The sequence below is a fragment of the Kribbella sp. NPDC005582 genome, assembly GCF_040605415.1.
Classification (GTDB): Bacteria; Actinomycetota; Actinomycetes; order Propionibacteriales; family Kribbellaceae; genus Kribbella.
On record NZ_JBEXCU010000007.1, the window covers coordinates 1 to 111258 of the forward strand.

Annotated in this window: 114 protein-coding genes, 1 rRNA gene and 1 pseudogene (1 of these 116 only partly in view); 43 read left to right on the plus strand and 73 right to left on the minus strand. The window is 68.1% G+C overall.

Annotation, left to right across the window (positions count from 1 at the left end):
- The 4 genes from ABZS29_RS31740 to ABZS29_RS31755 form a co-directional block, all read right to left on the minus strand.
- Positions 1–88: ribosomal RNA gene (locus tag ABZS29_RS31740) — 16S ribosomal RNA — on the minus strand; the annotation flags it as partial.
- 655 nt (positions 89–743) lie between these two features.
- The gene (locus tag ABZS29_RS31745) at positions 744–2063 is read right to left on the minus strand and encodes a serine hydrolase domain-containing protein (protein WP_355467539.1); all 1320 of its coding nucleotides are present in this window, start codon (positions 2061–2063) and stop codon (positions 744–746) included.
- Positions 2064–2108: 45 nt separating this feature from the next.
- A complete protein-coding gene (locus ABZS29_RS31750; RefSeq protein ID WP_355467541.1) occupies positions 2109–2336 on the minus strand; it encodes a hypothetical protein in 228 nt (75 codons plus the stop codon).
- A gap of 82 nt (positions 2337–2418) precedes the next feature.
- Entirely contained in the window at positions 2419–2760 is a 342-nt protein-coding gene (locus ABZS29_RS31755; RefSeq protein WP_355467543.1) for a helix-turn-helix transcriptional regulator, read from the minus strand.
- 141 nt (positions 2761–2901) lie between these two features.
- Here ABZS29_RS31755 and ABZS29_RS31760 point away from each other — a divergent pair, with 141 nt between their 5' ends.
- Positions 2902–3198, plus strand: a complete 297-nt coding sequence (locus ABZS29_RS31760; protein WP_355467545.1) for a hypothetical protein — start codon at positions 2902–2904, stop codon at positions 3196–3198.
- Between the two features lie 53 nt (positions 3199–3251).
- Here ABZS29_RS31760 and ABZS29_RS31765 read toward each other — a convergent pair whose 3' ends face one another.
- Positions 3252–4238, minus strand: coding sequence for a hypothetical protein (locus ABZS29_RS31765; RefSeq protein ID WP_355467547.1), 987 nt, complete (start codon positions 4236–4238; stop codon positions 3252–3254).
- A 276-nt stretch (positions 4239–4514) separates the two neighbouring features.
- Entirely contained in the window at positions 4515–5144 is a 630-nt protein-coding gene (locus ABZS29_RS31770) for a hypothetical protein (RefSeq protein WP_355467548.1), read from the minus strand.
- Positions 5145–5333: 189 nt separating this feature from the next.
- Between ABZS29_RS31770 and ABZS29_RS31775 the strand changes: the two genes are divergently transcribed.
- Both ABZS29_RS31775 and ABZS29_RS31780 read left to right on the plus strand, forming a co-directional pair.
- Complete coding sequence (locus ABZS29_RS31775; RefSeq protein WP_355467549.1) at positions 5334–6158, plus strand: aldo/keto reductase; 825 nt, start codon at positions 5334–5336, stop codon at positions 6156–6158.
- A gap of 71 nt (positions 6159–6229) precedes the next feature.
- The gene (locus ABZS29_RS31780) at positions 6230–6652 is read left to right on the plus strand and encodes a hypothetical protein (RefSeq protein WP_355467551.1); all 423 of its coding nucleotides are present in this window, start codon (positions 6230–6232) and stop codon (positions 6650–6652) included.
- Between the two features lie 3 nt (positions 6653–6655).
- On the opposite strand, the gene ABZS29_RS31785 is transcribed toward ABZS29_RS31780, so the two are convergent.
- The 3 genes from ABZS29_RS31785 to nrdR form a co-directional block, all read right to left on the minus strand.
- The gene (locus ABZS29_RS31785) at positions 6656–7534 is read right to left on the minus strand and encodes a hypothetical protein (protein ID WP_355467553.1); all 879 of its coding nucleotides are present in this window, start codon (positions 7532–7534) and stop codon (positions 6656–6658) included.
- 98 nt (positions 7535–7632) lie between these two features.
- Positions 7633–10551, minus strand: a complete 2919-nt coding sequence (locus tag ABZS29_RS31790) for a vitamin B12-dependent ribonucleotide reductase (protein WP_355467555.1) — start codon at positions 10549–10551, stop codon at positions 7633–7635.
- Between the two features lie 111 nt (positions 10552–10662).
- Entirely contained in the window at positions 10663–11157 is a 495-nt protein-coding gene (nrdR, locus tag ABZS29_RS31795) for a transcriptional regulator NrdR (RefSeq protein WP_355467557.1), read from the minus strand.
- A gap of 350 nt (positions 11158–11507) precedes the next feature.
- Here nrdR and ABZS29_RS31800 point away from each other — a divergent pair, with 350 nt between their 5' ends.
- Positions 11508–12458, plus strand: coding sequence for a nucleoside hydrolase (locus tag ABZS29_RS31800; RefSeq protein WP_355467559.1), 951 nt, complete (start codon positions 11508–11510; stop codon positions 12456–12458).
- Here the strand turns inward: ABZS29_RS31800 and ABZS29_RS31805 are convergent.
- Positions 12451–13044, minus strand: coding sequence for a TetR family transcriptional regulator (locus ABZS29_RS31805; RefSeq protein WP_355467560.1), 594 nt, complete (start codon positions 13042–13044; stop codon positions 12451–12453). The genes ABZS29_RS31800 and ABZS29_RS31805 overlap by 8 nt on opposite strands.
- Positions 13045–13122: 78 nt before the next feature.
- Here ABZS29_RS31805 and ABZS29_RS31810 point away from each other — a divergent pair, with 78 nt between their 5' ends.
- Positions 13123–13716, plus strand: coding sequence for a GNAT family N-acetyltransferase (locus ABZS29_RS31810; protein WP_355467562.1), 594 nt, complete (start codon positions 13123–13125; stop codon positions 13714–13716).
- Here ABZS29_RS31810 and ABZS29_RS31815 read toward each other — a convergent pair.
- Positions 13676–14209, minus strand: a complete 534-nt coding sequence (locus tag ABZS29_RS31815; RefSeq protein ID WP_355467564.1) for a LysM peptidoglycan-binding domain-containing protein — start codon at positions 14207–14209, stop codon at positions 13676–13678. The two genes, ABZS29_RS31810 and ABZS29_RS31815, sit on opposite strands and share 41 nt — an antisense overlap.
- Positions 14210–14532: 323 nt before the next feature.
- Between ABZS29_RS31815 and lexA the strand changes: the two genes are divergently transcribed.
- Together lexA and ABZS29_RS31825 are read left to right on the plus strand one after the other, a co-directional pair.
- Positions 14533–15306, plus strand: a complete 774-nt coding sequence (lexA, locus tag ABZS29_RS31820) for a transcriptional repressor LexA (protein ID WP_355467566.1) — start codon at positions 14533–14535, stop codon at positions 15304–15306.
- A gap of 49 nt (positions 15307–15355) precedes the next feature.
- Entirely contained in the window at positions 15356–15865 is a 510-nt protein-coding gene (locus tag ABZS29_RS31825; protein WP_355467568.1) for a glutathione peroxidase, read from the plus strand.
- Positions 15866–16009: 144 nt separating this feature from the next.
- Here the strand turns inward: ABZS29_RS31825 and ligD are convergent, their stop codons facing one another.
- The 5 genes from ligD to secD form a co-directional block, all read right to left on the minus strand.
- Entirely contained in the window at positions 16010–16987 is a 978-nt protein-coding gene (gene ligD / locus ABZS29_RS31830) for a non-homologous end-joining DNA ligase (protein WP_355467570.1), read from the minus strand.
- Positions 16984–18981, minus strand: a complete 1998-nt coding sequence (locus tag ABZS29_RS31835; RefSeq protein WP_355467572.1) for an ATP-dependent DNA helicase — start codon at positions 18979–18981, stop codon at positions 16984–16986. Before ABZS29_RS31835 ends, ligD begins: the two co-directional genes overlap by 4 nt.
- Before the next feature lie 716 nt (positions 18982–19697).
- The gene (locus ABZS29_RS31840; protein WP_355467574.1) at positions 19698–20354 is read right to left on the minus strand and encodes an alpha/beta hydrolase; all 657 of its coding nucleotides are present in this window, start codon (positions 20352–20354) and stop codon (positions 19698–19700) included.
- Between the two features lie 11 nt (positions 20355–20365).
- Complete coding sequence (locus tag ABZS29_RS31845; protein WP_355467576.1) at positions 20366–21157, minus strand: DMT family transporter; 792 nt, start codon at positions 21155–21157, stop codon at positions 20366–20368.
- 39 nt (positions 21158–21196) lie between these two features.
- On the minus strand, positions 21197–23497 hold the full coding sequence (gene secD, locus ABZS29_RS31850; protein WP_355467577.1) for a protein translocase subunit SecD: 2301 nt from the start codon (positions 23495–23497) through the stop codon (positions 21197–21199).
- A 262-nt stretch (positions 23498–23759) separates the two neighbouring features.
- On the opposite strand from secD, the gene ABZS29_RS31855 reads away from it, so the two are divergent.
- Positions 23760–24935 carry a S8 family peptidase gene (locus ABZS29_RS31855; protein ID WP_355467578.1) on the plus strand — a complete coding sequence of 392 codons (1176 nt, stop codon included), beginning with the start codon at positions 23760–23762 and terminating at the stop codon, positions 24933–24935.
- 24 nt (positions 24936–24959) lie between these two features.
- Here ABZS29_RS31855 and ABZS29_RS31860 read toward each other — a convergent pair whose 3' ends face one another.
- The gene (locus ABZS29_RS31860; RefSeq protein WP_355467580.1) at positions 24960–25595 is read right to left on the minus strand and encodes a response regulator transcription factor; all 636 of its coding nucleotides are present in this window, start codon (positions 25593–25595) and stop codon (positions 24960–24962) included.
- On the minus strand, positions 25592–26713 hold the full coding sequence (locus ABZS29_RS31865; RefSeq protein WP_355467581.1) for a DUF5931 domain-containing protein: 1122 nt from the start codon (positions 26711–26713) through the stop codon (positions 25592–25594). The genes ABZS29_RS31860 and ABZS29_RS31865 overlap by 4 nt, the downstream gene beginning before the upstream one ends.
- A 228-nt stretch (positions 26714–26941) precedes the next feature.
- Here ABZS29_RS31865 and ABZS29_RS31870 point away from each other — a divergent pair, with 228 nt between their 5' ends.
- Positions 26942–29314 (plus strand): immune inhibitor A domain-containing protein, encoded by a 2373-nt coding sequence (locus ABZS29_RS31870; RefSeq protein WP_355467583.1) that lies wholly within the window; start codon positions 26942–26944, stop codon positions 29312–29314.
- Between the two features lie 780 nt (positions 29315–30094).
- On the opposite strand, the gene hflX is transcribed toward ABZS29_RS31870, so the two are convergent.
- Together hflX and dapF are read right to left on the minus strand one after the other, a co-directional pair.
- Entirely contained in the window at positions 30095–31585 is a 1491-nt protein-coding gene (hflX, locus tag ABZS29_RS31875) for a GTPase HflX (protein WP_355467584.1), read from the minus strand.
- Between the two features lie 83 nt (positions 31586–31668).
- Positions 31669–32520 (minus strand): diaminopimelate epimerase, encoded by an 852-nt coding sequence (gene dapF / locus ABZS29_RS31880; protein ID WP_355467586.1) that lies wholly within the window; start codon positions 32518–32520, stop codon positions 31669–31671.
- A gap of 25 nt (positions 32521–32545) precedes the next feature.
- On the opposite strand from dapF, the gene ABZS29_RS31885 reads away from it, so the two are divergent.
- A complete protein-coding gene (locus ABZS29_RS31885) occupies positions 32546–32806 on the plus strand; it encodes a hypothetical protein (protein WP_355467588.1) in 261 nt (86 codons plus the stop codon).
- Here the strand turns inward: ABZS29_RS31885 and menC are convergent.
- The 3 genes from menC to ABZS29_RS31900 are packed head-to-tail and all read right to left on the minus strand — an operon-like array spanning position 32796 to position 35248.
- Positions 32796–33905 carry an o-succinylbenzoate synthase gene (menC, locus tag ABZS29_RS31890; RefSeq protein WP_355467589.1) on the minus strand — a complete coding sequence of 370 codons (1110 nt, stop codon included), beginning with the start codon at positions 33903–33905 and terminating at the stop codon, positions 32796–32798. The two genes, ABZS29_RS31885 and menC, sit on opposite strands and share 11 nt — an antisense overlap.
- Before the next feature lie 30 nt (positions 33906–33935).
- Positions 33936–34583 carry an SIS domain-containing protein gene (locus ABZS29_RS31895; protein ID WP_355467591.1) on the minus strand — a complete coding sequence of 216 codons (648 nt, stop codon included), beginning with the start codon at positions 34581–34583 and terminating at the stop codon, positions 33936–33938.
- Complete coding sequence (locus ABZS29_RS31900) at positions 34580–35248, minus strand: hypothetical protein (protein WP_355467593.1); 669 nt, start codon at positions 35246–35248, stop codon at positions 34580–34582. The genes ABZS29_RS31895 and ABZS29_RS31900 overlap by 4 nt, the downstream gene beginning before the upstream one ends.
- 108 nt (positions 35249–35356) lie before the next feature.
- On the opposite strand from ABZS29_RS31900, the gene ABZS29_RS31905 reads away from it, so the two are divergent.
- Positions 35357–36478 (plus strand): M20/M25/M40 family metallo-hydrolase, encoded by a 1122-nt coding sequence (locus ABZS29_RS31905; protein WP_355467595.1) that lies wholly within the window; start codon positions 35357–35359, stop codon positions 36476–36478.
- Here ABZS29_RS31905 and ggt read toward each other — a convergent pair whose 3' ends face one another.
- From ggt to miaA, 4 genes are all read right to left on the minus strand, one after another.
- Complete coding sequence (ggt, locus tag ABZS29_RS31910; RefSeq protein WP_355467597.1) at positions 36479–38338, minus strand: gamma-glutamyltransferase; 1860 nt, start codon at positions 38336–38338, stop codon at positions 36479–36481.
- Positions 38339–38429: 91 nt separating this feature from the next.
- Complete coding sequence (locus tag ABZS29_RS31915; protein WP_355467599.1) at positions 38430–39110, minus strand: hypothetical protein; 681 nt, start codon at positions 39108–39110, stop codon at positions 38430–38432.
- Positions 39111–39147: 37 nt separating this feature from the next.
- On the minus strand, positions 39148–39666 hold the full coding sequence (locus ABZS29_RS31920; RefSeq protein ID WP_355467601.1) for a sigma-70 family RNA polymerase sigma factor: 519 nt from the start codon (positions 39664–39666) through the stop codon (positions 39148–39150).
- Positions 39653–40639, minus strand: coding sequence for a tRNA (adenosine(37)-N6)-dimethylallyltransferase MiaA (miaA, locus tag ABZS29_RS31925; protein ID WP_355467603.1), 987 nt, complete (start codon positions 40637–40639; stop codon positions 39653–39655). The genes ABZS29_RS31920 and miaA overlap by 14 nt, the downstream gene beginning before the upstream one ends.
- 148 nt (positions 40640–40787) lie before the next feature.
- Here miaA and ABZS29_RS31930 point away from each other — a divergent pair, with 148 nt between their 5' ends.
- From ABZS29_RS31930 to ABZS29_RS31945, 4 genes are all read left to right on the plus strand, one after another.
- Complete coding sequence (locus tag ABZS29_RS31930) at positions 40788–40979, plus strand: hypothetical protein (protein WP_355467605.1); 192 nt, start codon at positions 40788–40790, stop codon at positions 40977–40979.
- 122 nt (positions 40980–41101) lie between these two features.
- The gene (locus ABZS29_RS31935) at positions 41102–41344 is read left to right on the plus strand and encodes an antitoxin (RefSeq protein WP_355468350.1); all 243 of its coding nucleotides are present in this window, start codon (positions 41102–41104) and stop codon (positions 41342–41344) included.
- An 80-nt stretch (positions 41345–41424) separates the two neighbouring features.
- Entirely contained in the window at positions 41425–41874 is a 450-nt protein-coding gene (locus ABZS29_RS31940; RefSeq protein WP_355467607.1) for an NUDIX domain-containing protein, read from the plus strand.
- A 41-nt stretch (positions 41875–41915) separates the two neighbouring features.
- The gene (locus ABZS29_RS31945) at positions 41916–43727 is read left to right on the plus strand and encodes a LamG-like jellyroll fold domain-containing protein (protein WP_355467609.1); all 1812 of its coding nucleotides are present in this window, start codon (positions 41916–41918) and stop codon (positions 43725–43727) included.
- A gap of 108 nt (positions 43728–43835) precedes the next feature.
- Here the strand turns inward: ABZS29_RS31945 and ABZS29_RS31950 are convergent, their stop codons facing one another.
- Together ABZS29_RS31950 and miaB are read right to left on the minus strand one after the other, a co-directional pair.
- On the minus strand, positions 43836–44540 hold the full coding sequence (locus tag ABZS29_RS31950) for a phosphotransferase (protein WP_355467611.1): 705 nt from the start codon (positions 44538–44540) through the stop codon (positions 43836–43838).
- Positions 44541–44572: 32 nt separating this feature from the next.
- The gene (gene miaB / locus ABZS29_RS31955) at positions 44573–46048 is read right to left on the minus strand and encodes a tRNA (N6-isopentenyl adenosine(37)-C2)-methylthiotransferase MiaB (protein WP_355467613.1); all 1476 of its coding nucleotides are present in this window, start codon (positions 46046–46048) and stop codon (positions 44573–44575) included.
- A 189-nt stretch (positions 46049–46237) separates the two neighbouring features.
- Here miaB and ABZS29_RS31960 point away from each other — a divergent pair, with 189 nt between their 5' ends.
- The 4 genes from ABZS29_RS31960 to ABZS29_RS31975 all read left to right on the plus strand — a co-directional run bounded on the left by ABZS29_RS31960 (position 46238) and on the right by ABZS29_RS31975 (position 49538).
- On the plus strand, positions 46238–46966 hold the full coding sequence (locus ABZS29_RS31960; RefSeq protein WP_355468352.1) for an amino acid ABC transporter ATP-binding protein: 729 nt from the start codon (positions 46238–46240) through the stop codon (positions 46964–46966).
- A gap of 50 nt (positions 46967–47016) precedes the next feature.
- The gene (locus tag ABZS29_RS31965; RefSeq protein ID WP_355467614.1) at positions 47017–47940 is read left to right on the plus strand and encodes a glutamate ABC transporter substrate-binding protein; all 924 of its coding nucleotides are present in this window, start codon (positions 47017–47019) and stop codon (positions 47938–47940) included.
- A gap of 75 nt (positions 47941–48015) precedes the next feature.
- Positions 48016–48663, plus strand: coding sequence for an amino acid ABC transporter permease (locus ABZS29_RS31970; protein WP_355467616.1), 648 nt, complete (start codon positions 48016–48018; stop codon positions 48661–48663).
- Complete coding sequence (locus ABZS29_RS31975; protein WP_355467617.1) at positions 48663–49538, plus strand: amino acid ABC transporter permease; 876 nt, start codon at positions 48663–48665, stop codon at positions 49536–49538. Before ABZS29_RS31970 ends, ABZS29_RS31975 begins: the two co-directional genes overlap by 1 nt.
- A gap of 50 nt (positions 49539–49588) precedes the next feature.
- On the opposite strand, the gene ABZS29_RS31980 is transcribed toward ABZS29_RS31975, so the two are convergent.
- A complete protein-coding gene (locus ABZS29_RS31980; RefSeq protein WP_355467619.1) occupies positions 49589–50878 on the minus strand; it encodes an aminotransferase class III-fold pyridoxal phosphate-dependent enzyme in 1290 nt (429 codons plus the stop codon).
- A gap of 49 nt (positions 50879–50927) precedes the next feature.
- Between ABZS29_RS31980 and ABZS29_RS31985 the strand changes: the two genes are divergently transcribed.
- Positions 50928–52022, plus strand: coding sequence for a Rossmann fold nucleotide-binding protein (locus ABZS29_RS31985; RefSeq protein ID WP_355467621.1), 1095 nt, complete (start codon positions 50928–50930; stop codon positions 52020–52022).
- On the opposite strand, the gene pdxY is transcribed toward ABZS29_RS31985, so the two are convergent.
- The 6 genes from pdxY to ABZS29_RS32015 form a co-directional block, all read right to left on the minus strand.
- Positions 52015–52866 (minus strand): pyridoxal kinase PdxY, encoded by an 852-nt coding sequence (gene pdxY / locus ABZS29_RS31990; protein ID WP_355467623.1) that lies wholly within the window; start codon positions 52864–52866, stop codon positions 52015–52017. The two genes, ABZS29_RS31985 and pdxY, sit on opposite strands and share 8 nt — an antisense overlap.
- Positions 52867–52886: 20 nt before the next feature.
- Positions 52887–53465, minus strand: coding sequence for a DivIVA domain-containing protein (locus tag ABZS29_RS31995; RefSeq protein ID WP_355467625.1), 579 nt, complete (start codon positions 53463–53465; stop codon positions 52887–52889).
- Positions 53466–53472: 7 nt separating this feature from the next.
- Positions 53473–54591: a 23S rRNA (adenine(2503)-C(2))-methyltransferase RlmN gene (gene rlmN / locus ABZS29_RS32000; protein ID WP_355467627.1), complete on the minus strand. Its 1119-nt coding sequence runs from the start codon at positions 54589–54591 to the stop codon at positions 53473–53475.
- A 63-nt stretch (positions 54592–54654) separates the two neighbouring features.
- The gene (locus tag ABZS29_RS32005) at positions 54655–54942 is read right to left on the minus strand and encodes a SelT/SelW/SelH family protein (RefSeq protein ID WP_355467629.1); all 288 of its coding nucleotides are present in this window, start codon (positions 54940–54942) and stop codon (positions 54655–54657) included.
- A 62-nt stretch (positions 54943–55004) separates the two neighbouring features.
- Positions 55005–55691, minus strand: coding sequence for a C39 family peptidase (locus ABZS29_RS32010; protein WP_355467631.1), 687 nt, complete (start codon positions 55689–55691; stop codon positions 55005–55007).
- 209 nt (positions 55692–55900) lie between these two features.
- On the minus strand, positions 55901–56800 hold the full coding sequence (locus ABZS29_RS32015) for an LLM class flavin-dependent oxidoreductase (RefSeq protein ID WP_355467633.1): 900 nt from the start codon (positions 56798–56800) through the stop codon (positions 55901–55903).
- A 62-nt stretch (positions 56801–56862) separates the two neighbouring features.
- Here ABZS29_RS32015 and ABZS29_RS32020 point away from each other — a divergent pair, with 62 nt between their 5' ends.
- Entirely contained in the window at positions 56863–57267 is a 405-nt protein-coding gene (locus tag ABZS29_RS32020) for a MarR family transcriptional regulator (protein WP_355467635.1), read from the plus strand.
- Between the two features lie 29 nt (positions 57268–57296).
- Positions 57297–58289 carry an MsnO8 family LLM class oxidoreductase gene (locus tag ABZS29_RS32025; RefSeq protein WP_355467637.1) on the plus strand — a complete coding sequence of 331 codons (993 nt, stop codon included), beginning with the start codon at positions 57297–57299 and terminating at the stop codon, positions 58287–58289.
- On the opposite strand, the gene ABZS29_RS32030 is transcribed toward ABZS29_RS32025, so the two are convergent.
- The 6 genes from ABZS29_RS32030 to rpsB all read right to left on the minus strand — a co-directional run bounded on the left by ABZS29_RS32030 (position 58279) and on the right by rpsB (position 63053).
- A complete protein-coding gene (locus tag ABZS29_RS32030; protein ID WP_355467639.1) occupies positions 58279–58863 on the minus strand; it encodes a GNAT family protein in 585 nt (194 codons plus the stop codon). The two genes, ABZS29_RS32025 and ABZS29_RS32030, sit on opposite strands and share 11 nt — an antisense overlap.
- Before the next feature lie 4 nt (positions 58864–58867).
- Positions 58868–59728 (minus strand): phosphatidate cytidylyltransferase, encoded by an 861-nt coding sequence (locus ABZS29_RS32035; RefSeq protein WP_355467641.1) that lies wholly within the window; start codon positions 59726–59728, stop codon positions 58868–58870.
- Positions 59728–60285, minus strand: a complete 558-nt coding sequence (frr, locus tag ABZS29_RS32040; RefSeq protein ID WP_132406042.1) for a ribosome recycling factor — start codon at positions 60283–60285, stop codon at positions 59728–59730. The genes ABZS29_RS32035 and frr overlap by 1 nt, the downstream gene beginning before the upstream one ends.
- An 80-nt stretch (positions 60286–60365) precedes the next feature.
- On the minus strand, positions 60366–61112 hold the full coding sequence (gene pyrH, locus ABZS29_RS32045) for a UMP kinase (RefSeq protein ID WP_355468354.1): 747 nt from the start codon (positions 61110–61112) through the stop codon (positions 60366–60368).
- 61 nt (positions 61113–61173) lie between these two features.
- The gene (gene tsf, locus ABZS29_RS32050) at positions 61174–61992 is read right to left on the minus strand and encodes a translation elongation factor Ts (protein ID WP_355467643.1); all 819 of its coding nucleotides are present in this window, start codon (positions 61990–61992) and stop codon (positions 61174–61176) included.
- A 92-nt stretch (positions 61993–62084) separates the two neighbouring features.
- Entirely contained in the window at positions 62085–63053 is a 969-nt protein-coding gene (rpsB, locus tag ABZS29_RS32055; protein ID WP_355467644.1) for a 30S ribosomal protein S2, read from the minus strand.
- A gap of 430 nt (positions 63054–63483) precedes the next feature.
- On the opposite strand from rpsB, the pseudogene ABZS29_RS32060 reads away from it, so the two are divergent.
- Positions 63484–63810 (plus strand): annotated as a pseudogene (locus ABZS29_RS32060) (peptidoglycan DD-metalloendopeptidase family protein); the annotation flags it as partial.
- A gap of 54 nt (positions 63811–63864) precedes the next feature.
- Here ABZS29_RS32060 and ABZS29_RS32065 read toward each other — a convergent pair.
- A complete protein-coding gene (locus ABZS29_RS32065) occupies positions 63865–64344 on the minus strand; it encodes an Rrf2 family transcriptional regulator (RefSeq protein WP_355467646.1) in 480 nt (159 codons plus the stop codon).
- A gap of 63 nt (positions 64345–64407) precedes the next feature.
- Positions 64408–65370 carry a tyrosine recombinase XerC gene (locus ABZS29_RS32070; protein WP_355467648.1) on the minus strand — a complete coding sequence of 321 codons (963 nt, stop codon included), beginning with the start codon at positions 65368–65370 and terminating at the stop codon, positions 64408–64410.
- Between the two features lie 137 nt (positions 65371–65507).
- On the opposite strand from ABZS29_RS32070, the gene ABZS29_RS32075 reads away from it, so the two are divergent.
- The 8 genes from ABZS29_RS32075 (at position 65508) to ABZS29_RS32110 (ending at position 72607) form a co-directional block, all read left to right on the plus strand.
- Positions 65508–67142, plus strand: coding sequence for an amino acid permease (locus ABZS29_RS32075; RefSeq protein ID WP_355467650.1), 1635 nt, complete (start codon positions 65508–65510; stop codon positions 67140–67142).
- 111 nt (positions 67143–67253) lie between these two features.
- Complete coding sequence (locus tag ABZS29_RS32080) at positions 67254–67610, plus strand: YraN family protein (RefSeq protein WP_355467652.1); 357 nt, start codon at positions 67254–67256, stop codon at positions 67608–67610.
- Positions 67610–69187 (plus strand): YifB family Mg chelatase-like AAA ATPase, encoded by a 1578-nt coding sequence (locus tag ABZS29_RS32085; RefSeq protein WP_355467654.1) that lies wholly within the window; start codon positions 67610–67612, stop codon positions 69185–69187. Before ABZS29_RS32080 ends, ABZS29_RS32085 begins: the two co-directional genes overlap by 1 nt.
- Positions 69184–70464, plus strand: a complete 1281-nt coding sequence (gene dprA, locus ABZS29_RS32090) for a DNA-processing protein DprA (RefSeq protein WP_355467656.1) — start codon at positions 69184–69186, stop codon at positions 70462–70464. Before ABZS29_RS32085 ends, dprA begins: the two co-directional genes overlap by 4 nt.
- A gap of 55 nt (positions 70465–70519) precedes the next feature.
- Positions 70520–70699, plus strand: a complete 180-nt coding sequence (locus ABZS29_RS32095; RefSeq protein WP_355467658.1) for a hypothetical protein — start codon at positions 70520–70522, stop codon at positions 70697–70699.
- Positions 70700–70791: 92 nt separating this feature from the next.
- Positions 70792–71274, plus strand: a complete 483-nt coding sequence (locus ABZS29_RS32100; protein ID WP_355467659.1) for a MarR family transcriptional regulator — start codon at positions 70792–70794, stop codon at positions 71272–71274.
- 107 nt (positions 71275–71381) lie between these two features.
- Positions 71382–72191, plus strand: a complete 810-nt coding sequence (locus ABZS29_RS32105) for an MBL fold metallo-hydrolase (protein WP_355467661.1) — start codon at positions 71382–71384, stop codon at positions 72189–72191.
- 5 nt (positions 72192–72196) lie between these two features.
- A complete protein-coding gene (locus ABZS29_RS32110; RefSeq protein ID WP_355467663.1) occupies positions 72197–72607 on the plus strand; it encodes a nuclear transport factor 2 family protein in 411 nt (136 codons plus the stop codon).
- Between the two features lie 41 nt (positions 72608–72648).
- On the opposite strand, the gene ABZS29_RS32115 is transcribed toward ABZS29_RS32110, so the two are convergent.
- The 11 genes from ABZS29_RS32115 to ABZS29_RS32165 all read right to left on the minus strand — a co-directional run bounded on the left by ABZS29_RS32115 (position 72649) and on the right by ABZS29_RS32165 (position 81532).
- Entirely contained in the window at positions 72649–72972 is a 324-nt protein-coding gene (locus tag ABZS29_RS32115) for a DUF2469 domain-containing protein (RefSeq protein WP_012922325.1), read from the minus strand.
- Positions 72969–73667 carry a ribonuclease HII gene (locus tag ABZS29_RS32120; protein WP_355467666.1) on the minus strand — a complete coding sequence of 233 codons (699 nt, stop codon included), beginning with the start codon at positions 73665–73667 and terminating at the stop codon, positions 72969–72971. Before ABZS29_RS32120 ends, ABZS29_RS32115 begins: the two co-directional genes overlap by 4 nt.
- Before the next feature lie 171 nt (positions 73668–73838).
- Entirely contained in the window at positions 73839–74609 is a 771-nt protein-coding gene (gene lepB, locus ABZS29_RS32125; protein ID WP_355467668.1) for a signal peptidase I, read from the minus strand.
- On the minus strand, positions 74606–75235 hold the full coding sequence (lepB, locus tag ABZS29_RS32130; protein WP_355467670.1) for a signal peptidase I: 630 nt from the start codon (positions 75233–75235) through the stop codon (positions 74606–74608). The genes lepB (ABZS29_RS32125) and lepB (ABZS29_RS32130) overlap by 4 nt, the downstream gene beginning before the upstream one ends.
- A 145-nt stretch (positions 75236–75380) precedes the next feature.
- Entirely contained in the window at positions 75381–75743 is a 363-nt protein-coding gene (rplS, locus tag ABZS29_RS32135; protein WP_343963366.1) for a 50S ribosomal protein L19, read from the minus strand.
- Between the two features lie 190 nt (positions 75744–75933).
- Positions 75934–77130, minus strand: coding sequence for a tRNA (guanosine(37)-N1)-methyltransferase TrmD (gene trmD / locus ABZS29_RS32140; RefSeq protein ID WP_355467672.1), 1197 nt, complete (start codon positions 77128–77130; stop codon positions 75934–75936).
- The gene (gene rimM, locus ABZS29_RS32145; RefSeq protein WP_355467674.1) at positions 77127–77681 is read right to left on the minus strand and encodes a ribosome maturation factor RimM; all 555 of its coding nucleotides are present in this window, start codon (positions 77679–77681) and stop codon (positions 77127–77129) included. Before rimM ends, trmD begins: the two co-directional genes overlap by 4 nt.
- Positions 77682–77771: 90 nt before the next feature.
- Entirely contained in the window at positions 77772–78023 is a 252-nt protein-coding gene (locus ABZS29_RS32150) for an RNA-binding protein (protein ID WP_355467676.1), read from the minus strand.
- 5 nt (positions 78024–78028) lie between these two features.
- Complete coding sequence (gene rpsP, locus ABZS29_RS32155) at positions 78029–78517, minus strand: 30S ribosomal protein S16 (protein ID WP_355467678.1); 489 nt, start codon at positions 78515–78517, stop codon at positions 78029–78031.
- Positions 78518–79263: 746 nt separating this feature from the next.
- Positions 79264–80733: a 6-phospho-beta-glucosidase gene (locus ABZS29_RS32160; protein ID WP_355467679.1), complete on the minus strand. Its 1470-nt coding sequence runs from the start codon at positions 80731–80733 to the stop codon at positions 79264–79266.
- A 46-nt stretch (positions 80734–80779) separates the two neighbouring features.
- Positions 80780–81532: a DeoR/GlpR family DNA-binding transcription regulator gene (locus tag ABZS29_RS32165; protein ID WP_355467681.1), complete on the minus strand. Its 753-nt coding sequence runs from the start codon at positions 81530–81532 to the stop codon at positions 80780–80782.
- 127 nt (positions 81533–81659) lie between these two features.
- On the opposite strand from ABZS29_RS32165, the gene ABZS29_RS32170 reads away from it, so the two are divergent.
- The 6 genes from ABZS29_RS32170 to ABZS29_RS32195 are packed head-to-tail and all read left to right on the plus strand — an operon-like array spanning position 81660 to position 87219.
- Entirely contained in the window at positions 81660–82610 is a 951-nt protein-coding gene (locus ABZS29_RS32170) for a PfkB family carbohydrate kinase (RefSeq protein WP_355467683.1), read from the plus strand.
- 5 nt (positions 82611–82615) lie between these two features.
- Complete coding sequence (locus tag ABZS29_RS32175; RefSeq protein WP_355467685.1) at positions 82616–83905, plus strand: extracellular solute-binding protein; 1290 nt, start codon at positions 82616–82618, stop codon at positions 83903–83905.
- Positions 83902–84783, plus strand: a complete 882-nt coding sequence (locus ABZS29_RS32180) for a sugar ABC transporter permease (protein WP_355467687.1) — start codon at positions 83902–83904, stop codon at positions 84781–84783. The genes ABZS29_RS32175 and ABZS29_RS32180 overlap by 4 nt, the downstream gene beginning before the upstream one ends.
- Complete coding sequence (locus ABZS29_RS32185) at positions 84780–85604, plus strand: carbohydrate ABC transporter permease (protein WP_355467688.1); 825 nt, start codon at positions 84780–84782, stop codon at positions 85602–85604. Before ABZS29_RS32180 ends, ABZS29_RS32185 begins: the two co-directional genes overlap by 4 nt.
- A gap of 42 nt (positions 85605–85646) precedes the next feature.
- A complete protein-coding gene (locus tag ABZS29_RS32190; RefSeq protein WP_132412772.1) occupies positions 85647–85841 on the plus strand; it encodes a hypothetical protein in 195 nt (64 codons plus the stop codon).
- Between the two features lie 25 nt (positions 85842–85866).
- On the plus strand, positions 85867–87219 hold the full coding sequence (locus tag ABZS29_RS32195) for an SPFH domain-containing protein (protein ID WP_355467691.1): 1353 nt from the start codon (positions 85867–85869) through the stop codon (positions 87217–87219).
- Between the two features lie 59 nt (positions 87220–87278).
- Here the strand turns inward: ABZS29_RS32195 and ABZS29_RS32200 are convergent, their stop codons facing one another.
- The 8 genes from ABZS29_RS32200 to ffh form a co-directional block, all read right to left on the minus strand.
- Positions 87279–88403 carry a S1 family peptidase gene (locus ABZS29_RS32200; protein ID WP_355467693.1) on the minus strand — a complete coding sequence of 375 codons (1125 nt, stop codon included), beginning with the start codon at positions 88401–88403 and terminating at the stop codon, positions 87279–87281.
- A gap of 96 nt (positions 88404–88499) precedes the next feature.
- Positions 88500–89138 carry a response regulator transcription factor gene (locus ABZS29_RS32205; protein ID WP_355467694.1) on the minus strand — a complete coding sequence of 213 codons (639 nt, stop codon included), beginning with the start codon at positions 89136–89138 and terminating at the stop codon, positions 88500–88502.
- Positions 89129–90364, minus strand: coding sequence for a histidine kinase (locus ABZS29_RS32210; protein WP_355467696.1), 1236 nt, complete (start codon positions 90362–90364; stop codon positions 89129–89131). The genes ABZS29_RS32205 and ABZS29_RS32210 overlap by 10 nt, the downstream gene beginning before the upstream one ends.
- 76 nt (positions 90365–90440) lie before the next feature.
- Entirely contained in the window at positions 90441–91796 is a 1356-nt protein-coding gene (locus ABZS29_RS32215) for an N-acetylmuramoyl-L-alanine amidase (protein WP_355467697.1), read from the minus strand.
- A gap of 143 nt (positions 91797–91939) precedes the next feature.
- Complete coding sequence (locus ABZS29_RS32220; RefSeq protein ID WP_355467699.1) at positions 91940–93046, minus strand: amidohydrolase family protein; 1107 nt, start codon at positions 93044–93046, stop codon at positions 91940–91942.
- 24 nt (positions 93047–93070) lie between these two features.
- Positions 93071–94201 carry a lytic transglycosylase domain-containing protein gene (locus ABZS29_RS32225; RefSeq protein ID WP_355467701.1) on the minus strand — a complete coding sequence of 377 codons (1131 nt, stop codon included), beginning with the start codon at positions 94199–94201 and terminating at the stop codon, positions 93071–93073.
- A 220-nt stretch (positions 94202–94421) separates the two neighbouring features.
- Positions 94422–95753 carry a lytic murein transglycosylase gene (locus ABZS29_RS32230; protein WP_355467703.1) on the minus strand — a complete coding sequence of 444 codons (1332 nt, stop codon included), beginning with the start codon at positions 95751–95753 and terminating at the stop codon, positions 94422–94424.
- 143 nt (positions 95754–95896) lie between these two features.
- The gene (gene ffh, locus ABZS29_RS32235) at positions 95897–97450 is read right to left on the minus strand and encodes a signal recognition particle protein (protein ID WP_355467705.1); all 1554 of its coding nucleotides are present in this window, start codon (positions 97448–97450) and stop codon (positions 95897–95899) included.
- A 130-nt stretch (positions 97451–97580) separates the two neighbouring features.
- Between ffh and ABZS29_RS32240 the strand changes: the two genes are divergently transcribed.
- The 3 genes from ABZS29_RS32240 (at position 97581) to ABZS29_RS32250 (ending at position 99924) form a co-directional block, all read left to right on the plus strand.
- Entirely contained in the window at positions 97581–97988 is a 408-nt protein-coding gene (locus ABZS29_RS32240; RefSeq protein ID WP_355467706.1) for a hypothetical protein, read from the plus strand.
- Positions 97989–98000: 12 nt separating this feature from the next.
- Positions 98001–98963 carry a hypothetical protein gene (locus tag ABZS29_RS32245; protein WP_355467708.1) on the plus strand — a complete coding sequence of 321 codons (963 nt, stop codon included), beginning with the start codon at positions 98001–98003 and terminating at the stop codon, positions 98961–98963.
- Between the two features lie 70 nt (positions 98964–99033).
- A complete protein-coding gene (locus ABZS29_RS32250; protein ID WP_355467710.1) occupies positions 99034–99924 on the plus strand; it encodes an arginase family protein in 891 nt (296 codons plus the stop codon).
- Here ABZS29_RS32250 and ABZS29_RS32255 read toward each other — a convergent pair.
- Genes ABZS29_RS32255 through ABZS29_RS32270 form a run of 4 tightly spaced genes read right to left on the minus strand, consistent with a single transcriptional unit; the run spans position 99917 to position 104917 of the window.
- Complete coding sequence (locus ABZS29_RS32255) at positions 99917–100957, minus strand: DUF2332 domain-containing protein (protein ID WP_355467712.1); 1041 nt, start codon at positions 100955–100957, stop codon at positions 99917–99919. The two genes, ABZS29_RS32250 and ABZS29_RS32255, sit on opposite strands and share 8 nt — an antisense overlap.
- A 10-nt stretch (positions 100958–100967) precedes the next feature.
- Entirely contained in the window at positions 100968–103226 is a 2259-nt protein-coding gene (locus tag ABZS29_RS32260) for a [protein-PII] uridylyltransferase (RefSeq protein WP_355467714.1), read from the minus strand.
- On the minus strand, positions 103227–103565 hold the full coding sequence (locus ABZS29_RS32265) for a P-II family nitrogen regulator (protein WP_355467716.1): 339 nt from the start codon (positions 103563–103565) through the stop codon (positions 103227–103229). It abuts the gene before it with no gap.
- A complete protein-coding gene (locus ABZS29_RS32270; protein ID WP_355467718.1) occupies positions 103562–104917 on the minus strand; it encodes an ammonium transporter in 1356 nt (451 codons plus the stop codon). Before ABZS29_RS32270 ends, ABZS29_RS32265 begins: the two co-directional genes overlap by 4 nt.
- 262 nt (positions 104918–105179) lie before the next feature.
- Here ABZS29_RS32270 and ABZS29_RS32275 point away from each other — a divergent pair, with 262 nt between their 5' ends.
- On the plus strand, positions 105180–105779 hold the full coding sequence (locus ABZS29_RS32275; RefSeq protein ID WP_355467720.1) for a TetR/AcrR family transcriptional regulator: 600 nt from the start codon (positions 105180–105182) through the stop codon (positions 105777–105779).
- A 1-nt stretch (position 105780) separates the two neighbouring features.
- On the opposite strand, the gene ABZS29_RS32280 is transcribed toward ABZS29_RS32275, so the two are convergent.
- From ABZS29_RS32280 to ABZS29_RS32290, 3 genes are read right to left on the minus strand one after another with little or no spacing between them, the layout of a single operon-like run.
- Positions 105781–105975, minus strand: a complete 195-nt coding sequence (locus ABZS29_RS32280) for a hypothetical protein (RefSeq protein ID WP_355467722.1) — start codon at positions 105973–105975, stop codon at positions 105781–105783.
- Entirely contained in the window at positions 105972–106406 is a 435-nt protein-coding gene (locus ABZS29_RS32285) for a sigma factor-like helix-turn-helix DNA-binding protein (protein WP_355467724.1), read from the minus strand. Before ABZS29_RS32285 ends, ABZS29_RS32280 begins: the two co-directional genes overlap by 4 nt.
- A 27-nt stretch (positions 106407–106433) precedes the next feature.
- Entirely contained in the window at positions 106434–107378 is a 945-nt protein-coding gene (locus tag ABZS29_RS32290; RefSeq protein ID WP_355467726.1) for an NAD(P)/FAD-dependent oxidoreductase, read from the minus strand.
- A gap of 76 nt (positions 107379–107454) precedes the next feature.
- Here ABZS29_RS32290 and ABZS29_RS32295 point away from each other — a divergent pair, with 76 nt between their 5' ends.
- Entirely contained in the window at positions 107455–108030 is a 576-nt protein-coding gene (locus ABZS29_RS32295; RefSeq protein WP_355467728.1) for a helix-turn-helix transcriptional regulator, read from the plus strand.
- A gap of 37 nt (positions 108031–108067) precedes the next feature.
- Positions 108068–109027: an asparaginase gene (locus tag ABZS29_RS32300; protein ID WP_355467730.1), complete on the plus strand. Its 960-nt coding sequence runs from the start codon at positions 108068–108070 to the stop codon at positions 109025–109027.
- On the opposite strand, the gene ABZS29_RS32305 is transcribed toward ABZS29_RS32300, so the two are convergent.
- From ABZS29_RS32305 to ftsY, 3 genes are all read right to left on the minus strand, one after another.
- Complete coding sequence (locus ABZS29_RS32305) at positions 108999–110222, minus strand: sigma-70 family RNA polymerase sigma factor (protein ID WP_355467732.1); 1224 nt, start codon at positions 110220–110222, stop codon at positions 108999–109001. The two genes, ABZS29_RS32300 and ABZS29_RS32305, sit on opposite strands and share 29 nt — an antisense overlap.
- Positions 110200–110607, minus strand: coding sequence for a YciI family protein (locus ABZS29_RS32310; RefSeq protein WP_355467734.1), 408 nt, complete (start codon positions 110605–110607; stop codon positions 110200–110202). The genes ABZS29_RS32305 and ABZS29_RS32310 overlap by 23 nt, the downstream gene beginning before the upstream one ends.
- 76 nt (positions 110608–110683) lie before the next feature.
- A protein-coding gene (gene ftsY / locus ABZS29_RS32315; RefSeq protein ID WP_355467736.1) for a signal recognition particle-docking protein FtsY crosses the window boundary here: on the minus strand, positions 110684–111258 show its 3' portion. 607 nt of this gene lie beyond the right edge of the window; the window shows 575 of its 1182 coding nt (coding positions 608–1182); the start codon falls outside the window, past its right edge; it ends in the stop codon at positions 110684–110686.

Genomic DNA, 111258 nt, shown 5'->3' on the forward strand with positions numbered 1-111258 from the left:
TACCCCCGAAGGGGCCTTACCGCTCGACTTGCATGTGTTAAGCACGCCGCCAGCGTTCGTCCTGAGCCAGGATCAAACTCTCCGTTGAAAAATATAGACAAGCCGAACCCCCGAAAGGACCCGACACAGTCAACAACATCGATTGATCCTTTGAACAGAAACAAATCAAACTGACTTGAATCCAGAAATTACATTCAAAGGAATCCGAACACAGACAAAACAAAACCCGCACCCACAAGTCGAAGACCAGGGGCTAGGAGGATCGCCTAATGCCTGTGTACGGGGTTAATGCTAAATTTCGGCATTGACTTTCGGCACGCTGTTGAGTTCTCAAGAATCGGACGCACACCGCGCTTCAAACTCTCATTCGAAGCTCCGGGGCAACCCGCCAAACTTTACTGTTCTGTCCGCAGCCGGTCAAATCGGCTACTTTCTTCGCAGTCACCTCGTGTTTCAGCGGCCGATCCGAGTCCGTAGACGCGTCTCAGCTGCGCTTACTTGAGGTGGGTTAGGAGGTCCGGCCGCTTCCGCGTCCTGCACTCGCTCCCAACAAGAAGAACACTACTGATGTTCACCCTCAAGATGCAAATCGGGGGTGGAAGCCGGTCCAGCCGGCTCCCACCTGTCCCGTACCGCACCGTCCAGCAGACGCCTCTCGGCGAGTAGCCGCTCGAAGCGGCTGAGGTTGAGGCCCGGGGGTCTTGTACCGGACGGCATCAGATGTAACCGGCCCGATCCGTCGACTATTCCCGCGTGCAGTCGAGCTCGAGACCCGGTTGCTGGAAGACCAGTCGGCCGTCCCGCAGCTCCAGCTCGGCCTGGGTCCCCGAGGCCATGAAGTGGGTGGCCGACAGGGCGAAGAACCGCAGCGGCGGTTGCCCTTCGAAGGTGACCTCCAGCCCACTCCCCCAAGCTCGCACGCTGAACCGCACCCGATCGCCGAGCCGGTAGTCGCCGGCGAGCTCCATCAGAGCCTCGGCCGCCGGCGTATCGGACAACCCTTCCGCGGGCCGATAGTCCTCCCACCCGTACGACGATCCCGCTGTCGCGAACGCCCGAAGCGCCAGCCGGTGGCCTGCGTCGGAGTTCGTCATCACGGCGGCGCCGTACCCGGTCTCTCGATCGACCAGCAGGTTGCAGCGGAATCCGAGGTTCCCTCCGCTGTGACCGAAGAGTCGCCCGGAAGCGTTCAAGAACGGACCGATCCCCAGGTGAGTCAGGCCGGCGATCGGCTCGCCCATCTCGATCACGGGTGTCAGCATCTGCCGCGCCAGCTCCGGCGACACGAGCGCTCCGTCGGCACCGGCGTACGACTCCTGGATGCCGATCCCGAATCTGGCCAGATCGCTCGGCGTGGTCCACAGACCCGCGGCAGCGAGTTCCGGGTACACGTGGCGGCCACCGTCTACCGGCTCACCTGACTCGTCGTGCCCAATCGCCGCGCTCTCCGCGAATCCCGGCGGCAGCGGTTGCGCGAACGTACTCGCGGACATCCCCAGTGGTTCGAGAACCAGCTCACGCATGAGGTCGGGGAACGGTGTGCCGGTCACATCTTCGAGCAGCTGCTGGATGACTGTCGTTCCGCCACCCGAGTACGCGAACTGTGTGCCCGGGATGCGCTCGACGCGCGGTCCTGCGGTATTGCTCGGAGCGGTCCCCGTCAGGATCTCGAGCGTTGTCGGCAACGGTGCATCAGGGTGGTAGCCCGGGAACCCAGGTGTTGTCATGCCCGCGCTGTGACTCGCCAACTGCCGCAAGGTGACGACAGGCTGCCAACCACGAGTCGGCGGCACCTGCCATGACGTGAGGCGGCTGTTGACGTCTTCGTCCAGGTCGAGCAGGCCTCGATCCACCAGCCGCAGCATCGCGAATGCAGCGACTGGTTTGCTGATCGAAGCGGCCTGGAACACCGTGCCCTGCTCGACCTCCGCGGGTTTGCCTGCCTCGAGAACGCCGGCGGTGCCGGTGGCGCTGATCTCGCCGTTCTCGATGACGGCCCAGCTGACGCCGGGCACCCCGAAGTCCTCGCGATCGGTCTCGATCCCGTCCCGCAGTACGTCCACGTTGCCTCCTCGGCGGTTCAACGGAACGCTACGTGGGAGCCTGGGCTACTTGGACGGTTGCGGCGCGGTGCAGTCGATCTTGGGGTTGGCGCCGACATAGTTCAACGGGCCGGCGACGACGGTCAGGAGGACGGTGCCGATCTTGGCGCAGCTCGCATCGGAGCCGGAGAAGTAGTGCCGCTGTCCCGCGGCCGCTAGGCCGATCAACAACCACACAGCGACGATGATGGCGATGGTCCTGGATCCTGTCGCGGATGCTCGGCGGGTAGGCATGTGTATCTCCTAGGTCGGGCGGATCCCCGTGCGGAACGCTCAACCAGTGCCCCCGCGGACCTGACCGAAAACGGTGTGGCCGTCACCGCTGTCGTTCGGCCAGCTCCAATCGCGCCAGCACGCGCGCGAGGTCTCCAATGGCGGTGTTGAGCTGCGTCAACGCGGCCTGGTCGAGTGGTAGCGGCTGATCTTCAAGGCCGAGGTTGGCGGTGAAGCGCAGCTTCGCATCTGGCCCCGCGTCTCGCAGCGAGGTGTCGAGCGCCTCCTGTAGCTGCGCACTCGGCACCATCTCCGGTCTCTCTCGCCACTTGGTGACCGTGCGTGGCGAGATGCCCAGATGCTCGGCGAACGCCTCGTTGGTCAGCCGCAGCGCTGCCCGCAAGGCGTTCGCATGCCGGCCGGTCCATTCATCGATGACTGTCATCGCTATCACTCCCCTGGGGCGTTGATCACTCCTTGCAATCAGACTACGGCGATCGGGTGACCATCGGAGTTCCTAATTTCTGCCCTGTGGATACCGGTTGAGTTCCTGGTGAGGGCGGGCGTCCGCGCGTTGACTTGGGCCATGGACGAGATCACCGGTAGGACCGCGACGCTGCCGCGGAGATCTTCGCGGCGACGTCATCTGAAGGTTGCCAGCGAGGCAGGGCCGCGCTGTTTTCAGCTCGTGCGCCACGTCGACGTCTCCGGCATCAGCGGGACGGGCGTCGTCGCCGAAGGCGTCGAGTGGACCGACGGATCGGTGGCGCTGCACTGGGGCGGCCGCTATCCGACCACCACAGTCTGGGCCGATGGCATCGACGCCCTGCTCACGATCCACGGCCACAACGGCTCCACGACCATTCGCTGGCTGGACGAATGAGTGATCACCGACCCCGGCGCGGCGGGTCCCTGCAGACAGCCCGTCGCGCCGGCCTACTCCGAGTAGAACTGCTCGCGATACTCGCCGCGAGATTCCTCGGCAGGCTGAGTTCCGTTGCGCGTGGCCCGTTCCTCGACGGCGCGCGGTGTAGTGCCGTTCGACTTCGCCGACTGCTCCGGTCGGGGCGGCTCCACTTCGAGCAGATCGTCAACCGCCGCGGCGAACTCCAGTTCGGCGCGGGTCGGCTTCGGCTGCTCGACCGCCTCGGCCGAGGTCCGGCGTACCGGCAGGTCGTTCGCGGCAGCGGACAGATCGGCGAGTGTGTCGAGCAGTCCGCGCGCGTTCTCGACCTCGCCAGGATGGTTGGCGAGCCACCACACTGCCGCCGATCCAGGCGTGGCGAAGACGTCGTCCTTCAGATACGCACGCTTGTCCTGCTCCATCCGGCGCTCGATCAAGGTCGTCTGCTCGAGCCGATGCAGGGCGGCGAGATGCTGCAGGTGCTTGTGATCCGCATCAGGCAGCCGCAGCCGCACCTCGGTCGCCCAGCAACGCACCTGTCCCCTGTCGTCGAGCGCTGGTTCGCCCAAGACCGACGCAAGATGTTGCTGGTTCAGCGCTTCCTCGGTCACCTGCAATTCGGTGGTCAAGGCCCGAGCCCGCTTCAGCAAGGCATCCACTGCCACCGCACCGAGATCGGCATGCCGCGACCCCGACAACACCGACGACCACTGCACGATCGCCGAGAAGCTGAACTGGAAGTCCGCCGATGCCGACGGCAACCGCACATCCACAACAGTCCGCGTCGGAGGCCCGGAGAACACCGGCTCGGGCAGTACGACGGGCGCCGGCGCAGCCTGCACGGTGTGCACCACGGGCTTCGGCACCTCGGGCTGCTTCCACACCACCGCCAGCAAGACGAGCAGCACCACGCTGAGCACGACCGCCGCCCAGGCCGGCAACCCGACCACCAGCGACACGACGTACAGCACCACAACGATCACGGCGGCCGTCAGAAGGGAGTTCCGATGGAGCTTCATGGTGGCGTTCCTTCACCGCGTCGGGCAGACGTCAGCAGAGCAGCCAATGCGCAGCGGACGGCTTCCCCGTCCTCACGCCATCCAGGTCACCGGCAACCCAGACCACGGACCTCACCCCACGGCGAGCCCTCCCAAAGTCTCACACGCCCACCCCACCCCAGCCCCCCGAAGCGTGTCGCCCCCGCCTCCCAACCCCGACCCAATTCCGCGCTCCCCCGAAGCGCCCACCAACTCGGAGCAGCCGGAGGCGAGTCCGGCTGCTCCGACCTACCAGCACTAGCCCGTGAGGGAGCGGAGGGCTCGGCGGGAGGGGGTGAGGAGGACGGGTTTGTAGGGGCAGCGGGCGTCGGTGAGGGTTTCGTAGGCGCTGATGGCTCGGTTGGCGGCGTCCCAGCCTTGTTCGGCGGGGGTGCGGCCGAGGCCGCGGTTGCGGACGAGGGCGCCGTAGAAGGCGGAGCAGAAGACGGTGGCTTCGTACCAGCCGACGACGGTGCTGGTGCCGATGTAGGTGATGTCGTCCTGGAGGCAGTCGCGGATGGCGCGTTGCCACTTGCCGATGCCGGTTTTGCAGCCGTCGGCGATGACGACGCCGCTGGAGATGCCCCATTGGCGGTCGAGGAACCAGTCGGCCAGGGAGCGCAGGGAGACCTGGGTGCGGCCGTCGGTGGAGAGGAAGGAGGGCTCTTCGCTGTGGTCACCGTGTGCCATCACGTGCAGGACCGTGGAGGGGGTGGTCAGAGCGGAGAAGGCGGTCTCGTGGTCACGCGTGCGGACGAAGTTCACGTCGATGAAGGGCTCGTCCCAGCCGGCGTTGATGTTGCCGGTGATGCCTTGGACGAACGTCATCGAGGCGTCGAAGGAACTGTCGAGTCCGAGGTCCACCAGAGTGATCAGCCGATTGCGCATTCGCCCACCCTCCAACGCGATTCGTTCCCCGCAAGGCTTCCATCATGGACCACGCCTCCGACAATTCGCGCCCCCGATACGGGGGCTGAGACACCCACCCGCCCGTACGCCGTACGACGGGATCCGGGACCGGCAGCGGACGGTGAACGGCGTACGGTGGCCGGAGAGTCGCTGCCGAGGAGGAGACCGATGAACGATGTCCCGACAGTCACGTTGAGTCACGGAACGGCGATGCCGCGGGTCGGGCTGGGCACCTGGCCAATGGACGATGCGGAGGCCGAGCGAACGGTCGGGCACGCGCTCGAACTGGGCTACCGGCTGATCGACACGGCCGAGAACTACCGCAACGAGACCGGCGTCGGACGAGCGCTCCGGCAGGGACCGCGCGCTGAGGTCTTCGTGACGTCGAAGTTCAACAAGCGGTGGCACAGCGTCGACGGCGTCCGGACGGCCTTCGAAGCCAGCGCGGAGAAGCTCGGCGTCGACTACCTCGACCTGTTGCTGATCCACTGGCCGAACCCGGACCAGGATCAGTACGTCGAGGCCTGGCAAGGACTGATCGCGCTGCGTGAAGCAGGACTCGTCAAAGCCATCGGTACGTCGAACTTCAAACCGACGCAGCTCCAGCGCCTGATCGACGAGACCGGCATCGCGCCGGAGGTCAATCAGGTCCAGCTCAGTCCGGTCTGGGCGAAGCCGGCCGAGCGCGAGTTCCACGCCGCCCACGGGATCGTCACCGAGGCGTGGAGCCCTCTGGGCAAAGGCACCGACCTTCTCGACAACCCGATCGTCCAGGAGATCGCGAAGGACCACGGCCGCACGCCGGGCCAGGTCGTCCTGCGCTGGGCGACGCAGCAGGACGTCGTACCGATTCCCAAGTCTGCCGATCCCGATCGGCTGGCGGAGAACCTCACGGTCTTCGATTTCGATCTCTCGCCTGACCAGCTCGCCACGCTGACTGCCCTCGACGGTACGGGCAAGGCGGCCGCCGACTCAGACCGCTTCGGTCACTAGAAACTGCTGGAAGCGCTCCCAGCCGTCGGCCTATGATCTGCGTTCCGATCACGACGACTGGGAGCCGCCCCATGCCCTTCTCCATCAGACGCGTTGCTACCGGGCTTGCCGCCGGTCTGCTCGCCACCTCCGTGCTGACCGTTGCACCGGCGTATGCCAACACGATGGCGAACTGCTACAACCATCCCTCCAGGGAACTACTCAACTCGCGGCTCAGCGCCGCCATCTACTGCACGGATGGCGAGTGGCTCGGGGTGCACGACGACCAGGTTGACGGCTACAGCGCTCGGGCGGCCATTCAGCTGTACCAGAGCCAGGTCGGCTTCTGGTACGACGCGCACGAGTGCTTCGACGACACCACCGTGGCCGACTACCAGGGCTTCTCGTTCTGCAACTTCTCGGTGCCCGACGGCACCCTGGTCCGTATCCGCCTGTGGTCGTCGCGCGACGGGGTCGAGTCCTACTCGGTCGTGACCGGCTCGTTCGCGACCTGAGCCCTACTGGCCATAGGCCTTGCCGGTCCAGCCGAGTGCACCGAGCGAGCCTCCGGTGATGTCGGCGCCACTGCGGTCGTTCGCAGTGGCGTCGAAGTACGCCGAGGCTGCGCCGGCCGGCGTGATGCCGAGCAGCGGACGCCCAGCCGGGTGCTCCTGGCAGTAGCCGGTGCTGAGGCTGCCGAAGGTGCTGAAACCGGTCGTCTTCAGGACGGTCGACGAGATGCTGGTCGGCGTCGCGCGGTTGATGCGCCACTCCTTGAGCTCGCCGTTGCTCTTGGTGCCGATCAGTACGTCGACCGCCGCCGCGCCGGTCCCTTCAGTGCGTTCGAAGGTGAACGTCTTGACGCCGTCCCAGTTGGTCGAGGCCAACCGCACCGGCGCCGACACGGCCCAGGCGCCGTCGGTGTACGAGACCTCGTGCCGGAAGAGCGACGTACCGGCGACGCGATAGAGGTACGGGTAGCCGTAGGCCAGCACGCGCGTACCTGCGAAGCCCGACGACAGCCGCTTGAGCTCATTGCGAGTCATCTTCCAGACACCATTGGTCCGCTCACCGCGGCGCTCGAGCGCGTAGATGTAGCCGTCGGTCGGGTGCGTGACGAGCTCACTGCTGATGAACAGGTCGATGTCGCCGGCGCCGCCGAGCTGCTGTTGGGCGGTCGGCACCCAAGGAAGTGTGTCTCCCGGGTAGGAGACGACCTGGGTCTGCTGATTGGTGTAGCCGTAGGAAACGCGCTGACCGGACGACTGGTACGCCGTCGTCCAGACACCGCAGTCAGCTGGTACGACGGCCGCAGCGCGCGCCGGCGCGGTCACGAAGCCGGTCGCGGCGAAGGTCAGTACAGCGGTCAGAGCCAAGGGGCGGATCGATATGCGCATGGCACCGAACGCTATCCGCGCAGAGTGCCACCCAGACGCACCGCGGCCCCCGGGGGAAGTGGGAAGTTCCCGGGGGCCGGAGTGCATTCAGTTGTGGGTCAGCTGCAGCCGGAGGTGCTGCCGCAGCCTTCGCAGACGTAGCAGGAACCGCTGGGGCGCATCTTGGTGCCGCAGGTGAAGCAGAGCGGGGCGTCCACCGAGGTGCCGGTGATCAGCTCGAACATCTCGGCGGTGGTGCGGACCGTGGAGGTGTCGACCGGCTTGGCGGCGGCTGCCTCGGCGGGCTTCTCGACCTCGGTCACCTCGGCGATCGGCTCGACCGACTTCAGTGACTCGGCCTCGGAGACCTCGACGGGGGCCGGCTCGTAGGAGCCGGTGTCGAGCTGACGGGAACGCTCCTCGGCGGAGTAGATGCCGAGGGCCGCGCGCTCGTCGAAGGGCAGGTAGTCCAGAGCAAGCCGACGAAAGATGTAGTCCATGATCGACTGCGCCATCCGGACGTCCGGGTCGTCGGTCAGACCGGCGGGCTCGAACTTCAGGTTGGTGAACTTCTGCACGTAGGTCTCCAGCGGCACACCGTGCTGGAGGGCGATCGAGATCGCGATCGAGAACGCGTCCATCACGCCGGCCAGCGTCGAGCCCTGCTTGCCCATCTTGAGGAAGACCTCGCCGAGGCCGTCGTCGGGGTAGGAGCCCGCCGTCATGTAGCCCTCGGCGCCACCGACCGCGAACGACGTGGTCCGCGACGGCCGCGACTTCGGCAGACGCTTGCGGGTCGGCCGGTACTCGATGACCTTCTCGACGATCTTCTCCGCGACGGCGGCCTGGGCCGCGACCGCGTCGTCGGCCGACGCGGAGTCGGCGGCCTTCTTCGCCTTGGCGTCGGCCAGCGGCTGGCCGACCTTGCAGTTGTCGCGGTAGACGGCCAGCGCCTTCAGGCCGAGCTTCCAGCCCTGGAAGTAGACGTCGGCGATCTCCTCGACCGTCGCGGTCTCCGGCAGGTTCACCGTCTTCGAGATCGCGCCGGACAGGAACGGCTGCGCCGCCGCCATCATCCGCACGTGGCCCATCGGCTTGATGGCGCGCTCACCCATCGCGGTGTCGAAGATCTCGTAGTGCTCCGGCTTCAGGCCGGGCGCGTCCACGACGTGACCGTTCTCCGCGATGTACTCGACGATCGCCTCGATCGTCTCCTCGGTGTAGTTGTACTGCCGCAGCGCCCGCGGGACCGTCTGGTTGACGATCTGCATCGAGCCGCCGCCGACCAGCTTCTTGAACTTGACCAGCGAGAAGTCCGGCTCGATACCGGTCGTGTCGCAGTCCATCATGAAGCCGATGGTGCCGGTCGGCGCGAGCACCGAGGCCTGCGCGTTGCGCCAGCCGTTCTTCGCACCGATCTTCAGCACGCCCTCCCACGCCTGCGTGGCGTGGGTGTGGACGTCCTTGTCGATGTCGTGGATGGTCCGGATCGCGTCGTTGGCCGCGGCGTGCTTGCGCATCACCCGGGTGTGCGCGTCCTTGTTCCGCTCGAAGCCGTCGTACGCGCCGACGACGCCGGCCAGCTCGGCCGACCGCCGGTACGACGTACCGGTCATCAGCGACGTGATAGCGCCCGCCAGTGCGCGACCGCCGTCGGAGTCGTAAGCGTGACCTGTTGCCATCAGCAACGCACCGAGGTTGGCGTAACCGATACCCAGCTGCCGGTAGGCGCGGGTGGTCTCGCCGATCGGCTCGGTCGGGAAGTCGGCGAAGCAGATCGAGATGTCCATCGCGGTGATGATCAGCTCGACGGCCTTGACGAACTTCTCCGAGTCGAACATGTCGTCGTCACGGAGGAACTTCATCAGGTTCAGCGACGCGAGGTTGCAGGACGAGTTGTCCAGATGCATGTACTCCGAGCACGGGTTGGACGCGGTGATCCGGCCCGTCTCCGGCGTCGTGTGCCAGTCGTTGATGGTGTCGTCGTACTGCAGGCCCGGGTCGGCGCAGGCCCACGCGGCCTGGGAGATCTTGTCGAACAGCTGCCGCGCGTCGACGGTCTCGATCACCGAGTTGTCCAGGCGTGCCCGCAGGCCGAACTCGCCCTTCTCCTCGACCGCGCGCATGAACTCGTCGGTGACCCGGACGGAGTTGTTCGCGTTCTGGTACTGGACCGAGGTGATGTCGCGGCCGCCGAGGTCCATGTCGAAGCCCGCGTCGCGCAGGACGCGGATCTTCTCCTCCTCGCGCATCTTGGTCTCGACGAACTCCTCGATGTCGGGGTGGTCGACGTCCAGCACGACCATCTTGGCCGCCCGCCGGGTGGCGCCGCCGGACTTGATCGTCCCGGCGCTCGCGTCCGCACCGCGCATGAAGGAGACCGGGCCGGAGGCGGTGCCGCCGGAGGACTGCAGCAGCTCCTTGGACGAACGGATCCGGGACAGGTTCAGGCCGGCGCCGGAGCCGCCCTTGAAGATCAGCCCCTCTTCCTTGTACCAGTTCAGGATCGAGTCCATCGAGTCGTCGACGGCCAGGATGAAACAGGCCGAGACCTGCTGCGGCGACGTGGTGCCGACGTTGAACCAGACCGGCGAGTTGAAGCTGAAGTACTGGTGCAGGAGCATCCAGGTGAGCTCGTGCTCGAAGATCTCGGCGTCGGCCGGAGTGCTGAAGTAGCCGTGGTCCTCGCCGGCCTTGCGGTAGGTCTTGACGACCCGGTCGAGCAGCTGGCGCAGGCTCCACTCCCGGTTGTCGTGGCCGACCGCGCCCCGGAAGTACTTCGTGGTGACGATGGTGGACGCGTTCACGCTCCAGTAGTCGGGGAACTCCACCCCGCGCTGCTCGAAGACGGTCTCACCGGTCTTCCAGTTCTGCTGGACGACGTCGCGGCGCTCCCACGTCACCTCGTCGTACGGGTGTACGCCCTCGGTGGTGAAAATCCGCTCGATGGTGAGTCCCGCCGGCGCGTTCTTGCGCCCACGGAACCCGGCCGCCGACCGCTTGGTCGACCCCGAATGGCCGGTCACCGTCTCTGTCATGGTTGCTCCTCGCAAATTGTGATCGCCCTGCCGCGGCCTGCCCGGGACCGCCCCGTTGGTACTGCCAACGCCGTACTGCGCGCCGTGTTACTGGTACTGCGAATCCCCGATTTATGTCTGTTGGGTCGGCGTCAGCGGCGGCGGTTCGGTGCCCTCGGGCTCCTTCTCCGCGCGCAGCAGGGCGATCTCCGTCTCGAAATCGTCCGCCGACTCGAACTGCCGGTACACACTGGCGAACCGCAGGTAAGCGACCTCGTCCAGCTCCCGCAGCGGCCCGAGGATGGCAAGACCGACCTCGTGCGCGGGAACCTCCGGCGAACCGCTCGCCTTCAGGGCGTCCTCGACCTTCTGGCCCAGCCGGGACAGCGCATCCGCACCGACGGGCCGGCCCTTGCAGGCCTTGCTCACACCGTTGACGACCTTCTCCCGGCTGAACGGCTCGGTCGCGCCGGAGCGCTTCACGACCGTCAGCTGCATCTGCTCGACGGTGGTGAACCGCTTCTCGCAGACCGGGCACTGGCGCCGGCGGCGGATCGCTCCGCCGTCCTCGGCCACCCTGCTGTCGACCACACGGGAATCGGTGTGCCGGCAATACGGACAGTGCACGGCGAATCACTCCTTCCGTAGGCCGCCGCTGGGGCGGATCTCCGACTGTGTCTGTGGATGGATCTGGGGACAACCTGTGTATGGCCTGTGTGTAACCAACCACTACCTGTGGAAAATTACACCCGTGTAACCACTACATCTAGGGATCCTAGATCGCTGCTCCGACAGTTTGCAAGAACGGCCAGATCTCGCGCGCGTCGCTTCGAAGACGGTCTGTCCCGTCCTTGGTTTCAACACTCGCGCGGCCCCGTGTAGTCCCGCGTGGCGTCACCGAAAGGGGGCTGATCGGGAGGACACTGCGGCCCTCCCCCGGAGTTCGGGTGGACCGGTCGATGGGTGAGAATGGCGCCATGAAGCCGGTGATCCTCGACGTCGACACCGGCCTCGACGATGCGTGCGCGCTCCTGCTCGCCGCCCGGCATCCCGACCTCGATCTGCGGGCCGTCACCTGCGTCGGCGGAAACGTCGGCCTGGACGACGTCGTGATCAACACCCTGACCGTCCTCGAGGCGGCCGGGCGGACCGACGTACCGGTTGGGCGTGGGGCAGCGCTGCCACTGCTGCAACCGATGCGGGCTGCGCCGCATGTGCATGGCGTGGACGGGCTCGGCGAACTGGATTGGCCTCGATCGACCCGTGAGCCGAGTCCTGTGCCCGCGATCGAGTTGCTGCGCGGCGTCTTGCTGGATGCCGCGGCGAAGGACGAGCGGGTGACGCTGATTCCGCTCGCACCGATGACGAACATCGCCCTGCTGCTCCGGACCTATCCCGAGGCCGCGGCGGGGCTGGGCGAGATTGTCTTCATGGGCGGGGCCGCCGGGATCGGGAATGCGACGGCGTCGGCCGAGTTCAACATCTGGACCGACCCGGAGGCCGCGGCAATTGTGCTCGCGGCAGCCGGAGAGCTCGGCGTACCGGTGACGATGTACGGGCTGGATGTCTTCTACGACGTGGTTGTGACGCTTGAGCAGGCTCAGGCGCTCGATGGATCGGCCTCGGCTGACCTCGCGCGCAAGCTGATCGAGAAACGCAGCGAGCTGTACGGCGCCGCGGGGGCGAGCATCGGCGACGGCGGTGCGGTGTGCGCGGTGATTGATCCCGACGGGCTCACCACGCAGCGCTTCCCGCTTCGCGTGGAGCTGGCCGGGAGTTGGTCGCGTGGGCGCACGATCGTCGACACTCGGGACTGGTCGACCGATCTGAGCAGCGATCCGTACGGCGTCTCGCCGACCGTGGTCGAGGTTGCGACGGCCGTGGACGGCCCGCGGTACGCCGAACTCTGGCTGGACGCGGTCAAGTAGTCAGCTCGACCAGATGGGACCTGAGGCCGGCCAGGAAGAGGTCGAGACCGTCGGTGAACAGGTCCGTCGTACCGGTTGATTCGGCCACGACGGCGGCCAGGCTCCAGCGAGCGGTCACTTCGAACAGATGACGCGCGTCTGACTCTGGTACGCCGAGCCGGACCAGCGACTCGATTTGCACCCGCACAATGGCGGCTCGCGAACCGGGACCTTGATCGCGGTCGGGAGTTGCCTTCGCCTGCATCAAAGCGGCGAGGCCCGGGTGGTCGGCGTAGAACGCACGGAATTCCAGCGAACCGCTTCTGGTGAGCGCGATCCATTCGTCGATGCTGGTCAGCGTCTCGTACGCCGCGTCGTCCTCGACGAATTGATCGAACGCGTTGCGGGCGACGAGATCGAGGAGTTCCGCCTTGTTGTGCACGTGGTGATAGAGGGTGGGCGCCCGCACTCCCAGCCGATCGGCCACTCCGCGCATGGTGAGCCCGTCGACGCTTACCGTCCGGATGATCTCCAGCGCCGCATCCACAATCGCGGCGACGGTGATGCCTACGGCCGCATGAGAGGCGGGCGCACGATGATCGGGCACGGAGAACTCCATTGTGGGGTTCGGTTGCGGCGGCTACTGTCTAACAGCGTTAGACAGACTACACGTGAGGACGGCGCTGTGAGCGGATTGCACCCGAGTTACCCCCTGCGGACCGAGCGGCTCGAGCTGCGGCCGCATCGGCGGAGCGACCTCGAGGACCTCTTGGCGTTCCACTCGGATCCGGATGTCGTGCGGTACGTTCCGTGGCCGGTGCGGGATCGGGAGCAGACACGGGTCGCACTGGAGGCCAAGCTCACGCAGGACCGCGTGACACAGGAAGGTCAGTGGCTCGTGCTTGCGATCGAGCTGCGGGAGACCGGGACCGTCATCGGCGAGGCGCTGCTGAAATGGGCGAGCGAGGCAGACCAGCTCGGCGAGATCGGCTATGCACTGCACGTCGGCTACCACGGCAAGGGCTACGCCTCGGAGGCCGCGCGGGAGATGCTACGGCTCGGCTTCGAGGAGCTCGGACTCCATCGGATCGTCGCGCTACTGGACGATCGGAACACCGCATCGGCGCAACTGCTCGAGCGGCTCGGGATGCGCCGCGAGGCCCATCATCTGCAGGCTTTGTGGTTCAAGGACGAATGGTGCAACGAGTACGTCTACGCGCTACTCAGGGACGAGTGGCTCAGCGGGCGATCGGGATCTGCAGCGTCTGACCAGGGATGACGTCGGCCGGGCCGGTCAGGTTGTTGAGGTCGGCGATCTTCTCGATGACGACCGTCGGGTCCTGACCCGGGTTGGTCTGCTGCGCGATCGACCACAGGCTCTGGCCGGGGGCCACCTGCACCGGGACCGTGCTGCTGAAGTCGGGGCCGGAGTCGAGAACGCCGGCGATCCGCAGGCCGAGCACCGCGATGGCCGACCCGAAGACCAGCACCGACACGAAGGAGACCAGCATCCGGCCGCGCCGGGTCAACCGCAGGGCCGGAGCCTCGAATTCGTGCGGTTGTCGCGACTGCCGGGTGCGAGACACCTGACGGAGCGCGGCCGGCTCGGCGACATGGCGGCCGAGCACCTCACCGGCACACCCGCGGACGGGAAGCGGCTCGGTGGTGGCGCCAGGGATCCGGCGGCGGCGCGGAACCCCCTGGGGAGCGGGCGCAACCTCGGGTGCCAGGCGGCCGGCCAGTGCATCCGCTGCGAGTGCCGCTGTGCTCATCAGATCCTCCAGACCACGTTGTTCGCTGTGATTCCTTGTCTACCGGCCGCCTCCGACAGTTTCTGCGAGGCCACCAGCCGAACACCTGTTCGATCGAACGTCTGTACGAATGATTAACCCAAGACCCGCATGGACGCAACTACCCTCAACAGCGACACGCCCGGAGAATTCCCGCCCCATAACCCGACACACGAACAAACGTGCGAACCGACACGCCTTCGAACAGATGTTTGAAGAATCTCAGGATTCGGTCTACGGTCATCTCAGTCGAGCAACGTTGGCCGGTGCCTTTTCGCCGGCCCGACCAGAGGAGCGGATCACCGATGCCCAGGACGCCGAGCGGTTCCAGCAAGAACGAGGACCGCGCCGCGGGCACCGCGGACCGGACCGTGAGCGAGCTGCCCGACGGGCCGGCCGACGCGACCGGCCTGACGCCGCGGCAGCGCCGCGTGCTGGACGTCATCAAGGACTCGGTGGACAGCCGCGGATACCCGCCCTCGATGCGTGAGATCGGCGAGAAGGTCGGACTGACCAGCTCGTCGTCGGTGTCGCACCAGCTGCGGGTGCTCGAGCAGAAGGGCCTGCTGCGCCGTGACCCGAACCGGCCGCGCGCGATCGAGGTCCGCTACCCCGGCGAGGTCGACGCCGCGGCCCGCCGCAGCGCACTCGGCTCGGTGCGGCAGACGGCGTACGACGAGACCGGAGCCGGCGACGCGCACCCGGACGCGGTCTACGTGCCCGTCGTCGGGCAGATCGCGGCCGGTAACCCGATCCTCGCCGAGCAGGAGGTCGAAGAGGTCTTCCCGTTGCCCAAGGCAATGGTCGGCGAGGGCACGCTGTTCATGCTGAAGGTCAAGGGTGAGTCGATGATCGACATCGCCATCTGCGACGGCGACTGGGTGGTCGTCCGGCAGGAGCAGACCGCCGAGAACGGCGACATCGTCGCCGCGATGATCGACGGCGAGGCGACCGTGAAGACGTTCAAGAAGACCAAGTCCGAGGTCTGGCTGCTGCCGCACAACCCGGCGTTCGAACCGATCGACGGCAAGAACGCGGTGATCCTCGGAAAGGTCGTCACAGTTCTGCGACGAGTCTGACATCTCAGACGGCGAGCGAACTCCGGCGGGTCGTGTCAGCATTGTTCCTATGACGACTGTCTACGACTTCAGCGCGCGCCGGATCGAAGGCAATGAACAGTCTCTTGCCGATTTCCGCGACCAGGTGCTCCTGGTGGTGAACACGGCCTCGCAGTGCTCCCAGACCCCGCAGTACGCGGGATTGCAGAAGCTCTACAAGACCTACCGTCGGCAGGGCTTCTCGGTGCTGGGCTTCCCCTGCGACCAGTTCAACCACCAGGAGCCCGGTGACGAGAACGAGATCGCGAACTTCTGTTCGACGATCTACCACGTGACGTTCCCGATGTTCGCCAAGATCGACGTGAACGGATCGCGAACGATTCCCTTGTACAACTGGCTGAAACGCGAGCAGGGCGGCCTGCTCGGCGGGCGGATCAAGTGGAACTTCACCAAGTTCCTGATCGGCCGCGACGGCGGAGTGATCGCGCGCTACGCGCCGACCAATACGCCCGAGAAGCTGGCCGACAAGATCGAGGCCGCACTGGCGGTGCCGGTCAACTCGCGCGAATCGAACGACTGACCTGCGCGGGGTCCCGCTCGGAGATCGATGCCGAGCGCAACTACTTTGCTCGTGATTGCTGCAACACCTGGACATTCGGCGTCACAGTGCACCGCAAATCCGACCGTATTCCGGACGGTTGTCTCATGAGTCGGCGTGCCGTTCTCAGGACGCGACCAGGACACTGCCGGGATCGATGTCGAGACGCAGACCGCGCCAGACCGGATGGCGCAGCCGGCCGTCGGCCGCCCAGCCGGAGAAGGTGACCTCGGCGACGAGCACCGGGTCCAGCCAGTGCGCGCGGCGGCGGTCCGGCCCGGGAATCGTGGCGGGATCGAAGGCCGGGCGGTCGATCTCCAATCCGGCCAGCTCCGCGCCCAGCATGTCCAGGGTCGCGAAATCCAGGCCAGAGCCGACTTTGCCGATCAGAAGCAGTTCGCCGTCGGGTTCGTCGTACGCGGCGCAGTAGAACGATCCGATCTTGCCGGCCCGGTTCCCCTCCCCCGGATGCCAGCCGCAGAGGATCACGTCGCGGGTCTGGACGGGCTTCACCTTGATCCAGTCTGCGCTGCGCCGACCGGGCAGGTAGCGGGAGCGGCGGCGCTTCGCCACGACGCCTTCGAGTCCGGTATTCATCGCGACGTCGAGGGCTTCGCCGCCGTCGGTGTACGCGGCCGGGGTCTCGTAGAACGGGTCGTCGACGTCGAGTGACTCCAGCAGGCCGCGGCGATCGTCGTACGGTGCCTCGAGCAACCATTTCCCGTCGAGCCGGAGGACGTCGAACAGCCGCACCGAGACGGGCACCTCGGTGATCAGATGCCGCAGCTGCCGAGGATCTCGCACGTGCATCCGCCGTTGCAACAGCCCGAACGACGGCGCACCGTGCTCGTCCAGCGTGACGATCTCACCATCCAGTACGGCGGGCAGCCGCAGACTCGGAGTCGCGGCCAGACCGACCAGCTCCGGGTATCCGCCGGAGACATCGCGACTGTTGCGCGACCACAGCCGGCAGACGCCGTCGTCGATCTCGACGATGACGCGAATGCCGTCCCACTTCGACTCGTACGCCCAGTCCGATCCGGACGGCATCTCCCCCAGCGCGGCCATCATCGGCAGCACCGGCGGACCGTCCGGCGGGCTCATGTCGACTGGAGTCTCTTCAAGGCAGCAAGCACCTTCTCACGATCCGCCGTCGGCCACATCGGAGGCAAGGAGGCGCGCAGAAAACCGCCGTACCGCTGGGTGACGATGCGGGGATCGAGGATCGCGACCACGCCACGGTCGGAGCTACGGCGGATCAGTCGACCGGTGCCCTGGGCAAGCAACAACGCAGCGTGGGTTGCCGCGACAGCCATGAAGCCGTTGCCGCCGGCCTCGTCCACCGCACGCTGCCGCGCCGCCATCAACGGCTCGTCGGGACGCGGGAACGGGACGCGGTCGATGATGACGAGGTTGCAGGTCGAGCCCGGTACGTCGATGCCCTGCCAGAGCGACAGCGTGCCGAAAAGGGAGGTCTCCGGGTTCTCGACGAACTCCTTGGCCAGCTCGCCGAGCTGCGCATCGCCTTGGCAAAGGATCGTCAGGTCGGTCGCCTCGCGCACGGCTGCGGTGGCTGCCTCCGCGGCGCGACGTGATGAGAACAGGCCGAGCGTGCGGCCACCGGCCGCGGTGATCAGGTCGATGATCTCGTCGAACTGCTTCTGCCCGAGGCCGTCGCGATGCGGCGGCGGCAGGTGCTTGGCGACGTACAGAATGCCTTGCTTCTCGTACTCGAACGGGGAACCGACGTCGAGGCCGCGCCACGGCAGCGGACCGGTCTCGGCGCTGTCGTCGAGCTTGGGCATCTCGTCGTCGCTCTCGAGCTTGTCGGCCGGACGCAGGCCGACCTGGCGCGCGATCGAGTCGAAGTCACCGCCGAGGGTCAGGGTGGCAGAGGTGAGCACGACCGTGCGGTCCTTGAGGACGAGCTCACGCAGCAGTCCGGCGACCGTCAGCGGCGCGATCCGCAACTCGCGGCCGAAGCGGTCGCGGTCGGCCATCCAGACGACGTCCAGATCGTTCAGAGCGGCGACCCGCTCGGCGACGTCGAAGATCTCCTTGACCGCGCCTTTGGCTTGACGCTTGGCGCCGTCGGGGTCGTCGTCCTTGTCGTCGGACTTCTTGTTCAGGTCGGAGTACAGATGGCGGGCAGCGTCGCGGACGAGACCGGCGGCCTCCAGCACGGGAGTGTTCGAGGGCTCGATCCGGCCTTCGCGGGTGCCGTCGAGCGCTGCTCGTAGTGCGTCCGAGGCGTCGATCAGGTCGTCGGCCTTGTCGTCGTCGACGAATCGCCGCGATCGCTTGGCTGCTCGCTCCACCATCTGCGGCGATAGCTCATCGCCAGCCGCGCCGGTGACGCGGGCGGGCAGCTCGTGGGCCTCGTCGACGATGATCACGTCGTGCTCGGGCAAGACCGTGCGGTTCTCGAAGGCGTCGATCGAGAGCAGGGCATGGTTCGTGATGACGATGTCCGCTTTGCGGGCCTGCTCCTTCGCCTTCTCCGCGAAACACTCCTCGCCGTACGGGCACTTCTGCGCGCCGAGGCACTCGCGCGCGGCGATCGCCACTTGCTGCCATGCCTGGTACTGATGTGAGGGCGCGTGGTCGCGGTCGCCCGCGGCGCCGTCGAGCAACTGCTGCTCGGCCCAGTCGCGGAGCTCCAGCACCTGCTGACCGATCTGGCCTGGCGGCGGCACGTCGATCAGCATGCCGTCCTCGTCGGGCGCACCCTCGCGAATCCGGTGCAGGCAGGCGTAGTTGTTGCGGCCCTTCTGAATCGCGTACGACGGTCTGCGCGGCAGCAGCTTTTCGGTCGCGTCGAGCAGTGCGGGGACATCGCGGTCCACGAGCTGCGACTGCAGCGCGAGAGTCGCGGTCGAGACCACTACGCGGCGGTCCTCGATCGCGTGCAGGAGCGCAGGAACGAGATAGCCGAGCGACTTGCCGGTACCTGTGCCGGCTTGGACGAGTAGGTGCGAGCCGTCATGCATGGAGGTGTTGACGGCCTCGGCCATCTCCACCTGACCCGGTCTGGTCTGCCCGGCAATCCCGGAGACAGCGGCCTCGAGCAGTTCGCGTACGTCAACACCCACCGCCACACCCTAGCCCGCGCCGCCGACAGAATCTGCTCGGCTGATCGCGGCTGTGGATAACCCGCGGAGCGGAGCGGTGGCCGGCGCGGGTCGGCCTTGGAGTGGTTGGGCTCGTGCGCCGCTTCGCCGGTTTGTGGGGACGGTCGGTGGGTGCACGGGGCGACGTACCGCACGCACCTTGAGCACCGCTCAACCACACCACCCCACGAACCACGGTCGATGGGTGCACAAGGCGACGTACCGCTCGCACCTTGAGCACGGCTCGACCAGTTGGCGGCACAGGCGGTGGTTGGTGGGTGCACAAGGTGGGGCGGGAGGGCATTCGTACGGCGGCGCCGTACGGACTCGGGGGTGAGGGCGTGGTGGAGGCAGCCATGCCGCCAGTGGAGCCTGTGCTGAGCGACCGTATGTCGGGTGTGCGCGCGGCGGCGGAGGCTAGTCGGCGAGGATGTCGGGCCTGGTGGGCACGAGATCTTCCCCAAACCCACACGTGGCGCGCCGGGTTCGCCTGCAGATGTGGGGGTCCAGCTCGGGCAGTCGCAGCGCGCCGCGATCATCGCTCGGTTGGCGCCGCGACCGTGGTTCCCCCGGCTCGTTGGCACCCCGGCGCGCCTATTGAGCCAGCGGGACCACGTCCCCGCGCGGGGCGGAACGACTACCTCGCCATGGCTGGCTGCGCCGGTGGGACAACTACGTCGCCATGGGATAGCTGCACGAGTGAGTTAGCTACGGAGGTGTGGGGTGATGGCTTCCAGCCAGGCGGTGGGGGCTTTGGTGTGGATTCGGTGGCCGACGGGGATCTCGTGGGTGGTGGCGGTGGGGAGGGTGCTGGCTAATACCGGGTAGCGGGATTGGGTTAGGTGGCTGGTGGGGCCGCCGGTGAGGAGGAGGGCGGGGGCGGTGAGGGTGGGGAGGGCGGACCACCAGGTGGGGTTGGGGGTTCGGAGGGCGGTGATGGCGTGGTGGAGGAGGCGGGGGTCGGCTTTGCGGCGGGTCATCAGGCCCAGGGCACGGAGAAGCAATGCTGGGGTGGCTTGGTCGGAGGGGCCTGGGTCGGTGGGGGTTCGGGGTGGGATGGGGAGTTCTTCGAGGATGAGTCGGTTGACGCGGGTGGGTTGGGCGATGGCGATCGTGGTGGCTACGAAGGCGCCTAGGGAGTGGCCGATGAGGGTGATGTCGGTGAGGCCGCGGTGGTCGAGGTCGGCGATCAGGTGGTCGCGGAAGGCGTCGAGGGTGTAGGTACGGCGGCGCTCGGCGGAGCCGTGGCCTAGAAGGGTCGGGGTGTGGACGCGGTAGCCGAGGTCGGTCAGGGCTGGGGTGACGACGTCCCAGGTGGCGGGGCTGCTGACGGCGGCATGCAGCAGAACCAGGTCTTTCATGGAGAGGCCTTTCAGGTGCTCACGAGTACGACGCCGGCCACGACTGTGGCGAGGCCGGCTAGGCGGGTGCGGGTTACGCGTTCGCGAAGTACGAAGAAGCCGAGGAGGGCACCGAGGACGACGTTCAGGGTGCGGCCGACGGCGACCGTGCTGACGGAGGCGAAGGAGAGCGCGAGGAGTACCAGGCCGTAGCTGGCCGGAGTGAGGATGGCGATCGGAATCGCACGCCGCCACTCCCCCAGGACTGCTCGATGGCCGCGAGCCAGCACCGACAGCACGAGAACCTGCGCGACGTTGCCGACGGCGAGGTAGGCGAGCAGGTCGACGTGCAACGAAGCGATCGCATAGGCGTCCCACAACGTGTACGCCGCTGTGCAGGCGGCGACCAGTAGTCCGAGTACGACGCCGCGCGCGAGCGGCTGATTGCGCCGCGGCGGATCCATCCGGAGTACCCCGACGAGCGCAAGGGCCGCGCCCGCGTAGACGCGCCACGAGGACGCGACGCTGGCCAGGGTGACGAGCACTGGGGCAGAGCCTCGACTGACCGGGTAGACGATGCCGAAGTCAGCGGCGGCGTACGCCTTCTGCAGGGTGACGGCGTACAGGGTGTGGAGGGCCATGCTGACGAGCGCCGGCCACCACGGGGCGGAGGTGGGTCGGAAGAGCAGCGCGATGGAGAGCGGAAGCGTGATCAGGCCGCAGAGCCAGACGAAGGCAGCGCCCTTGGTGCTGACCGTTTTCATCAGCAGGTTCCACACCGCGTGGCAGCACGCGGAGGCGGTCAGCAGCGCGAGGGCGATCATGTAGACAATGTCTACATGAGCGCCGTAGACACTGTCTACCTAGACGACGGCACCGCGGTCCGGTGCGGCGTCGCGGTCGACCTGGGCTCGTTTCGGGCGCGGCGGCGGGGCCGGGTAGCGGCGCTCGAGCTCGAGGAGGAGTGGGGCTGCGGTCAGGTTCGACGAGTAGGTACCGACGAGGATTCCGAGCAGCAGTGCCAGCGAGAAGTCGCCGAGCGAATCGCCGCCCAGGATCAGCAGTGCCGCCAGGATGAACAGCGTCGAGATCCCTGTGTTGACCGTTCGCGGCAGCACGTTGACGATCGCCGTGTCGATGACCGGGCCGAGATTCTCGGTGGCGCGAGCACTGCGGGTCTCGCGGATGCGGTCGAAGACGACGACCGAGTCGTTCACCGTGTAGCCGATGATGGTCAGGATCGCGGCCAGGAAGATGCCGTCGACCGGTTTGCCGGTCCAGGCGAAGACGCCGGCCACGACGGCGACGTTCTGGATCAGGGCGAGCACCGCGCCGGCGCCGAAGGTCCAGCGGAAGCGCGCGGCCAAGTAGGCCAGCTGGGCGAGCAAGGCGATCCCGAGCGCGATCAGGCCCTTGTTGCGCAGCTCCTCACCGAGCGACGGGCCGATGCTCTCGTTGCGGACCAGTTCGGCGCTGCCGCCGATGCGCGCGATCGACTCGCGGACCTTCTCGGCTTCTTCGTCGGAGATCGTGCCGGTTCGCACCGTGACGTTGTCGTTGTCGGTCGCCTGCACGATGGCGGTCGGGTAACCGGCCTCGCCCACGGCGGAACGCGCCTGATCCGGAGTGATTCGCTGCGCCGTGCTGACCTCCAGCAACCGGCCGCCGGTGAACTCGATGCCGAGATTCAGACCCCGTACGACGACGCCCGCGACGCTGACCGCGATCACGACGGCACTGATCAGCAGCCACCGCCGACTGTGATCCATCAGGGCCGGACGCCGGGACTCAAGCCAGGTCCGGAACCGGCCGTGACCGTCGATCCCGCTCAGGCCGGGTCGGCGCAGGACGAACTTCCGCGACACGAAGAACTCGGCCAGCACCCGCGTGACCACCAGCGCCGACAGCAGCGACGCCAGCACACCGATGCTCAGCGTGACACCGAATCCGCGGACCGGTCCGGCGGCCAGGAAGAACAGCAGACCGGCCGCAAGCAGCGTGGTGATGTTGGAGTCAGCGATCGCGGACAACGCGTTCTGGAAACCACTGCGCAGTGAACGGCGCAGGCCGTCGGTTCGGCCGGCTATGTGGTCTTCCCGGGCTCTCTCGAAGACCAGGACGTTGGCGTCGACCGCCATCCCGATGGCGAGCACGAAGCCCGCCAGGCCGGGCAAGGTCAGCGTCGCGCCGAGCACGGTGAGCGCGGCGTACGACATCGCGGCGTAGCCGATCAGGCCGAGCACGGCCATCAGGCCGACCAGCCGGTACACGAAGATGATGAAGATCGCGGTCAGTCCGAGGCCGATGATCGCCGCCTCGGCGCTCGCCTGGATGGCGTCCTTGCCGAGCGACGGGCCGACCGAGCGCTGGTCGATGATCTCGACCGGGACCGGCAGCGAGCCGCCCTCGATCAGCGCGGCCAGATCCTTGGCCTCGGCCTCGGTGAACGAACCGCTGATCGTGCTGGTGCCGCCGGGGATGCCGCTGCCGCAGAGCTGGTTGCCGCCGTTCGGGTCGACCTGCGGGGCGCTGATCACCTCGTTGTCGAGGACGATCGCGATCATCCGCTTAGGCGTGTTCACCTGCTCGCACGCGGCCTTGCCGGTGATGTCGGCCCAGATCTTGCCGCCGTCGCCCTTGAACTTCATCTGCACGAACCAGCCCTGGCCTGGCTGCTGCGGGTCGATCATCCCGTCGGCGCCGCTGACCAGCTGACCCGTCATCGCCGGCTTCGCGAGCTGCAGCACGCCGGCACCGGCGTCGCTGGGCAGCCAGATCTCACCCTTGGCCGTCTTCGCCGGCTTCTCGGCGACCTGGTTCAGCACCTCGTGGAAGGTCAGCTGGGCGGTCTTGCCGACCACCTTCGCGGCTTCGCGGGGATCCTGAACCCCGGGCAGCTCGACGATGATCCGGTTCTCGCCCTGGCGGGTGACGTTGGGCTCGGCGAGACCGAGGGCGTCGACGCGGCGGTGCAGCACCTGGGTGACGTTGTCGGTGATCTCCTTGTTGACCTTCACCTCCGGCGTGTCCTTCGCCTCCAGCACGATCTGCGTGCCGCCCCGCAGGTCGAGGCCGAGCTCGGGCTTCGCGGTCAGGACGACATACGTCGAAGCGGCCAGGACGAAGAACGCGAGCAGCGCGCGAACGAGGGACGACCGGTTCACTACAGCCTCCGGAGATGGGCACCCGCAGTACGGGTGTCGTGACAGAGAGCAGCCATCGCTGGCGTGGCGCACAGTGTACGGAGCCGGTTCAAGCGCGCCGCGCGGCAGCGCTGTGCCATGACATCAGCGCACGCCTCAATTGATTGACGTGTCAGGTGAGTACAGCCTAACTTGCTGCTCCATCGACCGTCCGTAGTCGACCTCGGACCGTCGGTGATCACCCCTCCGCCCCGGTGGGTGATGAGTTCCTGAGGAGGAACCCGTGCGTCGTACCGTCTCGCTGATTCTCGCCGTGGGCCTGGCCCCGGCCCTCGCTCTCACCACCGCCGGTGCGGCCAGCGCCGGCGGACCCGAGTGGACGTTCGTCCCGGTCCAGGCCGCCAAGGCCGAGCCTGGCGTCTCTGCCATCAAGGACACCTACATCGTCGAGCTGAAGAAGGGGCTGAAGCTGAAGAGCGGCCTCGGCATCACGCCGCAGAAGCAGTTCAGCACCGCCGTCAACGGCTTCAGTGCCAAGCTCACCGCCGCCCAGCTGAGCGCGCTGCAGAAGAGCCCGGACGTGGTCGCGATCTCGCAGGACGTCCGGATCGAGAACGCCGTCGACGCGACCCAGACCAACCCGCCGTCCTGGGGTATCGACCGGATCGACCAGCGCAACCTGCCGCTGTCGAACTCGTTCACCTACACCCGCACCGGCCAGGGCGTGCACGCCTACATCATCGACACCGGAATCACTCCATCGCACCCGGACTTCGGCGGCCGCGCCACGTTCGACTTCAACGGAATCGACACCAACAACACCGACTGCATGGGTCACGGAACCCACGTGGCCGGCACGGTCGGTTCCACGACGTACGGCGTGGCCAAGGGCGTCCGGCTGCACGGCGTGAAGTGGCTGGACTGCAACGGCAGCGGTACGGCGTCCTCCGCGATCGCCGCCGTGGACTGGGTCACCCGGAACGCGGTGAAGCCCGCCGTGGCCAACGCCTCGTGGAACTTCAGCGCCAACACCACGCTGGAGAACTCGCTGCGCGCCATGATCAACTCCGGTGTCTTCCTGGCCGCATCGGCCGGTAACACCGGCGCCAACTCGTGCGACCGGTTGCCGCGCAAGATCGAGACCGCTCTGGTGGTCGCGGCGTCGGAGAAGAACGACGCACGAGCCTCATACTCGAGCACCGGCGCCTGTGTCGACGTGTACGCGCCGGGCTCGGCGATCATCTCCACGCTGCGGACCGGTGGCAGCGGCTCGATGAGCGGGACCTCCATGGCGACGCCGCATGTCGCGGGTGTCGCGGCCCTCTACCTGCAGAGCAGCCCCTCGGCCACGCCGGCGACGGTCAAGTCCTACATCGAAACCAACGCCACCCCGAACAAGGTCACCAACGGTGGCACCGGCGGCACGGTCAACCGGCTGCTGTTCTCGAACGGCCTGTAAGACAAGGGGCGACGCCCCCGGGGACTACTCGGGGGCGTCGATCCCGTGCTCGATCGCATAGCGCACCAGCTCGGCGCGGTTGTGCAACTGGAGCTTCCGCAGTGTGTTCTGCACGTGGTTCTCCACCGTTCGGTGTGACAGCACCAACCGGGTCGCGATCTGGCGCGCAGTTAGCCCGCGTGCGACCAACCGCAGTACTTCGGTCTCCCGCTCGGTCAGCTGCGGTACTTCGGGACCAGCTCCCAACCGCCGGTACTCCCCCAGCAGCAGTCCGGCCAGTCCGGCGCTGAAAACCGCGTCCCCTTCCGCAGTACGCCGTACTGCGTCGTCGAACTCGTCCAGCGACGCCGACTTCACCAGATAGCCCGACGCACCGTTCTTCACAGCAGCCAGTACGTCGAACTGCTCCGCGCTGGCCGACAGCACGAGCACACGAGTGTCGGGAAGCGCCGCGGTGATCTCTCGCGTCGCATCGACGCCAGAACCGTCACCCAGCTGCAGGTCCATCACCACGACATCCGGTCGCGTCGCCAGAGCGATCTTCACCGCACTCGCGACATCTTGCGCGGTCGCACACACGTCGTACCCACGGCTGCCGAGGTCGCGCGCCACACCCTCACGCCACATCGGGTGGTCGTCGACGATCATCACTCTGGTCATCTACTTACCTTCAGCTCCCACTCGGTTCCTTCGCCTGGCGCGGTGCGGACGGTGGCGGTGCCGCCCAAGTCGGTCATGCGGCCGCGGATCGACTGGCTGACCCCGAGGCGGCCGTCCACGCGGGCTTGTTCCAGCTCGGCGGGCGTCGTACCGGCACCATCGTCGCGGATAGACACCAGTACGGCGTCTTCGAGGTCCTCGACGACTATCCAGGTGCGTGCGCCGTGGCCGGCGTGCTTGTCGACGTTGCTGAGGGCCTCGCGCACCGCAGCGACCAGCTCGTCCGCGGCAGCGGCTGGGAGCAGCACCGGATCAGCCGGCACCACCACGTCGACCCTGGTAGTGGCCAACGGCATCAATTGACCGCACAGGTCGGTCTGACCGCCGTTCACAGCCACGGGCCGCGCGGACATCAAGGTGCGCAAGGCAACCTCCTGCTCGGCGGCCATTCGGGCGAGCTCCACAGCCTCGCCACCGATGGCATGACCACGGCGTTGCACCTGGGCCAGCACTTGCAGGACACCATCATGGATCGACCGGCTGAGCCGCAGTCGTTCGGCGGTCGCGCTCTCTGCGGCGATAGCTTCCCGCAGTCGGGCTCCAGCCCGGCGCATCGTCGTAGCGGCGTACCCGACGACCAGTCCGGCCACCAGCAGCAGCTGCACGTTGCTGAGCACTTTCGAGGCGCTCTCGAACCCACGGAGCGACAACAACGCCAGACTGATCGTGGCGGCTCCCAGCAGACCACCGTCACGTCCGCGGGAGATCGCGAGTGCCAGCACCGGCCCGGCGGCCCAGACCGAGGTCAGCACCGACGCACCACCTCTGATGTCGATGAGCGGCTGCGCGAGGAGCGTGGCGTACATGCAGCCTGCTGTGACCACCAGATCCGCGAAGGCGAGCCGCGTGTTCCGCCGGCCCCAGCGCCTGCTGTAGCCGATCGAGGAGATCAGCGTCCAGACACCCATGATCGCCAGCTGCAGTACGGCGCCGGACGGCCGGGCGATGCCGCCCCACCGGGTCCAAACGCCGAAACAGGCGAACCCGAAGGTGATCAGGCGGAACACGACCAGCGAACGCCACAGCGGCTGCAAGAGGTCTACCGGATCGCGCTCCACCGCCACAGTCTGTCAACAGTGCGGTCCGCCGCGACCGAGGCGTCGTACTCGGGAGGTTGAGTAATACCACTCATGGCGCAGGTTTCCCCCTGGCTTTCCCGGTTTTTTCCGCCATCTGCTTCCGAAGGCCCCAGATTTCCCCGTACTCTCGCGCAGAACACGCTCGGGGGAGCTACGAACACGCCGCGTCACCATCGCGGCCGCGTCGACGAAGTATGGAGGGGAATCGTGCGTAAGCTACCCGCTGGGCTGTTCAGCCTGGCTTTGGCGGCAACCGCCGGGATCGGATGGGCGCAGGCAGGTAATGCCGTGTCGCCGTCCACCCAGAGTTCGGGACCGATCGCCAGTGAGACCGCGCCCGCGCCGGACGAGCTGCCGAACCCGCTCGAGGAGAAGCGCCGCGAGCTGCGCCAGGAGGCACTCACCAAGGTGCTGAGCGGCAAGGCCAAGCCGGAGGTCCGCAACGGCAGCACCGTCGTGAAGGTCGGCTCCAAGGCGGTCGGCTCGAAGGGCGTCAAGGCGACCAAGACCGCCAAGGTCGACCAGTACGTCGAGCTGGCCCGCGAGAAGAGCGACAAGATCTTCGTCGTCCTCGCCGAGTTCGGCAACGAGCGGCACCCGAACTACCCCGACCAGGACACGTCGCCGAACTTCGCCGGCCCGTCGACCTTCGAGGGCCCGCTGCGGAACGCGATTCCGGAGCCGGACCGGTCGGTGGACAACAGCACCGTCTGGCAGGCCGACTACAGCCAGAAGCACTTCCAGGACCTGTACTTCGGCACCGGCAACTCGGTCAAGAAGTACTACGAGAAGCAGTCGTCCGGCCGCTACACGGTCGACGGCATGGTCACCGACTGGGTGAAGGTCCGCTACAACGAGGCCCGCTACGGCCGGTCGAACGGCTACCCGTGCGCCGCGAACAACTGCAACAACGTCTGGGCGCTGGTGGCGGACGCGGTCAACCAGTGGGTCGTCGACCAGAAGGCCAAGGGCCGCACGAGCGCCCAGATCAAGGCCGACCTGGCGTCGTACGACAAGTGGGACCGCTACGACTTCGACGGCGACGGCAACTTCAACGAGCCGGACGGCTACATCGACCACTTCCAGATCGTGCACGCCGGCGGCGACCAGGCCGACGGTGACCCGCAGCAGGGTGAGGACGCCGTCTGGTCGCACCGCTGGTCGGTCCAGTACGCCGGTGGTCCGGCGAACAACCCGAAGGGTGGCGCCCAGATCGGCGACACCGGCGTGTGGGTCTCCGACTACACCATCCAGCCGGAGAACGGCGGGATCAGCGTCTTCGCGCACGAGTACGGCCACGATCTCGGTCTGCCGGACCACTACGACACCTCTGGCGCACCCGTCGAGAACGGCGTGAACTGGTGGACGATCATGGCGCAGAGCCGGGTCAGCAAGGCCACTGACGGTGGTCTGGGCGAGCAGGCCGCCGACATGGGCGCCTGGGACAAGCTGCAGCTGGGCTGGCTGGACTACGAGATCGTGGCGGCCGGTCAGAACCGGACCCTCGAGCTCGGTCCGCACGAGTACAACTCGCCCAAGGCCCAGGGCCTGGTCGTGACGCTGCCGAAGAAGTCGGTGACGCACGAACTGGTTGCCCCGGCGGCCGGAACGAAGTCCTGGTGGAGCGGTCAGGGCAACAACTTCACCCACACGATGAACCGCCAGGTGGCACTGCCGGCCGGCGCGGCGGCGAGCCTCACGTTCCAGGCCAACTGGGACATCGAGGACTGCGGTCCCGACCCGTGTGACTACGCCTTCGTCGAGGTGAACGACGGCACCGGCTACAAGCCGATCGCCGGCAACATCACCAAGGCGGCCGAGGGCAACGGTATCGACGGCACCAGCACCGGCTGGGTCCCGGCCACCTTCGACCTGTCGGCGTACGCCGGCAAGACGATCGGCCTGCAGTTCCGCTACACCACCGACCCGGCGGCCGGCGGCAAGGGCTTCTTCGCCGACGAGGTCAAGGTGACATCGGGCGCGACCACGGTGGTCGGCTCCGGCGCGGAGACCTCGCCCGACGGCTGGACGCTCAACGGCTTCAGCGCGATCGGCGCGTCGTACACGACCGCGCACGACAACTACTACCTGGCCTCGCACATCAACTACGTGAGCCAGGACCAGTACCTGAAGACCGGCCCGTACAACTTCGGCTTCGCGAACACGGCGCCGGACAAGGTCGAGCACTTCCCGTACCAGGACGGTCTGCTGATCTGGTACTGGGACACCTCGCAGGGCGACAACAACACCAACGAGCACCCCGGTGAGGGCCGGGTGCTGCCGATCGACAGCCACCCGGTGCCGATCAACCGCCTCGACGGCCAGCTCTGGCGGCCGCGCGTCGGCGGCTACGACGCTCCGTTCGGTCTGGAGAAGGCCGACTCCGTCACGCTGCACGTGAACGGCCAGGCCAGCTACATCCGCGGCCAGGACGGCGTCCGGACGTTCAACGACTCCAAGCCGTACTGGTTCGCCGAGCAGCCGACCGCCGGCGTCAAGGTGCCGAACAACGGCGTCAACATCAAGGTCGTCTCGCGCACCGGCACGACCATCAAGGTCGAGGTCTCCAAGCGCAAGTAGTCACCTGACCTGAAGAAACATCAACGTGGTCGTCGCAACACCTCGAGAGGAGGAGTTGCGGCGGCCACGTCGTTTGTGGAGGCGAGCCCTCGGATGAGACCTGTCCAACTGGTCGAGCTCCGCCCCCGATCAAGCCGCCAAGGAATGACTCCTTGGCCTACGTTCTCGTTCTTCCGGTGCGGCGGACAAACGAAAGCCGCCCACCTTCAACGGCGGGCGGCTTCACGCGGTTGCTCGAAGCTGGAGGAGTAGCAGTGTGCCGTATACGTTCAAGCCGATCGCCCACACGGATTCGAGCATTGCTCCGGTGAACCTCTTTGCAGCCGCCATGGGCGACTCCTTCCCGCCTTGCGGCAACTCTTTTCCGGACTTGTCGTTTCGCAGGTACTGGATAGCGACGGGTACGGGGAGTAGTGCGCAGACGATCACGGCCAGGGCGTAGGTCGGATTCGAACCGACATCCGCCACTCCAAGTCTTGATGGTCCTAGGATAATCGCCCTGCCGACTTGATTGAGCATGGCCTCGTGCGAGCCATTCTGCTCTCGTCCGTTGTCCTCATCGCCAGGGACGGACCTGGTGGCGTTTGAGGCGGCCTGCGTTGGACGCGGCCCGTTCTCACGCGCGCGGTAGCGCGCAGGTGGCCGGCGGTCGCCCGGCGGCTTGGCTGGGGGTGGGCGGGGCGTTGGCGTAGCACGCGACGAAGGAGTGGGCGTAGCGGGCGCGGGGGAAAGAACAACCCCCGAGGATCTGATCCTCGGGGGTTGTTCCGTTCTGGTCTGTCAGGCGACTGCGTACGGCGTGAGCTCGTCCGCCAAGGCGGGGTGGACCCGGGCCGTGACGCGGGTGCCGTCACCAGTGTGTTCGAGCTGCTCGACGGAGCCTTCGGAGTGGATCCGGGAGACCAGGTCTCCGCGGTCGTAGGGCAGCAGCAGGTCGAGCGAGATGTGCGGCTGCGGAAGAGCACCCTCGAGGAGCTCGCGCAGCTTGTCGATGCCTTCGCCGGTGCGCGCGGAGACAACGATGGCGCGCGGTTCACGGGCCAGGATCGGCGCCAGCGCCATCGGGTCGGCCGCATCGGCCTTGTTGATCACGATGATCTCGGGCACGTCGAGCGCGTTGATCTCGCCCAGCACCTCACGGACCGCCTGGATCTGCGACAGCGGATCCGGGTGCGAGCCGTCGACCACGTGCAGCAGCAGGTCCGCGTCCGCGACCTCCTCCAGCGTCGAGCGGAACGCCTCGACGATGTCGTGCGGCAGGTGCCGGACGAAACCGACGGTGTCGGTCAAGGTGTAGACGCGGCCGTCGGCCGTCGTGGTCCGGCGGGTGGTCGGGTCCAGGGTCGCGAACAGCGCGTCCTCGACCAGTACGCCGGCACCGGTGATCCGGTTGAGCAGCGAGGACTTGCCCGCGTTGGTGTAGCCCGCGATCGCGACCGACGGGACCAGGTTGCGGCGACGCTCCTGGCGCATGGTCGAGCGCGTGCTCTTCATGTCCTTGAGCATCCGGCGCAGCTTGGAGATCTTGGTGTTGATCCGGCGCCGGTCGGTCTCGATCTTGGTCTCACCAGGACCACGGCCACCGATACCGCCACCGGCCGCACCGACGCGGCCACCGGCCTGGCGGGACAGGTTTCCACCCCAACCACGCAGGCGCTGCTTCATGTACTGCAGCTGGGCCAGCTCGACCTGGGCCTTGCCTTCCTTGCTCTTCGCGTGCTGCGCGAAGATGTCCAGGATCAGCGCGGTCCGGTCGACCACCTTGACCTTGAGCCGGTCCTCCAGGTTACGCAGCTGCGCAGGGGCCAGCTCGCCGTCGGCGATCACGGTGTCAGCGCCCGAGGAGGCGACCAGGTCGCGCAGGTCGGCGACCTTGCCGGAACCGATGAAGGTCGCCGGGTCCGGCTTCTTGCGGCGCTGGATGACTCCGTCCAGCACCTCCGAACCGGCGGTCTCGGCGAGCAGCTTCAGCTCGGCCAGCGAGTTCTCCGCGTCCTCGGCGCTGCCTTCGGTCCAGACGCCGACCAGCAGCACCCGCTCGAGCAGCAGCTTGCGGTACTCGACCTCGCTGATGTCGGTCAGCTCGGTCGACATCCCGACCACGCGGCGGAGCGCCTGGCGCTCCTCGAGCTCCAAGCCCTCGGTGCTGCCTTCGCGGTCGGTCTCGTCGTAGTCGTCGTGACCCGTCAACGAAGCGCCGGAGTCATCGCCCTGCAGGAGGTCGGTTTCGACGTCGGAGGTCTCTTCGTAAAAGTTCGATTGGGTCGTCATATACCTTCCATGGTGGCACGGGGCACCAGTACAGGCGACCCGATTAACCACGTCAACGCCTCAGCGACGGCCTGAATTCCCGTTCAGCTCCCGCTCAGCCAGGCGCGGTCGAAGTCGCCGCGGGCGTGCAGGACGGCCGGACCGGTCAGTTCCAGGTGGTTGTCCTCGCGCCACGTGACCGTGACTTCACCGCCTGGTACGCCGACGCGGTACGTGACGGGAAGCTGCTGGCCGGCCGCTCGAGCCGCTGCCACGGTCACTGCGCAGGTCCCCGTCCCGCAGGAGCGCGTCTCCCCCGCACCGCGCTCGTGCACGCGCATGTCGACGTCGTACGGACCACGCCGTACGACGAACTCCAGGTTGACGCCGTGCGGAAACGCCTCGGTTGGGGACCAGCTCGGCTGGTCGCACAGGTTGCCGGGCTCGGTCAGGTCATCAATGAACGCAACCGCATGCGGATTGCCCATGTCGACGTGCAGGGCGGGCCACTGGTGACCGTTGGCGGTGACAACGATTCCGGCGGATCCGGGCAGGGTGGGTTCGCCCATGTCGACGGTGAGCGTGCCGTCGTCGTTCTGGACGACCTCTTTGACACCTGCGCGCGTGCCGACGCGCACTGGCTTGTCGTCGATCAGTCCGGCCTCTGCGAGGTAGCGAACGAAGACGCGGACGCCGTTGCCGCACATCTCGGCGATGGAGCCGTCGGCGTTGCGGTAGTCCATGAACCAGTCGCCGCCGTCCTCGACGTACTGCTGGCTGCTGCCGGCGATAACGCGCAGTACGCCGTCCGCACCGAGGCCGGCGTGGCGGTCGCAGAGGAACTGCACCAGCGCCGCGTCCAGCTCCCCGTGGACGGTGCCGTCGGGGTCGGGCAGGATCACGAAGTCGTTCTCCGTGCCATGGCCCTTCAGCCAAGGGAACGTGGTGCTACTCATGGCATAGATCGTACGGTGTGGGGTTATGGAGCTGATCGCCTACTTCTGGGAGCAGGAGGACGCCGAGTCGGTGGCTGCGCGGCTGGACGGCGTCGTACGGCGTGGGCGGTTCCACGGCGAGGACGACGACGAGGACCACCCGTGGGTCGTCGTACTGCGTGATGTGGAGCGGGACGCGGTGGACGCAGTCCTGGCCGAGTACGACGGGTGGCTGGAGACTGCGGACTCGGAGCCGGCTGTAGCGCCCCCTCCGTTGCCTACTGGGCCCAAGCGGTTCAAGAAGTGAGCTCGACGGTGGCCACTGCGTTCTGCGCGATGAAGTCCCGGTCGACCTCGTGGCCCAAACCTGTTGCGGTAGGCACCTGTACGACGCCCTGCGTGGCGACGACAGGCGGAGTGATGACGTCCTGGGCGTAGTACTTGGCGGAGGCCGAGACGTCGGACGGGAGTGAGAAGCCGGGCAGGCTGGAGAGCGCTACATTCGCCGCTCTCCCGATGCCGAACTCGTGCATGCCGCCGCACCAGACCGGGATGCCGGCCTGCTGTGCGCGGTCGTGGGCGGCGCGAGCCGCGGTGAGGCCGCCCATCCGGGAGACCTTGATGTTGAGAACGCGGAGAGCGCCGAGAGAGAGCGCTGTCTCGAGATCTTCGAGTGTCTCGATGCTCTCGTCCAAGCAGATCGGGGTGTTGAGCTCTCGCTGCAGACGGGCGTGCGCCATCAGGTTTCGCGGGGCGAACGGCTGCTCGATCATGGTCAGGCCGAAGTCGTCCAGCATCTTGAGCTCGTGCGACTGTTCCTCGGTGTAGATGCCGTTGGCATCGACATGGAGATCGAGGTCCGGATGGGCGGAGCGGACCGCGCGGACGGGCTCGACGTCCCAGCCTGGCGCGATCTTGAGCTTCACCCGCGGATAGCCGGCGGCGAGATGCCGTTCGACCTCGGCCAGCAGGTCGTCGATCGTCGGCTCGATGCCGAGCGAGACACCGGCCACGACCTCGCTGCGGGTACCGCCGAGGGCGGCGGCCAGGGGCACTTCGTTAACGGTTGCCCAGAGCACCCATCCGGCTGTGTCCACGCCGGACTTGGCGAACTGGTTGCCGCGGACCTTCGACCACAGCTGCGGGAGCTGCTCGGGGCGCTCCCATTCCCTGCCGAGAATCGCGGGCACGAGATAGCGCTCTGCCAGGTGCCAACAAGTTTCCACAGTCTCAGGGGCGTAGTACGGGTCGGACGGGGACGCGATCTCGCCCCAGCCGACCGCACCCGAGGCATCGGTCAGCTCGACCAGGATGTGGTCGAGCCGGCTCTTGCCGTGCGAGCTGGTCCGGAACTCGTGCACCAGCGGCAACCGGACCCGGTGCAGCTTGGCGGCGACGATCTTCATGCCATTCCTCTCAACTGATCTGCCGGTCTCTCAGGTGATGTAGAGACCCAGCTCGGTGTTCAGGCGATCGCGCTCCCCGAGCCGGCGGCGCGCACCCTTCGCGCTGGCGGTGGTGAGGGTCGCGAGCACGTGCAGGACGGAGGCGATCACGGTCGGCGAATCGACGTACGACGCGCTGCCGGTGGCGACGAAGATGCTCTGGTCGGCGAGCTGCGCGAGCGGCGCGTCCTCGAAGTCGGTGACGACGACGAGCTCACCGCCGGCGGCCTTGAACGAACGCGCGATCTCGACCGTGTCGCGGCGATACCGGCGGAACGAGAACGCAACCATCAGGTCGGTCGTGCGGACATCGGCCAGTACGTCGACCGCGCGCACGACCGTGCCGTCGACCAGCGTCACCTGCGACAGGCCGGCGCTCAGGTCGAAGGCCAGCAGCGACGCGTACGAGAACGACTTCGCCGAACCGACCACGAACCGGCGCCGGGCCGCGACGATCCGGGCTGCTGCTTGGGCGATCGCGTCGTCGGCGAGGATCTTGTCGAGCGCTTCCTCGATCGAGGCTCGCTCCTGTTCGATCACGCGTCGCTGCAGCATGGTCGACGACCGCCGCTGGAGGCGAGCGTCGTACCGGTCCTGGGGGCTGGTGAGCTCGCGGTTCCGCTGCTCGTCGCCGGTCATGCCGAGGATCCAAACAGGTACGACCAGGTCTTGTCGTCGTCGCGATGGATCCCGGTGGCGACCAGGCCCATGGCGAGCAGCTCGGTGAACTCCTCGCGGACCCGACCAACGACCCGATTCGTGACGGCTGCCCGGTCGGAGGGTACGGGGACCTCCGCAACCGGAGCGCGATCGACCGAGGGCTCTTGGGTGAGGTTCCATTCGACGACCAGGCGGTCGGTGCCGGGACCGTAGAGCTCGGGGGTGTACCAGCGGCCGCGGGCGCCGAGGACGTTCAGGTTGAAGTGGGCGTTGCGGACCTGGAAGGGGTCATAGGTCCAGCGCATGTGCTTCATGCCGGCGGCCAGAGCGACATCGCGCTGGGCATATTTGAGCAACCGGCCCAGGCCGCGGCCCTGCAGGTCGGCCGCCACCACGGCGGATTGCGAGTAGTGGTAGAGCGCGCTCTGCGATGTTCCCGGGAAGCCGTAGGCGAAGGCGACCAAGCGATCGGATGTGTCCAGGACTCCGACCACGGATCCGCCATTGTGTGCCAGCGCCGCGAGCAGGCGGGGATTCAGGCCGTGGTCGGGCTCTTGGTAGCCGAACACGGCGCGGTACAGCGCCGCGGCCTCGGCGTACTGCGCCGGGGTCTGCAGCGAGACTGCCCGAAAGTCATCGGCCACGGCATGCTCCTCTCGAAGATACGGAACGGATCATGTCCGCCCTCCCAGTAAAATTCCTTGATAACGAGGGCGTCAAGCGCTGATCGGATGATGATACGTTCTCTATCCATGACCCTTTCGCTGATGATCGAACGGCTCCGCAGTTATGTCGAGGACGAGACGCCGACCGGCGATGCCGCCGCGCTGAACGCGTTCGCGGACCGCCTCGTCCAGCGGTACGCCGAGCTGGGCGGCACCGCTCGCCGGGTCGCCGCTGCCTCCGGCGACCACGTGGTCGCGGACTTTCCCGGCCGGGGAGCGCTGTCCGATGCAGCTCCGGTGCTGTTTCTCGGGCATCACGACACCGTGTGGCCGGCCGGACAGCTGGCCGGCGCGATGCCGTGGCGGGTCGAGGACGGCGTGATCCACGGGCCCGGGGTGTTCGACATGAAGGGTGGGCTGGTGATCCTGGAGAGCGCTCTCGCCGCGCTCTACGGCGAGCAGGGATCCGGAACGGATCATCGGCCGGTGCGGGTGGTGGTCGTCGCGGACGAGGAGGTCGGGTCGCCGTCGGCGCGCGAGCTCGTCACGAGGGAGTCGGCGGGGGTGGTGGCGGCGTTCGGGTTGGAGCCGCCGCATCCGAACGGGGATCTGAAGACGTCGCGCTGGGGCAGTACGCGGATCCGGATCGAGGTGACCGGACGCGAGGCGCACGCGGCGCTCGACCCGGAGAGCGGCCTCTCGGCGATCGATGAACTGGTCGATCAGCTGATCGCAGTGCGTGCCGTGGTCGCGCGGCACGAGCAGGTGTTGTGCAACGTGGGCACGATCGAGGGCGGTGGGCGGACGAACGTCGTGGCCGGTACGGCGTGGGCCGACATCGGGTTCCGGTTCGTCGACCCGGAGACGGAGAGCGCCGTACTGGAAGCGGTCGCGGCACTGCCCGCAGTACGGGCGGGTGCTGGTGTCGACGTGCGAGTGATGTCCAACCGCCCGGCCTGGCAGCCCTCCCCCGCCACGGACGAGCTGCTGTCGAAGGTGAGAGCGGCTGGTGAGTCGATCGGTCAGCAAGTGGGAGGCGCGGCCGCATCAGGTGCCGCAGACACCAACCTGACCGGCTGGCTGGGTATCCCCACGCTGGACGGCCTCGGCCCGATCGGCCAAGGCGCTCACGCAGTCCACGAACAAGCAATCGCGGCGACCCTGACGGAACGAGCCGCCCTGGTCACCGCGATCATTCGTACCGTCTAGCTAGCGGCTGCTGGGCCAGAGTTGGTGGACGGTGCCTGCCGAACCGCCGCCGCGGCGGGTGGGTTCGGCGGCGGCCAGGTAGCCGCCGTTGGGCAGGAATTCGAGCGCAGCTACCGCACCGATCTCGGCGGCGGAAGTGAAGGCGTCACCGCTCGGGACGAGGGTGTGGCCATAGGGCTTGAGGGCGGCGCCGTAGGCCTCGATGAACGGGGGCTCGGCGGTGACGGACGCCGTGTTGCGCTGTGAGGCGCGCGGCGCGGCTACTGCTTCGGGCAGAGTCATGCCGCGGTCGAGACGGTTGGTCAGGGTCTGCAGAACCGTGGTGATGATGGTCGATCCGCCGGGCGAGCCGAGCGCGAGGAACGGCTTGCCATGCCGGAGCACGATGGTCGGCGACATCGAGGAGCGCGGGCGCTTGCCGGGCTGGATCCGGTTCGGGTCGGCGGCGTCGTAAACGGCGGAGAAGTCGGTGAGCTCGTTGTTCAGCAGGAAGCCACGGCCGGGCACCGTGATGCCGCTGCCGCCGGTCTGCTCGATGGTCAGCGTGTACGAGACCACGTTGCCCCACTTGTCCGCGGCGACGAGGTGCGTGGTCGACAGGCCCTCGGTGTCCGGGCCCTCCTTGGTCGCGGTGGTGCCGCCGCAGCCGCCGTACTGGCCGTCCGGTACGCCGGGCTTGAGCGGCTTCACCGCGGCCTTGGCCGGGTCGATCAGGCAAGAGCGCTCAGCGCCGAAGCCGCGCGACAACAGCTCCTTGGTCGGTACGTCGACGTACGCCGGATCGCCGACGTACGCACCGCGGTCGGCGAAGGCGAGAGCCGACGCCTCGAGGTAGCTGTGCAGCGCCTGCGGGGTCGACTGCTTGCTGAGGTGCAGCGGCGCGAGGATGTTCAGCGCCTCCCCCACCGTCGTGCCGCCGGACGAGGACGGTGCCATGCCGTAGACGTCCAGGCCGTCGTACTGGACCTTGGTGGGTGCGCGGTCGATCACCTTGTACTTCGCGAGGTCGGCGGTGGTCAGGTAGCCGGGCATCACCGGCAGCGTCGTACCGGGTGTCTTCGGCGGGTTCTTCACGGCCGCTTCGATCTCACTGGCCAGCGGGCCGCTGTAGAACGCCGGCAGGCCCTTCGCTCCGAGCAGGCGGTACGTGTCGGCCAGCTCAGGGTTCTTGAACAGCGTCCCGACCTGGGGAGCGTCACCACCAGGCAGGAACAGCTTGGCCGTCGGCACCAGTGCGGCGAACCGCGTCTTGTTGTCCAGCGTCTGACTGCGGAACGTCGAGTCCACGACGAACCCGTGGTCAGCCAGGTCAGCAGCCGGCTTCAGCGCCTTGCCGAGCGACAGCGAACCCCACTGCCGCAGTGCGCGGTCCCAGGTCGCCAGCGTGCCCGGAATACCGACGGACACCCCGGACGTGACCAGCTCCGGTGTGAACCGGTACGGCTGCCCGGTCGCCGGGTCGATGAACGCATTGGTGGGCATGGTGGCCGGTGCGGTCTCGCGGCCGTCGATCGTCAGCACCTTGCGCTGCTTGGCGTTGTAGTAGACGAAATAGCCGCCACCACCCACACCGGCCGAGTACGGCTCGGTGACACCGAGTGCGGCGGCAGTCGCCACTGCTGCGTCGACCGCGTTGCCGCCACGCCGCAGTACGTCGAGACCGATCTTCGTGGCGTCCGCGTCGACGGATGCGACAGCGCCGCCGTACCCGATGGCTGTGGGGTACTTGGTGCGGGCCTGCGCATCGCCATGGGCCGCCTGCGGCATCGGCACTTGCGGTGGACTCGCGGCGGCACCACTCAGACCGAATCCGGACAGGACGAGCGCACTCGCGGACAGGGACGCGATCAGCTTCTTCACCGGGTCTCCAGGAGCTCAGGCGGCAGGGATCTCCTCCCTCCCTATCCCGAACTCGCCCCGGACGCCAGTCGAACGGCAGATCCGGCCCAGATCAGTTGATCGTGCAGGACCCCAGGAAACGGCGCAGCGTCTCGTCGGTCCACTCCGGGCTCCCGGCCGGAGTCTCGACCAGCAGCCACTGGTCGGCCAGCTTCACCTGACCGGTCAGACGGCCGGAGTAGGTGCCGACGTGGAACGTCTTGCCGGCCGCGTCACTCACTCGGACGCCGTCCAGCGTCAGTGCGGACTCGCGGCGCTCGAGCACGACCTTCGCGGCGACCTCCGCGGTCCGCATCTCCGGCTGCGCCAGTACGACGCGGTTCGCGGCGATCGGCTTCTCGGGGGCCCAGCCCACCGGCGCCAGGGTGCACCCGATCGTGTTCCAGGTCTGCTTGTTCGCCGCTAGCTCGACGCCACTGGAGAACAGCGACATGGTGCCCTCACCGGCCGTCGCGCTCGGCGTGGTCGATCCGGACGCGATCGTCGGCTTGGTCTCTCCACCGGCCGCGACCGGCGGAGTGTCGGTGCTGCCCCACCACTTCACCTGGTTGCCGACCGCGAACACCGCGGCCGACGCCGCGGCAACGCACAGCACGCCGCCGACCCGGCGACGCCGTTTGACCCGACGCAGTGCCCGCCGCCCCCGCGCGATGTCCGCGTCGATGTCCGCCGGCGGCAGCCCTTCGGCGGCCTCGTCGGCGAACCCCTCCAGCAACTTCTTGACCTCGTCCACTGCTCCGTCCCTCTCCCGGCCTGGTTCGGCCGGGATGTCAGCCACTCCCCGTTGCCTGATCCGGCTGTTCGTCGGTCATCAGGTGCTTCAACCGCTTCAGAGCCTTGGCGGTCTGGCTCTTCACTGTCCCCTCCGTGCACTCCAGGATCCGCGCGCAGGTCGCGACGTCGAGATCCTGGAAGTACCGCAGTACCAGGACCGCGCGCTGGCGGGGCGCGAGCTCCAGCAGTGCCCGGCGGACGGCGATCGTGTCCACCGGATCCGTCTCGTCACTCAGCCGCGGCTCGAGCGTCTCCGCCGTCACCACCTCCGGGTGGCGGCCGGCCCGGCGACGCTCGTCCAGGAACGCGTTCACCAGAATGCGGTGCGCGTACGGCCCGGCGCCCTCGTGCCGGATCCGGTGCCAGTGCACGTAGACCCGGGTACAGGCGGTCTGGACCAGATCCTCCGCGGTGTAGGCGTCCCCCGCGGTCAGCAACAGCGCCGTTCTCATCAGTCGGGTGCGATCCGCGAGCAGGTACTCACGGAACTCCGCCTCACGGTCACCCCCTCGCATCGACCGGCCCCAAGGGTTCGGGGCCTGTTTCTACCCCGACTACGCCACCGGACCCGATTCGGTTGCCTGCAGCCAGCACATCGAGGGCCTTGTCCAGCAAGGCGGAATCGTCGTACTTCAGCCAGGTGATCCGGGGATCCTTGCGGAACCACGAATCCTGCCGCCGGGCGAACCGGCGGGTCGACTGCGCGGTCCGCTCCCGGGCCTCGGTCTCGTCGATCTCGCCGTTCAGCAAGGCGATCACCTGGGAGTAGCCGAGGGCGCGGTTCGCAGTGCGGCCGTCGAGCAGACCGTGACCGAGCAGTTCCCGCACCTCGTCGACGAAACCCGATTCGAACATCCGGTCCACCCGTCGACCGATCCGCTCGTCGAGCTCGGGTCGCGGCACGTCCAGACCGATCTGTACGGCGCCCGGGTAAACGTAGCGATGCTCCGGCAGGGTCGCGCTGTACGGCGCTCCGGTGATCTCGACGACCTCCAGGGCGCGGACGATCCGGCGGCCGTTGCTGGGCAGGATCTGCGCCGCGGCCGCGGGGTCGGCGGCGAGTAGCCGCTGATGCATGGCCCCCGAGCCGACGTCTTCGAGCTCGGCCTCCAACCGCTCCCGTACGGCGGCGTCCGTACCGGGGAAGGTGAAGTCGTCGAGGATCGCGCGGACGTAGAGCGCCGACCCTCCGGCCAGGACCGGAATCACCTGCCGGCGGGTGCAGTCGTCGATCGCCGCCCGGGCCAACTGCTGGAACTCGGCCACGGTCGCGGTCTCGGTCACGTCGAGGATGTCGAGCAGATGATGCGGTACGCCGCTCCGCTCGGCGGCCGTGATCTTCGCCGTACCGATGTCCATGCCGCGGTAGACCTGCATGGCGTCCGCGTTCACCACTTCGCCGCCGAGGCGTTTGCACAAGGCAACGGACAGGTCGGACTTGCCGGCCGCTGTCGGGCCGACGACTGCGACGACGAGTGGTTCGGCCATCGCTCCAGTGTGACAGTTTTCGGCAGCGGCCCGCTGCACCGGGCCGTCAAGTCTGTCCCAAGAGGCTCGGGGGCACCTTGTGGATGACCCCGGATCGCGGGTAGACACGACCCCGTTCGCAACACCGGATTACGGGAGGAAAGTAGCTGTGACGAATCCGTTCGAGGGAGAGTCCGACGCGGCCAAGGACGCGCTGGACCTGGGTGAGGACAAGGTGGAGGCTGCCAAGCGCAGCGGGGGTGACATCGAGCTGAAGCCCGGCGGCGACAAGTCCGGCGGCGACATCGAGTCCGGTGGCGACATCGAGTCGGGCGGCGACATCGAGTCCGGTGCGTCGTAACAACCGCTGAATTCCTGCCCGACAGTTCGCGCCGGTCCTAGGTGATCGACGCCGGTTGATGCAATCATCTAGCCGCTAGCTGTCAGTAAGCAGTTCACTACGCAGGAATGGGAGCCCCTGAGATGGGCATCTTCGACAAGTTCAAGGACAAGGCCGAGGACCTGAAGGACAAGGCCGGCGACCTCGTCGATCAGCACGGCGACAAGGTCGGCGCGGGTCTGGACAAGGCCGGTGACTTCGTCGACGAGAAGACCGGCGGCAAGTACGGCGACAAGATCGACCAGGGTGTCGACAAGGCCAAGGACGGCCTCGATGGCCTCGACGGCCAGAACGACGACATCCCGGACGCGAACAAGCCTGCCTGAACCCCGGCACCCGAAGGGCCGCGAGCACCGCTCGCGGCCCTTCGGCGTTTTCCGGGGGTGGCGATGGCTAGGGTCGGGGGATGGATCGGTTTCGGGTGGTGCCGGCGGCTTATGTGGTGTTGCGGCGGGGGGACGAGGTGCTGATGATGCTGCGCGCCAATACCGGTTATATGGATGGGTATTGGGCGGTGCCGGCGGGGCATGTGGAGCGTGGGGAGTCGGTCCTCGAGGCGGCGGCGCGGGAGGTTCGGGAAGAGGTCGGGGTGGAGATCGATCCGGCGGATCTGGTGCCGGTGACGGCGATGCATCGGACCGGTGGGAACGGGGATCCGATCGACGAGCGGGTGGACTTCTTCTTCACGGCGTCGCGGTGGACGGGCGAGCCGCGGTTGATGGAGCCGGAGAAGGCGGACCGGCTGGAGTGGGTCCGGCTGGACAAGTTGCCGGAGCCGACGGTGCCGCACGAGGCGCGGGTGCTGGCGGCGCTGGACGACGGGCTTCCCGCGGTGATCGTTCAGGGTTTCAGCTGAGTTCATTGTTGTGTTGGTTCGTGAGCTCTAATGTTCGCGGCATGGATCAGCAGGACGGAACGAGCAGGCGGCGGCTACTGCAGGCGGGAGCGCTCGGTGCGGGCGCTGTGCTCTCAGGCGGGGTGCTGGACGGTGGAGCGGCGAGCGCGTCGACATCCTCGTACGGCGGGCGGGTCGATACCGAACACCCGCGGTTCACGCTGGCCGTCGTACCGGACACGCAGTATCAGTTCGATCAGGATCGTGGGGATCCGGCACCGCTGACCGCGACGTTCGAGTATCTGGTTGAGCAGCGGGCAGCCGAGAACGTGGTGTTCGTGGCGCACCTCGGTGATGTCGTGGAGAACGCGCTGGCGTCCGAGTTCGCGCAGGCCGATCCGGTGTTCAAGGTGCTCGACCGGGCCCGCATGCCGTACTCCGTGCTCGCCGGCAACCACGACATCGACGCGTCGAAGGACGACAGTCGCGGCGATTCGCCGTACCTGCGGACGTTCGGGCCGCAGCGGTTCCGCCGGATGACGACGTACGGCGGGTCGACGGCGAACGGGTACAACTCGTACCACGTGTTCCGGGCGGCCGGGCGGCAATGGTTGCTGCTGGCAATGGACTGGCGGCCGTCGGACGCGAGCTTCGCGTGGGCGCGGGCGGTGATCGCGGCGCATCCGAAGCTGCCGGTGATCCTGACCACGCACGAGCTGGTGAACGCCGACCACGGCAACCCGGTCGCGTACTTCACCGATCACGGCAACCGGGTCTGGGACCAGCTGGTGAAGGACAACGACCAGATCTTCCTCACGCTGAACGGTCACTTCTGGCCGTCCGGCCGGGTCGTGCGGCAGAACGCGGCCGGGCACGATGTCCATCTGCATCTGACCAACTACCAGGACCGGTACTATGGCGGCTCCGGGATGGTTCGGCTGTACCACTTCGACTTGGCGCGGAACACGATCGACGTCGAGACGATCTCACCGTGGATCCTCGGCCAGGATCCGGCTCGGCGGAACGAGCTGGCCGAAGGCGAGATTGAGCTCACCGACGACATCAATCGCTTCAGCGTTCCGATCGACTTCGAGAAGCGGTTCGCGGGATTCGCGCCGGTGGCGGTGCGGCCGGCACGACCGGCGAAGCAGTTGGTGATTCCGGGGACGGCGGCGTACTGGCGGTTCGACGGGCCGGTGAGCGGGCAGGTCGTCGACCACTCGGGACAAGGCAACCATCTGACTCGCGTGCAGCTCGCAGGGGACGCACCGAGCGCATCGGGTGAGTTCCACCCGGAGCAGCCGGGGCATGCGAGCTGGGTGTTCCCGGGTGGGAAGAATCCGGCGCGTGGCGGCTACTTGAAGACGGCGGACGACGCGCCGCTGAACAAGCTGACCTTCCGCGGCGGCTACACGATCGAGGCGTTCGTGAAGCTGGCCGATGACGGACAGGATCATTCGTGGGAAGGTCTGATCGCTCGGCTCGGCACGGGGCGGGACGCGGGCAAGACAGGTGACGACCCGGACGAGCCTGTGGTCAAGCTCGGGTTCTCCGGCGGGCTGCAGGTGCAGTGGGCGGTGTACCCGCTGGACCGGAACACGACGTTCACCAACTGGGGACATGAGCAGGTCGCCGGGCAGTGGTTCCACCTCGCGATCGTCAACGACGGCCGGCACAGCACCGTGTACGTCGACTCGTCGGAACTGCTGCGTAATCCGGCAACGCCGTCCAACGGGCTGGCCACGGCCGGAAAGCCGTGGCTGGTCGGCGCCGGGCACTACGCGAACGAGATCGACCAGGGGTTCGCGGGGAACATCGGCGAGGTGCGGATCGTCAGTCGCGCGCTGAAGCCGTCCCAGTTCCTGAATGCCTAGGCGGACACCAGACACTCACCAACCTTCGCAGGACAGGCTTCGCCACGCTCAGCCGAGCATGGCGGACAGGCTCGGGACGAGGTTGGTGAGTGGCACAGGTCCGCTTGCTCAGAGCAGGCCGCGGATCAACGCCGCTTGCGCCGGCAGCAAGTCCTTCTCGGCGGGTGTCAGCGTGATGTTGTTGCTGCGGGCATCTAAGGCCGCGGCGAGACCGGGGGTCGGGTCGATCGAGTTGGCCAGGTAGGCGGCGAGGGCCTCGCGGAGGAGCGGTGACAGATCGGCCCAGGCGGGATCGAGGGCGACCTGGGCGAAGATCACCGCGGTCATCGCGATATCGAACTCGGCGGTGCCTTCTTCGGCGTTGCGCCAGTCGATGACGATCGGGCCGTCCGGGGTGGCGATCACGTTGTACGGGTGCAGGTCGCCGTGGACGACAACGCGCCCCGGCGTACCGCTCGGTGCGGGGATCGCATGCAGGCTGCGGTGCAGCTCCGCATGCAGTACGCCGAGCTCCGTCGCGGTCAGCTCCCCCGCGACAGCCGCGTCCGCGAGCGTCGGCCCGGTCAGCCGCTCGATCACCATGTCCGCGCCGTCGATCTCCCGTACGGCGGGCACCGGGTAGCCGTACTTCGCCACGTGCCGCATGAAATCGGCCTCGTCCCGCACCGGGTACCCGTTGCGGTAGCGCCGCACCACCCACTGATCGTCCAACGCATAAACATCCGCGTCACGCCCCGCCGCGAACGGCTCAAGCCCCGGGGGAACCAGCCCACCGGAGCTCTGCACGGATGCGGCCGCCACGGTCGACTTCACGTCCGCCGCTCCGTCCCTCCCGACGGGTGGGTTCATGCGACGGAGCAACCGCCGATGACGGGTTCCATGGGCTTGGCGCCGAGGGTGGGCATGCCGAGCATGACGCCGGGTGCCGTGGCAGGCGGGGCGTCCTGGAGGCGCTCCCAGGCGTCGCCGGCCCGGGTGCGGCGGATGGAGCCGAAGGTGTCCGCGACCAGGTGATGCGGAGCGGCGTAGGTGACCTCGACCGTGGCGATGTCGCCGGGGCGCGGAGCCTCGACGCCTTCCGGCAACGCGAAGTGGACTAGGCGGTTGTCGCGAGCGCGACCGCTCAACCGGTGGGTGGCCGCGTCCTTGCGACCTTCGCCTTCGGCGACGAGGACCTCGAGGGAGCGGCCGACGGTCAGCTTGTTCTCGGCCCAGGCCATGTCGTCCTGCAGCGCGACCAGGCGCTCGTAGCGCTCCTGGACGACCGCGCGCGGGATCTGGTCCTCCATCGACTCCGCCGGAGTGCCGGGGCGCTTGGAGTACTGGAAAGTGAAGGCGCCGGCGAAGCGGGCCTGGCGGACGACGTCGAGCGTGCCTTCGAAGTCTTCCTCGGTCTCACCCGGGAAGCCGACGATGATGTCGGTGGTGATCGCCGCATCCGGCATCGCCGCCCGCACGTCCTCGATGATCTTCAGGTAGCGGTCCCGCCGGTACGAACGCCGCATCGCTTTGAGCACGCGGTCCGAACCGGACTGCAGCGGCATGTGCAGCGAGGGCATCACGTTCGGCGTCTCGGCCATCGCCTCGATCACGTCGGCGGTGAAGTCGCGCGGGTGCGGCGACGTGAACCGGACCCGCTCCAGCCCGTCGATCTCCCCGCAGGCCCGGAGCAGCTTCGAGAACGCGTACCGGTCGCCGAACTCCACGCCGTACGAGTTGACGTTCTGACCGAGCAGGGTCACCTCGAGGACGCCTTCGGCGACCAGCGCCTCGACCTCGGCGAGCACGTCGCCCGGGCGGCGGTCCTTCTCGCGGCCACGCAGCGCCGGGACGATGCAGAAGGTGCAGGTGTTGTTGCAGCCGACACTGACCGAGACCCAGGCCGAGTACGCCGACTCGCGCCGCGTCGGCAGCGTGGACGGGAAGACGTCGAGCGACTCGAGGATCTCGACCTGGGACTCCTCGGCGATCCGGGCGCGCTCCAGCAGCACCGGCAGTGAGCCGATGTTGTGGGTCCCGAAGACCACGTCCACCCAGGGCGCCTTCTTGGTGATCGACGCCTTGTCCTTCTGCGCCAGGCAGCCGCCGACGGCGATCTGCATCCCCGGCCGCTTCGCCTTCACCGGCGCCAGGTGCCCGAGGTTGCCGTACAGCTTGTTGTCGGCGTTCTCGCGCACCGCGCACGTGTTGAAGACCACGACATCGGCCTGGTCGCCCTCGGGGGCGCGCACGTAGCCCGCGTCCTCCATCAGGCCGCGCAGCCGCTCGGAGTCGTGGACATTCATCTGGCACCCGTAGGTGCGGACCTCGTAAGTACGCATAACAGCCACCAAGAGTACGTCGAAGACTCCGTAGACCGCACAGCGGCGCTCAGCGTGATGAGGGGGTCACCCTACGCGTCGGTTCATTGCAGATCGTTACCACCACGGAACCGCTTGGCGATGCGACCGCCCCCCGGCCTCCAGTAGGTTCTGGCCATGAGCGATTCCGGCACCTTGACGCAAACGGGTCTGGTGGCCCTCAGCGGCGTCAACAAACATTTCGGCGAACTGCACGTCCTGAAGGACATCAACCTGTCCATCGCCAAGGGCGAGGTCGTCGTGGTGATCGGCCCGTCCGGGTCCGGCAAGTCGACGCTCTGCCGCGCGATCAACCGGCTCGAGACGATCGACTCGGGCACCATCGAGCTGGACGGCCAGCCGCTGCCGAGCGAGGGCAAGGCCCTGGCCACGCTGCGCGCCGACGTCGGCATGGTGTTCCAGTCGTTCAACCTGTTCGCGCACAAGACGATCCTGCAGAACGTCACGCTCGGTCCGCTGAAGGTCCGCAAGGCGGACCCGAAGAAGGCCGAGCAACGGGCCATGGAACTGCTGGAGCGAGTGGGAGTGGCCAGCCAGGCGTCGAAGTACCCGGCGCAGCTGTCCGGCGGCCAGCAGCAGCGGGTCGCGATCGCCCGCGCGCTGGCGATGGACCCCAAGGTGATCCTCTTCGACGAGCCCACCTCGGCGCTCGACCCGGAGATGATCCAGGAGGTCCTGGAGGTGATGATCGACCTCGCCAAGCAGCAGATGACGATGGTCGTGGTCACCCACGAGATGGGGTTCGCGCGCAGTGCCGCGAACCGGGTGGTCTTCATGGCCGACGGCGAGATCGTCGAGCAGGCCGACCCGGAGACCTTCTTCACCAACCCGACCTCGCGGCGCGCCCAGGACTTCCTGGGCAAGATCCTCAAACACTGACCTCCGCCCGCGGCCGTACCAGCAAACACACATCTAAGGGGAACCTGAACATGAGAATGCGTCACCTCGTCGCCGGTCTCGGTGTCGCGGCGCTCGCGCTGACCGCGACCGCCTGCGGTAAGGACGAGCCCGGAGCAGCCGGCGGCGGCGACAAGGCCGCCTCCGACTCCTGTGGCAGCCTGCACAAGTTCGAGACCGCGTCCGGCGTGGACGTGGCCGGCAGCCCGGCCTTCACCAAGATCAAGAGCCGCGGCCACCTGATCGTCGGCGTCAAGGCCGACCAGCCGAACCTCGGCTACAAGGACGCCGACGGCAAGCGCTGCGGCTTCGACATCGAGGTCGCCCGGATGGTCTCGGCCGGTCTCGGTCTGGACCCGGACAAGATCGAGTACAAGGAGATCCCGTCCGCGAACCGCGAGACGGCGATCGGCGGCGGCGAGATCGACTACTACGTCGGCACCTACTCGATCACCGACAAGCGCAAGGCGCTGGTCTCCTTCGCCGGCCCGTACTTCGTCGCCGGTCAGGACCTGCTGGTGAACAAGGACGACACGTCGATGGACGCCGGCAAGACCGGCCTCAAGGGCAAGAAGGTCTGCTCCGCGAGCGGCTCGACCCCGATCCAGCGGGTCAAGGACGAGCAGCTCACCGAGGCCAGCAACATCTCGGAGTTCAAGACCTACTCCGAGTGCGTCTCGCAGCTGCTCGACAAGAAGGTCGACGCCGTCACCACCGACGACGCGATCCTCAAGGGCTACGCCGCCACCGCTCCGGACCAGCTCCGGGTCGTCGGCAAGCCGTTCAGCACCGAGAAGTACGGCATCGGCCTGCCGAAGGACGACAAGGCGCTGCGCGACCAGGTGAACACCATCCTGGAGAAGTCGGCGACCGACGGCACCTGGAAGGCGATCTACGACGAGACGCTGGGCAAGTCCGGTTCGCCGGGCACCCCGCCCGCGCTCGAGAAGTACTGATCAACTCCCCGGCCGCGGCGTCCTCACCGGCGCCGCGGCCGGGTTCTGTAGAGCCTTAGTACGAGGAAGGTCGCGATGCTCTCGGTTCTCACCGACAACTGGGATCTGTTCCGGGACGGATTCTGGCTGACGATCAGGTTGTTCCTGGTCTCCGCCGTACTCAGCATGGTGCTCGGCACCATCCTGGGCGCGTTCCGGGTCTCCCCGGTCCCGGCGCTGCGCGCCGTCGGCACCGGCTACGTGAACACTTTTCGGAACACTCCGCTGACACTGGTCTTCGCCTTCCTGTTCTTCGGCGCGGCCAAGATGGACCTGGCGCTGCCGTCGCCGTACTGGACCGCCATCGGCGCGCTGACGATCTACACCTCGGCGTTCGTCTGCGAGGTGGTCCGCTCCGGCATCAACACCATCTCCCCCGGTCAGTCCGAGGCGGCCCGCGCCGTCGGTATGACGTTCTTCCAGGTGCTGACGCTGATCGTGCTGCCGCAGGCGTTCCGGGCCATCGTCCCGCCGCTGTCCAGCGTGTTCATCGCCCTGCTGAAGAACACCACGATCGCGGCCGGCTTCTCGGTGGTCGAGGCCGGCTCGATTCCGTCGGCCATGTCCGAGCGCGGTGAGAACCAGCTGCTCACGCTGGTCTGGATCGCGATCGGCTTCCTGATTCTGATCGTCCCGCTGATGTTCCTGCAGCGGTGGGCCGAACGACGGACGGCGGTGGCCTGATGAGCTCGGTTCTGTACGAGGTCCCCGGCCCCAAGGGCCGGACCCGCAACAGGGTCTCCAACATCGTCGTGGTGCTCGCGCTGGTCGGCGTGGCCGCCTGGCTGATCCATCGGCTGTACACCCACGGTCAGTTCGAGGGCCGGCTGTGGCGGCAGTTCCAGTACTCGTCGATCCAGGAGCAGCTGCTCACCGGCCTGCTCAACACGCTGCGGGCCGCCGGACTGGCCGCCGTACTCGCGCTGCTGTTCGGTGCGGTCTTCGCCGCGGCGCGGATCAGTGACCACAAGTGGGTCCGGGTGCCGGCGACGTACGTCGTCGAGCTGTTCCGGGCGATCCCGCTGCTGATCCTGATGTTCTTCTTCTACTACGCGAACATCCAGTTCCACTGGGGACTGGGCCCGTTCTGGGCGGTCGTGTTCGGGCTGACGCTGTACAACGGCTCGGTGCTCGCGGAGATCTTCCGGGCCGGCATCGCCGCCGTACCGAAGGGTCAGCGCGAGGCGGCGTACGCGATCGGCCTGCGCAAGAACCAGGTGGTCCGGCTCGTCCTGCTGCCGCAGGCGATCAGCGCGATGCTGCCGGCGATCGTGTCCCAGATGGTCGTCCTGCTGAAGGACACCGCACTCGGCTTCATCATCACCTACGCCGAGCTGCTGTACGTCGCCAAGCAGATGGGTGGCCGGTTGCAGTACGGCTTCCCGTACATCCCGACGTACATCGTGACGGCGATCATCTACATCGGCCTGTGCTCGCTGCTGTCGGTGCTGGCCCGCTACCTCGAGGGCCGCTCGCGGCGCCGCCGCAAGATCACCGGTGGCCCTGCTCCCATCACCAAGGCCCCGGACCTCGCCGACATCAACCGCGGCGGTATCTGAACTGCCGAAGGCCCCCGCTCAGTTGCTGAGCGGGGGCCTTCGCTTTGCGCTCAGCGCAGGGTGTTGAAGGAGTCGCGGAGGATCTCGAGCGCCTCGGTGGTCTCCTCCTCGGTCAGCGTCATCGGCGGAGCCATCCGCAGCACGTTGCCGTAGAGACCGCCCTTGCCGATCAGCAGACCGCGGTTCTTGGTCTCCTGCTGGAGTTTGGCGGTGGTCGCCGCGTCCGGGGTGTTGTCGCCGGGATTGACGATCTCGGTGGCGAGCATCAGGCCCTTGCCGCGGACGTCGCCGAGCTCGGGGAACTCCTCGGCGATCCCACGCAGACCGTCGACGAGCTGCGCGCCGCGCTTGGCGGCATTCGCCTGCAGGTCGTGGTCGAGCAGGTAGTCGATGGTGGCCTTGGCGGCGCTGGTGGAGATCGGGTTGCCGCCGAACGTGGACAGCGAGTTCGCCTTGATGCTGTCCATCAGGTCCGGCTTGGCGACCACGCCGCCGATCGCGAAGCCGTTGCCCAGGCCCTTGGCGAACGTCATGGCGTCCGGTACGACGCCGTGCGCCTGGATGCCCCAGAAGTGCTCGCCGGTGCGGCCCCAGCCGGTCTGCACCTCGTCGGAGATGAACAGGATGCCGTACTCGTCGAGCACCTCCTTGAAGGCGCCGTACAGGCCGTCGGGCGGCGAGGCGAACCCGCCGACGCCCTGGATCGGCTCGGCGATCAGGCAGGCGACGTCACCGGCGGTCGTGGTCTCGATGACGTTGCGCAGGTCGTCGACGCAGACCTTGATGTACTCGGCGTCCGGCAGGTTCTTGAACGGGCTGCGGTAGTGGTACGCGCCCTGCAGGTACTGCACGTTGACCGGTGACAGGCTGCTCGCGGACCAGCCGCGGTTGCCGGTGATCGCCACGGTGCCGAAGGCGCGGCCGTGGTAGGAGTTCCGCATCGCCAGGACCTGGTTCGAGCGGCGGTTCTGGGTGGCGAGCAGCAGGGCGGCCTCGTTCGCCTCGGTACCGGAGTTGGCGAAGAAGACCTTCGCGTTCTCGATCCCGGACAGCTTGGCGATCTGCTCGGCGAGCTCGATCTGCTTGCGGATCAGGTACACCGTGGAGGTGTGCGCGATCCCGCTGCTCAGCTGCTCACGCACCGCGTCGGAGATCTCCGCGATGTCGTAGCCGATCGCGTTGGTCAGGATGCCGGCGAAGAAGTCGAGATAGCTGTTGCCCTCGCCGTCGGTGACCCGGCGGCCGGACCCCTGGACGATCTCGATCGGCTCCTCGTAGTACAACGCGAGCCAGTCCGGCATGACGGCCTTGTGACGCTCCCAGAGCTCCGCATGTGTCATGCCCTAGCAATACCTCATCTGGCCGCCGACCAACAGTAGGGTGCTCTGCGTGACGCAGCCGAGCATCCCCCACGTCGACATCGAGTCCCTGGAGCATTTCGACCAGGTCCTGGACGCCGGTGCGACCACCATGGCCGGCTGGCGGGTGCAGTCGGTCGATCTGACCGGGCGGACGACGGAGCTGCTCGGGCTGAGCCCGATGGGTTCGCTCTTCCTCGGCTGTGCGCTGGAGGACAAGGCGGACCGCTGGATCCGCGACGGCGGCGGGCTGGTGTTCCCGGCGATCCCGGAGCTGCCGTTCGACTCGTACCGCGGCACTCTCTACGCCGCCGAGGACCTGTACGCCGGCATCGAGCACGGGTACGACGCCACTCCGGACGCACGCATCTACGCCTGGTCCCGGCAGCACGACGAGCGTGGTGACACCAGCCGCACGCTCGCGGCCGCACTGCACGACCACGCGATCGCGGACGCGCTCCACGAGCTGCCGGAGAGCGGTTCGTGGGTCGGTGTGATGGGCGGACACGGCATCGCGCGCACAGACCCGACGTACCGGGCGGCTGTGCTGCTCGGCCGCAAACTCGCCCGGGACGGCCGCACTGTCGTGACGGGCGGCGGCCCGGGTGCCATGGAGGCGGCCAACCTCGGCTCGTCGTTGGCCCCGTACGACGACGCCGCGGTGGACGCGGCGCTCGCAGCACTCGCGGCGGCGCCGTCGTTCCGCCCGTCGATCACCGACTGGGCTCTTGCCGGCCTGGCCGTCCGCCGCGCTTACCCAGGCGACGGCGGTGTGTCGATTCCGACCTGGTTCTACGGTCACGAGCCGCCGAACGTCTTCGCCACCTCGATCGCGAAGTACTTCTCCAACGCGCTCCGCGAAGACGTCCTGCTCAGCCGTGCCCGCGGCGGCATCCTCTACCTGCCAGGTGCCGCCGGTACCGTCCAGGAGATCTTCCAGGCCGTCACCCCGAACTACTACGGCGACGCCGCCACCCAGGTCCCGCTCATCCTGGTCGGCGTCCAGCACTGGACCGTGACTCTGCCGGTCTGGCCCCTGCTGCAGTCCCTGGCCGCCAGCCGCGCGATGGCCTCGTCCATCTACCTCGTAGACACGATCGACGAGGCCACCGCTCTAGTCAGCTGACCCGCTGCGCCTTGAACTGCATCTGCGGGTTGGCGTAGGCCTCCTGCGACTCCACCAGCTGCAGCTCCCGCTCGCCCGACTTGTGGGTGTTGGTGAGCAAGTCGAAGACACTGGAGGTGGTGCGAGCCAGCGCATCTTGGAGGTCCCCAGTACGGCGGTAGTGCGCGGTGAAGAGCGCTGCGGTGACGTCACCCGACCCGTTAGCCTTCATCGGAATGTACGGCGTCTGGACGAGCCAAGCGCCACTGTCGTCGACCGCAAGCATCTCGATGGTGCCGTCTTCGCGGTCCGGACGCTCAACGCTGGTCACGAGGACCGTGCGCGGGCCCGTGGCGCGGACGAGCTCCACCGAAGCCAGCGTGGACTCCAGGGTGTCCGGCTCGGTGTCGGTCAGGAAGCCCAGCTCGAACTGGTTCGGCGTGATGATGTCCGCAGCCGGAACCACGCGCTCCTTCAGCAGCACCGGGATCGCAGGCGCGACGAAGCACCCGGACTTGGCGTTACCCATCACCGGGTCACAGGAATACACGGCCGCGGGGTTGGCCGCCTTCACGCGCTCGACCGTCTCCAGGATGACGTCCGCGATTCCCTCACCGCCCTGGTAGCCCGACAGGACCGCATCGATCTGCGGGAACGCTCCACGCTCCTCGATCCCGAGGACCACCTCACGCACGTCGTCCGGGCTGATCAGTGGGCCGCGCCAAGCGCCGTACCCGGTGTGGTTGGAGAAGTTGACCGTGTAGACCGGCAGCACCTCCACCCCGATGCGCTGAAGCGGAAACACGGCAGCCGAGTTGCCCACGTGCCCATAGGCGACCGCGGACTGGATCGAGAGGATCTTCACCCCTCGATCATCGCATTGCGCTACTGCAGCAGTGCCTCGGCCTCGTCGAGGAAGAGGTCGACCTCCTGCACGTCGTAGCCCTCGCGGATGCGGACCGTCGAGAACCGCTTGGTGCTGATCTCCCGTGCGGTGACGGGACGGTCGGTCGGGGTGCCGTTCACGGTGGCGAGGATGCGGTCGACGAAGTCGTCGACGTCCTCCATGTCGTAGGCCTCGCTGAACTTCACCGGGGTGAAGCGCGGGGACTCGAGGCGGCGGCGCGCGGCCGGCGTCTGATCTGTCGGGCGCGGGGCCGGCGACCGGTCTGTGGGGCGCACGGGCGGCGCCTCGTCTGTCGGGCGCGGGGGCGGCGTCTGGTCTGTCGGGCGCGCGGGCTGGGCGTTCGCCATCCCCTGAGCTGCTTGATCGAGGAACGCGTCGACCTCGTCGATCGAGTAGCCCTCGCGGAAGCGGACCGGGGTGAAGCTCACGTTGCGGATGTCGGCCGCGGTCACCGGGGCGCCGACGTACCGGCCCTCGACGGTGGCGGCGAGGCGTTCGACGAAGGCGTTCACCTCGTCGATGTCGTAGCTCTCACGCCACCGGACGCGGGTGAACATCTGAGGCCTACTTGCTGGCGGCGGCGAGCTGGCCGCAGGCGCCGTCGATCTCCTGGCCGCGGGTGTCGCGGACGGTGGTGGAGATGCCGCCGGCCTGCAGGCGGCGGACGAACTCGCGCTCGTCGGCCGGGTCGGAGGCGGTCCACTTGGAGCCCGGGGTCGGGTTCAGCGGGATCAGGTTGACGTGCACCCAGCCCCAGTCGCCGCGGGCGCGAAGCTTCTCGGCGAGCAGGTCGGCGCGCCAGGCGTGGTCGTTCATGTCGCGGATCATCGCGTACTCGATGGAGACCCGGCGCTTGGTCTTCTCGGCGTACCCCCAGGCCGCGTCGAGGACCTCGTCCACCTTCCAGCGGTTGTTGATCGGGACCAGCTCGTCGCGCAGCTCGTCGTCCGGCGCGTGCAGGGACACGGCGAGCGTGACCGGGATGCCTTCGTCGGCGAGCTGGTTGATCCGCGGGACCAGGCCAACGGTCGACACGGTCACGCCGCGGGCGGAGATGCCGAGGCCCTCCGGCGACGGATCGGTGAAGCGGCGGACGGCGCCGATCACGGCCTTGTAGTTGGCCATCGGCTCGCCCATGCCCATGAAGACGATGTTGTTGACCCGCCCGGGCCCGCCGGCGATCTCACCGCGGGACAGCGCGCGGGCGCCGTCGACGACCTGCTCGACGATCTCGGCGGTCGTCATGTTCCGGGTCAGGCCGGCCTGACCGGTCGCACAGAACGGGCAGGCCATCCCACAGCCGGCCTGCGACGACACGCACATCGTGGTGCGGTCGGTGTAGCGCATCAGCACGGACTCGACCAGCGAACCGTCGAGCAGCTTCCACAGCGTCTTGCGCGTGGTCCCGTTGTCGCACTCCATGTCGCGGACCTTGGTCAGCAACGGCGGCATCAGCTCCGCGACCAGCTTGTCGCGGCTCGCGGCCGGCAGATCGGTCATCTCGGCCGGGTCGGACGTCAGCCGGGAGAAGTAGTGGTTCGACAGCTGCTTGGCCCGGAACGCGGGCTCCCCCAGCGCGGTGACCGCCTCGCGGCGCTCCTGTCCGGACAGGTCGGCCAGGTGCCGCGGCGGCTTCTTGGCACGGCGCGGCTCATCGAAAACAAGGGGAAGGGAGGTAGTCATAACCGTTCCATTGTCACTTGGCGCCTGAGCATTCACAAATTCACATCCGCGACGTGCCGAGGATCACTCCGCCTTGCGATCGGAGTGCCCGAGCTGCCGGTCCGGAGCGATCCGGTCGCGCACCAGCTGCTTGAGCAGCGGCAACTCGATGAACCCGCCCTCCGCCTTGCGCGACCACAGCATCTCCCCGTCCAGCGAGATGTCGAAGATCCCGCCGGTCGACGGCACCAGCGCCACCTCTCCGAGCTCCTTGGGGAAGGTCGTCAGCAACTCCTGCGCCGTCCAGGCCGCCCGCATCAACCACCGGCACTGCGTGCAGTACTCGATCTCCAACCGCGGCTGTTTGCTCACGGCCCCAGTATCTCGGGCCGGACCGCCGGCGCGGTGCCGTGTCTCACCGCGCCGGCCGGTCGTCAGGCCGAGTAGCCCTTCGGCGGGATCAGCGTCGCCAGCTGGTTGAAGGTCAGCCAGTACGTCGCTGGGCCGAAGCCGGCCGGATCGGCGATCAGCACGGTCGAGTCGCTGTCGTCGTACCCGATCACGGTGAAGTAGTGCCAGATCGTGTAGTTCGGGTAGCCCGGCGGGTGGTTGTTGGCCGGGGCAACGATGTTCGCGACGATCGGATAGTTGTTGTTGATGTCGAGCACGATGTCGCGCCAGAGCAGGTCGCGCTGCCCCTGGGTGGGCGGGTCGTTCGGCATCTCCTTGGTCTCGTACCAACCGGTGCCGAGGTGGTTGTTGAGCACTCTGGTGACCTGGCCGATCCAGTCCGTGCCGTTGGTCGTCGTCGGGAGCTCGTTGGCCAGCTGCTGCTGACTCGGCGGCGAGATCCGCGCCGACAACGCGATCCGGGTCGCGGCCGGGCCGCACCAGTAGCCGGTCTGCTGGTACTGGAACTGGATGTTCAGCGTCCGCAGCGTCTGGGTGCTGTACGCCGACTTCGGCACGGGCTTGGCAGCCGCGGCCGCCTCGGCGGAGACGGCAGGGGCGGCCGGTGCCGGACCGGCGATGGCGGGGGCGGCCGCCGTCGGCAGTGCGGTTGCGGCGACCAGTGTCAGACCGCAGAGCGCGGCCCTGAGTTTCGGCGGGGTGTATCTCATGTCAACTCCCTCAGCCTCACGGAGTGACCCGGAGTGGTCGCTCCAGCACCGAGTGCAGCCCTCTCCGGCTGGAATGTAAACCCCTGACCAGAATATTCTTAGCGCCGTCAGATACTCACATCGCGGTGTTTCCGCAGGTCAGAGCCCTGTACGGCGAGCTGAAGCAGCCGCCGGAACAAATTCCGACCTTTTCGATCTGGCTCGAAAAGTCACCCGGCAGTCGGCTCGATGATCTCCCGCACCAGCCACTGGACCGCCCGCTCCGGGTACGGCCGGGGCAGCGACAGCACGATGTGATCGAACCCCAGGTCGACAGCTCCCCGCACGATCGCCCGCGTCGAGGACGGATCGTCGTACGAGACGATCTGCTGCAGCGACCGGCTGATCGAGGCCGGGTCCCGGCCGATCGCCGCACACTCGGCGTCGAGCCGCCGGATCCGGTCAGCCAGGAAGCCGAGCCCGTTGTGCGGCGGACCGCTGATGTTCCAGATGTCGGCGTACTCCGCGATCAGTCGCATCATCCGGTTTCCCCACCCACCGATCAGCAGCGGCGGACCCGGACGCTGGATCGGCTTCGGCGCGTTCCACACCTGCTCCAGCGTGTAGTACCGGCCCCGGAAGTCGAAGACCTCCTTGGTCCACATCGCCCGCAGGATCTCGATCGTCTCGCGCAGCCGCTCCACCCCCTCCCCCGGAGGCACGAGACTCACCCCGTACGCCGCATACTCCGCCGCCGCGGGATTCGGACCTGGAATGCCGCCGGCGCCATCGGGCTGCCGGGTGCCGCCCACCCCGAGCCCCATCACGAGGCGCCCGCCGGAGATGACGTCGAGCGTGCTGGCGATCTTGCCCAGCACCGCGGGCGGCCGGATCCGGTTGCTGGTGACCAGCAGACCGAGCCGGAGCCGGCTCGTCTGGGCAGCGAGCGCCGCGAGCAGCGTCCAGCCCTCCAGCACGTCGCCACCTTTCGGACCGGCCAACGGCAAGAAGTGGTCCCACAACCACGCATCACGGATCCGCGGGGTCTCATCGGCGTCCCGCCAGACGCGCTGGATGTCGGCGTACGGGACATGCATCGGGGTGGTCTTCAGACCAAAAGTCGGTTCCATAATCATCAGGCTAGCTGATCATCAGTCATCCTGACGATCAGTCTGCCGGTAGATTGGTTCGCATGGCGTCCGACCGGCTGGGATACCTGCTCAAACACGTTCTGGCGCGCCTGACCGCGGCGCAGGCCGAGGCGCTGGCGCCGCACGGGCTGAACGGCCGCGATCTGGCCGTGCTGTCCGCGGTCGCGTCCGGGGAGCCGCTCTCGCAGCTGGAGGTCGCCGCGCGGCTTCGGGTGGATCGGACGTCGATCGGCGACCTGATCGACGGTCTCGAGCAGCGCGGGCTGGTCGAGCGCAGGCGCAGCACTGAGGACCGCCGCCGCAACGTCGTCGTACTGACCACCGAGGGCGAGCGCACCTTCGAGTCGGCCGAGCGGGTTCGGCAGGAGCTTGAGCGCGAGTTCTTGGCGCCGCTGCGCGACAGCGATCGTTTCCGGGCGGACCTGCGGCTGCTACTCGGGGAATGAGGCGCCCGCGGGAGCCGTTGGCTTGACGTATGGGCTTGTTGTCGGGGGTGCCGTTATCGGTCCTGGACCGATCACGGCGACGAGTCGGCGAGTCGGAGGCCGAGACGCTGCGGGCGACCGTCGACCTGGCGCAGGAGGTCGAGAAGCTCGGCTACAAGCGTTTCTGGGTGTCCGAACACCACAGCGTGCCTGGAGTGATCGGGTCTGCTCCCACCGTGCTGGCGGCGGCCGTTGCCGCGCGCACCAGCACCATCCGGGTCGGCACCGGCGGCGTGATGCTGCCGAACCACCAGCCGCTCGTGGTGGCCGAGCAGTTCGGCGTGCTGGAGTCGCTGTACCCGGGCCGCATCGACATGGGGCTCGGCCGCTCGGTCGGTTTCACGAACGGGATCCGTCGCGCACTAGGAGTCGAGAAGGACGCGGCTGACGACTTCGCCGACCAGCTCAAGGAACTCCTCGGGTACTTCGACGGCACTCAGCAGGTCCATCCACAGGTTCATGCGCGTCCCGGCGAAGGTCTGCAGATCCCCGCGTTCATCCTGGCAATCGGCGAGGGCGCTGCGCTGGCCGCCTCGTTCGGGCTGCCATTGGTGATTGCGGGCGTCAAAGGCGAGGCGGAGCTGGTGCAGCTGGTTGAGCGCTACCGGACTGAATTCCGCGCATCCGCTTTGGGTTCGCGGCCGTACGTCGTACTGGCGGCGACTGCGGCGGTTGCGCCGACGACTGAGCAAGCCAGGGAGCTGCTGCTACCGGAGGCATGGGCAACCGCCTACACGCGGACCCGCGGGGTGTTCCCGCCACTCGAGCCCGCTCCCCCGGCCGAGCTGACGGCGAAGGAGCAGGAGTTCTTCGACAACGCGCTCGCCGGCCAGATCTACGGGACCCCGGCCGAGGTCGATCTCGCGCTCGGCGGCCTGGTACGGCGTACTGGCGCGGACGAAGTACTGGTCACCACGAACACGTACGACCGTGGTGACCTGGTCGCGTCGTACACCGCGTTGGCGGAGCTCGCTAGCGGCTGATGCGCTCCTCGAGGCGCTTGCGCACCTCGGGCCACTCGTCGGCCAGGATCGAGAACACCACGGTGTCGCGCCACGAGCCGTCGTTCTGCCGCATGTGCCGACGCAGCACGCCCTCACGCGTCGCACCGAGCTTCGCGATGGCTGCCTGGGAGCGGGTGTTCTTCAGGCCGGTCTGAATCTTCAGACGGCCGAATCCACAGTCCTCGAAGGCGTGCTTCATCAGCAGCAACTTGGTCGCCGGGTTGACCGCGGTCCCCCAGACCGACGGCGTGTACCCGGTCCAGCCGAGGTGGATCCGCTCGTTGGTCAGGTCTACGTCGCCGAGGCTCGACGTACCGACGATGGTGCCGTCGGCAACCATCCGGACCGTGTACGCGAACCGCTTCGCGACCGCCGGGGCCCACTCGGCGCGCATCGCGGCGACACTGGCCGGCGCGACGCCGCCGTTGAAGCCGCCGGCATAGACCTCGGCACTCGCGAGAGCGGCGTACAGGTCCTCGTAATCGCTGTCCTGCAAGGGATCCAGGCGAACAACCTCGCCCACCAGCGAGCGTCCGTCGGGTGCGATCGTCATAGCCTCACGCCTTCACCAGAATGTGCAGCAGGAGCCACACCGCCGGCACCGTTGCCAGCAGCGAGTCGAGCCGGTCCATCACACCACCATGGCCGGGCAGCAGATTCGACATGTCCTTGATGCCCAGATCACGCTTGATCATCGACTCACCGAGGTCACCGACGGTCGCGGTCACCACGGCCACCGCACCGACGATCGCGCCGACCCACCAGTTCCCGTCGAGCAGCAGGACCACCGACGCGATCCCGGCGCCGATACAGGCCAGCGCCGATCCGGCGAAACCCTCCCAGGACTTCTTCGGGCTGATCGTCGGCGCCATCGGGTGCTTGCCGAACAGGACGCCGGCCACATACCCGCCGACATCGCTGGCGACGACCACCAGGAAGAACGTAATGACCCGCAGCGGTCCATCGGCTTCCGGCTGGACCAGCAGGATCGCGAACCCGGCCAGCAGCGGGACATACCCGATCAGGAAGATCCCGGCGCTGGTGTCGCGGACGAACCCGACCGAACCGCCTGGCATCCGCCAGAAGATCGTGGCCAGGACCGTGCCCGCCATCGCCACCAGCAGCGCCATCGGTCCGCCGAAGTACGCCGCGACCAGCATCGCCACCGTACCGGCGAAGACCGGGACCCGCGGGATCACCGCGCCGCCGGTCCGCAGGGACTTGATCATCTCGTCCACGGCCACCAGGACGGCGGCCAGCACGACGAAGATGAACAGCACCTTCAGCCAGAACAGCGATCCGATGATCACCACGCCCAGACCGACGCCGACCCCGATCGCCGCGGGCAGGTTGCGCCCGGCGCGGCCAGGATCCGGTGTGGGTTTCGGACTCGGCGCGGGCGTGCTCTCGACGCCCATCACACCTCGAGCAGTTCGGCTTCCTTGTGCTTGAGCAGCTGATCGATCGAGTCGACGTACTTCTTCGTCATCCCGTCGAGCCGCTTCTCAGCACTCTTGCCCTCGTCCTCGCCGGCTTCGCCGTCCTTGACCGACTTGTCGATCGAGTCCTTGGCGTGCCGGCGGATGCTGCGCACGGAGATCTTGGCGTCCTCGCCCTTGGTCTTGGCGACCTTGATGTACTCCTTGCGGCGGTCCTCGGTGAGCTGCGGCATCGTGACCCGGATGACCGAGCCGTCGTTGCCGGGGTTCACGCCCAGGTCGGAGTCGCGGATCGCCTTCTCGATCGCGGCCATCGCGCCCTTGTCGTACGGCGAGATGAGCACGGTCCGCGGGTCCGGGACCTGGAAGCCGGCCAGCTGCTGCAGCGGCGTCGGCGAGCCGTAGTAGTCCGCCACGATGTTCGAGAACATCGACGGGTGCGCGCGGCCGGTACGGATCGCGGCGAAATCGTCCTTGGCGACCTCCACGGCCTTCGCCATCTTCTGCTCGGCTTCGCGGAGTGCTTCGTCGATCACGACATTCCTCGCTTCCTCAGGGCCGCATCCGCGCGGCCCGTTTCGTGACGATCCTAGTGGTACGGCGGCCCGATCCGGGACTACCCCGGGGCGACGACCGTACCGATCTTGTCCCCGTGCACGACCCGGGCGATGTTGCCCTCCTCGAGACCGAAGATCACGATCGGCAGCGCGTTGTCGCGGGCCAGGCTGATCGCGGTCGCGTCGGCGACCCGCAGTCCGCGGGCCAGGAAGTCGTCGTACGACAGCTGGTCGAACTTGACGGCGTCCGGGTTCTTCTTCGGGTCGGAGTCGTAGACCCCGTCCACACCCTGCTTGCCCATCAGCAGCGCCTCGGCGCCGACCTCGAGCGCGCGCTGGGCGGCGACCGTGTCGGTGGAGAAGTACGGCATGCCGGAGCCCGCGCCGAAGATGACGACGCGGCCCTTCTCCAGGTGCCGCTCGGCCTTGCGCGGGATGTACGGCTCCGCGACCTGACCCATGGTGATCGCGGTCTGGACCCGGGTCTCGATGCCGAGCTTCTCCAGGAAGTCCTGCAGCGCCAGGCAGTTCATCACGGTGCCGAGCATGCCCATGTAGTCGGCGCGGTTGCGCTCCATCCCGCGCTGCTGCAGCTCCGCGCCGCGGAAGAAGTTGCCGCCGCCGACGACGATGGCGACCTGGACGCCGGCCCGGACCACCTCGGCGATCTGGCGGGCGATCGAGTTCACCACGTCGGGGTCGACGCCGAGCTTGCCGCCGCCGAACACCTCACCCGACAGCTTCAGCAGCACCCGCCGATAGGCGGGCGAATACGGCGAAGAGGCCGGACTCGTCTCGGTACCCAGGGTTTCCGTCACGATTCCGGCCTCTCCTCGTTGCGTGCTGTGCTGATCGGTCCTTCAGACCTCAGGCGCCGACCTCGAAGCGGGCGAACCGCTTCACGGTCACGCCGGCCTCGTCGAGGACGGCCTTCACGGTCTTCTTGTTCTCGGTGACCGACGGCTGCTCGAGCAGCACGACCTCCTTGAAGAAGCCGTTCACCCGGCCCTCGACGATCTTCGGGAGCGCGCCCTCGGGCTTGCCCTCCTCGCGCGCGGTCGCCTCGGCGATCCGCTGCTCGTTCGCGACCGTCTCGGCCGGAACCTCGTCGCGGGTGGTGTAGAGCGGACGCATCGCGGCGGCCTGCATGGCGGCGCCACGGGCGGCCTCCACGTTGTCACCCTCGAACTCGACCAGTACGCCGACCTGGGCCGGCAGGTCCGCGGCGCGCTTGTGCATGTACGCCGTCACCTGGCCCTCGAAGACGGCGACCTTGCCGAGCTCGAGCTTCTCGCCGATCACCGCGGCCAGGGCCTCGATGTTCTCGGCGACCGACTTGCCGTCGGCCAGCTTCTCGTTGAGCAGGCCCTCGACGTCGCCGACCTTGCTGGCCGACGCGTGCGCGACGATGTCCGCCGCGAGCTGCTGGAACTGCTCGTTCTTGGCGACGAAGTCGGTCTCGCAGTTCAGCTGGACCAGGGCGTTCTCGGCAGCGGCCACCAGGCCGTTGCTGGCGGAGCGCTCGGCGCCCCGCTTCTGCGCCTTGGCCGCGCCGTGGATGCGCAGCTCCTCGATCGCCTTCTCGAAGTCGCCGTCGGTGGCCTCGAGCGCCTTCTTCGCGTCCATCATGCCCGCGCCGGTGGTGTCGCGGAGCTTCTTGACGTCAGCGGCGGTGTAGTTCGCCATTCCTCGTTCTCTCGTCTGTGTCGATGCGGCTGGATGGGCGGACCTGTCCGGTGCCCTGCCGCCCGCGAGGCGGGCGGCAGGATCAGCGGAACTCAGGCCTCGTCGGCCTTCGGGGCCTCGGCGGCCGGGGTCTCCTCGGCAACCGGAGCCTCTTCGGCGGCCGGAGCAGCCTCGGCGACCGGGGCAGCCTCGGCGACCGGGGCGGCCTCAGCGGCGGGCGCCTCGGTCGCGGCGGCCTCAGCAGGCGCCTCGGCAGCGGCGGCCGGGGCCTCCGCGGCAGCGCCGTTCTGGCTCTCCAGCAGCTCGCGCTCCCAAGCAGCCATCGGCTCCTCGGCGCCCAGCTCCTCGCCGGCCGCGGCGGCGCCCTGGCCACCACGCGACATCAGACCGTCGGCGACGGCGTCGGCGACCACGCGGGTCAGCAGGCCGACCGAACGGATCGCGTCGTCGTTACCCGGGATCGGGAAGTCGACCTCGTCCGGGTCGCAGTTGGTGTCCAGGATGCCGATGATCGGCAGCTTGAGCTTGCGCGCCTCGTCGACCGCGAGGTGCTCCTTCTTGGTGTCCACGATCCACACGGCGGCCGGGACCCGGGCCATGTCGCGGATACCGCCGAGGGTCTTCAGCAGCTTGTCGTGCTCGCGCCGCTTCTGCAGCAGCTCCTTCTTGGTGACACCGGAGGCGGCGACGTCGTCGAAGTCGATCAGCTCCAGCTCCTTGAGGCGCTGCAGCCGCTTGTTGACGGTCTGGAAGTTGGTGAGCATGCCGCCCAGCCAGCGCTGGTTCACGTAGGGCATGCCGACCCGGGTCGCCTGCTCGGCGATCGCTTCCTGGGCCTGCTTCTTGGTGCCGACGAACAGGATCGCGCCACCGGCGGCGACCGTGCTGCGGACGAACTCGTACGCGCGGTCGATGTAGGACAGCGACTGCTGCAGGTCGATGATGTAGATGCCGTTGCGCTCGGTGAGGATGAATCGCTTCATCTTCGGGTTCCAGCGCCGGGTCTGGTGCCCGAAGTGGACACCGCTCTCGAGCATCTGCTTCATGGTCACGACGGCCATGAGGTGGTCCTCTCTGTCGTGCGCCCCCAGGTATCGCCCCGGGCAACGCACTCTCGGTTGAATCGCGGTGGACCGGTCGGCCCGCCGCGCCTGATGCCCGTCGTCCGGCCCCATCCGGGCCGTGAGGCCAGGACCGAGGGGGTCGCACAGTGGTGCGGGCATGCGTAGTCGCCCCGCGCGAGGCGGGACGCCATCGGAAAGTCTACGGGACCGACCCCACCGGAAGCGAACTGGCCACAGGTTGTCCACAGGCGGGCAACTTCACCGCCGGGAACGGGCCTTTCCACGGCATCTTCCAAGTATGAACATCGCCGCCCTCGTCCTCGCCCTTCCAGCATCCCCGGCCGTCCTCACCCCGCCTGCTCCCTCAACCACCCCGCCTGCGCGCCCAGCCGCCGCAAGCGCTCCCGCGGGTGCCATTTGGCCGCTCATGCCCCGGCCGCCTGTCGTGCACGGCTTCGACAACCCAACCGAGCCGTGGCTGCCCGGCCATCGCGGCCTGGATCTGGCCGGCTCCCCGGGCCAACCTGTCCTCGTCGCCACCGCCGGCACGGTCGCGTACGCCGGCTCGGTCGCCGGGGTCGGCGTCGTCACAGTCGCCTCCGGCCCCCGCCGTACGACGTATCAGCCGGTGGTGCCGGTGGTTCGCGCGGGGACGGTGGTGACCGTCGGCACGGTCATCGGTCACCTGTCGGCGGCCGGTTCGCACTGCGCGCCCGAGACCTGTCTGCACTGGGGCCTGCTGGAGGGCGAGCGTTATCTCGATCCGGCGATGCTGCTCCCGGCCCGACCGGTCCGGCTGCTGCCGCTGTCAGCTGCCGGGGACGCGCGCCTGCCAGGCGTCGTCGTCCTTGGACCGCCGCTCGACACCGGCCGGGAGCTTGTTCTTGGCCAGGTCGGTCAGCGTCGTGTGCTCGAGGACGTCCCGCAGGCTGGCCCGCGCGGCGATCCAGACCCGCTGCAGCACGACCGCCCGCTCGTTGTAGGCGACGCTCTCCGGCCGCACGCCGGAGATGCTCACGATCGGGCCGTCGACGGCCCGCATCACGTCGGCGACCGAGATCTCGTTCGGATCCACCGCGAGCTTCCAGCCGCCGGACTGCCCGCGCTGGCTGGCCAGGATGCCGGCCCGGCGCAGATCGGCCAGGATGCCCTGCAAGAAGCCGTGCGGGATCCCCTGTGCGCGACTGAGCTCCTCGGCCGACACCACCGAGGGGTCGTTGGCCACCCATCGTTGGGTGATCTCGATCAGCGCCCGCAACGCATAGTCAGACTTCGCCGAAACCCGCATGGTCCGCAGTCTGCCGTATTCCCGGCGGTCGCCGCCGCACCAGGTGCAGCGACACACCCCGGCTCAGGCGCGCGGGTGGGCCTGTTCGTAGGCCTTGCGGAGCCGATCGGTCGAGACGTGGGTGTAGATCTGCGTCGTCGCAAGCGACGCGTGACCGAGCAACTCCTGCACGCTGCGCAGGTCCGCGCCGCCCTCCAGCAGGTGCGTGGCCGCCGTGTGCCGCAAGCCGTGCGGCGACAGATCCGGCGCTTCGACGACCGCGATCCGCTCGTGCACCAGCCGCCGGACGGCGCGTTGGTCAATGCGGCCGCCCCGGGCCCCGAGGAAGACCGCGGGGCCGCTGCCGGAGCGGGCGAGCCGCGGCCGGGCCTCGGTCAGCCAGCGGTCGAGCGCTTGACCGGCGGGAACGCCGTACGGGACGGAGCGTTCTTTTCGGCCCTTGCCGAAGACCCGGACGACGCGGCGGGAGGTGTCGATGTCGTCGATGTCCAGCGCGCAGAGCTCGCCGACCCGGATACCGGTTGCGTAGAGCAACTCCATGATCGCGAGATCGCGCAACCCGACCGGGCTGCCGTCGTCGGCCGCGACCGCGGCGGCATCCAGTACGTCGCGGGTGTCGGACAGGTTGAGCACGCCCGGAAGGCTCTTGTGCGGCCGCGGACTGGCGAGCAGCGCGCCGGGATCGGTCGCGATCCGCCCAGTCCGGTTCGCCCAGGCGGTGAAGACCCGGGCGGCGGTGGCCCGGCGCGCCATCGTGCTGCGCGACTTGCCGAGACTCTGCTGTTTGGCCAGCCACGAGCGCAGGCCGCGGATGTCGAGCGCCGCAAGATCGTTGTGACCAAGCCGAATCAAATGATCGAGTAGATCCGCGATGTCTCCGAGGTACGCTCTGACCGAGTGTTTGCTGAGGTCTCTTTCCGCCGTCAGATGCCGTTCGTAGTCGGTCAGTAACGCCGTGAAAGCCTCCGGCAGAGCTGTGCTCTGCGGTGTGGCCGCGTCGTTCGCGCTGACTTCGCCCGGCGTCATGCCTCGACGATGCGTGAGCGGGACCGGCATCGCAAGCCACCGCGCGGTCGTCGAGAAGAGGAGGTCTGGTCGATAACCCCGACGGTCGACTACTGTTCGGCCCGATTGCCCTAGTAGCAACGGAGGCACCCCTGACCATGGCCCCCTCAGCGAACGGACAGACCGTAGGCCGGCGCCTGCCGGTCGAGTCGGCGTTCACTCGAGTCGAGGATGCACGGCACCGTCTGCCGCGCCTGTTCGGTCGTCGCGACCTGGTCGTTCTCGGCCTGGGCGTGATGATCGGTTCCGGCATCTTCAGCATCAGCGGCAACCAGGCGGCGCTGACCGCCGGCCCTGCCGTGATCCTGTCGTTCGTCATCGCGGCGATCGTGTGCCTGCTGGCCGCGGCCTGTTACGCCGAGCTGTCCTCGACGATCCCGGTCTCGGGAAGCGCGTACACCTTCAGTTACGTCACCTTCGGTGAGATGTGGGCGTGGCTGGTCGGGTGGGCGCTGGTGATCGAGCTGCTCACCGCCGCGGCGATCGTGGCGCGGGTGTGGTCGGCCTACTTCCTGGCCACCCTGGACGGATTCGGCCTGACACTGCCCGACAACGTCGCCAAGTACTTCGGCCCGGACGCGAAGCTGAACCTGGTCGCGCCACTGCTGCTGCTCCTGCTCACCGCGATGATCGTCACCGGGACGAAGCTGTCCGCCCGGGTGCTGACCGTGGTCGTGATCGCCAAGGTCGCGGTGATCCTGCTGGTGATCGTGGTCGGCGCGACGCACATCAACTGGGACAACTACACGCCGTTCGTGCCGATGTCGCGGGCCGCGCCGGCGACAGCCAGTCCAACGCTGCTGAGCTGGATCCTCGATTCCTCATTCGGCACCTTCGGGACGATGGGCATCTTCACGGCCGCGAGCACGATCGTGTTCGCCTACATCGGATTCGACCTGATCGCGACCGCGTCCGAGGACGCCAAGAACCCGCGCAAGACGGTCCCGCAGGGCATGCTGCTCGGCGTCGGCGCCGTCACGATCCTCTACATCGCGATGGCCGTGGTCCTGGTCGGCATGCGGCCCTACGGTCAGCTCGGCGGCAGCGCGCCGGTCTCGAGCGCACTGGCGGCGGTCGGCGTCGGCTGGGCCGCCAAGGTGGTCAACGTCGGCGCCTTGCTGGCGTTGATGACCGTCATCATGGTGGTGCTGATCGCCCAGAGCCGGGTGCTGTTCAACATGGGCCGCGACGGTCTGCTGCCGAAGAGCCTCGGCCGGGTCAGCCGCGTCTACTCCTCCCCCGCTCGGGCCGCCGGTGCGGCCGGGCTGGCAGCAGTCGCACTGACGCTATACCCGAACGTCCTTGATCTGGAGGAGTTGCTCGTCATCGGCGCCCTCTTCTGCTTCGCGTTCTGCGCCGTCGGTGTGCTGCGGCTGCGCCGTACCGAGCCGGATCTCGAGCGCGGCTTCCGGGTGCCGATGGTGCCGCTCATCCCGCTGCTGTCGCTCGGTGCGACGGTGTGGCTGATGCTGAACCTGAAGACCAGCACCTGGGCCAAGTTCGGGATCTGGATGGCGCTCGGACTGGCGATCTACGGCCTCTACGGCCGGTGGCACAGCCGGTTGGCCAACGAGGACAGCTGGGACTTCGACATCGGCGACACCGACCCGGGGACGGGCGGTCTGCAGGCCATCCGGCAATCGGAGCCGGAGCGTTCGGGTGAGCTGAAGGCGATCCGCACCCCGCAGCAGACGCCGAACAAATCCACCCGCGGTAAACACATGCGCAACTGACGTAGTCCGGTTCCTGCTCGACCTTCGCCGTCTGTGGTTTTCCACAGGCGGCGAAGTCGTTCCGAAATCGAGGCCCGATCCCGGCATCTTCTCTGTCGGAGGTGGTCAACGATGGGAACCACGAAGGCCGTCGGGCAATTCGGCGAGGATCTCGCCAGCAGGTATCTCACGACCCAAGGTCTCGTCATCCTCGAGCGCAACTGGCGCTGCGGACTCGGCGAGATCGACATCGTCGCGAGGGAGGGCGACACCCTCGTCATCTGTGAGGTGAAGACCCGGCGGGGACTCGGCTACGGGTCGCCGCTGGAGTCGATCACCTATCGCAAACTGACCACACTGCGAAAGCTGGCCGGTGCCTGGCTGCGCAGCCACGAGGTCCGGCCACGCGAGGTCCGGATCGACATCGTCGCCGTCATGCTTTGCCAGGGCGCGCCACCCCAGGTGGACCACCTGCGCGGGGCCGCCTGATGACGCTCGCACACATGTGGTCGGTCGCTCTCGTCGGGCTCGAAGGGCATCTGGTGGAGGTCGAGGCCGACATCGCCCAAGGCCTGCCCAAGACCACCCTGATCGGTTTGCCGGATGCCTCCCTGTCGGAGGCACGCGAGCGGGTCCGCGCGGCCGTGGTCAACAGCGGCGAGAAGTTCCCGGACCGCAAGGTCACGATCGGCTTGTCCCCCGCGACCTTGCCGAAGACGGGCTCGCACTACGACGTAGCGATCGCGTGTGCGCTGCTGGCAGCCGCCGGGGTGGTCGAGCCGGTCTCCTCACGCCGTACGGCGATCATCGGCGAGCTCGGGCTCGACGGCCGGATCCGCGAGGTTCGCGGTGCACTCGCGATGACGCTGGCTGTCGCCAGATCGGGATTCGAGCGCATCGTCGTCCCAGAGCTGAATGCAGGCGAAGCGCGGCTCGTGCCGGGCATCGAGGTCTACGGGGTGCGGTCACTGCGCCAGGTGCTGGCGTTGCTGCGCGGAGTCGAGATCCCCGACGAGCCGGCACCGCAGGCCGAGCCACGCTTGCTGTCAGAGTCATTGACCCGGGTTCCGGAGGTCGATCTGCACGATGTGATCGGCCAGCACGAGGGCCGGCAGGCGATCGAGGCGGCGGCCGCCGGTGGTCATCACCTGTTCCTGCACGGTCCGCCGGGTTCGGGCAAGACCATGCTGGCCGAGCGGCTGGCGGGACTCATGCCGGATCTCAGCACCGACGAGTCGCTGGAGGTCTCGGCGGTGCATTCGCTGGCGGGGATGCTGAGCGGTGAAGCCGAGTTGGTCTCACGGCCACCGTTCATCGCACCTCATCACACGGCATCGTTGTCGAGTCTGGTCGGCGGCGGTTCGGGAGTTCCGCGGCCGGGCGCGATCAGCTGCGCGCACCGCGGCATCCTGTTCATCGACGAGGCCCCAGAGATGCATCCGCTGACTCTCGACACGTTGCGGCAGCCGCTGGAGTCCGGGTTCGTCGAGGTTCATCGGTCGGCGGCGGTGGCGAAGTTCCCGGCTCGCTTCATGCTGGTGCTGGCCGCGAATCCCTGTCCCTGCGGGATGTCCGGCGTCCGGAACGCGATCTGCAACTGCACGCCTCAGGCACTCGCTCGGTACCGGCAACGCATCAGCGGGCCGATCAAGGATCGCCTCGACATCCAGCGGCAGATCCTCCCGGCCGGCCGCGGCGCGACCGAGACCGAGTCCTCCGAGCCGACGGCCACTGTCGCGGCGCGTGTCCAGGCCGCCCGCGACCGACAATCGGCCCGCTATCGCGACAGCCCATGGACCCTCAACAGCGAGGTCCCCGGAGCAGTCCTGCGCCGGGACTTTCCCCTCGACTCCAAAGCCCAGCGCCTGCTGGAGGATCACTACTCCACCGGCCGCCTGACCGGCCGCGGCTTCGACCGCGTGGTCCGGCTGGCCTGGACGCTCGCGGACCTTCGCGGCCTCCCACAGCCGAGCCTCGAGCTGACACACGAAGCCTTCCAGCTCCGCACCGGCGAACCTCTCACGCCCTTGTCCGACTCCCGCCCTCTCAAAGGACGCGCCTCATGACTCCAACACTCACCCCGGACGGCATGCACCTGCCCGGCTCTCCGTCACCTCTCGACGCCGACGGCACACGGCTGCCCAGCTCTGCGACACCTCTCGCCAACCCCGGCGGGTCCGGCGGTCAGGTCACCACTACTGGTGCCGCCATCGGCGAGGGCGGCGAGGCCGAGCGCTTGGCTCGGGTCGGTTTGGGGCGAGTGATCGAGCCAGGTGATCTGACCGCCCTGAAGGCATTCGAGGGCCTCGGGGTGATGGAGATGTGGGAGCGATTGCGACGCAAGGAGCCAGGGACGGAGCGATGGGCGACGCGGATGGCGACGGTCGAGCCCGAGCGTGACTTGGAGCGGGCGGCTGCTGTCGGCGCACGGTTCGTGATTCCGGGAGACTCCGAGTGGCCCGAGCAAGTGGACGTGCTGGCCGAGGCTGGGCAGTTGGCTCGACGGGCCGGGGTGCCGTTCGGGCTCTGGGTGCGAGGGTCGGCGAGGCTCCGGCAGGCGCTCGAGTCCTCGGTGGCAATCGTGGGCGCGCGGGCGTGCTCGTCGTACGGATCGCATGTTGCCGGGGAGCTGGCAGCCGGACTGTCGGCGAAGGGATTCACCGTCGTGTCGGGCGGGGCCTATGGGATCGACGCTGCCGCGCATCGAGGTGCACTCGCGGTCGCCGGAGTGACCATTGCAGTGCTGGCCTGCGGCGTAGACAAGGCCTATCCGCGGAGCAACGCCGCACTGTTCAGCCGGATCGTCGAGCAGGGCTTGGTGGTGAGCGAGCTGTCGCCGGGCTGCTCGCCCAGCAAGCTACGGTTCCTCGCCCGCAACCGCCTCATCGCGGCCGCAAGCCAGGGCACCGTGGTCGTCGAAGCCGCCGTCCGCAGCGGCGCCCTCAACAGCGCAGGCTGGGCCGAGCAGTGCGGTCGCCCAGTCCTCGCCGTCCCCGGTCCGATCACCTCCCGGATGTCCGAAGGCAGTCACGTGCTGATCCGCGAGCGAGACGCCGTGCTGGTCACCGACGTCGAGGAGATCATCGAAGCCGTCTCCCCACTCGGCACTGCCTTGACGTCCTACCGCCACGCCCCCACGACCCCCTTCGACAATCTCCCCGACGACCTCCGCCGCACCCTGGAGGCCGTCCCCGTCCGAACGCCGGCCGCTACCCACCGCATAGCCATCACCGCCGGCCTCGACCTCCCCACCACCGAAGGCGCCCTAGAAGACCTCGCCGCCCTCAACCTCGTCCACCCGTATCCCACCGGCTGGTGCCTGACCCGCCCAGACACCGAGTGAAGCCGCCGTGGAAGCCGCATCATGCGGCCTATGAGTAAGCGGCACAGTCTGTGAGGTGCCGTTGGAGCGAATGGCGTTGGCCGCCGTCCATCCCTGGGATATCGACGGCGCCAAGCAGCCGGGCCTTCAGGGCTGGTACGTCGACCGGCGGCGGACGCCGTACCCGCGGATGTTCACGGCGCCCGATCTAACCGTGGCCGATTTCGAGGAGTTGGCGGCGCATATCGGTGGTTGACGTCAACCCACTGCGCCCGGCGCGGCTGGATGCTGGTGCAATGAGGACGCGAGGTTGGGCGAGGACGGGAGCGGTTGGCGGTGGGTGAGCGAGTGGAGATCTCGACGGCCAAGGAGGCGGCGGACGACGGGTTGATCACGTCATTCGGGCGGTTGCTGGGAGCCGCTAATCGGTTGGAGTACATCCTCGGGCGAGCGCTTGAGGACGAGTGCGGCATTACGCACCTGACGTACGAGGTGCTGCTCATCCTTGGGCGGGCCGGTGGCGAGGGGTTGTCGATGCGGACCATCGCTCAGCAGCAGGTTCTGTCCACGGGCGGGGTGACGAGGCTGATCGATCGGATGATTGCCGCCGGTCTGGTTGAGCGGGCCGAGGATCCGACCGATCGTCGGAGCAGGCTGGTGCGGATCACGACCGAGGGCGAGCGGACTGCCGTGGCGGCCTCGGTCGTGCATCGGCGCAATATCGAGCAGTACTTCGTGGCTCCGCTGCCGGCGGATCACTTCGAGCAGTTCGCGGCGGATCTCCGGCTGCTCAGCCGGGCTGCCACCGCAGCTTTGCCACGCCTCAAGTAAGAGATAGTGACGTAGGTCACTCCCGGCGGGAAATATCTGCTTAGTCAGATTCTGTTCAGTCAGATGAAGCGCCTGCATCCCGTAGGCGGACCAAGGGAGTGAACACGATGAGCGCGCTGGACTTCACGATTCTCGACCTGGACTTTCCGGTCGGCAGCCAGAACAAGACCGCCGTCCTGGTCGCGGGCGAGCAGGAGCTGCTGCTGGTGGATGCCGGCTTCACCCGCGCCGACGGGCACCGGCTGGTGGCCGCGATCCTGGACTCCGGCAAGACACTGACCACGGTCTTCCTCAGCCACGGTGACCCGGACTTCTACTTCGGCGCGGAAGTGATTGCGGATGCCTTCCCGGAGGCGCGCTTCGTGGCCACTCCCCCGGTTCTGGAGCACATCCAGGGCAGCTACGAGGGCAAGCTCGGCGCTTGGGCCGCACTGGGCACGAACCTGCCGACCAGGCTGGTGAAGATCGAGCCGCTGACCGGCGATCTGACGCTCGAGGGTCATCGCTTCGAGCTCAAGGGCGGCTCCGCCGGTCTGCCTGACCGTCACTACCTCTGGCAGGCGGAGCAGCGTGCGATCCTCGGCGGTGTCCTCCTGTTCCAGCAGGAGCACGTCTGGGTGGCTGACACCGCGACCCCGCAGGACCGGGCCGCGTGGATCGATCTGCTGGACGAGATGGCTGCTCTCGATCCCGAGCTCGTCGTCCCCGGGCACCGGCTTCCCGGGACCCCGGCTGATGCCAGCGCCATCGCAGCGACCCGCGAGTACCTGACCACGTTCGAGAAGGAGTTGGCGACCGCCACGGACGGCGCCGCGCTGACGGCGACGCTCGTCGAGCGGTACCCCAACCACGGCATGCTGATCGCCGCGCAGATCGGCGCCAAGGTCGCCACCGGCGAAATGGTCTGGGGCCACTGATGGCGGTGAGCGACTTCGAGGTCTCGACCGCGCCGGCGGATGTGGTCCGTCGTCAGTACCTCGCCTCCGCAGCAGGTGATCTGGAGGCGCTGCGCGCGACGCTCGCGCCCGATGTCGAATGGACCGAGATGGCCGGCTTCCCGCTCGCCGGCACCTACCGCACCCCGGACGGCGTCACGGCGAACGTGATGGAGCGGCTTGCCGCCGACTGGGAGGGCTGGACCGCGCACGACGACACCTACGTCGTCGACGGGGAGAACGTGCTGGTCCTGGCGCGCTACACCGCCACCAACCAGGCCACCGGCCGGGCGATCGACGTACGGGTCGCCCACCACTTCGTGGTGCGGGGCGGACTGATTGTCCGTTTCGAACAGTTCGTGGACACGGCGAAGGTCCGCGAGGCCATGCCGGCCTGACGGATCCACTGCGGCCCCGGCGACGCGCCGGGGCACGCGGGTCAACGACCGAAGTCGGAGTCCTTGGGGACTTCCAGGTCGGACTTGGCCAGCTCTTCGATGTTGACGTCGCGGAAGGTGACGACCTTGGCGTTCTTCACGAAGCGCGCGGAACGGTAGACGTCCCAGACCCAGGCATCGGCCATCGTCACCTCGAAGTAGACGTCGCCGCCCTCGGTACGGACCTTGAGGTCCACCGCGTTGCACAGGTAGAAGCGCCGCTCGGTCTCTACGACGTACTTGAAGATCCCGACGACGTCCTTGTACTCCCGATAGAGCTGCAGCTCCATATCGGTCTCGTACTTCTCGAGATCATCCGCGCTCATCGACTCTCCACTCCGGTGGGACTGCTGACATTCTGTCCCATATCGGGCCGCAGACTGCGGCGGACATTCTCGAACCGCCGTCGATGTTGCGGGCACGGGCCGTATTCGTCCAGTGCCGCCTGGTGCTCGGGGGTGCAGTAGCCCTTGTGGATGGCGAAGCCGTACTCCGGGTACTCCTTGTCCCAGTGCTCCATGACGCGGTCCCGGGTCACCTTCGCGATGACGGAGGCGGCCGCGATACAGGCGGCCACCCGGTCACCCTTCCAGATCGCCAGCCCCGGTACGCCGAGACCGTCCACGCCGAAGCCGTCGGTCAGCACGTACGACGGGCGCACGTCGAGGCGGAACAGCGCCCGGCGGAGCGCCTGGAGGTTCGCGACGTGCATCCCGAGGCGGTCGCACTCCGGCGCCTCGATCGAGACCACCGACCAGGCCAGCGCGCGCTTGCGAATCTCCTCGTAGCAGCGCTCCCGGGCCTTCGCGGTCAGCAGCTTGGAATCGGCCAGCTCGGGAATCTGGCCGCGCTTGCCGTCCGGCAGAATCACCGCGGCCGCGACCAGCGGGCCGGCGCACGGTCCACGCCCGGCCTCGTCCACGCCGGCGATCGGGTCCAGGCCGACCCGGCGCAGCGCCCGCTCGTACCCGTACAGCCCGGCGTCACGGCGTACCGTGCTCCCCCGGGGCAACACGCTCATCCAACCCTCCGCATCACAGGTCCCACCCTAGGCACTCGAACCGACGAACCGGACATCCGGTCGGCGCGCTGCCCGCGGGCCGAGATGCCGGTACGCCCCCGCACCCGGAGTGGGCGGCGGGGACGAAGGCGGCGGGCTCGGCGGGCGGGGGCGCGATCACCGAAGCGGGTGCTACTTGGGCGGAGGCGTCAGGGAGATCGACGGCTTGGCCGGCGGCGGGCCGGCAGCGGCCGGGACGGCCTTGAAGGTGTCCGGTACGCCGAGCTTGTCCCAGCGACCGGCCGGCCAGACGACCAGGATCGCGCGGCCGGTGACCTTGTCCAGCGGGACGAAGGCCGCGTCACCGGGGTTACCGCCGTCGGCGTCGACGTCCTGCAGGTGCACGCGGGAGTCGCCGGAGGCGGAGCGGTGGTCACCCATGACGAAGATCCGGCCGGCCGGAACCGTCACCTGGAACTCCATCTGGGAGGCGGCGTCACCGGGGTACAGGTAGCTGGTCTCGTCCAGCGGCTGGCCGTTCACCAGCAGGCGGCCCTTGGTGTCGCAGCACTCGACCTTGTCGCCCGGCATCCCGATCAGGCGCTTGATCAGGTGACCGTGGCTGGAGTCCGGCAGCAGGCCGACGACCTCGAAGAACCGCCCGACCGATCCGCGCTTCTGGCCGCTCTCCTCGGCGCCGAGCCAGCCGCCCGGATCCTCGAAGACGACCACGTCACCGCGCTTGACGTCGGTGAGCTTCTCGACGACGACCCGGTCACCGACCAGCAGCGTGTTCTCCATCGACTCGCTCGGGATGATGAACATCTGGCCGACGAACGCCCGCAGGATCGAGGAGACGATCAGCGCTCCGACGACGATCAGCACGAACTCGCGGGCGGCAGCCGCGAAGCCCGAACGATGGGCGGGTTTGGCGGCGTCCGTCTTCGTCGGTGTATCGGTCACTTCTTCAGCCCCGGCTTCTTGAAGGTTTCCGGAGGACGCAGCATCGTCATCCGGTCAGACGGCCAGATTACGCAACAGGCCCGGCCAACCACGTTCTCGATCGGGACGAACCCGCCGCCGGGGCCGCCCATGTGCGCCCGGGAGTCGGCCGACTGGGCCCGGTTGTCGCCCATCACCCACAGATGACCGGGCGGAACGACCTGCTCGAACGGCATGTCGGAGGGGTGTGCGTCCTTGAGCAGGTACTCGCGCTCGTCGAGGGCGATCCCGTTCACCGTGACCCGGCCGTTGCGGTCACAACACTTCACCCGGTCGCCGGGCAGCCCGATCACCCGTTTCACCAGGTGACCCTCACCGCTGCGCGGCAGGATGCCGACGAACTCACCGACCTGGCGCAACGCACCGGGCTTGGCCGGCTCCTCGTTCAGCCAGTTGGCCGGGTCCTTGAAGACGATGATGTCACCGCGCTGGACGTCCCGATGCAGGTAACTGATCTTCTCGGCGAGGATCCGGTCGTCCTTGGTGAGCGTGTCGTACATCGACTCCGACGGCACGTAGAACGCTTCTGCGACGAACAGCCGCAGTACCACCGTGATGACGAGTGCGAGCACCGTCACGGTCGTCATCTCGGTCAGCAGACTGAGCAGCGGATTCCGCTGCTTCAGCCTGCGGTGACGTCCCTTGCTGCGACCGGCCCTCCGGGGCGCCGAGCGAGGGCGAGCGCGAGTCGCAGTGCTCGGCGCCATAGGTGACCGTCGTCGTTACGTTGGCTCAGGAGGCCGGGATGTTGTCCCGCTTCTCCTTGATCTTGGCTGCCTTGCCGCGCAGCTCGCGCAGGTAGTACAGCTTGGCGCGACGGACGTCACCGCGGGTGACGACCTCGACCTTGTCGACGATCGGGGTGTGCATCGGGAACGTCCGCTCGACGCCGACACCGAAGCTGACCTTGCGGACCGTGAAGGTCTCCTGCAGGCCACCACCGTGGCGCCGGATCACGACACCCTTGAACACCTGGACGCGGGAACGGTTGCCTTCGACGACCTTCACGTGCACGTTGACGGTGTCACCGGCGCGGAAGGCCGGGATGTCGTCGCGCTTGCTCGCGTTGTCGAGCTCGTTCAGGATGTTGCTCATCAGGTGTCTCTCTTCTCGCGCGTGCCACAGGTCACCCACGATGTCGTTGGTGATGAAGTCATCGAAAAGCTGCACGATCGGTGGTCACCCCCTGTGGCAGGAGCACCGAAAGAGCAGCAGCAGACAATCTTGCCATACGCCCCGCACCGTAACGAAATCAGCCCGGTCCGGAAGCGCACGGTGACCGTACTCACTTCCGGCGGCGGCGCTTCCCGAGGTGCACCAGGTCGACCTTCGGCGTCTGTGCCTCGCGCCGCAACTCGCGGTAGCCGGCCTTGCGGTAGACGGCCAGATTCCGCTCGCTCAGGCCGCCGGTATTCAGCTCGTACGTCGTCACCTCGGCCGGCGCGAGCTTCTCGGCGGTCCGCAGCAGCCGGGTCCCGAGCCCACGGCCCTGCCAATCCGGAGCGACGACCATCCGCCCGATGTAGCCGACCGAACCGTCGACCGTCAGCTGAACTGCCCCGACGATGCGGGTACCCGCGACAGCCTTCAGAACGAGCCCCTGCTGCAAGCGCTCAGCCGCCGCGTCAGCCGTCTCCACTAGCGGTGGGATCGAGTAGTCGTCGTACAGGCGTCCCTCGGAGAGGAAGGCGGCCAGCTGCAGCGTGTAGATCTCGCCGGCATCCCCAGCCGTGGCCGGGAGGATGCGAACAGCGTCAGCGTCCTCCTTGCCGGCCAGTACGTCGCCCCAGGCGGCCAGCAGGTCCGGCCGGCGCTCCGCCGTACGGCTGATGGACTGCTCGTGCCGCCACTCGGCGATCTTGCCGTGGTTCCCCGACAGCAAGATCTCCGGTACGTCGTGCCCCCGCCAGCTCACCGGCTTCGTATAGACCGGGTATTCCAGCAGTCCGTCACCGGAGTGCGACTCCTCGGCCAGTGACTCCGGGTTGCCGATCACACCGGGCAGCAGCCGGGCCACCGCCTCGACCATGACCAGTACGGCGACCTCACCGCCGTTCAGCACGTAATCGCCGATCGACACCTCGTCGACGCGCATCCGCTCCCCAGCGTACGCCGCCACTCGCGCGTCGATGCCCTCGTACCGGCCGCACGCGAACGCCAGCCAGGGCTCCTCCGCCAGCTCGTACGCGAGCGCCTGGGTGAACGGTCGTCCAGCGGGTGTCGGGACGATCAAACGAGGTTGTGTGGGGCCGTCCGGCGGCGCGACCGCGTCCAGCGCTTCACCCCACGGCTCCGGCTTCATCACCATGCCCGCGCCACCGCCGTACGGGGTGTCGTCGACAGTGCGGTGCCGGTCGTAGGTCCACTGCCGCAGGTCGTGTAGGTGCACGTCCAGCAGGCCGCTCTGCGCCGCCTTGCCGACCAGTGAGACGTCCAGGGCCGCCAGGTACTCCGGGAAGATCGTGAGGACGTCCAGCCTCATCGGGCCGCGTCTCCAGGCTCCGTCGGAACCACCTCGGCACCGTCAGGGTCGAGCAGACCCGGCCGGTCCGCCACCGTCACGTACTTGGCGCCCAGATCGATCTCCGGAACCAGCTCCTGCACCAGCGGCACCAGCACGGCGTTGCCGCCCGGCCGGCGGATCTCCAGCAGGTCCTGGGACGGCAGGTGCACCACGTCGATCACCTCACCGGCCTCCTCGCCCGCAGTCGTGCGGACCTTCAGACCGATCAGCTCGCGGTCGTAGAACTCCTCAGGGTCCTCAGGCCGCTCATCCGCACCGATCTCCGCCTGGACCTCCAGATTGCGCAGCAGCTCCGCCGCGGTCCGGTCCGGTGACTCGACGAACTTCACCAGCAACCGCCCACTGTGCCAACGGCTCGACTCCACCGTGAGCGTCCGCGGCGGCGTGGACGTCGTCACCAGCTTCGCGCCGTCGGCGAACCGCAGGTCGGGCTCGTCCGTCCGGACGATCATGCCGATCTCGCCCTTGATCCCGTGCGCCCGGCCGATCCGGCCGACAATCACCAGCACCGCAAAACCCCTTCTCGCTGCGAACACCACTGAGAATATGGCGAAGGGCCGCAACCGTTCGGCTGCGGCCCTTCGAAGTACTGCTTCAGATCAACGACGCGGACGCTTGTTCGCCTCGTCGACGAAGTCGATGCGCAGCGACTGCTCGGCGCTGAGCGCTCCGACGACCGTGCGGATCGCGGTGGCGGTCCGGCCGTTGCGGCCGATCACCTTGCCGATGTCGTCGGGGTGCACGTGCACCTCGAGCGTCCGGCCGCGACGCAGGTTACGGGCCCGGACGCTCACGTCGTCCGGGTTGTCCACGATGCCTCGGACCAGGTGCTCCAGCGCCTCGGTCTCCATCACCGTCAGGCCTTGGCGTCGTCGGCGGCCGGAGCCTCAGCCTCGTCGGCCTTGGGGGCCTCGTCGGCCTTCGCCTCAGCCTTGGGGGCCTCGTCCTTGGCCGCGGCCTTCTTCGCCGTCTTCTTGGCGGTGACGGCCTCGGTCTTCAGCGTGCCGTGGGCCTCGGCCAGCGCCTCGTTGAAGATCTCCTGCTTGTCGCGCTTCGGCTCCTTGACCCGCAGCGGGGCCGGAGCCTCCAGGCCCTTGAACTTCTGCCAGTCACCGGAGGCCTTGAAGATGGCCTCGACGGCCTCGGTCGGCTGCGCGCCGACGCCCAGCCAGTACTGCGCCCGGTCCGACTCGACGTAAATGAACGACGGCTCGGCCTTCGGGTTGTACTTACCGATCTCCTCGATGGCGCGGCCGTCACGCTTGTTGCGGGCGTCCATCACGACGATGCGGTAGTGCGGCGCACGCTTCTTGCCGATGCGCTTCAAACGGATCTTGACTGCCACGTTTGCGGGAACTCCCTCGGGATTACATGTCTGGGTGAGCGGCACGGCGTCGTGGGGACAACGAGTGACAGCTCGAATGGGCCGAACCAGGCAGTGGAGTTAGAGGGCTGCACAGACCTGGACGGACTCAGCCAACCATTCTGCCAGATCCCCCACCCCCACGCCCAATCCACTCCCCTTCCCCCTCGCCGTACCCGACCCAACACCGCCGCCGCCCACCCTCGCAGCCTCCTTGAGCACCCGCCAACCACGTGACACCCGCCGAAACGGTCGAACCGTGCTCAAAGCCACCCGGCCGGCTCACCTTGAGCACCCGTCGACCACCTTCCGGCCGCGCAAGAGACTGCCCCGTGCCCAACGTCGTACCGAGTTGATCCCGAGACGACCCACCCCTCTCCCACCGTCGTCGACGCTCGACGAAATTTGAGGGGAGATCCCCTCAAGTTGCCCCTTCTCCCCTCGTTATTTGGCCGGAGAAGGGGTTGGTTGAGCGGATATCCGTTCAAATGCCGCACTCACGGGTGGCGGGAGGGGTCGGGGCGGCGCGCGGAGCGGGCGGAGCGCGCGGACGGGCGGGGCGGAGCGGAGTGGGCGGAGCGGAGTGGGCGGAGCGGAGTGGGCGGAGCGGAGTGGGCGGAGCGGAGTGGGCGAGCGGAGTGCAGCCACCAGTCGAGCTCGCCCTTCTCGGACCACTCCGCGGGCGGACGGGCGGCACGGGCGGCGGGGCCCTTGCTACGTCCTCACTGTTAGGGGCGGAGGTAGGTGAGGTCGGGGAGATGGGTGGTGTAGGCGTCGAGGAGCTGGCCGGCGGCGGTGACGGAGTCGATCAGGGGGTGCCAGGCGAAGGCTCGGAGGGCGGCGGAGCGGGAGGCGGTGGTGGCGGCCTCGATGGTGGAGCGTTCGACGGCTTTGACGGCGGTGACCAGGCCGGCCTGGTGGTCGGTGAGCTGGGAGACGGCGATCGGGAGGGCGCCGTTGGCGTCGACCGTGCACGGGATCTCGACCACGGCGTCGTCGTCGAGGTGGTGCAGGATGCCGCGGTTGCGGACGTTGAGGATCAGCGAGGCCCGCTCGTTGTGTGCGATCGCGCGCATCAGGGACAGAGCGACCTGCTCGTAGCCGCCGGCGGCCATGTCACGCTCGTCGCGCTCACCGGCGTCGGCGACCTCACGGCTCTCCACCATGTACGTCGACTCCCGCTCGGCGCGCGTCTTCTGCCACAGCTCGAGCGCCTGGTCGGGGTGCTGAGCCGTCTCGGCATAGAACGCGGACTGCTGCTCCAGCAGGAACGTCCCGCGCGTCTGCCGAACAGCCTGTACGGCGGCCAGCGTCTCGCGCGCGAAGTAGTAGTAGTGCAGGTACTCGTTCGGAATCGAGCCGAGCGACCGCAGCCAGTCCACCCCGAACAGCCGACCCTCCTCGAACGAGGTGAGCTCCTCGGTGGACGTGAGCAGCTCCGGCAGCCGGTCGACACCGCCGGACCGCAGACCGCGCAGCCACCCGAGGTGGTTGAGTCCGGCGTAGTCGTAGAACGCGGTCGCCGGGTCCACGCCGAGCGCGAGCGCCGCGCGGCGGCCGAGGCCCGAGGGTGAGTCGCAGATGCCGATCACGCGATCGCCGAGGTACGGGATCATCGCCTCGGTCACCATCCCGGCCGGGTTGGTGAAGTTGATGACCCACGCCTCCGGCGCGATCGCGGCGATCCGCTGAGCGATCGCCGTCGCCACCGGAATCGTCCGCAACCCATAGGCGATGCCGCCGGCGCCGACCGTCTCCTGCCCCAGTACGCCGAGGTCGAGCGCCACCCGCTCGTCCACCGTGCGACCCTCGAGCCCGCCGACCCGGATCGCCGAGAAGATGAAGTCCGCGCCCCGGATGGCTTCATCCAGGTCGGTCGTCGCCGTCACCACCGGCGGTGGGAGCGGAGGAAGCTCCGAGGCGCTGACGCCCGGGGCGATGAAGCCCGGAGTGCTGGCGGAGGAGCCGGGGGCGGTGGAGCCGGAAGTGGTAGCGGAGGAGCCGGGGGCGGTCGTCGCCCACCCTCCCTCCACAGCCGCCGCCTGCTGGCCGAGTACGGCGGCGATCGACGACAGGCGTGTCGAGTCCGTGTCGTAGAGGGTGACTTCGGTGATGCGGCCGGGGCCGTGGTCGCCGAGGAGGGCGTGGTAGACGAGCGGGACGCGGAACCCGCCGCCGCCGAGGATTGTCAGTCTCACTCCGTACCCACCTGTCGTAACGTCCGGGAACACCTGCGCGCGGGGCTCATGCGAGCACTACCTGGGCGCCGGCTTCGGTTAGTTGGGCCCGGGTCGCTTCGTCGGCGCCCGGTTCGGTCACCACCATGTGCAGCTCGGCCGGCTCGCAGACGCGGGCGACGCCGTGGCCGGGGAACTTGGTCGCGTCGGCGAGCAGCACCACCCGGTCGGCGGCCTTGATCATCGCGCGCTTGACCGGGACCTCGATCATCGTGCTGTCCATCACGCGACCGTCCGGCCGCACACCGCTCGTGCCGAGGAACAGCCAGTCGACGTGGATCTGCCGCAGGCTCTCCTCGGTCAGGTACCCCACCAGCGAGCGGTAGCTGCGCCGGACGAAGCCGCCGAGGATGATCAGCTCGATCGATTCGTCGTTCTGCAGCTCTTCCAGCACGGCGAGGTTGCTGGTGACAACGGTCAGCGACCGTCCGTGCAGGTGCTGGGCGACGCGCAGCGCGGTCGTCCCGATGTCGAGCAGCACCGATTCGCCGTCCTGCACCAGCTCGGCGGCTCGCCGCGCGATCCGGTCCTTCTCAGCGGCATGAACGGCGTTCACGTCCGCGAACGGCTCATCCCCGCCATCGACCGCGAGAGCGCCGCCGTACACGCGGGTGAGGCGGCCTTCGTCGTGCAATTGCTCGAGGTCGCGACGGATCGTCGCCTCGCTGACCCCCAGGCGGGCGGCCAGCACCTTCACGCCCCCGGCTCCGTCGACCCGGAGGGCGCGCACGATCTCGTCCTGACGCTGCTTCGGCAACACATCACGACCGTATCACGCAAACTCTGTCATTTTGAGTCATCTCTATGATCAGGTCTTGCGGAATGTGAGGATCAGATCCAAGATTCACGCAAGAGTTTGATCAAACCTGCAGGAGTGTGGGCAGCTCATGGAAGAGCTTGACGTGGTCGTGTCCGGTCTGGTGTTCCAGGACCTGGTGCTCGGCCTGCCCACGCCCCCACGGCCCGGCACCGAGGTCTGGGCGACGGACTCGCACGAGAGTCCGGGCGGGATCGCTAACTTCGCGGTCGCGCTCGCGAGGCTCGGCCTGCGCACCGGCATGGCCGCGGCGTTCGGCGCCGACGACCTGGGCGACCGGCTCTGGTCCAACCTCGAGACCACCGAGGGCATCGACCTCACGCTCTCCCGCAAGCTCCCCGGCTGGCCGACGCCGCTCACCGTGGCGCTTGCCTATGACAACGATCGCGCACTGGTCACCCGCGGCAGCGCTCCACCATTGAGCGCCGACGACCTGATCACCACTCCCCCGAAGGCCAAAGCCGTTGCCGCTCACATCGGTCCCTGGCCGAACGAGTGGCTCGCCAAAGCCAAGTCCACCGGCAGCCTCGTCTTCGCCGACGTCGGCTGGGATCCCAGCGAGCACTGGGATCCCGCGGTCCTCGACCAGCTCGAGCACTGTGACGTCTTCCTGCCGAACGCCGGCGAAGCCATGGCCTACACCCGTACGGCGTCGCCCGCGGCAGCGCTCGAGGCACTCGCCACGAGGGTCCCGGTGGTCGTGGTTTCCAACGGCGTCCACGGGGCCGAGGCCATCGACGGCCGGACCGGCGAGCGCATCGCCGTACCGGCTTACCCAGTCCCGGCGGCGGACACCACCGGGGCGGGTGATGTGTTCGCCGCCGGCTTTATCGCCGCCACGTTGTGGGACCTGCCGCTGGATCAGCGGGTCCGCTTCGCCGCCCTCACCGCGGCTTTGTCCGTCACCAAGCTGGGCGGCGCCGACGCGGCGCCGCACTGGGCGGACCTGGCCAGGTGGCAGCAAGAACACCCGGAAGACCAGCACCTCCACGCGCTGATCAGCGCACACTCAGGAAGGTAAGACCCATGGACTTGTCACGTCGAACGCTGCTTGCTGGGGGCCTCGCAGCCGTGCTCGGTGGCACCGTCGTCGCCTGTTCGTCCGGAATGGACACCGGCTCGACCAAGAAGAACGCCACCGGCAACCTCGCGTTGTGGTGCTGGCCCGGCGGTCTGGGCAAGTCGGTCCTGGACGACACGATCGCGCACTTCCCCGACCAGCACATCAAGTACTCCGAGGTGGGCGGCGACTTCAAGCAGAAGCTGCTGACCACGTTCAGCGGCGGCACGTCGATCCCGGACATCACGGGGATCAAGGGCGAGGACATCGCGTCGCTACTGCCGCAGGCCAGCCGGTTCGTCGACCTGAAGACGATCGGCGCCGACGACGCGTTCCTCGGCCAGTACCTGGAGTGGAAGGTCAAGCAGGCCACGACGCTCGACGGCAAGGTCCTCGGCATCCCGATCGACATCGGCCCGACCGCGCTGTTCTACCGCGCGGACGTCTTCACCGCCGGCGGTCTGCCCAGCGACCCGGCAGTCGTCGGCGAGCAGATGAAGACCTGGGACGACTTCCTGCAGGCCGGGGTCGAGCTGAAGGCGAAGAACCCGAAGGCGTTCATCGTCGCGGACGCGGTCGACATGTACGGCACGATCGTCAACCAGGGCACGGCGCGCTATATCGACAAGGACAACAAGTTCATCGGCGACCAGGACCACATCCGCAAGGCGTGGGACACCGCGGTGAAGGCGATCACGCTCAAGGTCGACGGCAAGACCCTCGGCGGTTCGAACGACTGGAACGCCGGGCTCGACCAGGGCACCGTGCCGACCGTCGTCGGCGCGGCCTGGGTCGCGCTCGACATCAAGTCGGCCGCGAAGACCAGCGTCGGCAAGTGGCGGGTGGCGCCGACCCCGGGCGGTCCGGCCAACTTCGGCGGCTCGTTCCTGGCGATCACCAAGAACGCGCCCGACCCGAAGGCCGCCTTCGAGGTGATCAAGTACATGCTCAGCCCGGACAACGAGGCGAAGGCGTTCGCGGACGCGCAGATCTTCCCGGCGACGCCGGCGGCGTACGACAAGCCGCAGCTGAAGGCGGCGGACCCGTTCTTCGGCGGGCAGGTGCCGATCGACGTGTTCGGGCCGGCGGCCAAGGACATCCCGATCGCGTACGAGGCCCCGCTGGACGCGGCCATCGCCGTACCGTTCACCGACGCGCTGAAGCTGGTGCAGGTCGGCAAGAAGACCTCCGACGCGGCCTGGGCCGAGGCCGTCGAGAAGGCCAAGCAGATCGGCAAACGTCAGGGCGTTCAGTGACCAAGCGGGGCATCCTTTCGTACTGGCGGTTCTATCTGGCGCTGTCGCCGTTCTACGTGCTGTTCCTGGTCTTCGGGCTCTACCCGATGGCGTCGACGATCCTGCTGGCGTTCCAGAAATGGGACGGGTTCAGCGCCCGGCAGATGGTCGGGCTGCAGAACTTCGCCTTCCTGATCGAGGACAGCACGTTCTGGCTGGCGCTGAAGAACACGGTCGTGCTGTTCTTCATGTCGACCGTTCCGACCCTGGCGATCGCCCTGATCCTGGCCGTGATGCTGAACTCGGCCGTGCGGTTCTCCAGCGTCTACCGAATCGCGTACTTCATCCCGAACATCACGTCCCTGGTGGCGGCCGCGATCTTCTTCGCGGCCGTCTTCAGTACCAACTTCGGCCTGATCAACTCCGGCCTGCGCGCCCTCGGCCTGCCCAGCCAGGACTGGCTCGGCCAACCGTGGGGGATCAAGATCGCGATCTCGACGATGATCGTGTGGCAGTGGGCCGGCTACAACACGATCATCTATCTGGCCGGGCTGCAGGCGATTCCGAAGGAGCAGTACGAGGCGGCCAAGGTCGACGGCGCCGGTGCGGTCCGGACGTTCTTTCAGATCACGCTTCCGCAGCTGCGCCCGGTCGTCCTGTTCACCGTCGTCACCTCCACGATCGGCGGGCTGCAGACCTTCACCGAACCGCAGGTGATGGTCGGCAACAGCGGCGGCGTCGGCCAGAGCGGCATGACGATCGTCATGTACTTCTACAGCCAGGCCTTCCTCAACAACGACTACGGGTACGCCGCGGCCATTGCCCTGAGCATCTTCATGCTCGTGCTGCTGTTCACGGCGATCAACTGGAAACTGATCGGCGGAAGGGGCAAGCAGTGAGGTGGCACTGGAAGGGCGTCAGCCTGCACGTCGCCCTCGCGATCGCGGGGATCCTGAGTCTGTTCCCGTTCTACTGGACGCTGGTGATGGCGACCAACACGACGGCCGACATCTACCGGTACCCGCCGAAGTTCACCCTCGGCTCCCAGTTCGACGACAACGTCCGCGCCGTCCTGCACAACGTCGCGTTCTTCCAGTCGATGGGCAACACGCTGATCGTCGCGGTCTCGACGACGCTGCTGGTGCTGTTCTTCGACTCGCTGGCCGCGTTCACGTTCGCGAAGTTCCGCTTCCCCGGCCGCAACGCGCTGTTCGTGATCCTGCTGGCGACCATGCTGCTGCCGGCCCAACTCGGTGCGATCCCGCAGTTCCAGACGATGGCGGCGTTCGGCTGGGTCGGATCGCTGAAGGCGCTGATCATCCCGGCCGCGGCCAATGCCTTCGGCATCTTCTGGCTGCGGCAGTACTTCTCGAGCTCGATCCACGACGAGCTGGTCGAGGCGGCGACCCTGGACGGCTGCGGCTTCCTCGGCGTCTACCGGCACGTGGCCCTGCCGTCGGCCCGGCCGGCGCTCGCGTTCCTCGGCATCTTCACCTTCGTCGGATCCTGGAACGACTACTTCTGGCCGCTGGTCGTGCTGACGAATCCCGACCACCTCACGCTGCAGGTCGCGCTGTCCAGCCTCAACCGGTCGCACGGCGTCGACTACAGCATGGTGATGACCGGCGCACTGATGGCGATGATCCCGCTGATCGTCGTCTTCATCGTGTTCGCGCGGCAGTTCATCAAGGGAGCCACCGAAGGAGCGATTCGCGGGTAGGCTGCGGAACCGGGAGCAGCAGCGGTACGTCGGAGGGGCGTCATGGTTGGCAAGCGGGGACGCGTGATCGGGCGGATCGCACCAGGAATCGTCGGCGAAGTCATGTTGCCGGTCCGCGGTGCCACCGAAGCCTTCTACGCTTACCCCGCGGTCGACGAAGAGATCGAGGTCGGCGCGCAGGTCGTGGTCGTGGACTACGACCCGCCGCGCACGGTCTATGTCTCCCGCGCACTCTGAACTTCTCAGGTTCCCTGGAGGGGAAATGCTCTGGACGTACGTGATCGGTGGCGCGGTTGCCCTGGTCGTGCTGCTCATCGTGTTCCGGATGGTCTGGCGGGTCGCCGAACCCAACGAGGCACTCATCATCTCCGGCCTCGGCGCGCACTCGAGCAACGAGCAGGTCAACGAGACCCTCGGGTTCAAGATCGTCGTCGGCCGCGGCACCGCCGTTCTCCCGGGCTTCCAGACCGTACGGCGGTTGCCGCTGGACATCCGCGCGACGCCGCTGACCGTCACCTGCGTGTCCAGTCAGGGCATTCCGCTGCACATCAAGGGCGTCACGGCGTACAAGGTCGGTGACGACTACGGCTCGATCGCGAACGCGGCCCGGCGCTTCCTGGAGCAGAGCGACGAGCAGGTGATGAGCACGATCCACGAGCTGTTCGCCGGTCACCTGCGCGCGATCGTCGGTTCCACCACGGTCGAGGAGATGCTGCACGACCGGGAGACGCTGACCACGAACATCCGCGGCTCCCTGGCCGGTGACATGGAGAAGCTCGGCCTGGTGGTCGACTCCCTGCAGATCCAGGAGATCGACGACGAGTCCGGCTACATCCGCAACCTCGGTCGCCCGCAGGCCGCCGCGGTCGAGGCCGCGGCCCGGATCGCCCAGGCCGAGCGGGACAAGGAGGCCACCGAGCGCGAGCAGGTCGCCGCCGCCGCGAAGGCCGCCGCCGTCCGGCAGAGCTCGATCGCCCAGGCCGGTTACCAGGCCGAGGTCGACCAGGCGAAGTCGAAGGCGTCGCAGTCCGGCCCGCTGGCCGAGGCGCTGGCCCGCCAGGAGGTCGTGGTCGCCGAGACCGAGACCGCGAAGCTGAACGCGTCGCTGGCCGAGAAGCAGCTGGAGTCGTCGGTGCTGAAGCCGGCCGACGCCGAGGCGTACAAGCAGCGCACGCTGGCCGCCGCCGCCCGGGACGCGCAGATCGCGGCCGCCGAGGCGAACGCCCGCGAGGTGACGCTGCGCGGTGAGGCCCAGGCGAAGGCGACCGAGCTGAACGGTAAGGCCGAGGCCGCCGCCGTCCAGGCCAAGGCGATGGCCGAGGCGGCCGGTATCAAGGCCCGCGCCGAGGCCCTGGCCACCAACACCGACGCGGTCGTCGCGCAGCAGCTGGCCGAGGCCTACCCGGAGATCGTCCGCGCCGCGGCGAGCTCGTTCGAGAAGGTCGGCAACATGGTCGTCCTGAACGGTGCCCAGGGCATCGAGGACACCCTGGTGAAGACGATCACCATGGGCGGCTCGGGCTTCGCGCTGGCCAAGCAGCTGATCGAGTCGCTGAGCGGCAAGGACGAGAACAAGCCGGCCCCGCTGGAGCCGGTGCAGGACCAGACCGCCTGACGACGCTAGCCAGGTGCCCCGGATCCCTTGTTGTGCGAGGGGCCCGGGGCACCTGCATGTCAGGCGGTGTGCAGGGTCAGGCCATAGGCCTGGAGGATCTCGTTGACCGGCTGGAACCAGGTCTCGCCGCCACTGCTGCAGTTGCCCCAGCCTCCGGACGTCACGCCCTGAGCCTGGTCACCGGTGATGAACGAACCACCGGAGTCGCCGCCCTCGGCGCAGACGCTGGTCTTCGTCGCTCCGTAGAACAGCTGACCGTTGCCGTAGTTCACCGTCTCGTTCTTGGCCAGTACGGCGCCACAGTGCCAGTGCGTGGTCGAACCGCTGCGACAGACCGACGAGCCGACCGGCGCCTCCCAGGAGCCGCGGACGAGCGAGTCACTGGTCTGGCCCCAGCCGAGCACGACCGGCACAGTCCACCAGCCATAGCCGGTCTGAACCCAGGCATAGTCGTTGCCGGGGAACGACCAGCCCCGGAACTCGCCCTGGTTCGAGCCGTCCCAGCCACGGACGATGCCGCTGCGGCCACAGTGCCCGGCGGTGACATAGCCGCCGTACACGGAGAAGCCGATCGAGCAGCGGATGTTGCTGACGTAGTACGGGTCGCCGCCGACTGTGCCGGCCGCGAACGTCTGCGGCGCTTGGGCCGCGACCTCCCGAACCGTCACCGTGCCGGCCTTGGCGACCTTGGCCACGAACGCGTCGACGGCCTGGGAACGCTTACCTGCTTGGACGTTGACGACGACGCTACCTGTCTTGGGGTCGGCAGACCAGCCACTGACCGCAGCCGGCACGGCCTTCCCGGCCAGCTTGTCGACCGCAGCCTTCTGCTTGTCCAGTACGGCGGCAGACTTCGGTACGGCGACCGTCGCGACCCCAGTCGCCCGTACGGCGTTCGCCCGGCTCGAACCGGCGAGTCCGACAACGAGCTTCTGCGTGCCGGCGTCGTACCAGGCACCGCCGAACTCCGCGCCTGCTGCCTTCTGGGCGGCCGGCAGCAGCTTCGCGGCGTCGGTCTCGGACTTGAGCCGGGCATTCATCTGCTGCTCGGTCAGACCGAAGTCCTTCTGCATCGCGGCGGCCTGACCGGCCACCGTCAACGGCTTGTCGATGCCGGAGGCAACGGCTTGGCCGGGTACCGCGACCGCACTCACCACGAGCACGGAAGCCAACAGAACCTTCATGGATCTCTCCTCACCTAGGGGCGGTTTCGGTGGGTGTGAGAGCGCTCTCTGGACTGAGAGTGGCCTACGCCGAACGGATCGTCAAGACCGCGTGCGTCAGAGTCCCAAGTAGGCCAGGACGGCCAGCACCCGGCGATGTCCGGAATCGGACGGCGGCAGGTCCAGTTTGAGGAAAACGTTTCCAACGTGTTTGTGCACCGCACCTTCGGAGACCACGAGCTTCTCCGCGATCGCGGTGTTGCCCAGTCCTTGGGCCATCAGCGCCAGCACTTCCTGCTCGCGCGGAGTCAGCCGGTCGAGCGGATTGCTCTTCTTGACCATCAGCTGGCTGACGACTTCCGGGTCGAGCACGGTCCCGCCGGCCGCGACCCGCCGTACCGCCTCGAGGAACTCGTCGACGCGGGAGACCCGGTCCTTCAGCAGGTACCCGACTCCTTCGCTGCCGGCGGCGAGCAGCTCCGCGGCGTAGATCTCCTCGACGTACTGCGAGAAGACCAGCACCGGCAGGCCCGGCCGGAGCCTGCGGGCCTCGATCGCAGCGCGCAGGCCCTCGTCGGTGAAGGTCGGCGGCAACCGGACGTCGACGATCGCGATCTCCACCTCTTGCTCCGCCATCGCCTTCGCGAACTCGTCGGCATCGGCGGCGACCGCGGCCACCTCGAACCCGGAGTTGCTCAGCAGCAGTCCGAGGCCTTCGGCCAGGATCGGATTGTCCTCAAGGATGGCTACTCGCACGGAAGGATGACCTCGATCGTGGTGGGTCCGCCGATCGGGCTGCGCAGTTCCAACTGGCCGTCGATCGCTTGCACGCGATGGAGCATGCCATGCAGGCCACTCCCCCGGCCCAGCAGGTCGGCCTGTTCGTTGATGCGCGCGCCACCGATCCCGTCGTCGGTGATCTCCAGGTAGAGCTCACGACCGCGCCGTTCCATCAAGAGGTCGACCCGTCCGGCGGCGGAGTGCTTGGTGACGTTGGTGAGGGACTCCGCGACGACGAAGTACGCGGCCGCCTCCACCGGGGCCGGGACCTGGCCGAGCTCACCCATCCGCAGCTCTACCGGCAGTGGGCAACGAGCAGCGAGTGCGGAGACCGCACCGGCCAGCCCGCGGTCCTGAAGGATCGGCGGGTACATGGTGCGCAGTACGCCGCGCAGCTCGTGCATGGCTTGTTCGGCACCGTCCCGCGCGTCGTCGAGCAGTTTGGCGGCCTTCTCCGGGTCATCGGCCATCACCTGCTTGGCGACACCGATGCGCATCGCCAGCGACACCAGCTGAGCCTGCGTGCCGTCGTGGAGGTCCCGCTCGATCCGGCGCAGCTCAGCGCCGTGTGAATCCACAGCACCGGCCCGGGTGCGGGTCAGCTCTTCCACGCGCTGACTGAGCCGCGCTGTCTCGAGCTGATCCGCACTGGGCGTCAGAAGCTTGATCACTGCGTTGGCATGACCGCGTGCGACCGCCGGCGCCACCCAGCCCAGCAGACCGAGGCCGACGACACTCTGCAGCGGCACGAGCCACAGGACGTCCCACCAACTGTCGATGGCGACACCCATCATGTTGAAGTTGCCCGGGTCGAGCGGCCACAGCAGCCCGGACAACACCGCACTCGGTACGGCGAAGACCGCGAACATCGCGATGGCGAACTCCGGCACGGCCGCCAGCACGCCCAGGTACAGCCAGAGGCTGCGCTTGAACGACTTGTCCCGCAGCAGGGTGACCACGTCGGCCGAGCCACGGGGTGTCGCCGGAGGCAACTGCGGTACGTCGGACCGGCCGACGTACCGGCCGGCTCGGTCGAGCTCGCTGTTTGCGAGCCTGACCAAGCCGGCCGTCACTCCGGGGACCAGCCAGCCCAGCAGCAGGCTGATCGGTGTGGCCGCGAACAGCACCACGGACTTCAGGTACCGGATCATCAGATACCCACTTGCCGGTCCCCCGCGGGCCAGCCGCTGTGTCCACGTCATACCTCGATGATGCGGCACGGCCGGCCCTGGGTCGGTGCAGCAGGCTCTACTCTTTCCCCTCCAGCCAGCGGGACGGTCAGGTGCAGACCGGTACGCCGGGCAGCTTCGGGTTCGGATCCGAGATGTAGATGTTGGTCATGTAGCCGCCCTGGTCGCGGAGCTTGGCCCACCAGTTGTTCGTGGTCCCCTCGGCGGTGACGGTGTCGCCCTGCACCTGGCAGGTGACGAAGACCTGCGTCGGGCCAGGCAGCTCGGTGATGATCGAGGCGCTCAGCTTGGGCGCCGAGCGAACCCGGACACCGCTGCCGTAGGTGGTGAAGTTGTACGTCGGCGGGTTCGGGTCGCCGCCGTTCACCAGCTGCATGTAGTAGGTCCAGTTCCAGTTCGGACCCGGGTCGGTGTGGGTCTGGTTCGGGAACTCGCTGTGGCCCTTGATGTGGGCGCGGTCCTTCGGGATGCCCCGGCGGTCGGCGATGTTGCGGACCAGCGCCGCCGACGAGCGGTACATCGCGTCGGTGAACCAGGACGGCTGGTCGACGTAGCCCTCGTGCTCGATGCCGACCGTGTAGCCGTTCTCGGTGCCGACGTGCCAGGCCTTGTCCTTCTCGGCCACCATCTGCGTGACCTGACCGTCGCTGGACCGGATCACGTAGTGCGCGCTGACCTTGGCCGCCGAGTTCTTGAACCAGCTGATCGTCCCGGCGTACGAGCCCTGGGTCACGTGGATGGTGATCGCGGAGATCGCCTGCGTCCGGCCGACGGTGTAGTTGCACGAGCAGGCCGGGTTCCAGATCGCGCCCGGATAGTCGACGGCCTCGACCGACGACTCGCTCCGAGTGCCGAGCGGAGCCACCTTCGTGTAGGCGCCACGCTGCGGCGTGACCTGCTTCGGCGCCACCGTCACGCCTTCGGCACGCACGCCCGATCCGATGATCCGGTAGACCTCGTCGGTGTACAGCCGGGCGGTCGGCCCGTCGGCGGAGTGCGAGTACTTGGCGACGGTCTCGTACCAACGGCCGGCGTCCTTGCGCGCGTCACCCTGCAGCCCGGACGCGTCGGCGTACGAGTCGAGGACGGCGGCGGCGCCGAGGATGTTCGAGGGCGTGTCCTTGGCAAGCTGCTCGACCGGCAGGCCGGTCAGCTGGGCGGCCTCGGACATCGTGTGGTTCTTGTTGTTGCTCACCAGGTGCATGACGCCGTAGCCATTGGCCTGGCTCGGCGTGCCGTCGTGGCCGTCAAGGTGCGACTCGGCGTAGCCGATGCCGACCAGCAGCTCACGCGGTACGTCGTACTTCGTGGAAGCGTTCGTAAAGGCGGTCGAAATGTCGACCGAACCGACCGGCTCGGTCGGCTGCGCGGCGTTGCTCGGCAGGGCGCTCAGGGCGAGCGTGCCGGCGGCCGCGGCGGCGAGGAGGGCGGAGAGTCTGGACACGGGTACTCGGGCGGTTTTCCCCATGGGCGGTTCCTTCCCTTGGCCGGTCCACCGAGGGGCGTCGGCGGTCCCGGATGCAAGCTAGCCGTCAGGCTAGGCGAAAACCTTCCGTCATGACCAGTAATTGAGTGAACTTTTTCCGGTCACCGCATGAATTCGCCTGATGACGCGATTCTGCCACGCAGAACGATCACTTTCGGGTGCGACAGGACGGCGGGGTGCACGCGCGGATCGTCGTCGTACACGACCAGGTCGGCCGGGTCGCCCGGTTGCAGCGTGCTCGGGACGCCGAGCCACTCCCGCGCCGCCCACGACCCCGCGGCCAGGGCCTGCTCCCCCGACATCCCGATCCCGGTCAGTGCCTGGATCTCCTGAGCGATCAGGCCGTGCCCCAGTACGCCGCCCGCGTCGGTTCCGGCGTACACGGGGACACCGGCCTCGAAGGCGTCCCGGAGCCGGTGCAGGCGCCGGTCGTACAGGTCGGTCATGTGCGCCGAATAGACCGGGAACTTGGCGGCCGCCTGGTCGGCGTACTCCGGGAAGTTCTCCAGCTGGATCAGCGTCGGTACGACGGCCACCTGGCGCTCGGCCATCAGCGCCAGCATCTCCGGCTCGAGGCCGGTGCCGTGCTCGATGCAGTCGATGCCGGCGGCGAGCAGATCGGGCAGCGCGTGTTCGCCGAAGACGTGCGCGGTGACCCGGGCCCCGAGCTCGTGGGCGCGGGCGATGGCCGCGGTGAGCGCCTCGGCCGGCCAGCACGGCGTCAGATCGCCGGCGTCGCGGTCGATCCAGTCGCCGACCAGCTTGACCCAGCCGTCACTGCGCAGCGCCTCCTGCTCGACGTACGCGACCAGCTCGGCGGGCTCGATCTCCCAGCCGTAGTTGCGGATGTAGCGCTTCGAGCGGGCGATGTGCCGGCCGGCCCGGATGATCTTCGGCAGATCGGGCCGGTCGTCGATCCACCGGGTGTCGGTCGGCGAACCGGCGTCGCGGACCAGCAGCGCTCCGGCGTCGCGATCGGCGACCGCCTGCCGCTCGGCCGTCTCCCGGTCGACGCCGCCGTGGGTGTCGAGCCCGATGTGGCAGTGCGCGTCGACCAGTCCCGGCACGATCCAGCCGCCGGTGTGCACGGTGGTGACATCGCCAGTGGCGGGCCGGTCGACGACCAGCCCGCCACTGAGATACAGCTCCTGCTGCTCACCGGACGGCAACACCGTGCCGACGAGCTTGAGTACGCCGGATTCGCTCATTCTCAGACCGTATCCGGGGTGGAGTCAGCCGTGCGAGCCGCCACCAGGGGTGCAGGTGGGGTTGGTCGGCTCGGCGGTGCACGGCGTACCGGTCGGGGTCTCCGTCGGGGTCGGCGTGGGCGTCGGCGTTGGCGTCGGAGTGGGGGTCGGAGTCGGAGTCGGCGTCGGCGTCGGGGTCGGCGTCGGCCGCTGTGTCGGCGGCTTCGTCGGCTTGTGCGTCGGCGACTTGGTCGGCTCCTCGACCGGATCCGGCGTCGTGGTCGGAGTCGCGGTCGGCTTCTTCGTCGGGGTAGGCGTCGGCGTCTTGGTGTCGTCCGGCACGTCCGGGACCTGGCGCGGGTCGACCTTGCGCTCGGCGTTGCCGGTCGGCTTCGGGACGGACAGCTGACCCTTCTCGTTCGGGATCAGGACGGCGTTCTTGCTGTAGACGCGCATCCACTTCAGCACCGTGGCGACGAAGTCCTTGGAGTGCTGGTACCGCAGCAGCGACTCGACCAGGTCCCGCGGGCGCTTCAGGTCGTCGCCGTCGGCGCACAGGTAGACCGCCACGGTGGTGACCGCGTCGTACACGTTGTTGGGGTTGCGGTAGCCGTCACCGTTGCCGTCGGCGCCGTAGTCGGCCCAGACCTGCGGGATGATCTGCATCGGGCCGACGGCCCGGTCCCAGGTCAGGTCGGCGTCGTACTTGCCCTTGTCGGTGTCCGGGATCTTGCCGTTGCCGGCCTTGCCGTTCAGCATCGGGCCGAAGATCTTGCCGCGGGTGGTGCCGGCCACGTCGACCCGGCCCCCGCTGGCGTGATCGGACTCGACCTTGCCGATCCCGGCCAGCAGCGGCCAGGTGAGGCCGCAGTTCGGCCGGACCACGGCGAGATTCGCGGTGGCGCGGCGGTAGGCGGGGAAGACCCCGCGGGGAATACCGTTCACGGCGTTCGGACGCCCGGGACGGACGACCGAGCGGCCGTCGGTCGCCCCTTGCACGGGGACATCGGCACGGGCGGGCTTGTCGGATCCGAGCCGGCCGTCCACTCCGGGACGCTGGGGCACGATCATCGTCAGTTCGTCGAATTCACCGCTGTTCAGTCCGGCTCCCGGCTGGGGAGCGACCGGACTGTCCGTCGCGAGCTGACCGGAGGCACCGGCCCCGCCCGAAGCCACCGTGACGATGGCCCCGACCAGGAGCGGGACCGTGCACAGTGACGCGATGATGATTTTGACCCGACGGTTTCCACTACGGGTTAGGCGCATAGTCGGCTCAACGACCGACACGCCGGAAAGTTACATCAAGTCGGCGCTAAGTTACCTGTCCCGGAAGAGCTCACGAAAACAGGCAGCCTGATCGCACGAAACCGTGCAGGGACAAGGGATTGGCGACCGATCAGCTGTTCGGCGTCGGCGCCTGTCCCGGCCCCGAACCCTCGGGCGCCGGCGTGGTGCACGGCGGCGGGGTCGCCGGGTCGTCGGCCTGGGCCTGTGCCTGCGTCTGCTCGCCACCGGTCGGTGTCGTCGTCGCGTCCGGGCCCGTCGGTGTGGGAGTCGGCGTCGGCGTGCAGACCGGCGGGGTCGGCGTCGGCGTGGGCGTCGGCGTGGGGGTCGGAGTCGGTGTGGGCGTCGGCGTCGGGGTGGGCGTCGGCCTGGGGCTCGGCGTCGGCGAGTACGGCGGCTTCGGAGTCGGGCTCGACGGCTTCGGCGTACTGGGCTTGGGCGTCGTCGGCTTCGGCGTCGGAGTCGGCGTCGGCTTGGGCGTGGTCGGCTGCGTCGTCGTCGGCGTGACCGTCGGAGTCGGGGTCGGCGTCGGGATCGGGTCGCCGTTCCGCGTCGGGTTGTCGACGTTGCCGTCGTCGCCCGGCGGGGTGATCTGGCCGTCCTGGTCCGGCACCTTCACGGTCTGCTTGCTGTACGACTGCATCCAGCGCAGCACCGTGGACACGTAGTCCATCGAGTGGTTGTACCGCAGCACCGACTCCACGAGCCCCTGCGCGTCGGCCAGGTTGGCGCCGCCGGAGCAGAGGTAGTCACCGGCCGCACGGGCCGCGTCGAAGACGTTGTGCGGGTTCTTGACGCCGTCCCCGTTCCCGTCGGCTCCGAACGACTTCCAGGTGCCCGGGATGAACTGCATCGGCCCGACCGCGCGGTCCCACTGCTTGTCGCCGTCGTACTGACCTTGGTCGGAGTCCGAGATCGCGGCCATCCCGGGGCCGCCGTTCAGCACCGGGCCGAGGATCTGGCCGCGGGTGTTCCCCGCTGCGTCGACCTTGCCGCCGTTCGCGTGGTCGGACTCGACCTTGCCGATGCCGGCCAGCAGTGGCCAGGTGAGGTGGCAGTTCGGCTTCGCGATGGCCAGATCGCCGGCAACCTTCTGGTACGCCGCCAGCACGGTGCCCGGGATGCCGGACGCGTCACCGCTGGTTCCGGCAATCGGCGGGACGGTGCCATCCGTCGTACCGGTGACTGGGACCGTGACGGTCGACTTCTCCTGGGTCGGCAGACTGCCGTCCGCACCAGGCTGACCCGGTACGTCGTTCACCAGGTCGTCGAAGACGGCGTCGGGCCGCTGACCGGCCAGGGCGTGCGCGTCGACGATGAACGTGTTCGACGTGACGCCGCCGATCACGAACACCGCGACCATGGCGGTCGGCGGAGCCAGGCACACCCAGGTGGCGGTGAGCTTCCCCCGCCAGGTGTCCAGGTTCGCGAACTGCTGCCTCATCCGATCCGTCCTTCGACGTTTCCGCAGTACCGTCTTGCTTTGGGCGTAGGCCCGATCTTAGCGGGCCGGAGCTCATCGACAACGGGTAACGGGGTGTCACTTGATGCAGTGATCAAGTGCCCGATCGGGCAGGCAGCCCGTCGTCACTGACCGCCGAGCATCTTCTTCAAGTCGTCGGGGAGCTCGAAGTCGCCGCCGTTCTGGCCGCCGCCGAACGCCGCCGGGAGCTGACCCGGCTGCGGTTCCTGCGGCTGGGGCGCACCCCCGGCCCGCTTGGCCGGGTTGCCCGAGCCGCGCTTCTTGCCCTTCTTGGCCTGCTGCTGCTTCGCCTTCCGGGCGCCGCCGCCCGGCATCCCCGGCATGCCGGGCATCCCCGGGATGCCCTTGCCGGAAGCCATCGCGGCCATCATCTTGCGCGCCTCGAAGAACCGCTCGACCAGACCGCTGACGGTGGCGACCTCGGTCCCCGAACCCTTCGCGATCCGGGCCCGGCGGGAGCCGTTGATGATGGTCGGGTCGGTCCGCTCGGCCGGGGTCATCGAGTGGATGACCGCCTCGATCCGGTCGATCTCGCGCTCGTCGAAGTTCTCCAGCTGGTCCTTGAACTGGCTGGCGCCGGGCAGCATGCCGAAGATCTTGGTCAGCGGGCCCATCTTGCGCACCGACTGCATCTGGGCGAGGAAGTCGTCCAGGGTGAAGTCCTTGCCGCCCTTCTTCTGCAGCTTGGCCGCCGTCTTCGCGGCCGACTCGGCGTCGAAGGTGCGCTCGGCCTGCTCGATCAGGCTCATCACGTCACCCATGCCGAGGATGCGCGACGCCATCCGGTCGGGGTGGAAGACGTCGAAGTCCTCGAGCTTCTCGCCGTTGCTGGCGAACATCACCTGGCGGCCGGTCACCTGCGCGATCGACAGCGCCGCACCACCGCGGGCGTCACCGTCGAGCTTGGACAGCACCACGCCGTCGAAGCCGACGCCGTCCAGGAAGGCCTGCGCGGTGACGACGGCGTCCTGACCGATCATCGCGTCGACGACGAACAGGATCTCGTCCGGGTTCACCGCGTCGCGGATGTCCGCGGCCTGCTTCATCAGCTCCTCGTCGACACCCAGCCGGCCGGCCGTGTCGACGATCACCACGCTGTGCTGCTTGGACCGCGCCTCGTCCATCGCCTGCCGGGCGACGTCCACCGGGTCGCCGACGCCATTGCCCGGCTCCGGAGCGAACACCGGTACGCCGGCCCGCTCACCGACCACCTGGAGCTGGGTGACCGCGTTCGGCCGCTGCAGGTCGGCCGCGACCAGCATCGGCGTCTGGTGCTTGGTCTCCTTCAGCCACTTGGCCAGCTTCCCGGCCAGGGTGGTCTTACCCGCACCCTGCAGACCGGCCAGCATGATCACCGTCGGCGGCCGCTTGGCCATCCGCAGCTCACGGGTCTCCCCGCCGAGGATGCCGACCAGCTCCTCGTTCACGATCTTGATCACCTGCTGCGCCGGGTTCAGTCCCCCGCGCACCTCGGCCCCACTGGCCCGCTCCCGGATCTTCGCGATGAACTCGCGCACCACCGGCAGCGCGACATCCGCCTCCAGCAGCGCGATCCGGATCTCCCGCGTCGTCGCTTCGATATCGGCGTCGGTCAGCTTGCCCTTGCCACGCAGATTCTTGAACGCAGCGGACAACCGATCGGAAAGCGTGTCGAACACGGGAAAGTCCATCCTCTAGCGAGCACCGAACAACTCCGCAAGTCTACCGGCCGCCCCACGCCCACCGGACCTGCCCGCACCTGTGGATAACTGGCAGCACGGCAGCATGCGTTCCGGATAGCGTTCGGGCATGGATGTCGCGCAGATCAACTCGCTCTTCACGCAGGCGCGGTACGAGCAACGGCAGGACCCGGCGTACGACGTGCGCCCGGTCCAGGAGGTCCTTCGCGATCTCGTCGCCGGCGAGCCTGAGTCCGACGACAAGGCCTGGGCGCTCCGGCTGGCCGACAAGCTTGCCGAGCCCCTGCCCGCGCCTCGTGAGATGAGCGCTCTGTACGACGAGGCAGTCGCGATCGCGGGCGAGCTGGCAGCAGCTGACGCGCCGGTTGCGGAGCAGGTCGCGGCGCTCGACAAGGCTTGTGAGCGAATCTGGGCAATCGCCGACCGAGCGCCGAGTGATGAGGCGGCGGACATCAGGGCGCTGACACAGCCGCTGTCGGCGTACCGGGACGAACTGCAACCGCCGACTTTCCCGTGACGGGCTGATCACGTGCCTAACTACCAGCAGGTGCCGCCGGAGTCCGCGGTCCATCGGGAGTTCACCCGGCTGTATCGGCTGGCGCAGCAGCAGCGGCCGGGCGCTGGTGATGCTTGGAACGGAGAGCTGTACGCCGTGGACGGCGGAGCGTGGGCTCAACTCAACCGCGAGAGCGGCGCGATCGCACTCTCCAGTCAGCATGTGTTGCCGCATTTGAGTGGGCAGACCCGGCCTGAGCATGCGCACGAACAGGCAACGGCGTTGCGACAGGTGCTCAAGGTGGCCACGCGCGCCGGGATGCCGTCGACCGCCGCGGCGTCGCCGCAGGCGAGCGGGCTTGCCGTGGGCGTCGTCGAGGTGCGGGCCGCGACGGACTTCGACGCGTTCGCGGAGCGGGCGGGCTATCCCAACCTGCCTGCTCCCCCACCGGAAGCCGAGGGCGCCTTCGCCGCAACCGACAGCCTCCTCACCCAGTCATCCGGGCTCACCACCAGCCGCGATGCGTTGCTGAGCGAGCTCGTGGCGACGCCGGTGGGGATGCAGTTCGATCGGTTGGCGAACGGCGTCGTACGCAACCGGCTGCGCGAGGAAATCCCGTACGACGCGGCTCGGCAGGAGGCGGCGCGGGCTCGGCTGATCGTCCCGATGATGCACGAGGCCTGGCCGGCCCTTCCGCAGCATGCGGCGGCCGACGGGCGCCAGGTGGGCGAGGAGATCCGCACCGGCTTGAACTCCGCGGTCGAAGACCTCCGCCACGAGCACCGCCACCCGGGTGCGGCGACGCCGGCCGCTGACGGGGCGGGCCGGGGGCAGGAGCACTCGCGGGAGCTGCGGTTCTTGACCGGGCAGGCGAGTGCGGGCGGAGCGACTGCTCGGCGGCCGTCGTTGGGTGATGGCGCCCGGGGCGCCGGGGCGCCTGCGGTCGCGCGGGCCGGGCGGCAGGCTGGTCGAGAGGACGGGGTGAGGCGGGGGTAGGCGCGATGCAACGGGGAGCCGCTACGATCCACTAACCAGAAGTTAACTATTGATCGGTTAGGGAGGGATCGTGGGGCGGAGTCGGGTGGTGGTGGACGGGCCGTCGAACTTGGGGTTGCGGCCGCCGGCGGAGGGGACTGTGCCCGGGTGCTACAAGCTGGCCGGGGCGTTGCGGGATCAGGGGATCGTGGGACGGATCGGGGCGGCGGACGGCGGGTGCGTCGTGCCGCCGCGGTATGACCGGGGTGATTGGCGGCCTGGGGACGGCGTGTTCAATGCGGCCGCGATGGCGTCGTACAGCGTGCGACTGGCGGATCGCGTGGGCGCCTTGCTCGACGACGACAAGTTCGTCGTGCTGCTGGGTGGTGAGTGCAGCAACCTGCTCGGGCCGGCGTTGGCACTCAAGCGGCGCGGCCGGTACGGCGTCGTCTACCTGGACGGCCATTCGGACATGCGAACCGTCGACAACGACGAGTACGTCGGTGCTGCGGGCGGTGAGGCGTTGGCGTTGGTCACCGGGCGCGGACAGGACGACTTGACCGACCTTGACGGCTTGAAGCCGTATGTTCGCGACACTGATGCCGTGATGCTCGGGTATCGCGAGGACGAGGCCTATCTGGAGACGCTGAAGGAGACCGGCATCCCGCACTGGTCCGCGCTGCAGGTCAGTGCGGACCCGGCGCAAGCAGCATCCGATGTGCTCGCGCACCTGGAGCGGCCCGAGCTGGACGGCTTCTGGGTGCATCTCGACGTGGACATCCTCGACGCGGAGATCATGCCCGCGGTAGACAGCCCGGACCCCGGCGGCATCGACCACGCCCAACTGCGGGCGCTGCTGCAACCGCTGCTGGCCTCGGCGAAGTGCGTCGGGTTCGACATCGGCATCTATGACCCCGATCTCGATCCGGAGCAGGTCTACGCAGCCGAGCTCACCGACACCCTGGTGGCAGCGCTCAGCTGAGCGGGTCCCAGACCATCCCCTGGCCGTGCGGATCGGCATGTCCGAGCACCCGGCGTACACCGCCCGGCCAGGTCTCGAGGTCGACCAGGAACTCCTCGTCCCATTCGCCCGCCGATTCGAGTCGTAGCCGGGCCAACGGCGTCGACTCCCCCGCCTTCGCGCCCAGCTCGGCCAATGCGGCGTCAACTGCGGCCTGGTCCTCCGGCGACAGGTAGTGCCACATGATCGAGTGCCAGAGCACCGTCAGGTGTCCCTCGGACAGCTCCAGCCCGCGCACGAACGACACTGCGTCCTCACGCCTGATGTCGGCCGGCACCTCGCGCGCAATCGCCAGTGCGCCTCGCAGTCGCGCCAGCCGCTCGGCCTGGTCCGCCCACACGTACGACGTCAGTGTCCGCGCGCCCTCCTCGGACAGCGCGTTCACCGGCGCCACGTCACTGCCCACCCGCTCAGCGATCCGCAGCGGCGACCGCGGTACCTCCCGACCGGACCACGCCGACTCGATGACGACCGGACTGTCCGCCGGCCCGTACGACGTACCGTCCGCGAGGTTGAAGCGGAAGTGGTCAGCGCGAAGGTTCAGTCCGGCACTGGAGCCGATCTCGAACAACCGCACCGGCAGGCCGAACTCGTCGGCCAGTTGCAGCAGACCGCCGTACAGGGCGACGGAGCGGCGTACCTCGTTGGTCTGCGGCGGCTGGAGCAGCCCCGCGCGCAGTTCAGCGGCTCGCGACTGCAGCACCTGCTCGAACGCCTCCCAGCCGAGCACTGGGTCCCACACCCCGCCAACACTCGGATAGAAGCTCGCAAGCTCAGGCGCCTCACCGGACAGCACCAGCCGATGCACAGCGCCCAGTAGCGGCAAGGCGATCGACTCTTCGAACTGATGCCCCTCATAGCTCCCGAGTACGCCGGTGGACGCGCCACCGAGCTCGTAGTCGTCCACGATGCGCCGGAGCAACTCGGCGTACATCGGGGAGCCGAGTTCCTCGCATTCGACGGCTTGACGCTGCAGACCCGCTACGACACCCATAGCGTCGAGGTTAGAAGGTCAGGCGGTCCAGCACGGTCTTCGCGGTGGTTCGCGCGTCCTCCTCTTCGAGTGGCGAGCCATGGCGGTCAGTGAGGTAGAAGACGTCAACACACTCAGCGCCGAGCGTGCTGACGTGCGCAGAGCGAATGTCAGCGCCGGTAGCCGCAATAGCCGAGGCAACGTCGTACATCAGGCCTGGCCGGTCGTGAGCTCGCACCTGGAGGACGGTTGCCGTTTCGGATGCTCCCGGCAACAGGTCAACGCGGCTGGCGACCCGAGGAGCCGACGAGTCACGCGCCGCCAAGCGCCGTACGAGGTCGGTGTTGTCGCGCAGCGCAACAGCAAGCCGGTCCCGCAACCGCACCGGGTCCGGCGCGGAGCCGGCGACAGTCCACTGCGAGATGCCGAGCCCATCGGCCGACGTCACGACCGCAGCGCGCACCGACAACCGCTCAACAGCCAGTACGGCGGCCACCGTCGCGAGCGTGCCCACCTGATCAGGTACGGCGACGTTGACCCGCAAGTCACCGTGGTGCTGGGTCACTGTGACCCCAAGCCGGCCAATGCCGACCACCTGATGCAGAGCAGGCACCGGAATCGGCGGAGTGTCGGTCCACATGCCCTCGCCGCCACCGGACAGTTCACCGCGCACTCGACGGCACAGCTCACCCACGAGCCGCATCCGCCACGGCGACGACGCCGCGGGACCAGCTGCGCGCGCATCGGCGTACGTGAGAGCTTCCAGCAGATCCAGCGTGTCGGTGTCGTGCACGATCCCCGCGACCAGGTCAACCGTCATCGGGTCGTCCAGGTCGCGCCGGGTGGCGACCTGCGCCAGCATCAGGTGCTGTCGCACCAGCAGGGTGATCGTGTCGGAGTCCGCGTCGTTGAAGCCGATCCGCCGCGCAACGCGTGCAGCAATGACCGCACCGGTGACGCTGTGGTCGCCGTCGACCGCCTTGCCGAGGTCATGCAGCAGTGCGGCAACCAGCAGCAGGTCAGGACGTCGTACGTCGCGCACCATCTTCGAGGCCTCGACGCAGGTCTCCAGCAAGTGCCGATCGACCGTGAAGCGGTGGATCGCCGACTGCGGCGGCCGGAACCGCACGCTGTCCCACTCCGGCAGGATCCGCGAAATGTAGCCGGCCTGATCGAGCGCCTCCCACACCTCAAGCAGTCCGTCGCCCGCACCTAGCAGTGCGCACAGCAACCGCTGCGCCTCCATCGGCCACGGCTCTGGCAGTGCCAGCGCCTTCGAGGCCAACCGCGTGCAGACAGCAGGCGACAGACCAAGCTCACGATCCGCAGCGACCGCCGCGGCCCGCAGACCCAGTACGGCGTCCCGCTCCGGCCGCGCATCCGGCATCAGCACAACTTCGCCCTCGTGCTGCCCGACACCCTCATCGAGTGCGAGCAGCAGCGGCCCACCAGTCCGTTGGAACCGCCGCGAGCGCGGGGGCCGCGTCAGCAGACTCTCCACGCGCCGCCAGGAGATGTCACACACATAGGCGAGCGTCCGCCCGGTCGCGTACACATGCCGCAGCAGCTCGTCGCGACCGCCCAGGCCGAGCCCAGCCGCGACCTCGCCGGCCACATCAGCGACCAGGCGGTCAGTAGCTCGACCAGCAACCGTGTGCAGTTCGTCGCGCACGTCCAGCAGGTCGCGCCGCACTCGCTCCACTACGGGATGCGGTACGTCGATCAACCACGACGCCACCAATGCACGCAGTACAACGGCATCCCGGAGACCGCCGTACGACTCCTTGAGGTCGGGCTCGGCCAGGTGGGCGAGTTCTCCGACACTGGACGCCCGATCGCGGCACGCCTGCGCCAGCTCGGGCAGCCTGGTTTTCGCCGTACGCCGCCAGTCCGCCATCAGCACGGACCGCAGCTCCAGCGTCAGATGCGAGTCCCCCGCGACATGCCGCGCATCCAGCAGCCCCAACGCAACCCGTACGTCGTCCGCCGCGGAGGCGCGCGCTTGGGCGACAGTGCGCACGCTGTGGTCCAGCTTGGTCCGCGAGTCCCACAGCGGGTACCAGATCTGGGCGGCCAGCTCGTCCAGCCGTGGGTACCCGTCGACGTGCAGCAGCATCACGTCGAGATCGCTGTACGGCGAGAGCTCCTCCCGGCCGTAGCCGCCGACAGCGACCAGGGCAACGCCCTCGGTGGGTACACCGAGGGCGTCACATGCCTTGGAGAGGAGCAGGTACAGCAGCGCGTCGGCCTCTTCGGCCCGGGCACGCCGCTGCTCTGCTCTGTCTGCCATCTAGAGGGCGTCTCCGTCCAGCTCACCGGTGCGGACCCGGACGATCGTCTCGACCGGGGTCACCCAGACCTTGCCGTCACCGATCTTGCCGGTCTGCGCGGCCTTCACGATCACGTCGACCACGTCGGCGCCGTCACTGTCCTCGACGACCACCTCGAGCCGCACCTTCGGGACCAGGTCCACCTCGTACTCGGCGCCCCGGTAGACCTCGGTGTGGCCCTTCTGCCGGCCGTAGCCGCTCGCCTCGGAGACCGTCATCCCGGTGACGCCGAACGTCTCCAGCGCGTTCCGGACGTCTTCCAGCTTGTGCGGCTTGACCACCGCGGTGATCAGCTTCATGCGTTGGCACCTTCCTTCTCGGAAGTCTCGGTGTCGTCATTGTCCTGCACCGGCGCCGCAGCGGGAGCCGGCCGGGCCGAGAGCGCGCCGCGCAGACCCGTCGCGCTGAGGAAGTCGTACGCCGTCTCCGCGTGCTCGACCTGGTCGACACCGGTGATCTCGTCCTCTTCGGTGAGCCGGAAGCCGATGGTCTTGTCGATCAGCTTGGCCAGGATGAACGCGACCACGAAGGAGTAGACGCCGACCACCACGTTGGCCAGGGCCTGCTTGCCGAGCTGGCCGACGCCGCCGCCGTAGAAGAGGCCGTCGACCGCCGACGGCGCCGCCGCGGTGCCGAGCAGACCGATCGCCAGCGAGCCGAACAGACCGCCGACCAGGTGCACGCCGACCACGTCGAGCGAGTCGTCGAAGCCGAGCTTGTACTTCAGCGAGACCGCGAAGGCGCAGATCGCACCGGCGAGGACACCGAGGATGAGCGCGCCGATCGGGCTGACCGCGCCACAGGACGGGGTGATCGCGACCAGACCGGCCACCGCACCCGAGGCCAGGCCCAGGGTCGTCGCCTTGCCGTGCACGAGCCGCTCCACGATCAGCCAGCCGATCACGGCGGCCGCCGTGGCGACCTGCGTGTTCACGAAGGTGATCGCGGCGGTGCTGCCGGCGCTCAGCGCCGAACCGGCGTTGAACCCGAACCAGCCGAACCACAGCAGCCCGGCGCCGAGCAGGACCAGCGGCAGGCTGTGCGGCCGCATCGGGTCCTTCTTCCAGCCGATCCGCTTGCCGAGCACGATCGCCAGTGCCAGCGCGGCGGCACCGGCGTTCACGTGCACCGCCGTACCGCCGGCGAAGTCGATCGCCTTCAGCTTGTCGCCGATCCAGCCACCGTTGCCGTCGTCCAGGAACCACACCGAGTGCGCGACCGGGAAGTAGACCAGGCAGGTCCAGCCGACCACGAACGCGATCCAGCCGCGGAACGTCACCCGGTCGGCGATCGCACCCGAGATCAGCGCCGGGGTGATGATCGCGAACATCAGCTGGAAGGCGACGAAGGCGAGTTCGGGGGTGGTGCCGCTGATCGCCTCGGGGGCCATCAGGCCCTTCAGCCCGGCCTCGGAGAAGTTCCCGATCACGTGCCCGTTGTCACCGCCGAACGTCAGCGAGTAACCGGCCACCACCCACAAAACGGTGACGACCGCGATGGTGATGAAGCTCATCATCATCATGTTCAGCACGCTCTTCACGCGCACCATGCCGCCGTAGAAAAAAGCCAGGCCCGGTGTCATCAGCATCACCAGGGCGGCGCTAGCCAAGACCCAGGCGGTATCGCCGGCGTTGATCTCCATCAACGTCATCCCTTCCATGTCATCAGGGGGTGGCCGGCGTCCTCGATCGGGAGAACTCCACAACTCCGGGGAGCCCGCGCCCAGCCACACCGCACACGGTGTCGGCGCGCCGTTTCAGCCGATCGGTCGATTTGTTTCCGGCATGTGACAAAGCGGCCGCCCAGGTGACATCGGCGTGACATGAGCCTCGATGGGCACCGGTATGGCACTCTGGCCTGGACCACACGGGACCGCAGCCGCGCCACTGCGCCCGTCCGAAGTAGGGAACGAAATGGAGACCGAACACGGGGTGACGCCGCGTCGCGGCCGACCGCGCGACCCGGAGGCCGAGCCACGGATCCGCCGGTACGCCGTTCAGCTGCTGCTGGAGCGTGGGTTCGACGGAATGACGGTGGACGATGTCGCCGAGGCCGCGGGGGTCGGCAAAGCGACGATCTACCGGCGGTGGGCGAGCAAGGAGGAGCTCGCCAACGACGCGATGGCCGACCTGTTCGACTTCGAGATTCCGGACGCCGACACCGGCTCACTTGCCGGCGATCTGCGCGAGGTCTACGGGAACGCCCTGGCGCTCGTGAACAGCGAGGCCGGAGTCGCGCTGATGCGGCTCGGGATCACCGAGGCGAACCGCGACGAGCGGTCCGCCGCGATCTACCGGTCGTTGATCGATCGCCGGATCGCGCTCACCAGGGCAGCCCTGGAACGCGCCTGGGCCCGCGGTGAGCCGGTTCGCCGGGACGCCGATCCGGTCATGATGGTTCAGTGGCTGTCCGGATTGTTCGTGCTCCGGATCCTGCTCAACGAACCGATGCCTGCCGTGGCGGAAGCCGATCGCCTGGTCGAGCTGACACTGCGGGTGATCCAGGAGACGTAGCTCAGAGCCAGCCGGACGCGAACGCCGTCGCGACGGCCAGCGCGATCCCGACCGCCACCAGCACGCCGACGATCGTCGTACGGCGACGGCGGCGTCTGAGGATCGTGCCGGCCGTCCACGCGCGGTCCGCCAGGTCGACCTCCGGCAGGTCGTCGGAGACCTGGCTGAGCAGGGGTCCGATGTCCTCGCGCCTCATCTGCTCTCCCCCGCCGCGATCGCCTTCCGGAACCGGTCGAACGCGGAGAGTCCCTGGGCGTGCACCGCGGAGTGCGACATGGTCAGTACGTCGGCCACTTCGAACTCCGTGAGCTCTTCCAGGTGCAGGAGCACCAGGATCGTCCGCTGGGTGGGTGTGAGGTCCGCGAGGGCCTGTTCGACCGGGTTTTCACTGTCCGGAAAGGGGCGCAGCCGGCTCCATCGGGTAAGGCCCGGTTGGTAGAGCAAACGCTGGACGAAGACGTCGGGGTCGTCGACCTTCGGCCAGTACAGTGACAGCCGGGTGAACGCATGCAACAGCGCGTGCTCGGCCCGCCCCAGGTCGCCGTACACGAGGTACGCAGTACGTAGCCATCTACCCTGTCGCGCATCCACGTACGACGCGAACTCCGGGTCGACCGTCTCGAGCATCCACCCCTCCGGGCCCTATTAGACCTCTCAACTACCGCGCGCGGCGAGAGCCAATCGCGTCTCTTCTGCGATCAGGTCTGCATTGATCGCCGCACCGGCCCGCAGCCCCGCACCGGCCGCGTGAACGACCTGTGCCATCGGGTCCGTGACGTTGCCCGCTGCAAACACCCCTGGCACAGCAGTCTCCCCCTTGGCGTCGACTTCAATCGCGTCCCCGTAGACAGCGCCGGCCATCTCCAGCTCGGTCGTTTCCAGACCGAGGTCGACCAGGAAGCCGGCGCGGGACCGCAGCTGCGTCTGCACGGTCAGTGCGTCGCGTGGGATCACCTTGCCGCCCTCCAGACGCACACCGGTGAGCTTCCCGTCCACTACCTCGACCTGCTCCACCTTGCCTTGTACGACGGCGATCTGGCGCGCCGCGAGCTCTTCCCACTGCTCGTCGGTCAGATCCGGCGCGGTGTGCAGGAACAGCGTGACGTCGTCACTCAGCTGCCGGAACATCTGTGCCTGGTGGACAACCATCGAGCTGGTGGCCAGCACACCGATCGCCTGGTCCCGCACCTCCCAGCCATGGCAGTACGGGCAGTGCAGCACGTCCTTGCCCCACTGCTCGGCCAGCCCGGGCACATCAGGCAGTACGTCGGTCAGACCGCTCGTGACCAGGATCCGCCGAGCCCGGTACGTCGTACCGTCCGCCAGCTCGACCGTGAACACGTCGCCACGCCGCACCGCGGTGACCGTGCCTGTCGCGAACTGACCGCCGTACCCGGCGACCTCGGTGCGGCCGATCGCGTAGATCTCGCTGGGCGGCGTCCCGTCCCGGGTCAGGAAGTTGTGCACGTGGCCGGCCGCCTCGTTCCGCGGCCGGCCGTCGTCAATCACCAGGACCGACCGGCGCGACCGCACCAGCGCGAGCGCCCCACTCAGTCCGGCGGCCCCGGCACCGATCACAATCACGTCGTACTCGCTCATCTCGAGCTCCTCTCGTCGTTCTCCGAGCATCCGCAGCGCTCTCGTTTTCGACAAGATTGTTTGCCAGAATGGCAACGTGGAAGCCTTCGACGATGTCCTGGAAGCAGTGGGCCCGCGGCTGCGAGCGTTGCGGGTCGAGCGCGGTACGACGCTGGCGCAGCTGTCCGAGTCGACCGGCATCTCCGTGAGCACGCTGTCCCGGCTGGAGTCCGGGCAACGCAAACCGACGCTGGAGCTGTTGTTGCCGTTGGCCCGCGCGCACCAGGTGCAGCTCGACGAGCTGGTGGACGCGCCCACCACCGGCGACCCGCGGATCCACGCGAAGCCGATCCAGCGCTGGGGCGCGACCATCATTCCGCTCAGCAAACGGCCCGGCGGACTGCAGGCGTTCAAGCAGATCGTGCCGGTGGGCTGGCCGGGCGGTGAGGTCGAACAGAAGACTCACGAGGGCTACGACTGGATCTACGTGCTGTCCGGCCGGATCCGGATCGTGCTCGGCGACCAGGACTTCATCCTGACCGTGGGTGAGGTGGCCGAGTTCGACACCCGGGTCCCGCACTGGTTCGGGAACGCGGGGCCGGGACCGGCCGAGATGTTGTGCCTGTACGGACCGCAGGGGGAACGGATGCACGTCCGGGCCCGCACCCGCTAATCTTCGGCCGTCGGTCCGCACTGTTGAGGAGCTGGTTGTGAGCGTCGCGTTGTTCACCTTGGGCGGCACCATCGCGATGGCCGGCAGCCGCCGGCTGACCGGAGCAGATCTGACTGCGGCCGTCCCCGGACTGGCCGAGCTGGGTCAGCCGGTGGAGATCCAGGACATCGAATCGGTCCCCAGCGCCAACCTGACCGCGGCCAAGATGCTCGAGGTCGTCGATGCCGCGTCGAAGGCGATCGCTGCCGGCGCCACCGGCGTCGTGGTCACGCAAGGTACCGACACTCTCGAGGAGACGTCGTTCCTGGTGGACCAGGTGTGGCCGCACCCGCAGCCGTTCGTGCTGACCGGCGCCATGCGCAACCCGACGCTGGCCGGACCGGACGGGCCGGCCAACGTGCTGGCCGCGTGCCGCGTCGCCTGCTCCCCCGCTGCGCGCGACCTCGGAGCCTTGGTCGTCTTCAAGGACGAGATCCACGCCGCTCGCTGGGTACGCAAGACGCACAGCACCAGTACGGCGACCTTCGTGTCGCCGAACGTCGGCCCGATCGGCCACGTTGTCGAGGACCAGGTCCGCATCCTCGCCCGCCCGGTCCGGCTGGACGGCGTACAGGGCAGTGCGGAGCCGGCTGACCTGGATGCGAACCAGGTGGCGCTCTACACGATGACCATGGACGACGACGGACTGCTGCTGAAGGGCTTGGCCGACACCCACCGCGGTCTGGTCGTGGCGGGGTTCGGTGCGGGCCATGTGCCGGCCGCACTCGCTCCGGTGCTCGGTGAGCTCGCAGCGACGATGCCCGTCGTACTGACGTCGCGGACCGGCGCCGGATCGATCGTGCGGAACACCTACAGCGCGCCGGGCTCCGAGATCGACCTGCTGCAGCGCGGTCTCATCGACGGCGGCTTCCTCGACCCCTACAAGGCGCGGGTGCTGCTTCGGTTGCTGTTGGCAACCGATGACGACATCACGGCGGCGTTTGCTCAGTACCAGTGAGGGCGGAGGCCTTCTTCAGCAGATAGTCGCGCTCCGGCAGGCTCGTCGTACCGCGCGCTGCCGCTCGGAAGAACTCGACCGCCGTCTCGTGGTCGCCGCGCATCTCGTGCAGATGGCCGCGGGTCGCGTCGAGGCGGTGGTTGCCTTTCAGTTCGTCGTCGAGCGGCTCCAGCAGCTTCAGACCGGCATCCGGTCCGTCGACCATGGCGGCGGCGATGGCACGGTTGAGCTTCACCATCGGATTGCCGGACAGGTCGACCAGTAGGTCGTAGAGCGCGAGGATCTGCGGCCAGTCGGTGTCCTCGGCGCGCTCGGCTTCGTCATGCAGGGCTGCGATCGCGGCCTGCAGCTGGTACTCGCCCAAGGGTGGTGAGTGGAAGGCCTCGACGGCCAGGGCTACGCCTTCGGCGATGTGGTCCGCGTCCCACAACGAGCGGTCCTGCTCGGCGAGCGGGATGAGCTCTCCGGTGCTACCTGTGCGGGCGGCGCGGCGCGCATCGGTGAGCAACATCAGGGCCAGTAGGCCGGTGACCTGTCCGTCGTCGAGCTGTGCGTGCACCGCACGGGTCAGACGGATTGCCTCACTGGACAGGTCGCTCCGGTGCAGCTCCGTGCCGCTGCTGCTCGCGTAGCCCTCGTTGAACATCAGGTAGAGCACGTGCAGCACGTTGCGCAGACGGTCCGCATCGGCGGTGAGCTCGAAGGTCGCACCCTTGAGCCGGCTCTTGGCCCGGCTGATCCGCTGCGCCATCGTTGCCTCAGGCACCAAGTACGCCGTGGCGATCTCGGCGGTGGTGAGACCGCCGACCGCTCGCAGGGTGAGCGCGATCGCCGAGGCCGGAGTGAGCGACGGATGGCAGCACAGGAACAGCAACCGAAGCGTATCGTCGTGCTCCTCGACCTCCTCCGGCGGCAGCTCGCGCAGCGCGGCGCGCTCCTCGCGGCGGCGCCGGGACTGGGCCTGGCGGACCTCGTCGATGAACCGCCGCGAGGCAGCCTGGATCAACCAAGCCTTCGGATTGTCCGGCTGCCCGTCCCGCGGCCACGTCGTGGCAGCCGCCAGCAACGCCTCCTGGACGGCGTCCTCGGCCGCCGCGAAGTCGCCGCAGCGCCGAACGACCACACCGAGGACCTGCGGCGTCAGCTCACGCAGCAGGTCCTCGAGCGTGTGGTCAGATGTCCCAGAAGTCCGCATCCGACTCCATCAGTCGACGAACCTCGATCGGCTGCTCGATCGGAACGCCGCCAGGCCCGGGCGCGGCGGACTGCTCGGCGGCGATCTCCAGCGCCCGCTCCTCCGACTCGACATCGATCAGCGTGTAGCCGGCCAGGATCTCCTTGGACTCGGCGTACGGCCCGTCGGTGATCACCGGCGCGGTCACCTGCGCGGCCCGCACGACCTTCGCGTGCTTCGGCCAGGTCAGGCCCTGGACGTCGATCAGCTCGCCGCGCTCGCGCAGCCGGTCCAGAGTCGCCGTCAGGTGGTCGAGGTGGGCCTTGCGGTCCTCCTCGCTCCACTCGTGCATGGTCGTGGTCGACGTACCGCCGTCGTGGTTCATCAGCAGCAGAAACTTGGTCATGGTCTTCTCCTTGTCGTGGCCCCGTCACCCCAGAGACGAGCCTGCGGAGGCGTTCTCGACATCTGGTTCAGACTTTTCAGTCCAGCAGGGCGTCGACGAACTGTTCCGGGTCGAACGGCGCCAGGTCGTCGGCGCCCTCACCCAGTCCGACCAGCTTCACCGGTACGCCGAGCTCCCGCTGCACCGCGATCACGATGCCGCCCTTCGCCGTACCGTCGAGCTTGGTGAGCACCAGACCGGTCACGTTGATGACCTCGGCGAAGACCCGGGCCTGGGTGAGGCCGTTCTGCCCGGTGGTGGCGTCGATGACGAGCAGCACCTCGTCGACCTCGGCCGACTTCTCGATCACCCGCTTCACCTTGCCGAGCTCGTCCATCAGGCCGGTCTTGGTGTGCAACCGGCCGGCGGTGTCGACCAGCACGACGTCGGCCTCCTCGGCGATGCCCTGCTTGACCGCGTCGAACGCGATGCTGGCCGGGTCACCGCCCTCCGGGCCGCGCACGGTCCGGACGCCGACCCGCTCGCCCCAGGTCTGCAGCTGGTCCGCCGCCGCGGCGCGGAACGTGTCCGCCGCCCCGAGCACGACGTGCTTGTCTTCGGCGACCAGCACCCGGGCCAGCTTGCCGACCGTGGTGGTCTTGCCGGTGCCGT

Bases quoted from the DNA above. Each gene is read 5' to 3' on its own strand.
- ABZS29_RS32265 (WP_355467716.1), bottom strand. From the start codon at position 103,565: ATGAAGCTGATCACCGCGGTGGTCAAGCCGCACAAGCTGGAAGACGTC.
- ABZS29_RS32200 (WP_355467693.1), bottom strand. From the start codon at position 88,403: ATGAAGGTTCTGTTGGCTTCCGTGCTCGTGGTGAGTGCGGTCGCGGTA.
- ABZS29_RS31825 (WP_355467568.1), top strand. From the start codon at position 15,356: ATGACGACTGTCTACGACTTCAGCGCGCGCCGGATCGAAGGCAATGAA.
- ABZS29_RS32105 (WP_355467661.1), top strand. From the start codon at position 71,382: ATGAGCGCGCTGGACTTCACGATTCTCGACCTGGACTTTCCGGTCGGC.
- ABZS29_RS31775 (WP_355467549.1), top strand. From the start codon at position 5,334: ATGAACGATGTCCCGACAGTCACGTTGAGTCACGGAACGGCGATGCCG.
- dapF (WP_355467586.1), bottom strand. From the start codon at position 32,520: ATGAGTAGCACCACGTTCCCTTGGCTGAAGGGCCATGGCACGGAGAAC.
- ABZS29_RS31945 (WP_355467609.1), top strand. From the start codon at position 41,916: ATGGATCAGCAGGACGGAACGAGCAGGCGGCGGCTACTGCAGGCGGGA.
- ABZS29_RS32010 (WP_355467631.1), bottom strand. From the start codon at position 55,691: ATGAGATACACCCCGCCGAAACTCAGGGCCGCGCTCTGCGGTCTGACA.
- ABZS29_RS31905 (WP_355467595.1), top strand. From the start codon at position 35,357: ATGACCCTTTCGCTGATGATCGAACGGCTCCGCAGTTATGTCGAGGAC.
- ABZS29_RS31940 (WP_355467607.1), top strand. From the start codon at position 41,425: ATGGATCGGTTTCGGGTGGTGCCGGCGGCTTATGTGGTGTTGCGGCGG.
- ABZS29_RS32035 (WP_355467641.1), bottom strand. From the start codon at position 59,728: ATGGGCGTCGAGAGCACGCCCGCGCCGAGTCCGAAACCCACACCGGAT.
- ABZS29_RS31885 (WP_355467588.1), top strand. From the start codon at position 32,546: ATGGAGCTGATCGCCTACTTCTGGGAGCAGGAGGACGCCGAGTCGGTG.
- ABZS29_RS32260 (WP_355467714.1), bottom strand. From the start codon at position 103,226: ATGGCAGACAGAGCAGAGCAGCGGCGTGCCCGGGCCGAAGAGGCCGAC.
- hflX (WP_355467584.1), bottom strand. From the start codon at position 31,585: ATGACGACCCAATCGAACTTTTACGAAGAGACCTCCGACGTCGAAACC.
- ABZS29_RS31895 (WP_355467591.1), bottom strand. From the start codon at position 34,583: ATGACCGGCGACGAGCAGCGGAACCGCGAGCTCACCAGCCCCCAGGAC.
- ABZS29_RS32305 (WP_355467732.1), bottom strand. From the start codon at position 110,222: ATGCGGACTTCTGGGACATCTGACCACACGCTCGAGGACCTGCTGCGT.
- ABZS29_RS32115 (WP_012922325.1), bottom strand. From the start codon at position 72,972: ATGAGCGCGGATGATCTCGAGAAGTACGAGACCGATATGGAGCTGCAG.
- ABZS29_RS31800 (WP_355467559.1), top strand. From the start codon at position 11,508: ATGAAGCCGGTGATCCTCGACGTCGACACCGGCCTCGACGATGCGTGC.
- ABZS29_RS32075 (WP_355467650.1), top strand. From the start codon at position 65,508: ATGGCCCCCTCAGCGAACGGACAGACCGTAGGCCGGCGCCTGCCGGTC.
- ABZS29_RS31975 (WP_355467617.1), top strand. From the start codon at position 48,663: ATGAGCTCGGTTCTGTACGAGGTCCCCGGCCCCAAGGGCCGGACCCGC.
- lepB (WP_355467670.1), bottom strand. From the start codon at position 75,235: ATGACGACCGTGACGGTGCTCGCACTCGTCATCACGGTGGTACTGCGG.
- ABZS29_RS31765 (WP_355467547.1), bottom strand. From the start codon at position 4,238: ATGAAGCTCCATCGGAACTCCCTTCTGACGGCCGCCGTGATCGTTGTG.
- ABZS29_RS31815 (WP_355467564.1), bottom strand. From the start codon at position 14,209: ATGAGCACAGCGGCACTCGCAGCGGATGCACTGGCCGGCCGCCTGGCA.
- ABZS29_RS31860 (WP_355467580.1), bottom strand. From the start codon at position 25,595: ATGACCAGAGTGATGATCGTCGACGACCACCCGATGTGGCGTGAGGGT.
- ABZS29_RS32230 (WP_355467703.1), bottom strand. From the start codon at position 95,753: ATGAGGCAGCAGTTCGCGAACCTGGACACCTGGCGGGGGAAGCTCACC.
- rpsB (WP_355467644.1), bottom strand. From the start codon at position 63,053: ATGGCCGTCGTGACCATGAAGCAGATGCTCGAGAGCGGTGTCCACTTC.
- miaB (WP_355467613.1), bottom strand. From the start codon at position 46,048: ATGCGTACTTACGAGGTCCGCACCTACGGGTGCCAGATGAATGTCCAC.
- ABZS29_RS31785 (WP_355467553.1), bottom strand. From the start codon at position 7,534: ATGCGCATATCGATCCGCCCCTTGGCTCTGACCGCTGTACTGACCTTC.
- miaA (WP_355467603.1), bottom strand. From the start codon at position 40,639: ATGGCCGAACCACTCGTCGTCGCAGTCGTCGGCCCGACAGCGGCCGGC.
- ABZS29_RS31790 (WP_355467555.1), bottom strand. From the start codon at position 10,551: ATGACAGAGACGGTGACCGGCCATTCGGGGTCGACCAAGCGGTCGGCG.
- ABZS29_RS32175 (WP_355467685.1), top strand. From the start codon at position 82,616: ATGGACTTGTCACGTCGAACGCTGCTTGCTGGGGGCCTCGCAGCCGTG.
- ABZS29_RS31920 (WP_355467601.1), bottom strand. From the start codon at position 39,666: ATGCGAGGGGGTGACCGTGAGGCGGAGTTCCGTGAGTACCTGCTCGCG.
- ABZS29_RS31935 (WP_355468350.1), top strand. From the start codon at position 41,102: ATGGGCATCTTCGACAAGTTCAAGGACAAGGCCGAGGACCTGAAGGAC.
- trmD (WP_355467672.1), bottom strand. From the start codon at position 77,130: ATGAGGCTGGACGTCCTCACGATCTTCCCGGAGTACCTGGCGGCCCTG.
- ABZS29_RS32195 (WP_355467691.1), top strand. From the start codon at position 85,867: ATGCTCTGGACGTACGTGATCGGTGGCGCGGTTGCCCTGGTCGTGCTG.
- dprA (WP_355467656.1), top strand. From the start codon at position 69,184: ATGACTCCAACACTCACCCCGGACGGCATGCACCTGCCCGGCTCTCCG.
- ABZS29_RS32255 (WP_355467712.1), bottom strand. From the start codon at position 100,957: ATGGGTGTCGTAGCGGGTCTGCAGCGTCAAGCCGTCGAATGCGAGGAA.
- lexA (WP_355467566.1), top strand. From the start codon at position 14,533: ATGCCCAGGACGCCGAGCGGTTCCAGCAAGAACGAGGACCGCGCCGCG.
- ABZS29_RS32120 (WP_355467666.1), bottom strand. From the start codon at position 73,667: ATGAGCGTGTTGCCCCGGGGGAGCACGGTACGCCGTGACGCCGGGCTG.
- ABZS29_RS31965 (WP_355467614.1), top strand. From the start codon at position 47,017: ATGAGAATGCGTCACCTCGTCGCCGGTCTCGGTGTCGCGGCGCTCGCG.
- ABZS29_RS32065 (WP_355467646.1), bottom strand. From the start codon at position 64,344: ATGCGGGTTTCGGCGAAGTCTGACTATGCGTTGCGGGCGCTGATCGAG.
- ABZS29_RS31750 (WP_355467541.1), bottom strand. From the start codon at position 2,336: ATGCCTACCCGCCGAGCATCCGCGACAGGATCCAGGACCATCGCCATC.
- ABZS29_RS32080 (WP_355467652.1), top strand. From the start codon at position 67,254: ATGGGAACCACGAAGGCCGTCGGGCAATTCGGCGAGGATCTCGCCAGC.
- ABZS29_RS32070 (WP_355467648.1), bottom strand. From the start codon at position 65,370: ATGACGCCGGGCGAAGTCAGCGCGAACGACGCGGCCACACCGCAGAGC.
- menC (WP_355467589.1), bottom strand. From the start codon at position 33,905: ATGAAGATCGTCGCCGCCAAGCTGCACCGGGTCCGGTTGCCGCTGGTG.
- ABZS29_RS31780 (WP_355467551.1), top strand. From the start codon at position 6,230: ATGCCCTTCTCCATCAGACGCGTTGCTACCGGGCTTGCCGCCGGTCTG.
- ABZS29_RS32220 (WP_355467699.1), bottom strand. From the start codon at position 93,046: ATGAGCGAATCCGGCGTACTCAAGCTCGTCGGCACGGTGTTGCCGTCC.
- rplS (WP_343963366.1), bottom strand. From the start codon at position 75,743: ATGAGCAACATCCTGAACGAGCTCGACAACGCGAGCAAGCGCGACGAC.
- tsf (WP_355467643.1), bottom strand. From the start codon at position 61,992: ATGGCGAACTACACCGCCGCTGACGTCAAGAAGCTCCGCGACACCACC.
- rlmN (WP_355467627.1), bottom strand. From the start codon at position 54,591: ATGACTACCTCCCTTCCCCTTGTTTTCGATGAGCCGCGCCGTGCCAAG.
- ABZS29_RS32290 (WP_355467726.1), bottom strand. From the start codon at position 107,378: ATGAGCGAGTACGACGTGATTGTGATCGGTGCCGGGGCCGCCGGACTG.
- ABZS29_RS32020 (WP_355467635.1), top strand. From the start codon at position 56,863: ATGGCGTCCGACCGGCTGGGATACCTGCTCAAACACGTTCTGGCGCGC.
- ABZS29_RS32170 (WP_355467683.1), top strand. From the start codon at position 81,660: ATGGAAGAGCTTGACGTGGTCGTGTCCGGTCTGGTGTTCCAGGACCTG.
- ABZS29_RS32015 (WP_355467633.1), bottom strand. From the start codon at position 56,800: ATGGAACCGACTTTTGGTCTGAAGACCACCCCGATGCATGTCCCGTAC.
- ABZS29_RS32270 (WP_355467718.1), bottom strand. From the start codon at position 104,917: ATGACGTTGATGGAGATCAACGCCGGCGATACCGCCTGGGTCTTGGCT.
- ABZS29_RS32030 (WP_355467639.1), bottom strand. From the start codon at position 58,863: ATGACGATCGCACCCGACGGACGCTCGCTGGTGGGCGAGGTTGTTCGC.
- ABZS29_RS31840 (WP_355467574.1), bottom strand. From the start codon at position 20,354: ATGAAAGACCTGGTTCTGCTGCATGCCGCCGTCAGCAGCCCCGCCACC.
- ABZS29_RS32150 (WP_355467676.1), bottom strand. From the start codon at position 78,023: ATGGAGACCGAGGCGCTGGAGCACCTGGTCCGAGGCATCGTGGACAAC.
- ABZS29_RS31980 (WP_355467619.1), bottom strand. From the start codon at position 50,878: ATGACACATGCGGAGCTCTGGGAGCGTCACAAGGCCGTCATGCCGGAC.
- ABZS29_RS32275 (WP_355467720.1), top strand. From the start codon at position 105,180: ATGGAGACCGAACACGGGGTGACGCCGCGTCGCGGCCGACCGCGCGAC.
- ABZS29_RS32310 (WP_355467734.1), bottom strand. From the start codon at position 110,607: ATGACCAAGTTTCTGCTGCTGATGAACCACGACGGCGGTACGTCGACC.
- ABZS29_RS32025 (WP_355467637.1), top strand. From the start codon at position 57,297: ATGGGCTTGTTGTCGGGGGTGCCGTTATCGGTCCTGGACCGATCACGG.
- ABZS29_RS32285 (WP_355467724.1), bottom strand. From the start codon at position 106,406: ATGCTCGAGACGGTCGACCCGGAGTTCGCGTCGTACGTGGATGCGCGA.
- ABZS29_RS31845 (WP_355467576.1), bottom strand. From the start codon at position 21,157: ATGATCGCCCTCGCGCTGCTGACCGCCTCCGCGTGCTGCCACGCGGTG.
- ABZS29_RS31755 (WP_355467543.1), bottom strand. From the start codon at position 2,760: ATGACAGTCATCGATGAATGGACCGGCCGGCATGCGAACGCCTTGCGG.
- ABZS29_RS31760 (WP_355467545.1), top strand. From the start codon at position 2,902: ATGGACGAGATCACCGGTAGGACCGCGACGCTGCCGCGGAGATCTTCG.
- ABZS29_RS31970 (WP_355467616.1), top strand. From the start codon at position 48,016: ATGCTCTCGGTTCTCACCGACAACTGGGATCTGTTCCGGGACGGATTC.
- ABZS29_RS32190 (WP_132412772.1), top strand. From the start codon at position 85,647: ATGGTTGGCAAGCGGGGACGCGTGATCGGGCGGATCGCACCAGGAATC.
- ligD (WP_355467570.1), bottom strand. From the start codon at position 16,987: ATGAGCCCGCCGGACGGTCCGCCGGTGCTGCCGATGATGGCCGCGCTG.
- ABZS29_RS32085 (WP_355467654.1), top strand. From the start codon at position 67,610: ATGACGCTCGCACACATGTGGTCGGTCGCTCTCGTCGGGCTCGAAGGG.
- ABZS29_RS32210 (WP_355467696.1), bottom strand. From the start codon at position 90,364: ATGACGTGGACACAGCGGCTGGCCCGCGGGGGACCGGCAAGTGGGTAT.
- ABZS29_RS32280 (WP_355467722.1), bottom strand. From the start codon at position 105,975: ATGAGGCGCGAGGACATCGGACCCCTGCTCAGCCAGGTCTCCGACGAC.
- ABZS29_RS31770 (WP_355467548.1), bottom strand. From the start codon at position 5,144: ATGCGCAATCGGCTGATCACTCTGGTGGACCTCGGACTCGACAGTTCC.
- ABZS29_RS32240 (WP_355467706.1), top strand. From the start codon at position 97,581: ATGGATGTCGCGCAGATCAACTCGCTCTTCACGCAGGCGCGGTACGAG.
- ABZS29_RS31995 (WP_355467625.1), bottom strand. From the start codon at position 53,465: ATGTTCACCCGCGTCCGGTGGCGTGAGAGCTACGACATCGACGAGGTG.